Source organism: Undibacterium sp. Ji83W, from assembly GCF_049340385.1.
Classification (GTDB): domain Bacteria; phylum Pseudomonadota; class Gammaproteobacteria; order Burkholderiales; family Burkholderiaceae_D; genus Undibacterium.
The window spans coordinates 1-115,343 of record NZ_JBMPOZ010000014.1; the positions used below are offsets into that span (position 1 = coordinate 1).

General features: G+C 51.0%; 109 protein-coding genes (1 of these 109 running past the window's edge). 44 read left to right on the plus strand and 65 right to left on the minus strand.

What is annotated here, in order from left to right; translation table 11 throughout:
* Positions 1-694: 694 nt before the first annotated feature.
* The gene (locus ACO0LD_RS20820) at positions 695-2,062 is read right to left on the minus strand and encodes a FecR family protein (protein ID WP_423010094.1); all 1,368 of its coding nucleotides are present in this window, start codon (positions 2,060-2,062) and stop codon (positions 695-697) included.
* A gap of 415 nt (positions 2,063-2,477) precedes the next feature.
* Between ACO0LD_RS20820 and ACO0LD_RS20825 the strand changes: the two genes are divergently transcribed.
* From ACO0LD_RS20825 to ACO0LD_RS20845, 5 genes are all read left to right on the plus strand, one after another.
* A complete protein-coding gene (locus ACO0LD_RS20825) occupies positions 2,478-4,358 on the plus strand; it encodes a CHASE2 domain-containing protein (RefSeq protein ID WP_423010095.1) in 1,881 nt (626 codons plus the stop codon).
* Positions 4,355-5,596 (plus strand): tetratricopeptide repeat protein, encoded by a 1,242-nt coding sequence (locus ACO0LD_RS20830; RefSeq protein ID WP_423010096.1) that lies wholly within the window; start codon positions 4,355-4,357, stop codon positions 5,594-5,596. Before ACO0LD_RS20825 ends, ACO0LD_RS20830 begins: the two co-directional genes overlap by 4 nt.
* Before the next feature lie 115 nt (positions 5,597-5,711).
* Positions 5,712-6,521 (plus strand): Crp/Fnr family transcriptional regulator, encoded by an 810-nt coding sequence (locus tag ACO0LD_RS20835; RefSeq protein ID WP_423010097.1) that lies wholly within the window; start codon positions 5,712-5,714, stop codon positions 6,519-6,521.
* A gap of 39 nt (positions 6,522-6,560) precedes the next feature.
* Positions 6,561-8,084, plus strand: a complete 1,524-nt coding sequence (locus ACO0LD_RS20840; RefSeq protein WP_423010098.1) for an MBOAT family O-acyltransferase — start codon at positions 6,561-6,563, stop codon at positions 8,082-8,084.
* A 12-nt stretch (positions 8,085-8,096) separates the two neighbouring features.
* The gene (locus ACO0LD_RS20845; protein ID WP_423010099.1) at positions 8,097-9,074 is read left to right on the plus strand and encodes a hypothetical protein; all 978 of its coding nucleotides are present in this window, start codon (positions 8,097-8,099) and stop codon (positions 9,072-9,074) included.
* A 34-nt stretch (positions 9,075-9,108) separates the two neighbouring features.
* On the opposite strand, the gene ACO0LD_RS20850 is transcribed toward ACO0LD_RS20845, so the two are convergent.
* Positions 9,109-12,468 carry a glycosyltransferase family 4 protein gene (locus ACO0LD_RS20850; protein ID WP_423010100.1) on the minus strand — a complete coding sequence of 1,120 codons (3,360 nt, stop codon included), beginning with the start codon at positions 12,466-12,468 and terminating at the stop codon, positions 9,109-9,111.
* A 1-nt stretch (position 12,469) separates the two neighbouring features.
* Complete coding sequence (locus tag ACO0LD_RS20855) at positions 12,470-13,759, minus strand: class I SAM-dependent methyltransferase (protein ID WP_423010101.1); 1,290 nt, start codon at positions 13,757-13,759, stop codon at positions 12,470-12,472.
* 360 nt (positions 13,760-14,119) lie between these two features.
* Here ACO0LD_RS20855 and ACO0LD_RS20860 point away from each other — a divergent pair, with 360 nt between their 5' ends.
* Genes ACO0LD_RS20860 through ACO0LD_RS20870 form a run of 3 tightly spaced genes read left to right on the plus strand, consistent with a single transcriptional unit; the run spans position 14,120 to position 17,633 of the window.
* On the plus strand, positions 14,120-15,574 hold the full coding sequence (locus tag ACO0LD_RS20860) for a mannose-1-phosphate guanylyltransferase/mannose-6-phosphate isomerase (RefSeq protein WP_423010102.1): 1,455 nt from the start codon (positions 14,120-14,122) through the stop codon (positions 15,572-15,574).
* Between the two features lie 23 nt (positions 15,575-15,597).
* Entirely contained in the window at positions 15,598-16,392 is a 795-nt protein-coding gene (locus ACO0LD_RS20865) for an ABC transporter permease (protein ID WP_423010103.1), read from the plus strand.
* Positions 16,389-17,633, plus strand: coding sequence for an ABC transporter ATP-binding protein (locus tag ACO0LD_RS20870; RefSeq protein WP_423010104.1), 1,245 nt, complete (start codon positions 16,389-16,391; stop codon positions 17,631-17,633). Before ACO0LD_RS20865 ends, ACO0LD_RS20870 begins: the two co-directional genes overlap by 4 nt.
* Before the next feature lie 6 nt (positions 17,634-17,639).
* Here ACO0LD_RS20870 and ACO0LD_RS20875 read toward each other — a convergent pair whose 3' ends face one another.
* From ACO0LD_RS20875 to ACO0LD_RS20905, 7 genes are all read right to left on the minus strand, one after another.
* Entirely contained in the window at positions 17,640-18,764 is a 1,125-nt protein-coding gene (locus ACO0LD_RS20875) for a glycosyltransferase family 4 protein (RefSeq protein ID WP_423010105.1), read from the minus strand.
* A 12-nt stretch (positions 18,765-18,776) separates the two neighbouring features.
* Positions 18,777-19,970, minus strand: a complete 1,194-nt coding sequence (locus tag ACO0LD_RS20880; protein ID WP_423010106.1) for a glycosyltransferase family 4 protein — start codon at positions 19,968-19,970, stop codon at positions 18,777-18,779.
* Entirely contained in the window at positions 19,967-20,863 is an 897-nt protein-coding gene (locus ACO0LD_RS20885) for a GDP-mannose 4,6-dehydratase (protein WP_423010246.1), read from the minus strand. Before ACO0LD_RS20885 ends, ACO0LD_RS20880 begins: the two co-directional genes overlap by 4 nt.
* Positions 20,864-20,871: 8 nt before the next feature.
* Positions 20,872-21,909 carry a GDP-mannose 4,6-dehydratase gene (gene gmd / locus ACO0LD_RS20890; RefSeq protein WP_423010107.1) on the minus strand — a complete coding sequence of 346 codons (1,038 nt, stop codon included), beginning with the start codon at positions 21,907-21,909 and terminating at the stop codon, positions 20,872-20,874.
* 265 nt (positions 21,910-22,174) lie between these two features.
* Positions 22,175-22,852: an orotate phosphoribosyltransferase gene (gene pyrE, locus ACO0LD_RS20895; protein ID WP_423010108.1), complete on the minus strand. Its 678-nt coding sequence runs from the start codon at positions 22,850-22,852 to the stop codon at positions 22,175-22,177.
* Between the two features lie 73 nt (positions 22,853-22,925).
* A complete protein-coding gene (locus ACO0LD_RS20900) occupies positions 22,926-25,931 on the minus strand; it encodes a glycosyltransferase (protein WP_423010109.1) in 3,006 nt (1,001 codons plus the stop codon).
* Positions 25,932-25,948: 17 nt separating this feature from the next.
* Positions 25,949-26,224, minus strand: coding sequence for a hypothetical protein (locus tag ACO0LD_RS20905; protein ID WP_423010110.1), 276 nt, complete (start codon positions 26,222-26,224; stop codon positions 25,949-25,951).
* A 139-nt stretch (positions 26,225-26,363) separates the two neighbouring features.
* Between ACO0LD_RS20905 and ACO0LD_RS20910 the strand changes: the two genes are divergently transcribed.
* Positions 26,364-27,137, plus strand: a complete 774-nt coding sequence (locus tag ACO0LD_RS20910) for an exodeoxyribonuclease III (RefSeq protein WP_423010111.1) — start codon at positions 26,364-26,366, stop codon at positions 27,135-27,137.
* A 73-nt stretch (positions 27,138-27,210) separates the two neighbouring features.
* On the opposite strand, the gene ACO0LD_RS20915 is transcribed toward ACO0LD_RS20910, so the two are convergent.
* From ACO0LD_RS20915 to ACO0LD_RS20925, 3 genes are all read right to left on the minus strand, one after another.
* Positions 27,211-28,908, minus strand: coding sequence for a bifunctional metallophosphatase/5'-nucleotidase (locus tag ACO0LD_RS20915; protein ID WP_423010112.1), 1,698 nt, complete (start codon positions 28,906-28,908; stop codon positions 27,211-27,213).
* 119 nt (positions 28,909-29,027) lie between these two features.
* Positions 29,028-31,412: a TonB-dependent receptor gene (locus ACO0LD_RS20920; protein ID WP_423010113.1), complete on the minus strand. Its 2,385-nt coding sequence runs from the start codon at positions 31,410-31,412 to the stop codon at positions 29,028-29,030.
* Between the two features lie 529 nt (positions 31,413-31,941).
* Complete coding sequence (locus tag ACO0LD_RS20925) at positions 31,942-32,844, minus strand: M48 family metallopeptidase (RefSeq protein ID WP_423010114.1); 903 nt, start codon at positions 32,842-32,844, stop codon at positions 31,942-31,944.
* A gap of 315 nt (positions 32,845-33,159) precedes the next feature.
* Here ACO0LD_RS20925 and ACO0LD_RS20930 point away from each other — a divergent pair, with 315 nt between their 5' ends.
* A complete protein-coding gene (locus tag ACO0LD_RS20930; protein ID WP_423010115.1) occupies positions 33,160-34,341 on the plus strand; it encodes an acyltransferase family protein in 1,182 nt (393 codons plus the stop codon).
* 11 nt (positions 34,342-34,352) lie between these two features.
* Here ACO0LD_RS20930 and metW read toward each other — a convergent pair whose 3' ends face one another.
* The 10 genes from metW to ACO0LD_RS20980 form a co-directional block, all read right to left on the minus strand.
* Positions 34,353-34,955 (minus strand): methionine biosynthesis protein MetW, encoded by a 603-nt coding sequence (gene metW, locus ACO0LD_RS20935; RefSeq protein WP_423010116.1) that lies wholly within the window; start codon positions 34,953-34,955, stop codon positions 34,353-34,355.
* A complete protein-coding gene (gene metX, locus ACO0LD_RS20940) occupies positions 34,952-36,115 on the minus strand; it encodes a homoserine O-succinyltransferase MetX (protein WP_423010117.1) in 1,164 nt (387 codons plus the stop codon). The genes metW and metX overlap by 4 nt, the downstream gene beginning before the upstream one ends.
* A 255-nt stretch (positions 36,116-36,370) precedes the next feature.
* Positions 36,371-38,137, minus strand: coding sequence for a phosphoenolpyruvate--protein phosphotransferase (ptsP, locus tag ACO0LD_RS20945; RefSeq protein ID WP_423010118.1), 1,767 nt, complete (start codon positions 38,135-38,137; stop codon positions 36,371-36,373).
* Positions 38,138-38,420: 283 nt separating this feature from the next.
* Positions 38,421-38,690, minus strand: a complete 270-nt coding sequence (locus tag ACO0LD_RS20950) for an HPr family phosphocarrier protein (RefSeq protein WP_423010119.1) — start codon at positions 38,688-38,690, stop codon at positions 38,421-38,423.
* A 19-nt stretch (positions 38,691-38,709) separates the two neighbouring features.
* The gene (locus ACO0LD_RS20955; protein WP_422976802.1) at positions 38,710-39,117 is read right to left on the minus strand and encodes a PTS sugar transporter subunit IIA; all 408 of its coding nucleotides are present in this window, start codon (positions 39,115-39,117) and stop codon (positions 38,710-38,712) included.
* 55 nt (positions 39,118-39,172) lie between these two features.
* Positions 39,173-40,117, minus strand: a complete 945-nt coding sequence (gene gshB, locus ACO0LD_RS20960) for a glutathione synthase (RefSeq protein WP_423010120.1) — start codon at positions 40,115-40,117, stop codon at positions 39,173-39,175.
* Between the two features lie 40 nt (positions 40,118-40,157).
* Positions 40,158-41,456, minus strand: coding sequence for a glutamate--cysteine ligase (gshA, locus tag ACO0LD_RS20965; protein WP_423010121.1), 1,299 nt, complete (start codon positions 41,454-41,456; stop codon positions 40,158-40,160).
* A gap of 133 nt (positions 41,457-41,589) precedes the next feature.
* On the minus strand, positions 41,590-41,892 hold the full coding sequence (locus ACO0LD_RS20970; RefSeq protein ID WP_423010122.1) for an antibiotic biosynthesis monooxygenase family protein: 303 nt from the start codon (positions 41,890-41,892) through the stop codon (positions 41,590-41,592).
* A 50-nt stretch (positions 41,893-41,942) separates the two neighbouring features.
* Positions 41,943-43,004 (minus strand): AI-2E family transporter, encoded by a 1,062-nt coding sequence (locus ACO0LD_RS20975; RefSeq protein WP_423010123.1) that lies wholly within the window; start codon positions 43,002-43,004, stop codon positions 41,943-41,945.
* The gene (locus ACO0LD_RS20980; protein ID WP_423010124.1) at positions 43,001-43,390 is read right to left on the minus strand and encodes an MAPEG family protein; all 390 of its coding nucleotides are present in this window, start codon (positions 43,388-43,390) and stop codon (positions 43,001-43,003) included. Before ACO0LD_RS20980 ends, ACO0LD_RS20975 begins: the two co-directional genes overlap by 4 nt.
* A gap of 377 nt (positions 43,391-43,767) precedes the next feature.
* Here ACO0LD_RS20980 and ACO0LD_RS20985 point away from each other — a divergent pair, with 377 nt between their 5' ends.
* A complete protein-coding gene (locus ACO0LD_RS20985) occupies positions 43,768-44,331 on the plus strand; it encodes a glycine zipper 2TM domain-containing protein (RefSeq protein WP_423010125.1) in 564 nt (187 codons plus the stop codon).
* A gap of 295 nt (positions 44,332-44,626) precedes the next feature.
* A complete protein-coding gene (locus ACO0LD_RS20990) occupies positions 44,627-46,087 on the plus strand; it encodes a sensor domain-containing diguanylate cyclase (RefSeq protein WP_423010126.1) in 1,461 nt (486 codons plus the stop codon).
* On the opposite strand, the gene ACO0LD_RS20995 is transcribed toward ACO0LD_RS20990, so the two are convergent.
* Positions 46,072-46,908 (minus strand): Rossmann-like and DUF2520 domain-containing protein, encoded by an 837-nt coding sequence (locus tag ACO0LD_RS20995; RefSeq protein ID WP_423010127.1) that lies wholly within the window; start codon positions 46,906-46,908, stop codon positions 46,072-46,074. The two genes, ACO0LD_RS20990 and ACO0LD_RS20995, sit on opposite strands and share 16 nt — an antisense overlap.
* Before the next feature lie 3 nt (positions 46,909-46,911).
* Positions 46,912-47,613, minus strand: a complete 702-nt coding sequence (locus tag ACO0LD_RS21000) for a Crp/Fnr family transcriptional regulator (protein WP_423010128.1) — start codon at positions 47,611-47,613, stop codon at positions 46,912-46,914.
* A gap of 312 nt (positions 47,614-47,925) precedes the next feature.
* On the opposite strand from ACO0LD_RS21000, the gene ACO0LD_RS21005 reads away from it, so the two are divergent.
* The 11 genes from ACO0LD_RS21005 (at position 47,926) to ACO0LD_RS21055 (ending at position 60,842) form a co-directional block, all read left to right on the plus strand.
* Positions 47,926-49,878, plus strand: a complete 1,953-nt coding sequence (locus ACO0LD_RS21005) for an AMP-dependent synthetase/ligase (protein ID WP_423010129.1) — start codon at positions 47,926-47,928, stop codon at positions 49,876-49,878.
* Between the two features lie 11 nt (positions 49,879-49,889).
* Positions 49,890-50,678, plus strand: coding sequence for an ABC transporter ATP-binding protein (locus ACO0LD_RS21010; protein WP_186955877.1), 789 nt, complete (start codon positions 49,890-49,892; stop codon positions 50,676-50,678).
* 170 nt (positions 50,679-50,848) lie between these two features.
* A complete protein-coding gene (locus ACO0LD_RS21015) occupies positions 50,849-51,745 on the plus strand; it encodes a branched-chain amino acid ABC transporter permease (RefSeq protein WP_211324411.1) in 897 nt (298 codons plus the stop codon).
* Positions 51,746-51,786: 41 nt separating this feature from the next.
* Positions 51,787-52,845 (plus strand): branched-chain amino acid ABC transporter permease, encoded by a 1,059-nt coding sequence (locus ACO0LD_RS21020; RefSeq protein WP_423010130.1) that lies wholly within the window; start codon positions 51,787-51,789, stop codon positions 52,843-52,845.
* Positions 52,846-52,976: 131 nt separating this feature from the next.
* Positions 52,977-54,278, plus strand: coding sequence for an ABC transporter substrate-binding protein (locus tag ACO0LD_RS21025; RefSeq protein WP_423010131.1), 1,302 nt, complete (start codon positions 52,977-52,979; stop codon positions 54,276-54,278).
* A 254-nt stretch (positions 54,279-54,532) separates the two neighbouring features.
* Positions 54,533-55,357 carry an ABC transporter ATP-binding protein gene (locus tag ACO0LD_RS21030; RefSeq protein WP_423010247.1) on the plus strand — a complete coding sequence of 275 codons (825 nt, stop codon included), beginning with the start codon at positions 54,533-54,535 and terminating at the stop codon, positions 55,355-55,357.
* A 206-nt stretch (positions 55,358-55,563) separates the two neighbouring features.
* Positions 55,564-56,811 carry a phenylacetate--CoA ligase family protein gene (locus ACO0LD_RS21035; RefSeq protein WP_423010132.1) on the plus strand — a complete coding sequence of 416 codons (1,248 nt, stop codon included), beginning with the start codon at positions 55,564-55,566 and terminating at the stop codon, positions 56,809-56,811.
* Positions 56,812-57,021: 210 nt separating this feature from the next.
* On the plus strand, positions 57,022-57,480 hold the full coding sequence (locus ACO0LD_RS21040; RefSeq protein ID WP_423010133.1) for a (2Fe-2S)-binding protein: 459 nt from the start codon (positions 57,022-57,024) through the stop codon (positions 57,478-57,480).
* A gap of 11 nt (positions 57,481-57,491) precedes the next feature.
* Positions 57,492-59,738, plus strand: coding sequence for a molybdopterin cofactor-binding domain-containing protein (locus ACO0LD_RS21045; protein ID WP_423010134.1), 2,247 nt, complete (start codon positions 57,492-57,494; stop codon positions 59,736-59,738).
* 135 nt (positions 59,739-59,873) lie between these two features.
* The gene (locus ACO0LD_RS21050; RefSeq protein ID WP_423010135.1) at positions 59,874-60,332 is read left to right on the plus strand and encodes a cache domain-containing protein; all 459 of its coding nucleotides are present in this window, start codon (positions 59,874-59,876) and stop codon (positions 60,330-60,332) included.
* Between the two features lie 72 nt (positions 60,333-60,404).
* On the plus strand, positions 60,405-60,842 hold the full coding sequence (locus ACO0LD_RS21055; RefSeq protein WP_423010136.1) for a DUF3052 family protein: 438 nt from the start codon (positions 60,405-60,407) through the stop codon (positions 60,840-60,842).
* A gap of 111 nt (positions 60,843-60,953) precedes the next feature.
* On the opposite strand, the gene ACO0LD_RS21060 is transcribed toward ACO0LD_RS21055, so the two are convergent.
* From ACO0LD_RS21060 to ACO0LD_RS21070, 3 genes are all read right to left on the minus strand, one after another.
* The gene (locus tag ACO0LD_RS21060; protein WP_423010137.1) at positions 60,954-62,066 is read right to left on the minus strand and encodes a carbonic anhydrase; all 1,113 of its coding nucleotides are present in this window, start codon (positions 62,064-62,066) and stop codon (positions 60,954-60,956) included.
* A gap of 289 nt (positions 62,067-62,355) precedes the next feature.
* A complete protein-coding gene (locus ACO0LD_RS21065; protein ID WP_423010138.1) occupies positions 62,356-62,658 on the minus strand; it encodes a DUF1330 domain-containing protein in 303 nt (100 codons plus the stop codon).
* Between the two features lie 26 nt (positions 62,659-62,684).
* A complete protein-coding gene (locus tag ACO0LD_RS21070) occupies positions 62,685-63,683 on the minus strand; it encodes an NAD(P)H-dependent flavin oxidoreductase (RefSeq protein WP_423010139.1) in 999 nt (332 codons plus the stop codon).
* A gap of 94 nt (positions 63,684-63,777) precedes the next feature.
* On the opposite strand from ACO0LD_RS21070, the gene ACO0LD_RS21075 reads away from it, so the two are divergent.
* Complete coding sequence (locus ACO0LD_RS21075) at positions 63,778-64,632, plus strand: enoyl-CoA hydratase-related protein (RefSeq protein ID WP_423010140.1); 855 nt, start codon at positions 63,778-63,780, stop codon at positions 64,630-64,632.
* 662 nt (positions 64,633-65,294) lie between these two features.
* Here ACO0LD_RS21075 and ACO0LD_RS21080 read toward each other — a convergent pair.
* Positions 65,295-66,254: a GlxA family transcriptional regulator gene (locus tag ACO0LD_RS21080; RefSeq protein ID WP_423010141.1), complete on the minus strand. Its 960-nt coding sequence runs from the start codon at positions 66,252-66,254 to the stop codon at positions 65,295-65,297.
* Positions 66,255-66,442: 188 nt separating this feature from the next.
* Here ACO0LD_RS21080 and ACO0LD_RS21085 point away from each other — a divergent pair, with 188 nt between their 5' ends.
* From ACO0LD_RS21085 to ACO0LD_RS21095, 3 genes are read left to right on the plus strand one after another with little or no spacing between them, the layout of a single operon-like run.
* Positions 66,443-66,748, plus strand: coding sequence for a putative quinol monooxygenase (locus ACO0LD_RS21085; RefSeq protein WP_423010142.1), 306 nt, complete (start codon positions 66,443-66,445; stop codon positions 66,746-66,748).
* A gap of 27 nt (positions 66,749-66,775) precedes the next feature.
* A complete protein-coding gene (locus ACO0LD_RS21090; RefSeq protein ID WP_423010143.1) occupies positions 66,776-67,222 on the plus strand; it encodes a thioesterase family protein in 447 nt (148 codons plus the stop codon).
* A 10-nt stretch (positions 67,223-67,232) separates the two neighbouring features.
* Positions 67,233-67,619, plus strand: a complete 387-nt coding sequence (locus tag ACO0LD_RS21095) for a DUF488 domain-containing protein (protein ID WP_423010144.1) — start codon at positions 67,233-67,235, stop codon at positions 67,617-67,619.
* A 21-nt stretch (positions 67,620-67,640) separates the two neighbouring features.
* Here ACO0LD_RS21095 and ACO0LD_RS21100 read toward each other — a convergent pair whose 3' ends face one another.
* The 8 genes from ACO0LD_RS21100 to ACO0LD_RS21135 form a co-directional block, all read right to left on the minus strand.
* Entirely contained in the window at positions 67,641-68,168 is a 528-nt protein-coding gene (locus tag ACO0LD_RS21100; RefSeq protein WP_423010145.1) for a GNAT family N-acetyltransferase, read from the minus strand.
* A gap of 3 nt (positions 68,169-68,171) precedes the next feature.
* A complete protein-coding gene (locus ACO0LD_RS21105) occupies positions 68,172-68,549 on the minus strand; it encodes a VOC family protein (protein ID WP_423010146.1) in 378 nt (125 codons plus the stop codon).
* Between the two features lie 49 nt (positions 68,550-68,598).
* The gene (locus ACO0LD_RS21110; RefSeq protein WP_423010147.1) at positions 68,599-69,507 is read right to left on the minus strand and encodes an MBL fold metallo-hydrolase; all 909 of its coding nucleotides are present in this window, start codon (positions 69,505-69,507) and stop codon (positions 68,599-68,601) included.
* Complete coding sequence (locus tag ACO0LD_RS21115; RefSeq protein ID WP_423010148.1) at positions 69,504-70,142, minus strand: 2-hydroxychromene-2-carboxylate isomerase; 639 nt, start codon at positions 70,140-70,142, stop codon at positions 69,504-69,506. Before ACO0LD_RS21115 ends, ACO0LD_RS21110 begins: the two co-directional genes overlap by 4 nt.
* Before the next feature lie 24 nt (positions 70,143-70,166).
* The gene (locus tag ACO0LD_RS21120) at positions 70,167-70,382 is read right to left on the minus strand and encodes a DUF1289 domain-containing protein (protein WP_423010149.1); all 216 of its coding nucleotides are present in this window, start codon (positions 70,380-70,382) and stop codon (positions 70,167-70,169) included.
* Positions 70,379-70,870 carry a YbaK/EbsC family protein gene (locus ACO0LD_RS21125; protein WP_423010150.1) on the minus strand — a complete coding sequence of 164 codons (492 nt, stop codon included), beginning with the start codon at positions 70,868-70,870 and terminating at the stop codon, positions 70,379-70,381. Before ACO0LD_RS21125 ends, ACO0LD_RS21120 begins: the two co-directional genes overlap by 4 nt.
* Positions 70,871-70,952: 82 nt before the next feature.
* A complete protein-coding gene (locus ACO0LD_RS21130) occupies positions 70,953-71,279 on the minus strand; it encodes a hypothetical protein (RefSeq protein ID WP_423010151.1) in 327 nt (108 codons plus the stop codon).
* Positions 71,280-71,384: 105 nt separating this feature from the next.
* A complete protein-coding gene (locus tag ACO0LD_RS21135) occupies positions 71,385-72,653 on the minus strand; it encodes a TIGR03862 family flavoprotein (protein ID WP_423010152.1) in 1,269 nt (422 codons plus the stop codon).
* Between the two features lie 122 nt (positions 72,654-72,775).
* Between ACO0LD_RS21135 and ACO0LD_RS21140 the strand changes: the two genes are divergently transcribed.
* Complete coding sequence (locus tag ACO0LD_RS21140; protein ID WP_423010153.1) at positions 72,776-73,942, plus strand: diguanylate cyclase domain-containing protein; 1,167 nt, start codon at positions 72,776-72,778, stop codon at positions 73,940-73,942.
* Between the two features lie 173 nt (positions 73,943-74,115).
* Here ACO0LD_RS21140 and ACO0LD_RS21145 read toward each other — a convergent pair whose 3' ends face one another.
* From ACO0LD_RS21145 to ACO0LD_RS21170, 6 genes are all read right to left on the minus strand, one after another.
* Positions 74,116-75,138, minus strand: a complete 1,023-nt coding sequence (locus ACO0LD_RS21145; RefSeq protein ID WP_423010154.1) for a substrate-binding domain-containing protein — start codon at positions 75,136-75,138, stop codon at positions 74,116-74,118.
* Positions 75,139-75,629: 491 nt separating this feature from the next.
* Complete coding sequence (locus ACO0LD_RS21150; RefSeq protein ID WP_423010155.1) at positions 75,630-76,433, minus strand: head GIN domain-containing protein; 804 nt, start codon at positions 76,431-76,433, stop codon at positions 75,630-75,632.
* Between the two features lie 77 nt (positions 76,434-76,510).
* Positions 76,511-77,380 carry a DUF1700 domain-containing protein gene (locus tag ACO0LD_RS21155; protein WP_423010156.1) on the minus strand — a complete coding sequence of 290 codons (870 nt, stop codon included), beginning with the start codon at positions 77,378-77,380 and terminating at the stop codon, positions 76,511-76,513.
* Between the two features lie 193 nt (positions 77,381-77,573).
* A complete protein-coding gene (glpD, locus tag ACO0LD_RS21160) occupies positions 77,574-79,136 on the minus strand; it encodes a glycerol-3-phosphate dehydrogenase (RefSeq protein WP_423010157.1) in 1,563 nt (520 codons plus the stop codon).
* Positions 79,133-80,266 carry an SMP-30/gluconolactonase/LRE family protein gene (locus ACO0LD_RS21165; RefSeq protein WP_423010158.1) on the minus strand — a complete coding sequence of 378 codons (1,134 nt, stop codon included), beginning with the start codon at positions 80,264-80,266 and terminating at the stop codon, positions 79,133-79,135. The genes glpD and ACO0LD_RS21165 overlap by 4 nt, the downstream gene beginning before the upstream one ends.
* A gap of 144 nt (positions 80,267-80,410) precedes the next feature.
* A complete protein-coding gene (locus ACO0LD_RS21170) occupies positions 80,411-81,046 on the minus strand; it encodes a hypothetical protein (RefSeq protein WP_423010159.1) in 636 nt (211 codons plus the stop codon).
* A gap of 229 nt (positions 81,047-81,275) precedes the next feature.
* Here ACO0LD_RS21170 and ACO0LD_RS21175 point away from each other — a divergent pair, with 229 nt between their 5' ends.
* Complete coding sequence (locus tag ACO0LD_RS21175; protein ID WP_423010160.1) at positions 81,276-81,932, plus strand: thiol:disulfide interchange protein DsbA/DsbL; 657 nt, start codon at positions 81,276-81,278, stop codon at positions 81,930-81,932.
* 68 nt (positions 81,933-82,000) lie between these two features.
* On the opposite strand, the gene ACO0LD_RS21180 is transcribed toward ACO0LD_RS21175, so the two are convergent.
* The 7 genes from ACO0LD_RS21180 to ACO0LD_RS21210 all read right to left on the minus strand — a co-directional run bounded on the left by ACO0LD_RS21180 (position 82,001) and on the right by ACO0LD_RS21210 (position 88,720).
* Positions 82,001-82,396 carry a YccF domain-containing protein gene (locus ACO0LD_RS21180; protein WP_423010161.1) on the minus strand — a complete coding sequence of 132 codons (396 nt, stop codon included), beginning with the start codon at positions 82,394-82,396 and terminating at the stop codon, positions 82,001-82,003.
* A gap of 94 nt (positions 82,397-82,490) precedes the next feature.
* Complete coding sequence (locus tag ACO0LD_RS21185) at positions 82,491-83,714, minus strand: ABC transporter permease (protein WP_422951974.1); 1,224 nt, start codon at positions 83,712-83,714, stop codon at positions 82,491-82,493.
* Entirely contained in the window at positions 83,711-84,466 is a 756-nt protein-coding gene (locus ACO0LD_RS21190; RefSeq protein ID WP_423010162.1) for an ABC transporter ATP-binding protein, read from the minus strand. The genes ACO0LD_RS21185 and ACO0LD_RS21190 overlap by 4 nt, the downstream gene beginning before the upstream one ends.
* Entirely contained in the window at positions 84,466-85,707 is a 1,242-nt protein-coding gene (locus ACO0LD_RS21195; RefSeq protein ID WP_423010163.1) for an efflux RND transporter periplasmic adaptor subunit, read from the minus strand. The genes ACO0LD_RS21190 and ACO0LD_RS21195 overlap by 1 nt, the downstream gene beginning before the upstream one ends.
* A 69-nt stretch (positions 85,708-85,776) precedes the next feature.
* Positions 85,777-87,336 carry a putative ABC transporter permease subunit gene (locus ACO0LD_RS21200; protein WP_423010164.1) on the minus strand — a complete coding sequence of 520 codons (1,560 nt, stop codon included), beginning with the start codon at positions 87,334-87,336 and terminating at the stop codon, positions 85,777-85,779.
* Positions 87,333-88,067, minus strand: a complete 735-nt coding sequence (locus tag ACO0LD_RS21205; RefSeq protein ID WP_423010165.1) for an ABC transporter ATP-binding protein — start codon at positions 88,065-88,067, stop codon at positions 87,333-87,335. The genes ACO0LD_RS21200 and ACO0LD_RS21205 overlap by 4 nt, the downstream gene beginning before the upstream one ends.
* Before the next feature lie 140 nt (positions 88,068-88,207).
* On the minus strand, positions 88,208-88,720 hold the full coding sequence (locus ACO0LD_RS21210; RefSeq protein WP_423010166.1) for a DUF1269 domain-containing protein: 513 nt from the start codon (positions 88,718-88,720) through the stop codon (positions 88,208-88,210).
* A 373-nt stretch (positions 88,721-89,093) separates the two neighbouring features.
* On the opposite strand from ACO0LD_RS21210, the gene ACO0LD_RS21215 reads away from it, so the two are divergent.
* Entirely contained in the window at positions 89,094-89,846 is a 753-nt protein-coding gene (locus tag ACO0LD_RS21215) for a substrate-binding periplasmic protein (protein ID WP_423010167.1), read from the plus strand.
* A gap of 53 nt (positions 89,847-89,899) precedes the next feature.
* Here ACO0LD_RS21215 and ACO0LD_RS21220 read toward each other — a convergent pair whose 3' ends face one another.
* Both ACO0LD_RS21220 and ACO0LD_RS21225 read right to left on the minus strand, forming a co-directional pair.
* Positions 89,900-90,292, minus strand: a complete 393-nt coding sequence (locus ACO0LD_RS21220; protein WP_423010168.1) for a VOC family protein — start codon at positions 90,290-90,292, stop codon at positions 89,900-89,902.
* A gap of 73 nt (positions 90,293-90,365) precedes the next feature.
* Positions 90,366-92,513 (minus strand): S9 family peptidase, encoded by a 2,148-nt coding sequence (locus tag ACO0LD_RS21225; RefSeq protein WP_423010169.1) that lies wholly within the window; start codon positions 92,511-92,513, stop codon positions 90,366-90,368.
* A gap of 263 nt (positions 92,514-92,776) precedes the next feature.
* Here ACO0LD_RS21225 and gshA (ACO0LD_RS21230) point away from each other — a divergent pair, with 263 nt between their 5' ends.
* Positions 92,777-94,417 (plus strand): glutamate--cysteine ligase, encoded by a 1,641-nt coding sequence (gene gshA / locus ACO0LD_RS21230; protein WP_423010170.1) that lies wholly within the window; start codon positions 92,777-92,779, stop codon positions 94,415-94,417.
* A gap of 79 nt (positions 94,418-94,496) precedes the next feature.
* Here gshA (ACO0LD_RS21230) and ACO0LD_RS21235 read toward each other — a convergent pair whose 3' ends face one another.
* The 7 genes from ACO0LD_RS21235 to ACO0LD_RS21265 all read right to left on the minus strand — a co-directional run bounded on the left by ACO0LD_RS21235 (position 94,497) and on the right by ACO0LD_RS21265 (position 99,525).
* Positions 94,497-94,721, minus strand: a complete 225-nt coding sequence (locus ACO0LD_RS21235) for a hypothetical protein (RefSeq protein WP_423010171.1) — start codon at positions 94,719-94,721, stop codon at positions 94,497-94,499.
* A 165-nt stretch (positions 94,722-94,886) separates the two neighbouring features.
* The gene (locus tag ACO0LD_RS21240; protein WP_423010172.1) at positions 94,887-95,678 is read right to left on the minus strand and encodes a TIGR00266 family protein; all 792 of its coding nucleotides are present in this window, start codon (positions 95,676-95,678) and stop codon (positions 94,887-94,889) included.
* 167 nt (positions 95,679-95,845) lie between these two features.
* Positions 95,846-96,394: a cysteine hydrolase family protein gene (locus ACO0LD_RS21245; RefSeq protein WP_423010173.1), complete on the minus strand. Its 549-nt coding sequence runs from the start codon at positions 96,392-96,394 to the stop codon at positions 95,846-95,848.
* A 2-nt stretch (positions 96,395-96,396) separates the two neighbouring features.
* Positions 96,397-97,125: a metallophosphoesterase family protein gene (locus ACO0LD_RS21250; RefSeq protein WP_423010174.1), complete on the minus strand. Its 729-nt coding sequence runs from the start codon at positions 97,123-97,125 to the stop codon at positions 96,397-96,399.
* Between the two features lie 23 nt (positions 97,126-97,148).
* On the minus strand, positions 97,149-97,676 hold the full coding sequence (locus ACO0LD_RS21255) for a GNAT family N-acetyltransferase (protein WP_423010175.1): 528 nt from the start codon (positions 97,674-97,676) through the stop codon (positions 97,149-97,151).
* Positions 97,677-97,711: 35 nt separating this feature from the next.
* The gene (locus ACO0LD_RS21260) at positions 97,712-98,269 is read right to left on the minus strand and encodes a helix-turn-helix domain-containing protein (protein ID WP_423010176.1); all 558 of its coding nucleotides are present in this window, start codon (positions 98,267-98,269) and stop codon (positions 97,712-97,714) included.
* 80 nt (positions 98,270-98,349) lie between these two features.
* Positions 98,350-99,525, minus strand: a complete 1,176-nt coding sequence (locus ACO0LD_RS21265; protein ID WP_423010177.1) for an aminotransferase class V-fold PLP-dependent enzyme — start codon at positions 99,523-99,525, stop codon at positions 98,350-98,352.
* Positions 99,526-99,790: 265 nt separating this feature from the next.
* Here ACO0LD_RS21265 and ACO0LD_RS21270 point away from each other — a divergent pair, with 265 nt between their 5' ends.
* The 3 genes from ACO0LD_RS21270 (at position 99,791) to ACO0LD_RS21280 (ending at position 103,031) form a co-directional block, all read left to right on the plus strand.
* Positions 99,791-101,110, plus strand: coding sequence for an ankyrin repeat domain-containing protein (locus ACO0LD_RS21270; protein WP_423010178.1), 1,320 nt, complete (start codon positions 99,791-99,793; stop codon positions 101,108-101,110).
* A 125-nt stretch (positions 101,111-101,235) separates the two neighbouring features.
* A complete protein-coding gene (locus ACO0LD_RS21275; protein WP_423010179.1) occupies positions 101,236-102,246 on the plus strand; it encodes a M14 family zinc carboxypeptidase in 1,011 nt (336 codons plus the stop codon).
* Positions 102,243-103,031 carry an alpha/beta fold hydrolase gene (locus ACO0LD_RS21280; RefSeq protein ID WP_423010180.1) on the plus strand — a complete coding sequence of 263 codons (789 nt, stop codon included), beginning with the start codon at positions 102,243-102,245 and terminating at the stop codon, positions 103,029-103,031. The genes ACO0LD_RS21275 and ACO0LD_RS21280 overlap by 4 nt, the downstream gene beginning before the upstream one ends.
* Here the strand turns inward: ACO0LD_RS21280 and ACO0LD_RS21285 are convergent.
* The gene (locus tag ACO0LD_RS21285) at positions 102,994-103,908 is read right to left on the minus strand and encodes a LysR family transcriptional regulator (RefSeq protein ID WP_423010181.1); all 915 of its coding nucleotides are present in this window, start codon (positions 103,906-103,908) and stop codon (positions 102,994-102,996) included. The genes ACO0LD_RS21280 and ACO0LD_RS21285 overlap by 38 nt on opposite strands.
* A gap of 127 nt (positions 103,909-104,035) precedes the next feature.
* Between ACO0LD_RS21285 and gstA the strand changes: the two genes are divergently transcribed.
* From gstA to ACO0LD_RS21325, 8 genes are all read left to right on the plus strand, one after another.
* A complete protein-coding gene (gene gstA, locus ACO0LD_RS21290) occupies positions 104,036-104,641 on the plus strand; it encodes a glutathione transferase GstA (protein WP_423010182.1) in 606 nt (201 codons plus the stop codon).
* A gap of 24 nt (positions 104,642-104,665) precedes the next feature.
* The gene (locus ACO0LD_RS21295; RefSeq protein ID WP_423010183.1) at positions 104,666-104,872 is read left to right on the plus strand and encodes a tautomerase family protein; all 207 of its coding nucleotides are present in this window, start codon (positions 104,666-104,668) and stop codon (positions 104,870-104,872) included.
* Positions 104,873-104,929: 57 nt separating this feature from the next.
* Positions 104,930-105,307 carry a nuclear transport factor 2 family protein gene (locus tag ACO0LD_RS21300; protein WP_423010184.1) on the plus strand — a complete coding sequence of 126 codons (378 nt, stop codon included), beginning with the start codon at positions 104,930-104,932 and terminating at the stop codon, positions 105,305-105,307.
* Positions 105,304-105,516, plus strand: a complete 213-nt coding sequence (locus tag ACO0LD_RS21305; protein ID WP_423010185.1) for a hypothetical protein — start codon at positions 105,304-105,306, stop codon at positions 105,514-105,516. The genes ACO0LD_RS21300 and ACO0LD_RS21305 overlap by 4 nt, the downstream gene beginning before the upstream one ends.
* 137 nt (positions 105,517-105,653) lie before the next feature.
* Positions 105,654-106,013: a hypothetical protein gene (locus tag ACO0LD_RS21310; RefSeq protein WP_423010186.1), complete on the plus strand. Its 360-nt coding sequence runs from the start codon at positions 105,654-105,656 to the stop codon at positions 106,011-106,013.
* A gap of 60 nt (positions 106,014-106,073) precedes the next feature.
* Positions 106,074-107,042, plus strand: a complete 969-nt coding sequence (egtD, locus tag ACO0LD_RS21315) for an L-histidine N(alpha)-methyltransferase (RefSeq protein WP_423010187.1) — start codon at positions 106,074-106,076, stop codon at positions 107,040-107,042.
* A complete protein-coding gene (gene egtB, locus ACO0LD_RS21320; protein ID WP_423010188.1) occupies positions 107,026-108,267 on the plus strand; it encodes an ergothioneine biosynthesis protein EgtB in 1,242 nt (413 codons plus the stop codon). Before egtD ends, egtB begins: the two co-directional genes overlap by 17 nt.
* A gap of 3 nt (positions 108,268-108,270) precedes the next feature.
* Positions 108,271-108,561, plus strand: coding sequence for a DUF427 domain-containing protein (locus tag ACO0LD_RS21325; RefSeq protein WP_423010189.1), 291 nt, complete (start codon positions 108,271-108,273; stop codon positions 108,559-108,561).
* Positions 108,562-108,564: 3 nt separating this feature from the next.
* On the opposite strand, the gene ACO0LD_RS21330 is transcribed toward ACO0LD_RS21325, so the two are convergent.
* The 5 genes from ACO0LD_RS21330 to ACO0LD_RS21350 all read right to left on the minus strand — a co-directional run bounded on the left by ACO0LD_RS21330 (position 108,565) and on the right by ACO0LD_RS21350 (position 112,238).
* Positions 108,565-109,047, minus strand: coding sequence for a hypothetical protein (locus tag ACO0LD_RS21330; RefSeq protein WP_423010190.1), 483 nt, complete (start codon positions 109,045-109,047; stop codon positions 108,565-108,567).
* Positions 109,048-109,118: 71 nt separating this feature from the next.
* Positions 109,119-109,628, minus strand: a complete 510-nt coding sequence (locus ACO0LD_RS21335) for a DUF1269 domain-containing protein (protein ID WP_423010191.1) — start codon at positions 109,626-109,628, stop codon at positions 109,119-109,121.
* A gap of 139 nt (positions 109,629-109,767) precedes the next feature.
* Entirely contained in the window at positions 109,768-110,682 is a 915-nt protein-coding gene (locus tag ACO0LD_RS21340; RefSeq protein WP_423010192.1) for a hydroxymethylglutaryl-CoA lyase, read from the minus strand.
* 108 nt (positions 110,683-110,790) lie between these two features.
* A complete protein-coding gene (locus tag ACO0LD_RS21345) occupies positions 110,791-111,693 on the minus strand; it encodes a fatty acid desaturase family protein (RefSeq protein ID WP_423010193.1) in 903 nt (300 codons plus the stop codon).
* A 14-nt stretch (positions 111,694-111,707) separates the two neighbouring features.
* Positions 111,708-112,238 carry a hypothetical protein gene (locus ACO0LD_RS21350; RefSeq protein WP_423010194.1) on the minus strand — a complete coding sequence of 177 codons (531 nt, stop codon included), beginning with the start codon at positions 112,236-112,238 and terminating at the stop codon, positions 111,708-111,710.
* 232 nt (positions 112,239-112,470) lie between these two features.
* On the opposite strand from ACO0LD_RS21350, the gene ACO0LD_RS21355 reads away from it, so the two are divergent.
* Positions 112,471-114,348, plus strand: coding sequence for an ATP-binding protein (locus tag ACO0LD_RS21355; protein WP_423010195.1), 1,878 nt, complete (start codon positions 112,471-112,473; stop codon positions 114,346-114,348).
* 10 nt (positions 114,349-114,358) lie between these two features.
* On the plus strand, positions 114,359-115,343 hold the 5' portion of the coding sequence (locus ACO0LD_RS21360; RefSeq protein WP_423010196.1) for a sigma-54-dependent transcriptional regulator. 353 nt of this gene lie beyond the right edge of the window; the window shows 985 of its 1,338 coding nt (coding positions 1-985); the start codon lies at positions 114,359-114,361; its stop codon lies beyond the right edge, outside the window.

The window sequence follows — 115,343 nt, forward strand, 5'->3', positions numbered from 1 at the left end:
TTGTTTTACCAGCGAATACGGTGGCGTATTCTGCTTGTTTGGAGAAGCTGTCGGCGATTTGACCCAGTGTCAGGCCTTGGGCCATCCAGTACGTCAGACCATTTGGGTCTGCAGGACGGTTGAAGTATGCGATGTAAAGCTTTTGGATATCAGCAGCTGTATTAGCCATTTAAGAACTCCTAATTTAATTAATTTAAAAAGTGCGAAGCTTGCTTTTTAGGCACTTACTCGCGTTACGGCAAGCAGATAATCGCAGAAGCACCCAATCGAAGATGTGACTGAAATCACATTTTCAAAAAAAAGCAAAACTTAACAACATTTGGCTTGTATTTCGAAATTTTTCATTTGCTCTGCAGAAACAGCTTTCAAATGAAAAGCCTAGATATGACTTTGCCAACCTACAATTATAAGGCCTGACCCGAAGTAAACCAAAATGAATATTTCGTTACATCAAATAACAAAATCATTTACAAGCTTAAGTATTAACCGACATAGCAAAGCAAGCAGGTCAAGACAATGACCCAATCGGAGCTTTTAAGTTCAAGCTATATATTATATGTACAACATCATTCGCGAATTTTATCGGGCTTTCTTTATACAAATACAAAAGGGCTTCCGTAGAAGCCCTTTTGTATTTCAAAGACAGAATTAAGCAATATTTAATATTACTTATTAATTACTTGCAGATTACCTATTACTGCTTACCCCAGTTTGTCACTCCATACACCATGCGAGTACCATCTTCGTTCAATTTTGACTGGAATATATAAGCTGCCGTACCGCCTTTTTCATTGGTCACAACCCCTTGTATAGCCATATTCGCGGCAGGTACATATTGATTTGTGCCATATAGGATACCCGTACTGGTAACTGTTCCTTCACCTTTCAAGGCGAATTTTTCGCTGCCAGAGATCACATCAAATCCCGTGGTAAATGTTGCCTTGGCAAAATCCAGCTGCAATTTGGCATTTTCCAGCTTGGCGGCTGACTCCAGACTCTTGATATTATCTACGACAACAGCCTGACTATCTTTCAAGGCAAAGCCCATAGAGCCTGTAGTTGGTACTTGCCACTCTGTATTTTTAGCCTGGAAAATAGCAAAGTAAGCATTGGTACCACGTGCTGAAGCCCCGTTCTGGTCTTGCTTGGTAATATCAAAGTCAGCTTTTTGACCGAAAAGTTCAAACCAGCGTCCCCAGATAATGGTATTCGTCAATACCGCATTATTGCCATTACCTGCGCCAGTATTATTTGGCGTTTTATTGGCATTGGAAGCCAGGACCTGCTTGACACCACCAACCTTGTTGGGGTCAAGATTAGGATCAGTTGCGGCAGGAGCTACCAAAGTAGTACTACTATTATTAGCTGCAGTCTTGCTACCCGGCTCATCTGCCCTTGGAGGAGCAATGGCATCTGGCGTCAAACCTGGGGCTGATTGCAATAATTGCGGCTTGTTCTGGCCTTTATTGATCTGCAATAAAACACCTTGCTGACGGGCGAATAACTCGGCAGCGGCAACACCTTCACATGGGCCTGCGCCTTGCGGTGAGCAAGAACCACTGAAGCCACTGACAACGATGCCGCCATCCACCACGACCACACGTGTTGTATCTTTGTCGGTAAAAACCGTGAAGTCCGTACCACGCACACCGATAGCAGCAACTGGTGTATTAAAGCGGAAATTCTGCCTTGCCTGTTTCACAGCATTACCCGACACACTACGTGCCACACCAGAGATCAACTCCAGTTTGACGCGGGTATTGGCAGGATTCTGTTTATCGACATGATAATTGACGATGCGCGCTTCGCTATTCGGACGCACAATCAACAAACCATCATCTATGGTTTTAAAATAAATATAACCGTCAGCTCCGGTTTTGATACTGGCACCTTCCGCAACAGCACTATCAGCAATTGCCGGTTTGCCATTAATTTCAACATTTCCCCATACCTGAGAAACCTTCACCGCGTCCTCTGCGAATGCCATCGCAGGAATCGCCAGCATGAATGCCAGCGTCCAACGGACCAGCGGACCTAGCATATTCTCTGTTTTACTCTTCATATTCATTCCTCGCTTGCCTGAGAAACCGGCAAAGACTTTCACACCGGGCACACATTGCTCCGGCTTATACCGATTTACACCTGCTCATATTTTCATCATTATCCACTGATATGCAAAAAATATTGTGACGGCGATCACAATTTACAATTTCAGGCTACTATAACAGTTTTTTGCTAAGGCATTGAAATCAGAAGGATTATCATGGACATGCAAAGTGATAGCGGATAAGCAATTATTCTCGTCCAGACCATGCTTTAATTTATTGCCACCACGCAAAAAGATGTTCAAGTTTCAACACATTTTATTTAATCCGGCTTATGATGCTGCCAAAATCATTTTGATTGATATGAACTTCCCGATCGCCTCATTGCCCAGTGAATAATTCAACGGACCTTCTTACACAATCATGAGGCCTGTGTCTGAGTTTTTTTTGCGTATTTCTGCCACTACTTATTTGTGGCTGATGATAGCCATCATGGCTGTTGGCTTGTGCGCGCTGAATGAATGCCTGCCAGAAAGTCATCGCCCATTACCAGGCGATGAGTGGCTCAGGGACCAGTTCGTGCAACTACGCGCAAAACACCAGGCAGAAGACCGTCTGGCATTGATCGATATTGATGACCATAGCATTTCCGTATTAGGTGCTGCACCGTGGCCGAGGGAACGTATTGCCGATCTGATAGAAAAACTTATTACTGAGTTTGATGTACGTGGCGTCGCCCTGGATATATATTTTGAAGAACATAAAGATACAGTAGGAGACCAAAGACTGGCAGCACTCGCTGCACATGGCCCGGTGGTATTGGCTCAGGCATTTGATTTTGACAAAAACAAGCAGACCCCGGCGCGCAACGGCCAACTGACGGGCGGCACACCAGTTACGGCATTCAGCCAGGCAGAGCGTGCCAGCATGGCGCAAGCCACAGGGTATATTGCGAATCATTCTGGCCTCAGCAATGCGCGCTACATCAGCAATATCGGGTTTGTACCTGACCCGGACGGAACTTTACGACGAATTCCGGTTCAGACTCGCTTCGAGGGAAAAGTTTATTCTGAATTATCACGTGTCTTGCTGGAGTGCTGCTCAAAGATGCGCAAAGATCAGTTGTTTGCACACAAGAGCCGCTTTTCAGATGTAGATGAAAATGGATTTTCACGTGTTGAGTATAGCCGCACACTGTCTTCGTATGAAGTCGTACCTGCCCTGAGCGTATTGCAAGATACGACACCGCTGGAAGCTTTGCGCGGCAAATATATCATCATAGGCTCGTCTTCTCTGGCTTTGGCAGACAGGGTACCAACTCCCTTATGGTATTCGACCAGCGGTTTTCTGGTGCATGCTCAGGCGCTGAGTACGATGCTGGACGAGCATGAAGGCAGAACCTATGTAAAGTGGCCAGGGCGCTTGATGGCCATCCTATTTACAGTGCTGACTGCAGGAATGGCGATGTTCATGTTCCCGCGCTTTTCTGCCTTGTCAAATACCCTGATGCTGGGTCTGGCTTCAGTGGCGTGGGTAGCACTGGCTTATCTGGTGGTAGACCACGATATGTGGTTTTCTCCGGTCGGCCCCTTGGCAGCGAACTTTTTTTTATTGGCAGTTGCCGTTCCTTTTGGCTGGCAAACTGCGCAGCGCAAATCAAGAAGGTTATTAGGAACCCTGCAACAATATGTAGCCAAAGCAGTTGTACAGGAATTATTACGCAGTGATTTGAAAGACCCGCTGGCACCAAGACAATTGCATGTCACCACTTTGATTGCGGACATGGAAGGCTACACCAGTCAGGTAGAAAACTTGCCCATGGAAGAAGCAGCCAGCCTGACGCGTGAATTTCTCGAATGCCTGACCGGCCCCGTGCTGGCCAAAGGTGGCACCCTGGATAAATACACCGGCGATGGCCTGGTGGCATTTTGGGGAGCGCCGCTGCCAGTGGAAAATCATGCGGATCTGGCCGTGGATGCAGCAATAGAAATTGTCAGGAACGTCAGAAACTTGAGTGCCCAATACGAACAACAAGGGAGAAAAAAGATTAGAGTCAGAATCGGAATAGAAAGTGGTATTGCGATTGCAGGAGATTTTGGCAGTTCCTTCCGCAGCATCTACACCGCAGTTGGCGACAGTGTAAATACAGCTTCACGCCTGGAGGATGCGGCACGTCACTACCCGCATGACATCATCATAGGCAAAGGTACCGTCGATGGTTCAACCAGACATCAGTTCCAGCCTCTGGGCGAACGTCTGCTGAAAGGTAAGGAAAAACCGACTACCATCTACACGGTAGAGGTCACTGCATGAGGAAGATTCACAAGATAGCCCATCAACTACCATTGCTAATGCTGTTGCTGGTCTTTGGCAGTGCTGTCGCAAAAGCGGACAATGAAGCTCAAAGTGAAGACCTGTATCTGGAAGCCTTGAAAGCCATCAGCGAAAAACGCAATGATGATGCCAAAGCCATGCTCAGCACCCTGATAGAGAAAAAACCCCTGCACGCAGGCGCATGGCTGGATCTGGCGATGCTACAGTGTAAACTGGGCAATAAGGAAGAAGCCGATAAAGTTCTGCTAAAAATGCGGCAAAATCTGCCTTTATCAGAAGATCAGCTATATAAACTGGAATTATGGCAACCCAAAAACTGTATTCCTGCGGCACCCGAGAGGCGCATCGCCGTATCTGTAGAAGCTGGGTATGACACCAATGTGAATCAGGGTGCCAGCAATCCCTTTTTCACTTTTGGTAGCGGCACTGAACAAATAACCTTGCAGCTTTTACCTGAATATCAGCCCAAAGCAGACAGGTTTGCCAGTTTATCTGGCAATGTATCGCAAGAAATCAGCAATAACGGCACTCTGGGTTTCGCCCAGATGCGTCTCCGCAGCTATGACAGCCTGAGCGCATATAACACGCTGGCGCTTGCCGTCGGTGTAGAAAAGCCATGGAAATGGCGAGACTACAGCATCAGGGGCACTGGTCTGGTCAGCGCGCTAAGCCTGGGTGGCAAGCTGTATCAAAAACAGGAAATTGTACAATTGCGTCTGTCACCACCAGTTGGACAAGGCAGCCCCTGGCGTTTCAGTACTATTGCCGGATTAACCAATGTGCAGTATCCGACTTTGGGAAACTTCGACGCGCATACTTGGGAATTACGTGGCTTGCTGTCTTATGAAACTGAAAAATACCAGTTGCAAGCTGGTTTGGCAGCGATGGCAGACCGGGCTCATTCAGATCGTCAGGGTGGGCACAGGACTGGTTACTATGGAAATTTGAATTTGAGACGGCAATTATTCCAGCAAAGCGAGCTGGAATTAGGCTGGAGCAAACAAATATGGCAAAGTGCTGAAATTTACTCGCCCAATCTGATAGATGTAGCAAGGCGACAAGATCTTCAGATCATCAAAGCCGGACTAAATTGGTATTTCACAGACAAGCAGTCGCTACAACTGGAATTCCGGGCGATAAATAACAAGGAAAATATCTCCATCCTTCAATACAATAGCAAGTCGGTACAATTGAGCTGGCAATGGCAGAATTTTTAAATTTGAATTTTCATGTCAGCATCACCATTTGTCATCTATGAATCAGGAAATATTGAAAACGAATGAGGAGCCATCACCATTGCAAGTCATGGGTTCTTCACAATTGGATTGACCAATGACGGTATCAAATAACGAAGTCGCTGTTATTCACAACAAGGCACCGGGTGCGGAGTCGCAAGCGCCCTTGCCTGGGCAATTGCAATTAAATATACCCATTCAGACCAAAGTACAGGTCAAAGTCAACCAGATCACGGTCAACTTGCGCAATATCCCCCTGCTAATGGGGCTGAGCGATGAAGACATGAACAAGGTCAAGGGTGACATGCGCGTGCGTCACTTCAACAAACGGGATGTGGTATTGCAAAAAGGTGGTATCGGTGACAGCCTGTTATTTTTGCTCTCAGGACAATTGCAAGTCGTCGATGTCACTGAAGATGGCCGCGCTATTGGTCTGCGCATGCTCAAGGAAGGTGATTTCTTTGGTGAAATCGCCATCATCAATGGCACCCCGCGTTCAGCCTCGGTAGTTGCTCTCAGCAACGTGCTTGTCGGCTTTTTACCCAGCGCCACGGCATTGCATTTGTTTTCACACTCGCCAGCCATGGCGAACATGATGTTGCGCCATCTGGCCGAAAAAATACAACGCGATTCTGAATTCCGCGCCTTGCTCAGTATAGGCAATACCTCACGCCGTATTTACGCCTTCATTGCCTTGTTCAAAAAAATCATGCCCGGCAATCTGGAAGTCATAGAAAACCTGCCTACCCATCAGGACATTGCCATGATGATCAACACCAGCCGCGAAACCGTTACCCGCGCGCTCTTGCATCTGGCCCAGCAAGGTATAGTCGAAAAAGACTTGCATCGTCTGATCATACGCAAACCCGACGAGCTGCAAAAACTGGCGCTGGGCGCTACCGTGTGACAACAGCCGCACACCTGAAACAGTGCCAAGCTGCCCGCCATGCTATTTAATTCCTTTGGATTTCTGTTCCTTTTCCTGCCCATCACTCTGGCAGTATGGTGGCTATGCAAGCATCAATGGGGCATAAGACCGGCTTTAGGCTGGCTGGTGCTGGCTTCACTGGTATTTTATGCAGTCTGGGATGTACGTTACCTGGCAGTACTCCTGAGCTCGATCAGCATCAATTTCTGGCTGGGTGGTCGTATCTTGAAGGCCAGGCAGCAAGCACTGGATCTGCATGCAGCAAGATGGATGAAGGCTGGCATAGGCTTTAACCTGCTGGTACTGGGTGGTTTCAAATACACCTATTTCTTGCTCGCCAATCTGTTTGCGGCATTTCATGCGGCACCGCCGATAGACCCCATCGTCCTGCCACTGGCGATCTCGTTTGTCACCTTCCAGAAAATCGCCTATCTGGTTGATTGCAGGCGTGGCGATGTACGCAGGCATAATGCGCTCGACTATCTGTTTTTTGTTTCTTTTTTCCCGCAACTGATTGCCGGCCCCATCGTGCATCACAAGCCCCTGATCGCGCAAACCAGGGCAGATGACAATCCCCTGTTCAGACAAAAAGAAGCACTCATTACCGGTGCCTGTTTTCTGGCGTTGGGCTTGTTCAAAAAAACCATACTTGCAGACAGCATGGCACACTATGCCAGCCCGGTATTTGAGCTGGCCAGGCAGACGACACCGGGCGGCGAAGCAGCATGGCAAGCCATGCTGGCGTATACCCTGCAATTGTATTTTGATTTTTCTGCGTATTCAGACATGGCGATAGGTCTGGCGCTGATGTTTGGCTTCAAGCTGCCTGTCAATTTTTTCTCTCCATATAAAGCCACTTCCATCATCGATTTCTGGCGGCGCTGGCATATGACACTGTCCAGTTTTTTGCGCGATTATCTGTACATACCCCTGGGCGGTAATCGCCACGGCCAATTCATGCGCTACCGCAATCTGTGGCTGACAATGTTACTGGCAGGTGTATGGCATGGTGCGGGCTGGAACTTCTTTTTGTGGGGTGCCTTGCATGGCAGCATGCTGCTCATCAATCACTTCTGGCATCATGTACTGGAAGGCAGTTCAGCCTTGCGCAAACTCTGGGGCAAGTTACCTAAGTTCGTTTCCATCTTCATGACCTTCGTCCTGGTCGCCTTCGCCTGGGTACTGTTTCGTGCACCCGATATGGCAAGCGCAGCCCACATGTATGCGGCGCTGTTGCAACCGGCTTCAGGCACACATCTGCCCGTCCTGCCCTGGCAAAATCTCGCCCAAGTCGTTGAAGGTTTGCTTGGCACTTCACCGGATGTCGGCTGGCTATGGATAGGCATAGGCATGGCTGTCGTCTGGCTTTTGCCAAACACCACGGAATTACTGAATTACGATCCCAGTCCAAATATCGCCATCACGCCACTCAGCGAAAAAAGGCAAATCGCTTTGGGCATCATTGCAGGCATCTGTTTGTGGTTTGCACTGAAATGGATGGCCGTCCGGCCAGCCACAGAATTTTTGTATTTTAATTTTTAGGCGGACAAGGATATGAAAAAATTCTTGCTCGCTTTGACTGGCAGTTTCCTGGCTCTTAGCCTCTTATGGGTAGTCGGTATCAAATATCAGTTGGGCTCGCCGACTGCCAGTTCACGCTGGGTCTATGATGCTTATCAACATAAAATCCACGCAGCACAAGAAATCAAAACGCCACGTGTATTGATCGTGGCAGGTTCAAACGCCATGTTTGGCATAGATTCAGGCATGCTGGAAAATTACTGGCACAAGCCCGTCATCAATCTTGCAGTGAATGCCGGGCTCGGTCTGCCTTATATACTGGATGTATCGCGTCGCGTCGCACGCCCCGGCGACACCATACTCATGCCCATGGAATATGCGCTCTATCTCGACGAGGGCAAAGCCAATTCACAGATTATCGACTATGTCATGGCCAGGGACCTCGATTACTGGCGCAGCCTGTCACGCATTACTCAACTGCAGTATGCGGCAGGTTTAGGAGCAGATCGCTGGCTACATGGTCTGCGGCATTTGCCAGACGGCCCGGTCACCAGCGGCACTTATGGCGCCCATCATCTCGATGCAAGAGGCGATCAGACTCACACCGGCGCGGCAGAACGCAGCGCTGGTGATATCGCCGCAGTCAAAGCCACCAAGGCCTGGGATTATGCGCATAGAGCAACCACAGAAACTGGCGGCTGGAAGCTCATGGAAAATTATGCGCAATCGGCCAAGGCAAATAACATCTGCCTGATCGGCATGCCCACAGTCCTGCTGCATCATGCCAAATACGATACAGATGCAGAAGACCTGGCCTTTTACGCAGGACTGCCAGAACGCATGAATAAGCTAGGCATAGAATATCTTGGGAAGCCGAAAGACTTCATGTATCCGGAGAGCTGGTTCTTTGATACTGACCATCATCTGCAAGACTGGGCCAGGCAAAAGCATACTGCAAAGCTGATCGCTTTACTGCAAACACCTTCTCAGGCAGCTTGTGGCCGACCATAAAAAACGGCGGAATATATCCGCCGTTTTTGTGCGTTCAGATGCGACCTATATCAATATCCAATGCATTCGCAATCCCATCAATCGTATTCAACAAGCGTTGTGACAAGGCTGGCCATTGTCTGGTGGCAGTCCAGGCTTTCGCCTGTATTGCTTTCTCTTTCAGCCTTTGCCCATCATGCAAAATTGCGGTGATGCCTTCAGCAATATCTGCAGGTTCCGTGCCAGGCAAGACATGCACCGCATCTTTGACATCATCAAAAATCGACAGCGGCGTCACTGCAACCGGGCGGCCAGAAGCCAGACCCATACGTACTGCTGCACTCGAAGATTCCTGCGTTTGCTGATACGGATAAACAATCAGGTCTGCCTGTTGCAGCCATGACTGGCTGATTTCATCTGTCAGATAATCAGACAGGAAAGTCACATGCGCATCCAGTCCGGCTTCAAAAATCAAATGACGGCACTGATGGTATTCATGGTCAGACAAGCCGGATGGATAGAGTGAATTCACCAGCAACAAGTGATAATTTCCACCCTGCCCGCGCAATTTTATGAATGCCCTGATCAATGCCTGCACGCCCTTATGCGGCAACAGGAATCCATAAGCGGCAATCACAGTCTTGCCTGCCAGACGCGAAGTATCCACCCTGGCTGCAGCATGCTCCAGCGTCGGCATCAGGCCCTGTGGGAAAAACACCAGATTATCCGCAACGCCCAGGTTCTTGAGGCGGTTCATGTCATCCAGACCATGCACGAAGATACGGTCAGCCAGCTTCAATTCAGCAGCAATCGTAGACAGGCTGATCAGTCCATCTTCTCTTTGCACATCCGCGGTCGAATGGAAAAATACATGGATGGCCTTGCCGTCTTCCTTGACACGCCTGATCAGGCGCGCCATGGCTGCCAGTGAAAAGAAACCGAAATTGTATTGAACAACAATCACATCCAGTTTCTGCTCCTGGATCATCAGCCAGGTATGCTCCAGATCCTCGTCCATGTTGGCATCCCAGCTGCGAATGACATTCTCAGCATCGCGTGCCGTTCTTTCGGGGATATGGCTGCTCAGATAAACTACCCTGTCCTGCGGCATGCCAGCAGTCAGGAAAGATGAATAAGAAGCGATACCACAACGCGCATTCCAGCTACTGATCCAGCCTATGCGTGGCTCCTTGCGTAACAGCGGCTGCTGTTCAAGTGCAGCAATTGCCTGGCGAGTTCTGCTGGCGACATCTGACCACGCGTAGTGCGTCGATATAAACGCATGCGCCGCAGCAGTTTTGCTGGCAATGACATCTGCCGGGCTGGCATGTACTTCCCGCATCAGCGTTGCCAAATGATTGACATCGGGGTCAGCCCAGGCTGAATGCGTGGAACTAAAATGCGAAGTTGATTTGGCGAATTGATAATCACAGAGCCAGACCCTGCTGTCGTCGCAGAAATCCATCTGCCCGCTCCATGCGGTAGCAATCACGGGCAGTTTCAGCCACATGGCTTCTGCAATCGGCAAGCCATAACCTTCACCACGACTAGGCGCAACCAGCACATCGCATGCCTCATACAGGCCACGCATTTGCGCCTGGCTGTAATCATCCATGATGATCAGCACATGCGGGAAATCCGGGTCAGCGGCCTGCAGCGCCGCCAATTGTTCAGCCACATCATTATGTGGATTGGGGAAAGTCTTAATGACCAGGCTGACATCATCACTTGCCCTGAAAGACTGTCCATAGGCAAGCAGCAAAGCGTCCGGCCCCTTGCGCGGGAAACAGGATGAGACATGCAGGAAGCGATAAGTCTTGAGACTATCCAGTACAGCATGCGGTACCGGCAACGCAGCAACACGCATGACATGATCAACACCATTGCCAACAGCAGCAATCGGCACACGTACGCCATTGTCACGCAAGACTGTGCCGACAAAGCGCGACACCACCAAAATCAAATCCAGCTTGCGGTTGAATTCATTGACAAACTCTTGCGGGAAACCAGTCTCTTCCCAGCCATAAGAATTCACTACCCTGACGCGCGCCTGCATATCATCCAGCGTTGGCGGATAGCAATTGCGCAGGGCCAGGTCAGGCATGTTGACTGCCTGTTGCGATACCGTTTGCAATTCAGCGATATCGGGATTGGTGGCCAGGAAATCTACCGAGGCCACGAAATCACCATAACCTTCACGGCTGCGCAAACCCAGTTGCACAGTCCCGTCCTTTTGGGACGCCAAGGCACGCGCCAGTTCACGGTTGACAATAGCCAGGCTATAGCTAGAGTCGAAAGGCCCCTCTATTTGCCACAGAGGTTTTTGCTGTTCATTGTTAGCTATTTCCTCTTGAGGAATTTTTGCGCCCAACTTTTGCAGGAATCGCTGCAAATCTGTCTCAATTTTCTGACGCGAGAATCGCTGGATATTTTGTCGCTGGCCCGCAATAATGCGGCGGCGCAAAGCAGGTTCCGTCAAGAGCATGTGCACATGCGCGGCGCAAGTTGCCGGGGTCACGTCAGCATCCAGCAAGATACCTTTCCCACCCATGGTGGAAGTGACGCCTTCAGTAGCACGCGCAATCACTGGCACATCATGCAACATGGCTTCAATAAGCGGCATGCCAAAGCCTTCATGCTCGCTGAGGCTGACATAGGCGTCTGCATTGCGGTACAGGGCCAGTAAATCTTCATCAGAAATTTTGCCTGTCATCAGCACCTGCGCATCCAGCTTCAATTCAGCGATGCGGGCACGTACTTCCTGCTCATACGGCATGCTGGTGACACCACCCGCCAATATCAGGCGCACTGGCTGGCGAGAGAAATGGCGCAATTCATCCAGCATGTCCAGCAATTGCAACTGATGCTTATGCTCACACAGACGTCCGACAAACAGAATATTGTACGAGTCACGCAAACTGTTCATCAGCGCCGTGTTATAGCTGTGATGCTGCCAGCGTGTCACATCGACAAGTAGGGGAATCGTCGTTACATCTGTATGGCCAGCGGCACGCAACTCTGCACTGTTCAAATCAGAGTCGCCGATGGCGGCCTGAAAATCCTGCGCCCACAAAGCCAGTTGCTGCCTGCCCAGGATGCTTAATTCAGGCAGGCCATTGTCAGGTAAAAACTGCGGCGGCGTGATGTTGTGATACACCAGCACCTTGCGCGCCTTGATGTCTTTGAGCCAGGCGCAATTGTCATAGCCCAGGCTGTGATGCACCAGCAGGATGTCATCCTCAGCAAGCTGCAATTCACTGTAGTGCTGCACTTCATCACGCACTTCATCCTGCACCAGATCGCAATAAATGGCAGAAGTAAAACCCATCTCGCGCAATAGCTTGCGGGTAAAGAACATGCCATTGCTGACGCCGTCACCTCTTCCGCAGGAAGGGCTGAATTGATGTATCTGCATCTTATTTACGACCTATGACTGCGTAATCCTGGGCACCGAATAATTCCTTATTGAGCAGTGCTTCAACCTCAGTGCCACCGTGCAGCAAGTGATCGTCAGGGTAAGGATGCAAACGCAGAATTTCTGCATGGCTAAAGCCACGCTGACGCGCCATGAATTCAGCCACCTGCGGCACAATAGGATGCAAATGGGTAGGGTCAAAATAGAAATTGCAGGCACCCACCTTGAGGTTTTCCGGATTCGGCGTTTCAAAAATAATGACCCCGCCTGGGCACAATGCATGGCGTGCTGCATCAAACAAGGCAATCAATTGCTCGAACGGTAAATGCTCTATGATCTGGAACCCCGTCACCGCACCTATGCTGCCTGCAGGCTGTTCGCGCAAATAGGCAATGGCGTCGGCATGGCGACACAAAAAGCCCTGATCCAGACAAGCGTTGACCATGGAGATATTCATGTCCACGCCCATGGCAGGTATGCCCTGCTCATCGAGCAACTCCAGCCATTCACCACGGCCACAACCGACGTCAATGACGAACTTGCGTTCGTCTTTTGCCTGTTCACTGATATGCGCCAGATAGGGCAGATACACTTTCAAGCGCTCCTTGATATCGGCGCGTGAACCACGGAACAAGGCTTCAAATTCCAGATAAAACTGATCCTGGTCAAAATCACTGGCAACTTTGGCTACAGACTGGCTGGTGCTGGCAGGAACAAGCTGATTTGCTGGCTCCGCAGTGGTCGCAACAGCTTGCTCGAGCTGCTTGGTACCATTTTGCAAACCCGCACGCATCATCAGATTCATGGAGCGCAACTGGCGGCCTATATGCAGGCGGTCCAGCTCCATGAGCCTGTTGCCAATATCAAGTGCATCGTATTTTTCAAGGCGTATGGCGAGTTTTTGCTCTTCCATGCGCAGAATTGTTTGCTCCTGGCTGCGCAACTGCAATTGCAGGCCATCAATTTGCTTTTGCAAATTTGTCAGTGCAACTTCAGTCTGGAAGCGGGTGCGCGGCAAACGCAGCAATGCCTGGCACCAGGCCAATGCATAACCCAGGCCTGGTATCGAACGCAATTTCTGGCGCAAGCCTTGCGGTGGTGCTGACACTTCAGCATTTTGTTGTGCAATATCTTGCTGATTCAACATGATTTCCCTTGCATCATCCTGCCCTGCCCCCATCTCCTTAGAAGGAATGTTGACGGGTGTTGAATGCTTCCTGCTTTTCAATATCAAACTGGTCTTGTCAGCCAGTTGCTGTGCTTCGCATTCAGATTTGTTCTGTGTTGCCATATTCGCCATATAATCCGGATGTTTTATTCATAATTGGCGGCAAATGATTCGTGTTTAGACCGCTAAAAGGCTAGAAAAAGGGGTAGAAGTATAAATGATGATGTAAACTGCGACGAAATTATCAGCGTCTGCAAATTTTCAGATTATTTCAGCTTCAGACTTTTTGCCTGGCTCTGGCTTACCCTTCAGGTCTTGCAAGTTTAGCCTATTCAGCAATTGCTCACATCTGACCCAGCCTAGCCCGAGGAAAATTGCCGTTAATTGCACGCTGATTGCACGCTTATAGCAATATATTAAATATTTTATAATGATTTGCCTCAGGACATAAACCCAAAGGCATAAAGAATAAGAAAGTTATCCATGTTATTACAGCCTGTCATTCTCTCCGGGGGATCTGGAACCCGGCTATGGCCGCTATCGCGTGAAAAGCATCCCAAGCAATTGCTCGCCCTGATAGGCGAAGAGACCATGTTGCAGGCAACTGCGACACGCGTCAGGGACTTTTCCGGTGTCCTGGGCGTGGCCGAAAGAATGATCGTGGTTTGCAATGAAGAATATCGCTTCATCACGGCAGAACAATTACGCGTTGCCGGCTTTAACAACTGCAGCCTGCTACTGGAACCCACCGGCCGCAATACTGCCCCGGCCTTGACGCTGGCAGCCCTGGCAGCAGTGGCATCAGACAATGATGCAGTCCTGCTGGTGATGCCGGCTGACCATGTGATCAATGATAAACAGGGCTTTCACCAGGCCATACAAGACGGCCTGCAACAGGCCATTGACGGCGCCATGGTGACCTTTGGTATCGTGCCTGACCGCCCTGAAACCGGTTATGGCTACATCCAGACCGGCGATGTACTGCCAGGTCAGGCTGTGCGTGAGTTGCAAGCCTTTGTAGAAAAGCCTGTACTGGAAGTCGCCCAGCAATATCTGGATGGTGGCCGCCATTTATGGAATAGCGGCATTTTCATGATGCGTGCCAGCACCTGGCTGAAAGCCATACAGCACTTCCATCCCGCTATGCATGAAGCCTGCAAACTGGCGATGGACAAGGCCAGCATCGATAGCGACTTTGTTCGCGTTGATAAAGAAGCCTTCCTGTCTTGTCCTTCTGACTCCATCGACTATGCAGTCATGGAAAAACTGGCCAAAGACCAGGATTTGCATATCCCCGGCTATGTCGTGCCCTTCAATGCAGGCTGGTCTGACGTTGGTGCCTGGGACGCAGTCTGGCAAGTGTCGGACAAAGATGAAAACGGTAACACTGTCCATGGCGATGTCTTGCTGGAAGATTCACGCAATTGCCTGGTGATCTCCGACAGCCGCCTGGTTGCCTGCCTGGGTCTGGAAGATGTCATCGTGGTCGAAACGCCAGATGCGGTGCTGGTCACCAATAAAGCCAATACCCAAAACATCAAGCGTGTCGTGACCCGCCTGAAAGATGAAAACTATACCCAGACTGATAACCATCGCAAGGTATACCGTCCATGGGGACATTATGATTCCGTCGACAGTGGCGAACACTTCCAGGTGAAACGCATCGTCGTCAAACCGGGTGGCCGCCTGTCCATGCAAATGCATCATCACCGAGCTGAACACTGGATCGTGGTCAGCGGCACAGCGCTGGTCACGCGCGGTGAAGAAGTCATGACCCTGGTCGCCAATCAATCTACCTACATCCCGCTGGGCGTCAAGCACAGGCTGGAAAATCCCGGTGAAACCGACCTTGAACTGATAGAAGTGCAATCTGGTACTTACCTGGGTGAAGATGATATCGTCAGGTTCGATGATATCTATGGACGTGTCGCAGGCTGATCCCTGCTAAGGAAAACCAAGCTTTGAAAGCTGTACTCATCTCATTGTGGCACTACCGCCACTTTATCCTGTCGTCCATCAAGGCCGAGTTTGCCGGGCGCTTTGCGCGCAGCAAACTGGGTGCCCTGTGGATGATCTTGAATCCACTGGCGCAAGCTACCATCTTTGCCATCGTCTTGTCTGAAGTGCTGGTTACCAAGATACCGAATATCGAAAACAAATCGGCCTATGCGATTTACCTGATGGCGGGCATGTCAGCCTGGGGTCTGTTTGCAGAAATCATGACGCGCTGTACCACGGTGTTCATTGATTATTCAAACACCCTGAAAAAAATCGCCTTCCCCAGACTGTGCCTGCCCTTGATCGTCGGCGGCAGCGCCCTCATCAATCATTTGTTATTGCTGGCAGCGATAGCAGTAGTGTTTTTATTCTTTGGTCATATGCCGACAGCGGCATGGCTGGTACTGCCGCTGGGTATGCTGTTGATTATCCTGTTTGCCTTTGGCCTGGGCATCATACTTGGGTTGCTGAATGTATTTTCACGCGACGTTGGCCAGGTCATGGGCATCGTCCTGCAACTATGGTTCTGGTTCACGCCTGTGGTTTACCTGATGGACAATATGCCCAGGCGCTTTATCGCGGTATTGAATCTCAACCCGATGACACCACTGGTCAAGATCTACCAGAATGCGCTGTTATATGGCGCAGTGCCAAACATGGCAGATTTGCTGGTTCCCGTGCTGATTTCATCGGGCATGTTTATATTTTCATTCTGGATTTTCCGCCGTGCCAGCGCAGATCTGGTGGATGCATTATGAGTCAAATTGTATTGAGTGTCTCTGGCGTTGGAAAATGCTATTCGAAATTCAGCGGCCTGCTGTCACGCCTGATGTACTGGGCTGGCCTGCCGGTAAAACCGGCCTATGAATATTGGGCCAACCGCGATATCAGTTTCAATGTGCCTGCGGGTCAGGCAGTGGCCATCATAGGCCAGAACGGTGCTGGTAAAAGTACGCTGTTGAAAATGATTACTGGCACGGTGCGGCCGACGACGGGCAGCATCGCTGTCAGTGGCCGCATCAGCGCGATGCTGGAACTGGGGCTGGGTTTCAATCCTGAATTTTCTGGCAGGCAAAATGCCTATATGGCAGGCGGCCTGATGGGCCTGAGTGGTGAGCAATTGGACCAGCTCATGCCGGGCATAGAAAGCTTTGCTGAAATTGGCGCCTTTTTTGACCAGCCATTACGCGTGTATTCCAGCGGCATGCAGGCACGCCTGGCTTTTGCTGTTGCCACTGCCGTGCGCCCGGATGTACTCATCGTCGATGAAATCCTGTCGGTCGGTGACAGCTATTTCCAGCACCGCAGTTTTGACCGCATACGTCAGTTCAAGGAACAGGGTACTTCGATCATTCTGGTCACCCATGGCATGGGTGATGTACGCAGCCTGTGTGACCATGTGATCCTGATCGACAAGGGTTGCGTGCTCAAGCAAGGTGCGGCAGATGAAGTGGTCGATTACTACAATGCCATGATCGCCCGCAAGGAAAACGAGAATTTTTCCGTAGAACAAAACCGTAATGAACAAGGCTGGCTGCAAACACGTTCAGGCACAGGCATGGCGACAGTCAGCAAGCTCAGCCTGCGTGACCAGGACAGCGATCAGGTACTGGCCGCGGCGCACGTAGGGCAAAAGGTCAAGCTGGTGGCGGAAGTGCAATTGCGCGCTGACATTCCGGAACTGGTGCTGGGCCTGATGTTGCGCGACAAGCAGGGTAGCGTCATCTGGGGTAGCAATACCTGGTATTCGCGCCAGGTGCAAAATGATTTGCGTCAGGGCGATATGCTGGAATTTGTGCTGCCGTTTGAATGTCCCTTGGGACCAGGTTCTTATTCTGTCACCACCGCATTGACCAAGGCAAAAACCCATCTCGATGAAAACTATGAGTGGTCAGACAATCTGCTGGTGTTTGATGTCATCAATGTGGATCACACTGAGTTCATTGGCAGTAACTGGTTGCGTGGGGAATTTGAGATCAGGAAATTGACGGCAGACTAAGTAAGCTTATTTGTGCTTATGCTCGTCTATGACTTGCTGGTAGAGGCGGGCATAATTGCTCGCCATTTTATCGGCAGTGAATAAATCCAGATAGCGCTGGCGCGCATTGACACCCATTTGCGCGGCCTCTTGTGGATTTGCCAGCAGATACTCCATGGCCTGCCTGAAAGCTGCCGGGTCACTCGGTGGCACGACCATGCCGGTCTGGCCAGCGACATTGATGTAAGTCGTGCCAGTGCCAATTTCGCTGGAGATCATGGGCTTGCCATACATCGCACCTTCCAGCAATGAAATGCCAAAAGCCTCCGAACGCAGGTGTGAAGGAAATGCCAGTGCATAGCACAGGGTCAGCAAGGCGACCTTGTCCGGTTCAGGCAAGGCACCGAGGAAATGCACGTTCTTCAGTTGCAGGCTTTCTGCCTGGCGCTTGAGTTCGATTTCTTCCGGGCCATCGCCAACGATAACGATGGGGATATCCGTCCCCGCTGCGGCTTCCAGCAAGATATGCAGGCCCTTGTAGTAACGCAGCATGCCGACAAACAGGAAAAAGTTTTCACCTACCCTGGCCCGCCATTTCGCCAGCAGCTCTGCTGAGGGAACTGGGTAAATACTGTTATCCAGACCATAGGTGATCACCTCGGTCTTGTCTTTATACAGTTCCAGCGTCGGACTGGTGGCCAGGTAATTGGGCGAAGTTGCGACGATGCGGTTTACGTCACGCAGGAACTGATGTTTTAGCGGTGAATACAGCTTCAGCAAATATTTTTGCCTGACGATATCCGAGTGATAAGTGACAACGCTGGGTTTTTTGATACGTCCCAGGAAATGGGCAATATCCATGAAAGGCCAGGGGAAGTGATAGTGAACCACATCCGCCTGTTTCGCCAGTTCTACAAAGCGCGATAAAGCCGACCAGGAGAAGCCGGTAGAAGCGATTTCAAAATTCAAGTGGGCACGATGTACCTTGTGTCCTTCAAATTCTATCAAGGGGCGACCTGCATCACGTGTCAAAGTCAGCACTTCGTTTTCCACACCCAGACGTGTCGTACCCACCGCCATCTGGCGTATGACTTGCTCAACGCCACCAAAGGTGTCGGGGTAATAGGTGCGGTAGAAGTGCAGGACTTTCACTGGGCGCTATCCTTAACCGGCTCTGAGCGTTTTAACTACCTGATAGGCTGCGACTGTGTTACGCACACAGGCATTCCAGGTCAGCTCGGCAGCACGTTGCAAGCCACGTGCTTTGGCTGTGCTACGCCATTCTTCATCTTCCAGCGCCTGGCGCAAACCGTCACGTATGGAATTCACATCCGCCGGGTCTACCAGCATGGCTGCACCAGCGGCTACTTCTGGCATGGAAGAGCAATTCGAGGTCAATACCGGCACACCACTGGCCATGGCTTCAGCAATCGGCAGACCAAAACCTTCATACCAGGATGGATAAGTAAACAGGCGGCAACCAGCATACAGGATAGGCAGCAATTTCTGGTCGACGAAACCCAGGTATTTGATCCAGCCTTCACGCTGGCCTTTTTCTATCTCGTCATGAATGGTTTCACTTTGCCAGCCCTCGCCACCCACCAGCACTAGTGGCCAGCGCTGACGCAGGTTATCTGGCAAGGCGCGGTAAGCTGCCAGCAAATGCAGCAGGTTCTTACGCGGTTCTATGGTCGAGACAAAAAAACTATAGCCATCCGGCTGCAAACCAAATTCATGCAAGATGGGTGCTGTTTCTTCTGCAGTGTATGGATGAAATACTTCATCGACACCCAGCAAAACGGCACGCACCTGATCAGGACCCAGGCTGAATTCCTGCATCACTTCGTCACGCGTTGCCAGGGAGTCTGTCAATACCAGATTGGCCCGCTGGATTGCCTCTGGGATAGCGATGCGCATGCGGTCTATCCTGGCCTTGGGGTGCCATTGCGGATAACGGTAAATCGATAAATCATGCACCGTCACCACGCTGGGTAGACGGGTCCTGGGTACAAAGTAATTGGGACCGTGAAAAATTCCATCCGACACACTGTTCAACTGGCGGCCAGCAAGCATGGGCAGTAATTTGCCATACAGGCGTGCCACCATGGGCAACTGCCCCAGTTGACGGCGCAGGCGGCTTTTATAACTAGCCTTGACTGGTGCCGTAGGTACAGTTCCTGGTATATCTGCGCTTGCAGGCTGGTCTATGCGCGGTAAGTCACGCCAGAAGCCATCTGACAAATAACGTATCGATTCTATCTCTGCCTGCATGGGCAAGCGGGTAGCAAGCTCCCATGCGTATCTGCCTATGCCCGCCAGTGGTGGATGTATGGCTTCTATAGACAGGACGACATTCATGCTGCGTCCTTGTGCTGCAACATCCAGGCCAGCGTGTCGCGCAAGGCGATGACCGGCAACTCACCTATGCATGCGTGCAAACGTTGGCCATCACCCATGAGTTTATGCACTTCATTGGCACGCACAAAGGCCGGATTCACATGCACCTTGATTTCATAACCGGCAAGCTCACTGGCCATTTGCAATACCGAGCGCAGAGTGTAGGCAGTGCCGGAACAAATATTGAAAGTCTGGCCTGCAGGTGCTTGCTCCAGCAAACGGGCATAGGCGGTGGCAACTGTACGTACATCAGAAAAATCTCTGGCGACATCCAGATTGCCAAGTTCTATATCGCTGGCTTTGCGGCGGTAATGATTGATGATCTTGGGCAGCAGGAAATTTTCTGTCTGACCTACACCAGTGTAATTGAAGGGGCGGGTCACAATGATGGGCAGCTTGTCCATCCAAAGGCGTGCTACATGCTCCATCGCCAGTTTGCTGACACCGTAATCATTGGCGGGTTGAGCTGGTTCGGTTTCGGCGATGACTTCTGTGCGGGTATTGCCATAGATATTGGCGCTGCTGGCGATCAGCACGGCGCGCGGCTTTTTATCCAGGCCAGCCAGTGCTTCCAGCAGATTACGGGTACCGACTACATTGACGCGATAAATTTCTGCAGCGTCACCATGAGCAACAAAGGAAATAGCGGCAAGATGGGCAACCACATCTGGCTGGATTTCTGCCACCAGTTCAGCCAGGCGCTGCTTGTCACCCAGGTCGACAGCAAAATTGTCTTGCCCGGGTGCTTCTGCTCCGTGGGTAGTACCAAAAACCCGGTAGCCAGCCTCTTTCAGTTCTTGCGCCAGATAACGACCTGTGAATCCCTTGATGCCTGTTATCAGGGCGCGTGGCATCGCAGACATCAGAACGACGCGCCGTTCTGGTTACGGCGTAAATCTGCTTCTACCATCATCTGGCACAATTCTTCCAGTGTGGTTTTCGGTTCCCAGCCCAGCACTTTTTTGGCTTTGGCAGGGTCACCGATGAGCAATTCAACTTCCGACGGACGGTAGAATTTTGGATTGACACGTACCAGCAATTTGCCGCTTTTTGCGCAAGTAGCTGTTTCGTGTTCGCCTTCACCTGACCATTGCAACTGTATGTCCGCAGCCTTGAAAGCCATGGTGACAAAATCACGCACGGTTTCAGTACGGTTGGTCGCCAATACAAAAGTATCTGGCTTGTCGGCTTGCAGCATACGCCACATGCCTTCAACATATTCCTTGGCAAAGCCCCAGTCGCGCTTGGCATCCATATTGCCGAGTTCCAGCACATCGAGTTTGCCTAGCTTGATCTTGGCGACAGAATCAGTAATCTTGCGCGTCACGAATTCGCGGCCACGCAGCGGGGATTCATGATTGAACAAGATGCCGCTACAGCCAAAAATGCCATAGGACTCACGGTAATTGATGGTCATCCAGTGCGCATACAACTTGGCTACGCCGTACGGACTGCGCGGATAAAATGGAGTCGATTCAATTTGTGGCACGGCTTGTACCTTGCCAAACATTTCAGAAGTAGAAGCCTGATAGAAACGGATTTCAGTATTGACGATGCGAATTGCTTCAAGCAGATTCAAGGCACCGATACCGGTAATTTCTGTCGTAGTCAGTGGCTGTTCAAACGACACGCCAACAAAACTTTGCGCTGCCAGGTTATAGACTTCAGTAACACCAGTAGTTTGCAACAGACGTATGCTGGCCGATAAATCGGTGAGATCATATTCAACCAGATGCAAGGCAGGGTGGGCATCTATACCCAGCTCTTCTATGCGCCAAAAATTGACTGAACTGGTACGGCGATAAGTGCCATAGACGGTATAGCCTTTTTCCAACAGCAACTGAGCCAGATAGGCTCCGTCCTGACCAGTAATACCAGTGATTAACGCTTTTTTACTCATTCAAGAAAACCTCTTCGCCATGGCGAACATTCAAAATTCTTTTTGCTAACCAGATAATGGACCGCTAATTTGAATCCATCTGTGACAGTGATCACAATTTATCCACAGTTGCACAGTATACAATGAGTGTTCGCCGCACTGCGGAAAATTAATGCAAGCGCATGTAAGTGATACTACTCAAAGATCGTTTTAAAACTGGATCAAGTTGGATTAAACTGGATTAATGTTAATTAACTGGAAATCATTTTCTTATTATTAATATAAATTAATTAACTGTGTTATATGCGCCATAGCGCTTGCGGTAAGCTGCGACTGCTTCTTTATATTGAGACAACTGCGCATCACCACCAGCAACCGACAGATAATCAAATAAATCATTCAGGTTGGCGATAGAAACGACTGGCATGTCATACGCCTGACCGACTTCTTGCGCGGCGGAATGAGCCGACAGGGCATCATCTTTGCCTGAACGCTCCATACGATCCAGGGCGATCAGCACTGCGCTGGGGGTAGCACCGGCGTTACGGATCAGATCCACCGATTCACGCACTGATGTGCCGGCAGAAATGACGTCATCAATGATCACGACCTTGCCTGCCAGTTTGGCACCAACAATACTGCCGCCTTCACCATGGTCCTTGGCTTCTTTGCGGTTATACGCAAACGGCACGTTCCTGCCCATGCGCGCCAATGCCACTGCAGTTGCCGATGCCAGGGTAATGCCTTTATAGGCAGGACCAAACAGCATGTCAAATTCCAGGCCAGAATCGAGCAAGGTGCGAGCATAGAAGTCAGCGATGCGGCCCAGATTGGCACCGTCATTGAACAAGCCAGCATTAAAAAAATAAGGTGAGGTGCGACCAGCTTTGGTGACGAATTCGCCAAAGCGTATCACGCCAGCCTCGACTGAAAACTGTATAAAATCTTGTCTCAAAGTACTCAAAATAACCTCAATTCCTTTAATTTGTGCCGTTTTCTTTACCAGACCACAGCATAACATGCGTACTTATCTGGATTTAGACTGTTTCAGGCGGTAAAACCAGTAAAAATTCTGCCATCAGTGCCTCAGACGCTGACAAATCCACCATATTTGCATGGATTTGGGTGGAAATGGCGTGACAAGTGATGCCAAGTTGTTGTAATTGCATGGTCTGCATTTGCAAATCTTTACATCCGGATAAATCCAGATACAAATCTCCGGCACGGACCGCGACAAAATCGTCTGTTGGCGGCAAGCCGGGCAAGTCCAGTTGCTTGAATGTCCATGCTCGGGCGTAGCGGAAGTCGGGACCAGCGTACCAGACAGTTTCAATGCGCAAGTCCTGGCGCTTAAGTAGCAAGCTTTCCAATGCTGTTTTCAAGCCTGCAGGCATGGTCTCTTGTAACTGGCACCAGGCACTGACATCCAGCATGACCATGCGTTTGCCGGGGCGAGGCGTGCAATTGGCCAGATGACGCGCCAGTTCGCGTAAATCATTGCTTGCTACTTCTGCATGCAAGTGTGGATGTTGCGGCGACACGGGCGAGATATCAGCGATAGCCGCCAGGCTGCGGTGCATGCGTGCGGCTGGTTCTGTCAGTGCAAATTCCTCTATCGCTTCAGCATACATACGTGCAGCCAGTGCGGGCGCATGATGTTCTTGCACAAACTGCCTTGCCCTTTTCCCCAAAGTCTTGCGGAGTAAGGTGTCCTCAAGTAGCTGGCTGATGGTCTGCAATAATTCAGCCTGCGTAAAATTGTCTGGCATTGCCTGCACGGCATCTTCTGGCAGTTCTGCCATGGCACCGTTGCGGTTCAAAATCACAGGCAAGCCATAAGCCATGCATTCAAGGACAGCAGCTGAAGTTTCGCCACGCGAGAGTGTACGCAACTGCACCGCGCCATCAGCAGCCTGCATGTATAAGGCAAATTCTTCTGCGGTAGTAAAACCAGTGATGCGCACGCGCTCGCAATTGGCAATACGCTCTTGCAATTGCGCACCATATTCACCCGGATCATTCTTGCCAACAAAAATCAGATGACAACGTTCGTTCTTGCCAAGTGTAGATTCCAGCCAGGCATCCAGCAAGACATGATTGAGCTTGGTCGGCCCCAGCATGCCAAAGCTGCACAAGACAAAATCCTGCTCGTCCAGCCCTAGCTTGTTCCGTGCCAGGTGTCTGTCAGATGCAGCAGGAATACGTCTCAACAATGGCACTTGCTGCCACTGACAGGCGGGCCAGCCTTTGATCCAGTTGCGCGCCAGTTCTTGCGCATAGGCAGAATGCACGATCACGCCCTCGGCGCGCTCAAGTATGCCACTGCTACAAGGGTATTTTGCCATCACGGTGGTGTAATCGGCAGCATCACGCCTTTCCAGCAGAGCCGCATAACCATGGGAAACATACATATGTTGCGCCCACAAGCCAGGCATGAATGAACTCATCTCCAGATTGGCGAGTGAGTCACTCAAAAAATAATCATGCAAGACCACGATGCCAGGATAACTGGCAAACAATGGATACATATAAGCATGCGCGGGGGAGTTACCAAAGTGATAGACCACACGGTCAAAACTGGTGGCATGGGTAGTAAACCATAGGCTGTCTTGTATGGCAAAATTGGCTGTCAGCCACGGTGAGTTGACTTCACTTTGTTGTGTAATCAGCGTGATGTCGTAATAATCGGCCAATTCAGGCACTAGATCTGCACTGTAACTGGCAATGCCGGACGCCACCGTTGGCAAAGGCGAGATATAAGCCAGTCTGGGTTTGATCACTGGCAGGCACACATGGACTTTGGCAGCGGCCACTTGCTGTAAGTGAGCATGGCTGACTTCAATCGCATGCAGCGCTTTTTTGGCTGAGGCATCCCAGGAAAATTTCTGGCATTGCTGCAAGCCGTGTTCGCGCAAACGAGCGGCAAATTCAGGCTGCTCAAGTACCTGCAGCATTTTGGCTGTGATGGCTGTTATATCTCTGGGGTCAAACAAGGCATCGGGATATTCCAGCACTTCAGGCAAGCTGCTGGTGTTGGCGGCAATCACCGGCGCGCCACAAGACATGGCCTCCAGCGCAGGCAGGCCAAAACCCTCATGCCAGGATGGGAAGACGAATAATTGGCAATCCTGATACAGCAGCGGCAAGTCTTCATCCGGCACAAAACCGGTCAGTATGATTTCATCCTCTGCCAGTTCCAGTTGCGTGACCAGTGCAGCTATACGTTCACGGTCTGCTTTTTGTACGCTGCAAACGATAGCCAGTTGATGTTGCTGGCGGATTGCAGGCGGCAATCCAGCGTAAGCCTGGATCAGGCCATCGATATTCTTCCGTATATCGATGCCGCCGGTGTACATCACCATGTCGCGGGTGAGGCCATAGCGCTCACGCAATGCCTGCATGGCCTCATCGCTGCAGCTACGCACCTGGAAATGCTCATCCACGGCAGAAGAAATGCTGACCACGCGCTCTGGCGACAACTGCAGCAAATCCATGCCCTCCTGCCTCGACGAATCAGAGATGGCCAGCAACAGATCAGCGCGCTTCAAACTGGCCAGCTTGCGGTAATACCAGGCTCTTTGTGCCGGGTCGTTCAGATACTGTTTGTCATACATCAGGGGAATCAGGTCATACAGCGTTACCGCTGTTGGCAAGTGTTCACCCGATATCGCAACACTGGATACTGCATCATCACCCGAACCTTCAAACAGGCTGGTGACATGGACAAAATCGGGGCGCAGCGCAGCCAGTGCCTGCTCCCTCAGTATTTCTGCCGCACGGCTACGCCAATAGTTTTGTGGCACCAGTTCTGCCACCGGGCCGGGAGCGCCCCAGGTAACAATACGTTCTTGCCGCACCATACCGGCAAAGGCATCACGCAAAGGCTGTATGGTGTCAGGAAACAAGTTGCTCAGTAACAGCCAGATTTCATGCTGGCCTGCATTGCGTACCATGGCTTTGGCGAGCGCCAGTGAATAGCGGCCTATACCGCGGTGGCGGCTACCAGTGGATTGACAGGCTTGTAAATCGATAATAATGCGCATGGTGGGGGTCTGTTTTACTATTGTCGGCTGTGGCTGCGGTGCATGCGGCTCTGGAGCTCATTCAAAATTCGCTGACCCTCGTCGTTGAGCCTGTCTGGCATGACTTCACCCGCCGCTGTCTTTTCGACTTTGGCTGGCATGAGTTTTTTGAGCATGAGCTTGATATCACCCAGCAACTTGGGCAAGCCACCGCTCTTCAACAATTCCACCGAATAGCGCATAGGCGCGGTCAGTTTCCAGGAAGAACTGGCATAGACCGCCTTGAGTTCAGCACGCAATTGTTCTTCATTCATGATGGCGCAAAGGGGTAGCTACCCGGAGGGAAAAGTAGGCAAGTATAAACCATCTGCTGGCTTTTCCCTCCCAAGTACACGTCTTGCTGCGCTATCTGGTATGCTTTCTATCTCATTTTTTAAGTCACTACCTACCAGCATGACTAAAATCATCTCTGCCAATCTGAATGGCATACGTTCCGCCGCCAAAAAAGGCTTTTTTGAGTGGATGCAAAAGGAAAACCCTGACGTGATCTGCGTGCAGGAGCTGAAAGCCCAGGAAGCGGACATGACGCCGGATTTCCTGAATCCGCACAAATACCATGGCCATTTTCACTATGCCGAGAAAAAAGGCTATTCCGGTGTCGGCGTATACAGCAAGAAAGAGCCAGATGCGGTCTATATAGGCTTTGGCAGTCCAGAATTCGATGCAGAAGGCCGTTATGTGCGCTGTGATTTTGGCAAGTTATCGGTGATCTCGCTGTATTGTCCTTCCGGCTCATCCTCACCTGAACGGCAGGAAGCCAAATTCCGTTTCATGGAATTGTTTTACCCACATCTGCAACAACTGATTGCAGAAGGCAGGGAAATCATCATCTGTGGTGACTGGAATATCGCCCACAAAGAGATCGATTTGAAAAACTGGAAGAGCAATCAAAAAAATTCCGGCTTCTTGCCTGAAGAACGCGCCTGGATGACGCGTTTGTTTGATGAACAGGGCTGGCTGGACGTGTATCGCCATCTGCATCCTGAAACGACAGGGGAGGCCTATACCTGGTGGAGCAATCGTGGTCAGGCCTGGGCAAACAACGTGGGATGGCGTATCGACTACCATGTCGCTACCAGCGGCATAGGTAAAAAAGCGCATACAGCATCGATTTACAAGGAAGCCCGTTTCTCTGATCATGCGCCGCTGATCATAGAGTACAAATAAGCTCTTGGCCTTTCAATGAAAAATGCCCGTCAATTGGATAGACGGGCATTTTTTCTTCTGGAGCATTTGCAGATTAACCTGGCAAACGCTTTACCCGGTCACGTTTGACTTCATTCAATTTACTGCCCTGTTCGCGCACATAAGACTCGAACGCTTCCAGGTCACGGCCTATCAACTCTTTGTCTTTTGCTTGTTTTAGCACAGCAAAACCATCACCACCATCGGCCATGAAGCTGTTGACTACCACACTGTATTGCTGGTTCAGGTCAAGCGACTTGCCCTTGATCATGACATCCTTTACCCGCGCATCTATCCCGGCACGTGGGTCATAGCTGTAGCTCAGCGTGTGAGATACAAACAATTTTTTAGGATCATTGACTTCACGGCCCAGCCATTGCTGCTGCAGCAGCGTCAGGATTTGGGCGCCTGTCAGTTTCATACGGACCAGGTTATTGCCAAATGGCTGCACCGCATACAAATCACCATATGACACAGCTACCGGGCCTGTTGCCTTGCCGGAAGGCAGGTCACTGCGTATGCCACCGGCATTCATGAAGGCGACATCAGCACCACCCGCATGTTGCCCATGATGGAGCTGTGAGTCAGCGATGATATTGCCCAGGCTGCTGTCAAACACACCGGCTTCACTATTACGCGACAAAGGCGCACTCAAGTTGACGATAGGACGCTGGCGCAAACTCGCCGTTTGTGACGCCACCTGGTCGACCAGTTGTTTCGCTGCAGGGTCTGCCTGCAGCGCTTGCTGGTCAATCAGATGATTGACGGCGACCGCATTGATCACCTGATTGGTCTTGCGGTCTATCGTCAGGGTTGATTCTGTCAGGAAGGAGCCATAGCTGCGCCCCTGCACGACTAGCCTGCCATCGATCTTGCAGGTATAGCCCTGGTGCGAATGACCAGAAACGATCAGACTGATGGCCTTGTCGAGTTTTTTGCTGATATCGATAATCGGGCCTTGCAAACCTTCACAACGGTAACTGGGGTCATTCTCCGATCCCTTATAGGTCGCGCCTTCATGTATCAGCACCACGATTGCAGCAACACCCTGCTTTTGTAGTTCTGGCACATAACGGTTAATCGCCGTTGCTTCATCTTCAAAACTCAGATGCTTCACCGCATCGCCAGCCACCAGGTTGGGTACGTCGGCTGTCACCGCACCGATGAAACCTACCTTGAAGTCGCCAACCTGGCGTATCACATACGGTGCCAGCCAGGGCTTGTCGCTGCCCAGTTCATGGATATTGGCACCCAGGTAGGAAAAGCGGGCACCCTTGAAGTCTGCATAGGCACAACCGGTGGCCGGACATTCGCCTTTGATCTTGCGCATCAGGTCAGCGGTGCCATTATCAAATTCATGATTGCCAACTGATGTCACTGACAGATTCAGACGGTTCAAGGCTTCGATGACGGGTTCATCTTTCATCAGTGCCGAACCCATGGGTGAGGCACCAATCAGGTCACCGGCGCCAACAAAAATACTGCTGCCTACAGCCTGGCGACGTTCTTTGAGCTTGGTGGTCAGGTAGGCGTAGCCACCTGCCGGTACCGAAATTTTTTCACCGGGTCGTGCAGGGTCAATTTTTGTGGCGACGTAGGGCACGGGCTGGTCAGCCTGCAAATTGCCATGGAAATCATTGATACTGAAAATCGTGATATCCGTTGTTGCTGCCTTGTTCGCTGTGTCCACTTTGTCAGTGCTGGCACAGGCGGCCAGCAATGCGGCAGCAATGGATACGCTGATTAATTTCATCTTTTGCATAGGAAGTATTCTTAATTTAAAAAGAATAAGGCCTGCAACAAGTGTTCTTGTTGCAGGCCTGAATCAAGTCTGCGTGGTGAGTTCTGGATTCACCACGTCATGTCTACAGATTAGAAATCTGCGGACAAAGTGACTGATGTGAAACGTGGTGCGCCCAGGTAGTAGAACACGCCTTTTGCAGCAGCGCCAGGATAGGCGGTTGCATTAGTGATGTTGAAACTGGATGGGTTACGATACTTTTCGTTCGTGATATTGCTGACGCTCAGGCGAATTGTTGGTTTTTTGAACCAGCTGGTGTTCGCGAATTGATAACCAGCATCAAAGCCCAACAATGTGTAACTAGGAACGAATTCATCATTCGTCATAGTTGCAAACTGACCGCCTGTGTATTTCATTTTCAGACGTGTATACCAAACGGCTGTTTCATACTGGGCGCTCAGACCGGCTTTCCATTCTGGCGTCAACGTCATTTGCTTGCCAGCTGTTGGAATATAAACGCCTTTTGCTACCAGCAGATCGTCTTTGATTTCGCTCTTCGCGTAACCAACGGAACCGTAGAAAGACCAGCCGTTGACAGGCGTATTACCCAGTTCAACTTCAAAGCCTTTGGTTTTTACTTTACCGACATTCACGACTGAGCTTTGGTTAGCGACTGGATCATAAGCAGTTGCCTGACGATCAGAAAAGTCTACTGTGTAAACAGTTGCCTGAGCAGTCAACTTGTCGCTTTGCAGGCGATAGCCCAAATCGAAGTTGTATGAAGTTTCTGGCGGCACTTCTACAAAACCAACGCTACCATCTGCATTGATTTTTGCGTTATTTGTCGTTGCATAGACAAAGTTTGGCGGTACCTTCATGTTACGTGCCAGGCTAGCGAAGATCTGATTGCTGTTATCGATCTGGTAGCGTGCGCCCAACTGCGGCAAAGCTTTGGTGTAAGTGCGTTCAATATTGTAAGTTACGCCTGAGTTAGTGCCTTCATTCGCATAGTTAGTGAAGTCACGTTTCATGGTAGGCACACGTACACCAATATTGATGCTCAGCTTATCATTCAACAGGCTGATAGTGTCTTGCAAAGAGAACTGGTAAGCAGTACTGATGGTTTTCCAGTCACGACTTTGGAAAGGTGTGCCATCAGGACGGGTGATACGGCCTTCTTTCAACCAGATGTCAGCTGCGTTACCGTTAGCATCAACTGCAACCATAGGGCCGAACTGTTCATGCGTTGCACGCTCATACCAGACACCAGCCAGGATTTGGTGGTTGTCGATAGTGTGAACAACAGAAGCTGTTACACCAGGACGATTAGTACGTGTCACGCTACTGTTGGCAACAATCACTTTATCCAGTGTATCGCCATCACCGTTCAGATCGACACCAGCTGTCAGCTTGCCTGTAGCAGGGTTCAGGAATGCAGATTCAGTTTGCAGACGTTGTTGTACGCCGCCCGTGCCGTAGCCATACCAGAAGTAAGGAATGACTTTGACATCGGTGTTTTCATTGATACGGAATTTGCCAGTGACTGAGAAAATCGCGTTTTCAAACGGATTTTTTGTCAGTTGGTAGTACGTGTCAGCATTGGCTACAGAAGGATCATTGTCAGCCTTGCCTTTGGTCGGGGTGACATGACCAATGAACTTGGTCGAATAGTCATAGTAGTAACCATTTTTTGCCAGATCAGCCAGGTTGAATGTACTGATGTTCTGGTTGATTGCACGGTTGTACAACAGAATTGCATTGATGGAATTGAACTTGTCGAAATCGACGCGATAACCAACATCTACGTGGTTACGGTCAGCACCGCCTTCGCCTTTCCATTTGTCAGCTTGCGCATGGGAAGCAGAGATAAAGAAACGGGAACGGCCATCAGCCCACAGGCCAGTGTCGTAACGCATGAAAGTTTTGGACAGTTTCAAACCACCCAGTGTTTGCATGACGCGGAAACGTTTTTCTTTGGTTGGATCGCAAGTAGTGATACCGAAGTTACCACCAGTTGCACCAATTTGTGGGGAGTCAACGTCCGTTGAACCTTGAGTCACAAATTGTGTACAGGTATTTTCCTGATCCACGAATTCTTGTGGGAACACAGAGAAGCTACCAGAATCATTGACTGGTACGCCATTGATCGTGGCACCGATCTGGTCGCTGTTAAAACCGCGCAGTGTCAGACCGCCACCAAACAAACCGGTTGCGTCATAGTTGAAACTATTAACCGCAGGCATCAATTCCAGCGCTTCATAGGCATTGCCTGTAGGACGCTGTTTGGCCAATTCTTCAGCAGTGATCGTGCTACGTGCTTTTGGCGCATTTTCTTGCACCATCAAGCCCATACCGACTTTTTTGCCAGTAATGGTGACGCGATTTGCATCAGGCTGCTCATTGGATTCTGTCTGCTGCGCATAAGCAGTGGACATGCTCAGGCATACCAGTTGGCATGCGACTGCAACCATCGACAAACGCGATGGAAATGCGGACGATTTGTTTGATTGTTTCATTGAAGCTCCCGAATCATTTTACAAATGGAAATAAAAATTAGTGCAAAACCCCGTTTATCATCTCAAGCCACCGCAACTGCCTGATGACATGCCCTTCACCGCTCGTTCTATTGCCAAATTTTTTGGCTTTTTTTTGTAACTGGTTGTAATTCCACAACAAACACCTGCGATGACATGTCACATTAGAAATATTGTCGGCCTACTGAGCCGCGCAAACGATTGCTTTTTTTGAAAATTGAAAATTTTCAATGACGCAAACGATTGCTATTTCTAAGCAAAAAACAGACGGACTTTTTTACGGTGCGTCTATCTCCTAGTGACATCTTTAAACTTGAGCAATTTGCCGGGGCAAATGTCTGTCGATCAGATATTTTGATATGTGAAAATAGTCTATCACATAAAATTTTGAACTTGCAGAGTGTCCCATCCAATTATTAAAGGATGATGACAAAGTGGTTTTGGCGGCAAGATTTTGTCACAATTGTGCGACAAATTGCCATTGAGATACTATTTTTTGTTTGAAAAGTGCTTACTTTCCCGAATATACGACGGGTGCAATGCCTTTAACATTGGTTTGGTAAGGGGGCAAGGCGCTGATACTGACCCCTTTGGCATGCGCATATAAAGGCATGACTTCAGGGAAGTGGTTGCGGATTTCTGCGATACGGGTGGTACCAGCGGGGTGGGTTGACAGCCATTGTGGCGGCGCGCCCTTGCTGACCATGCCCATTTTTTGCCAGAGTGCGACACCAGCACGCGGATCATAGCCAGCCCTGGCGGCAATATCGAGGCCTACTATGTCAGCCTCAGTTTCATCTCCGCGGGAAAACGCCAGCATACTGAACTTGGCGACACCACCAGCTACACCGCCGGCCAGATTCGGGTCATAACCCTTGGCACCTGCCCACAATTCCACCAGCTTGACACCAAGATTGGCAGCAGTAGCCTTGCCCGCCCTTTCAGCGCCATGCTCACGCAGGGCATGGGCAATCTCATGACCCATGACGATGGCAACTTCATCATCAGTAAGTTTCAAGGTATCGAGGATACCGGAGTAAAAAGCGATTTTCCCGCCCGGCATGCAATAAGCATTTACCTGTTTGGAGCCAATCAGGTTGACTTCCCACTTCCATTGCTTGGACCGTTCATTCCATTTCAGGGCATGCGGTATCAATTTGTCTGCAATCGCTCGCAAACGTATCACCTGAGGATGGTTAGCAGGTCCCAAAGCATGTTTTTGTTCAGCTACCTGCATGGTCTGCGCATACTGCGCCGCCGCCTGACTCTCCAGCGCACCGGTTGGAGCCAGTTTTCGCATGACGGACATTTCCCCCACCTTGACGCCATCCTGCTGCGCAGTATTTTGCGCATTACCGACAACGGTAACAGCAAACAAGCTGGAAAATACTAGGGCAAAGTGGTTCAGTTTCATGGCGAATATATAGCAAGAAGATACGCAGGATGATAAGCCGAAATGGGAGCCATACGTGCTTTTTTAAAGATCAATATCTTTAAAAATTAATACCCGGCCTATGAGCAAACCTTTTCGCAGCGCAGCGCCGCTTCTGCACTCACAGACTTTGCCCTCACATTACTTTTTCGACTCGAAACATAAGTATTTTGTCTAGTAAATAAATCAATGTTTCCGGAACAAAATACTTTCATATCTGTCTACATATTCACTTTCTGCTCTAAGAGACATTTGCTTGGTCTCGGGAAAAATATTAACGATATGGAATTAAGTACTATGATTACCCCACCCTTCACACCTAAAACCGAGCGCTATCAATACATCGATTTTCTGCGCGGCTTTGCTGCTTTATTAGTTATTTACCAACATACAGTTGATTTTGCCACGATGGCGCAAGCAAATGTCAACCTGAATGCGGTGGAAGTAGCCATTGCCTATTTTTTCTCCAAGCAAGTTGGCATAGGCGAGATAGGTGTTTGTATTTTTCTCATGGTCAGCGGCTTCGTCGTGCCTTTCAGCTTGGCGAATTATCGGGTAGAACCTGTCAAAACTTTTGTGATACACCGTTTTTTTCGCCTGTATCCCGCCTACTGGCTATCGGCTGTCCTGGGTCTTGTGTTTGTCTGGTGGCGTTTTGGCGTCAGCCAGGGTGGTAACAACATAGACTGGCTCATGTTTATCGCCAACCTGACCATGTTCCAGGCTTTTGTTGGTATCGACAACATCATTGGTTCTTATTGGACCCTGGCGCTGGAACTCTTGTTTTATTTTTTCTGTATTTACCTGTTTTCGCGCAGAAAAATGACTTCTTTAAAAAGTATTTTGCTCTTGATGCTGGTGGTCTTGCTGCTACCTAAATTGTTCCATCGTGTGACGGATGTCTCAGCCTATTTTGCAAACGTTCTGTTTTATCTGCGTTACATAGGCTATATGTTCTTTGGACTCTTATATCGCGACTGGTTGCTGAACAAGAACAGCGCAACAGGGAATAAAGCTTTATTCAAAGCCTTGTTTGTCCTCATCCTGACTTTCTCAATCTTTACAGGCAGGGACATACTGCATTTCTGGACACTGGATACTGCACAGATACGATCCCCGGCTGCACAATTGATTGCCATTGTCATTTTTATTCTGATGACGACAGTGTTTCGGCTACAAGGAAAGTTGGGTAGCTTCCTAGGAAAAATCAGTTATTCCATGTATCTGTTCCATCCTGTGATTTTTTATCCTTTATATACTTATGTCTGGCGGACATTGCCGCCTGAGTGGCAAGCCCACCCGCACCTGTTCTTTGTGTTGTCGGCCTTGTTGACCATAGGATTTTCTTACTGCAGTTATCGCTGGCTGGAAGAACCGTCTATTGGCCTGGGTAAAAAAATCACCCGGCAACGCCGGGAAGGCTTAATGCCCCAAGGCATAGACATGCAAACCTTTCGTAACTCGCAACTAAGCAGATGAAGAACGGCAGCTTATTTTTTTCGCAAACGGAAAACTGCCAGGCTGCCGCGCAAATTCGGCAGCCAGGTCACGGGCTGCCCTTCATGCAAGGCTACACATTCCAGAACTTCCAAACCGACTTCAGTGGCCAGATCTGAAAAATCCAGTATCGTCGCGCAACGCACATTCGGTGTGTCATACCATTCATACGGCAGTGATTTTGACACTGGCATCTTGCCACGCAATAAGGCAGTGCGGTGTGGCCAGTAACCAAAGTTGGGGAACGAGACGATGGCCTCGTGCCCTACTCTTGCAATGTCGCGCAACAGCGGTTCTACATGCTTCATCATTTGCAGTGAAGACAAACACATGACGGTATCAAAGGCATTGTCTTCAAACATGCCCAGACCGTTTTCCATATCCTGCTGTATGACATTCACGCCACGGCTGGCGCATGCCAGTACCTTGTCGTCAGCGATTTCTATGCCGTAGCCGCTGCATTGCTTGTCGCTTTGCAGGTAATCGAGCATGACGCCATCACCACAACCAACGTCCAGCACTTGTGCCTGCGGCTTGATCCAGTGAGCGATGAAAGCCAGGTCCGGCCGCAAGACGTTTAATTCAGAAAAATTCATGCTGCTGCTCCCAACAATTCGGCTTGCAATTCTGCATCTATACGCTGGTAATAAGCAGCCACCAAATTCAGGTAACGCGAGTCATCCAGCAAGAAAGCATCATGACCATGTGGCGCATCGATTTCTGCATAACTGACTGTTCTTTTATTGCTGACCAGGGCCTTGACGATTTCGCGGCTACGTTCAGGTGAAAAGCGCCAGTCAGTCGTGAAAGAGGCGAGCAGGAATTTGGCCTTGGTGTGCGCCAGCGCCTTGGCCAGATCACCACCGGTATGGCGGGCAGGGTCAAAATAATCGAGCGCCTTGGTGATCAGCAAATAAGTATTGGCGTCGAAATAATCCGAGAATTTATCGCCCTGATAGCGCAGGTAAGATTCGATTTCAAAATCCACACCAAAGCCAAACTGATAGTCGCCCCCCTTCAAGTCGCGGCCAAATTTTTCTGCCATGTCGTCATCCGACAAATAGGTGATATGTCCTATCATGCGTGCCACCCTCAAGCCGCGACGCGGTACTACACCATGGGCATAAAAATCACCACCGTGAAAGTCGGGATCAGTCAAAATCGCCTGTCGCGCCACATCATTGAAGGCGATATTCTGTGCTGACAATTTGGGAGTGGATGCCACCACCACGCAATGACGCAAACGGTCTGGATACAGAATACTCCAGGCCAAAGCCTGCATGCCGCCGAGTGAACCACCCATGACGGCAGCAAATTTCTCTATACCTAAACGATCAGCCAGCCTGGCCTGCGCATTGACCCAGTCTTCCACTGTCACAACAGGGAAATCTGCACCATATGGTTTGCCAGTCGCGGGGTTGGTATGCATGGGGCCGGTAGAACCAAAACAGGAACCCAGGTTATTAACGCCGATAACAAAAAAACGATTGGTATCGACTGGCTTGCCAGGTCCCACCATATTGTCCCACCAGCCTACATTCTTGGGCTGCTCAGCATATACGCCAGCCACATGGTGGGATGCATTCAGGGCATGGCAAATCAGGACTGCATTGGATTTGGCTGCATTCAGGCTGCCATAGGTTTCCACCATCAGGGTGTAACCGGCAATTGAGGTACCGTTTTGTAAAGCCAAAGGCTCATCGAACTGAAACGCTTGTGGCGTGACGATTCCAACTGATCCAGGTGAGGATGACATACACTCTTCCATCGGGATTTAACCCGTTATCAAAAAACTCAGGAAGGCTAAAAGGTGGGCTGAATGTGAGGAGGGGAAAGCTGCATTCAAGCTCGCTTTAGCCGTATTTATCATTCGGGATATTTTCCGAAACGCGCCCGCAAGCTGATTTTCAAATCGGCGCAATAGGAGAAGGATAAACCAAGTCTGGCACCAAGGTCAAACCCTGGTGCCGGGACTGTCACAATTTTAATGCAAGCTTGTTAATACAAGTTGTCAATGCAAAGTGGGCGACTGCGCCCCCATGGCAGCCAGGGTTTCCCTGATCGTTGCCGAATCATAGCTGCGCAAGATTTTTTTTACATGTCCCTGCAAGGAATCTAGCCGGGTGTTCAAAATCTCTTGCTTAATTTCTGGCAACAGCGCTGCCGGCATGGACAATTCGCGGAAGCCCATGCCAGCCAGCAAGCGTGTCAGGCGGATATCGCCCGCCATACCGCCGCAGATCGACACTGGTATGCCAGCCCTGTCGCCCGCTGTAATAATCATTTGCAAGAGCTGCAAAATAGCCGGATGCAAATCATCATACAAGTGAGCAACCTCATGATCTGCCCTGTCGATTGCCAATGTGTACTGAATCAGGTCATTGGTACCGACAGACAGGAAATCCAGTTTCTTGACAAACATGGGCAGCGACAAGGCCGCCGCCGGGATTTCTATCATGGCGCCGACGGCAATCTCTGCATCGAACTCTTTGCCTTCCTTGCGCAATTCAGTCTTGGCCTGCTCTATCATGGCCAGGCTTTGGTCAATTTCAAAACCGTGGGCCATCATCGGTATCAGGATCTTGACCTTGCCAAAAGCCGAGGCGCGCAAGATAGCCCGCAATTGCGTCAGGAATAATTGTGGCTCAGCCAGGCAATAGCGTATGGCCCGCAAACCCAGTGCCGGATTGAGGATATTGTGTTCTGTCGTATCCAGCGGTTTATCAGCACCGACATCCAGTGTCCGTATCGTCACTGGCCTGCCCTTCATGGCTTGCACTGCAGTACGATAGGCTTCGAATTGTTCTTCTTCGGTTGGCAGTTTGTGTTGCTGGCCACTGCTTTCCATGAACAGGAATTCTGAACGGAACAGGCCTACCCCACTGGCCCCTGCCTCCAGGGCATGGGCGGCATCTTGTGGCAATTCTATGTTTGCCAGCAAAGTGATTTCCACGCCGTCCTGGGTAATCGCAGGTGTCTTTTTGAGTTTGTGGAGTTTTTTCCTGGCTTTGGCCAGTATGGCCTGACGGTCGCGATATTGTTCGAGTACCAGGGTACTGGGCGCGACAATGACGACACCGGCATCGCTGTCAATGATGAGCCAGTCATCCTGTTCTATCAGACGCGAGGCATTGCCCATGCCGACCACCGCTGGTATGCCCAGACTGCGCGAGACGATGGCGGTGTGGGAATTATGTCCACCTTCATCAGTGACAAAACCAGTGAAAGCGACATCGCGGAATTGCATCATGTCAGCCGGTGAAATATCCCTGGCCACGACGATCATATTGGCATTGCGTTCATCAATACCATCTGAACGTATGGCACCGCCTGCGGTGCCAGTCAGTACCTTGAGTACGCGCTCTGCTACTTGCTGGATATCGGCCTTGCGTTCACGCAGATAATCATCCTCGATTTCATCGAACTGGGCTGATAATTCATCGATCTGGCTGACCAGTGCCCATTCGGCATTGTAGTGACGGGTACGGATGATATCGAGTGGCGCTTCCGAGATCATGGGGTCAGACAAGATCAGTACATGGACGTCGATGAAGGCACCGAGTTCAGTTGGCGCATCTGCGGGCAAATCCGACCAGATGGCCTGTAATTCCTTGTGTACCTGGACGATAGCCAATTGCAATCTCTGCACTTCGGCTTCGACCTGCTCTTGCCCTACCAGATAATGTTGTACATCCAGTGCCGCCGGACGCAATAAATGTGCTCGCCCGATTGCTATACCGCGTGAAACGGGGATGCCTTGCAGTGTAAAAGATGCCATGCTGTGTCCCCCAAAATACTTTATCTTCGGGCAGCTGAGATGATGCTGCCCTGTCTTATTTCTAGTGTAATGATGTAACGCTAAGCATAAGACTTCATGCACCATCTATTGCATGATATTTTGCTGATTCAATCAAAGAAGGACAAGGTAAACGAATAGAGTTAAAACGACAATGAGAAATATGTTGCGATATGTTGCCATTTGTTTCGCTGGCAAATTGTTCTTACCACGTACTTACAAAATCAGCATCGCAAATGATTACTATTGCCCAATCAATTTTCGTTTATTCACCTTCACCAAACTTGTCATTGATCAGCGCATGAATGGCTTCAAAACAGGCTTGCTCATCCGCGCCATCCGTCTCCAGTAAAACTTTACTACCCTTGCCAGCTGCCAGCATCATCACGCCCATAATGGACTTGCCATTGACGCGGCGGCTATTGCGGGTCAGCCATACTTCGGCCTTGAATTTGCTGGCGGTTTGCGTAAATTTTGCCGATGCGCGTGCATGCAAACCCAGTTTGTTGACGATTTCAATTTCCTGTTGAATCATGCTTCACTTTCTTTCTCAATTAGTTGGGTGATAAACGTACACGATTGTCTAATCTGATAGCGCCATTCTGGCCACCAGCCAGCGCCATTTCCACCACGACATCGAGCACATCACTACGATAAGTTATCGCCCGCAATAACATGGGCAGGCTGATACCGGCAATAATCGCCACCCGGTCCGGGTCACCCAATTGCCGGCAGCAATTGGAAGGCGTACCACCCATGACATCGGTGATCACCAGCACACCAGAACCATCGTCCAGACGCAGCACAGCTTCACGTGCGAGGCGATTGACTTCATCAATATTCTGGTCGGCGATGACGTCTATCGCTTCAAACCGCTCGGGCATGCCACGAAAAACGTGAGCCGCAGCCTGCATAAAAGCAGTGCCCAGAGGTGCATGCGTCATTAAAAGTATGCCAACCATTGTTCTTTAACTCTCTTGTGACGGCCGACACTCGCCCGCCATCCTTCATTTATATTTAAGCTGCAACTGCCGTTTCAAGGGCATCAATGAACATGCCAGCAACATTGAAGCCTTTTTGCTGGGTAATTTCCTGGAAACAGGTAGGGCTGGTCACATTAACCTCAGTCAAATTAGCACCAATTACATCTAATCCTACCAGCAACAGGCCTCTTTGATAAAGTTCGGGTGCCAAAGTCTGCGCAATCTCAAGATCGCTGGCAGATAACTCTTGCGCCACACCCAGGCCACCTGCCGCCAGATTTCCTCTGACCTCACCATTTTGTGGGATGCGGGCCAGCGCAAACGGCACGACCTTGCCACCGATCAGCAATATTCTTTTGTCACCATGGACGATTTCCGGAATATAGCGCTGCACCATGATGGTACGGCTGCCATTCACTGTTAAAGTCTCAATCACAGATCCTAGGTTCATGCCATCGTCACGGATACGGAAAATACCGGTGCCACCCATGCCATCGAGTGGCTTGAGGATGATGTCCTGATGTTCTTTATGGAAAGCACGGATACGTTGTTCGTCACGCGTCACCAGCGTAGGCGCAGTGAACTGGCTGAACTGGGCAATGGTGAGCTTTTCATTGTGATTGCGAATGGCTGCCGGTTTATTGAAAACCCGCGCACCCTGCTGCTCTGCAAGTTCCAGCAAATAAGTCGCGTAGATATATTCCATATCAAATGGCGGGTCTTTGCGCTGCAGGACGGCGTCAAAAGCACTCAGGGCCGTTGATTCAGGTTCAGACAACCTGAACCAATCCTGGCTATCGCCGGTCAGGGTGATGCGGCTGATATTGGCAATCACCTTGCCGCTTTCCAGCGCCATATCATCCGGGCCAAAGGCGTAGATTGCGTAACCGCGCTTGTCTGCCTCCACCATCATGGCGTAAGTGGAATCTTTATAAGTCTTGAATTGTGACAGCGGGTCGGTCAGGAAAGCGATTTTCATGAATGTGCTCAATATTCTTGGCTAGATAATAATTTAGTAATCAATAAACCTCAGGATTTGGATCTGTTTTTTCCAGTTCCAGTGATGCCGCCAGCAAAGCCAGGCGCGCCACTACACCATACATGTAAAAACGATTTGGTGCTGCCGTGCCCGGTTTTGCCTTCATGTCGGGCACTGCATGTTGCTGGGCAAAGGCCAGCGGCACAAAGTGCATGCCAGGCGCATTGAGGTTTTCATCAACGCCACGGTCTTCATGCACGCGATAGAAACCACCAACCACATAGCGGTCTATCATATACACCACTGGTTCAGCCACGGATTCATTGATTTGCTCAAAGGAATACACGCCTTCCTGCACAATAACGTCCCTGACTTCCATGCCATCCTTGACGACCGACATCTTGTTGCGCTGCTTGCGGTTGAGGTCACGCACTTCGCTGGAATCATGCACGGTCATGATGCCCATGCCATAAGTACCGGCATCGGCCTTGACGATGACAAAGGGTTTTTCCTTGATGCCGTATTCCTTGTATTTCTTGCGTATCTTGGCGAGTATGGTATCCACTGCGGCCACCAGCGTATCTTCGCCAGTGCGGTCATGGAAATTGATATCTTTGCACTTGGTAAAAAACGGGTTCAGCATCCATGGGTCTATATCCACCATCTTGGCGAATTTCTTGACCACTTCATCATAAGCATGGAAGTGATTGCTCTTGCGACGCAAGGCCCAGCCTGCATGCAACGGTGGCAGCAAGGTTTGCTCGTTGATGTCTTCCAGAATTGCCGGTATGCCTGCCGATAAATCATTGTTCAGCAAGATCGTGCATGGGTCGAAATTCTTCAGGCCCAGGCGGCGGCCATTGGCGGAACGCTCCAGTGGTTCCAATATCAACTGGCTACCATCTGGCAAATCGATGGGAGTTGGCTCGGTAATATCTGCTGACAGCGAACCCAGGCGTACATTCAAACCAGTCTGGCGGAAAATCTGCATCATGCGGGCAATGTTTTGCAAATAAAACACATTACGGGTATGACTCTCAGGTATCAACAAAAGGTTTTTAGCATCAGGACAATATTTTTCTATTGCTGCCATTGCCGCTTGCACGGCCAGCGGCAACATTTCTGATGCCAGATTATTAAAACCACCAGGGAATAAATTGGTATCAACAGGTGCCAGCTTGAAACCGGCATTGCGCAGGTCAACAGAGCAATAAAATGGCGGGGTGTGTTCCTGCCATTCAAGACGGAACCAGCGTTCTATTGCGGGTGTCGCTTCAAGTATCTTTTTTTCAAGATCGAGCAAGGGGCCGTTGAGAGCGGTGACGAGATGCGGAACCATAATGACCTTTTGGAGAGCAAGCTGTTGCCAAAATTGAACGCCGACCTCAGCGCCACAGGCAAATCATGACTTGATAAGCTTGGGATGAAATGCCGGTAATCAAGTCGGAATTATCCCAAGCGGCACAAAAAAATCACTCAGACTTGGCTAAAAGATCAAAATGTTCAACCACAGGGGCACTGGCAAAATATGGCCCGACAATGGCACGCCAATCTGCAAATGCCGCAGATTCACGAAAGTCTACAGTATGGTTCTCCAAAGTTGCCCAATAAATCATGAGCAAATAGCGTTCTGGCGACTCTATGCCCTTTTGCACCTTGAAACCAAGAAAGCCCTTGGCATGGCGTATCACTTCCTCAAGGCCACGCTGTATGGCAACATCAAACTCGGCTTGCTTGCCGGCTTGTATGCGTATATCTGCTAACTCCAGAATCATATTTACCTCTTGATAATAAAAAGATTATTCTTTGCCGCTTTTCTTGTGGATCAAACCAATCCCCGGTCACTCAACTCTTTCTTGATATAAGCATAAAACACCGGAGCCGCAACAACGCCGGGAACACCGAAGAGAGTTTCCATGACCAGGATGGCCGTCAGCAATTCCCACGCCCGGGCATTCACCTGAGCACCGATGATGCGTGCGTTCAGGAAGTATTCTGCCTTATGAATAACGATCATGAATACCAATGAAGCTATGGCCACATTCAATGACTGTGACAAACCCACAATCACGATGACGGTATTGGAAATGATATTGCCCGCCACCGGTATCAAACCCGCCAGGAAGGTAATGGCAATCATGGTCTTGGTCAGTGGCAAATGTACGCCAGCCATAGGCAGGATGGCAGCCAGGTAAATTGCCGTAAATACAGTATTGATCAGGGAAATCTGTACCTGGGCAAACACGATTTTATGAAAAATCTGGCTGAGATTACTGATCCTTTGCTGCATGGCGGCGGCAAAGGGTTTGTGATTAATATCGCCAGTGACATCCCGCAGGGCAACCATGCTACCTATGATCATGCCAAGCAACAGGTGCACGATCAGATGACCAGCTTCTGGCACGATCTGCTTGGCCTCACCGGCATGCTCGCGCAACCAGTGTGTCAACATCTCTCTTAAAGAATCAACATCTTCCGGCAAGTTAGTGCTTACCCACTCAGGCAATTGATGACGTGAAGCTTCAATGATATCCGCCAGCCTTTGCAGCAGGTTTTGCAAGTTCCCGGCATCGCTGCGCAAGAAAGCATGGATGCCCCAGCCTATCAGGATCAGGCCGACAATCAGGATGAAGGATAAAACCACCACGGCGATCATGCGCGGCTGTTTGTGCCTGAAACGCAGGGCGATCGCTGGTGCCAGCACATGAATGATGGAAAATACCAGCAAGCCGGAAAACAGGGCAACCAGCAAACCTGCCTTTAATACCAGCAACAGGGCGACAGCCACCAGGATATACGAGGCATATACAGATGGCGTTAGCGGCTGGTTAGGTTGACCAGGCACATTGGCAGGACGGGCCGAACGGGAAAGAATTTTATCTTTCATTTCAGCACCCCGCTCAAACCCACAACTGCACCCAGCATCAAGGCCACGGCCGCCAGGCCAGAAATCAGGAAACCCATGGAACGCTTACCGGCATCTTGCAAATAAGCCAGCGCATAGATGATGCGCCCGATCAGCCATACCAGGCCCAGCAAAGCGGCTGGTACATCACCACTCCAGGCTGCGCATAACCACAGTGCCGGGAAGAAAAAGACCATTTGCTCCACCGTATTTGACTGCACCCGCATGGCGCGCAAAAACTCAGGTGGACCATCCATGGCTGGCGCCTTAACCCCAAGCTTCATGCGAAGACGCCCAACGACCATTACATTCCAGATATACATGCAGAGTACGGCAAGCGTTAACCAGGATGTCCATTGCAAGTGCATAATTTCTCCAGTAGAGGGTACATGAGCGGCATGCCAGCGGCATAGATGAGGCCAATGATGTAAAGTACAAGAATACAGTACCAAAAGTACATTGAAACAGACACTTACATTTTCATGTCTTCTATTTTCAAGGCTTAAGCGTTATATACAGACTATCACAGGATACATACAGAAATACGCAAAACCCAGCGGCCCTTTCTTGCCTTATTTGCATACTTATTTACTTATACAGGCGAGCTTAGAACCTGTTTATGACCTGTAGCGAGCGAGCGTCAGCGGGGTCAGCGTAAGATAAAACGCAGCGCAGTAAGATCGGAAACAGGTTCAGAGGCCAAGGTGATGTTTATCACATGATCATATCGAAAGAGGTAAAAAAAATGAAATTTTCATTCTCCACAATTTCCAAAGCAGCGCCTGTGCTGGCCTTGCTGGCCGCTACTGCTGCCGTTTCTTCTGCCCAAGCTGCTGACTTTGATGATTTTGCCCGCGTCGTCAGCGTCACCCCGCAAGTTGAGCAAGTCAATGTGCCGCGCCAGGAATGCCGTACCGAATATGAAACCAGCCAGCGCAATTATCCACGCCAGCAACAGGCAGAACGCAGTAATGGCGGTGCCATCATAGGTGGCCTGGCTGGTGGTTTGCTGGGTAGCCAGGTGGGTGGCGGCAATGGCCGTATCGCTGCCGCAGCGGTAGGTGCTGTGACTGGTGCCATTGTTGGTGACCGTGTTGAAAATAATGGCAATAACGGCAACAACTACAATAACCAGCCTGTCTATGAAAGCCGCCCTGTACGTCAGTGCCGCAATATTGATAGCTGGGAAACCCGTACCAATGGTTATGCCGTGACGTATGAGTACCATAACCGTACTTATACTTCCGTTATGCCCTATGATCCGGGCTCACGCCTGCGTATCCATGTGTCTCTGACGCCACGCCCTTGATCTGAAATACCTCATCTGCACTCAAAAATGCCGCTGCAAAGCGGCATTTTTTATGCTGACAGTTAAAAAATCCCTGCGCTGCACCCGAAATCCTGCCACTCTATATAAAACATAAATGCAATGCAGGTATTTTGCATGCATACATGAATCTGCCAACAAAAATCCACGGGCAAAATTGGCAAAACCAGCTCATTACCATGAGTTTGCCGTCAAATTGACCGGAATTTGCATGGGTTTATAGTATTATCTTGCGGCAAACCTCACGCTCATGCTCCGTCTCTCATTCATGCAAAAAATGTTAAAAAAATACGGTCTGCTGGTCTGGCTATCCCTGATCCTGATTGCAGGTTTTGTCTCCACGACCGTGGCATCTTTTGTTGTTTCCCGTGATGCCATACAACAAGGCATCTCTGAGCAAACCCTGCCTATCACCGGTGACAATGTTTATTCTGAAATCCAGAAAGACATATTGCGCCCGGTTTTTGTGTCTTCGCAAATGGCGCATGACACGTTTTTGCGTGACTGGATCATCAATGGCGAAGAAGACAAAGACCAGATCGTCAAGTACCTGAAAGAAATCAAACAAAAAAACCATGCGATTTCCAGTTTCCTGGTGTCAGATCAAAGCCACAATTATTATCATGCCGACGGCGTCCTGAAGACCATCAGCGATACCGAGCCACGTGATCAATGGTTCTTCCGGGTACGTGGTTTGAAAAGCGAATATGAAACCAATGTCGATGCCGACATGGCCAATCGCGACACCATGACCATCTTCATTAATTACCGTATCCTGGATTATTCAGGAAAACTCATCGGCGTCACTGGCATAGGCATGACGCTCGATACCATGAAAACCCTGATAGACAGTTATCAGACCCGCTTCCGCAGGAATATCTTTTTCGTCGACCAGAAAGGCAATATTGCCCTGGCTGGCAATAATATGAAAAAGATACGCAGCAACCTCAGCAATATGCCTGGACTGAGCAGCCTGGCACCGCAAATCCTGGCTAACCGCAAGAGTGAATCCCAGCATCTTGAATACAAGAGCGAAAGCGAAACCATACTCGTCAATGCACGCTTCATCCCTGAGCTGGGCTGGCATTTGCTGGTGGAACAGGAAATGGGGAACGAGATCAAGCCCCTGCAAAATATCTTCCTCATCAACATCGCCATCAGCGCTGGCATCACTCTGGTCATCATGGTGATACTCTTACTGACAGTCAGGCGTTATCAAAAGCGTCTGGAAAAATCAGCCTCCACCGATACCCTGACCAATTTGCTGAACCGCCAGGCTTTTGATTTCGTCTTCCAGCAAGCCCTGCTCGACAGCGAACGCTCGCGCCAGCCTATGTGCGTGGTCTTGCTGGATATTGATTTCTTCAAGAAAGTGAATGACAAGCAGGGCCATCTGGTAGGTGACCATGTGCTCAAGGAAATATCCCAGATATCCAAGCGCTCGCTGCGTGAAAGCGACATCATTTGCCGCTGGGGTGGTGAAGAATTTTTGATCTTGCTGAAAAACTGTACGCTGGAAAAAGCCACGTCAATTGCCGAAAACCTGCGCAATACCATCGCCAACAATGATTTCTCGCGCACCACTGACCTGACACGCACCCGCCTGTCGATTACTGTCAGCATGGGTGTCGCTGAATGCAAGGACAAGGAAAGCGAAGCCAGCGTGTTTGAACGTGCCGATCTAGCTATGTATCAAGCAAAAGAAAATGGCCGTAACAGCGTTTACTTCTCTGAGTGAGAATTCCGCGCAGCCGCCAGGTCTATGGTGGGCTGCGTAAATGCCTGGTACAAGTCCCCCGCCTGTTGATCCCAGTCGTTAAGTCTGGTTTGCTGTAAAGCGACTGTCTGCATGTCGCCACGGGCGATAGGGCCGGTCAGCGCAGCCTGCGTGCCCAGGTTGAAGACATTTTCCAGCGTCTGTCTTGCCAGTGGAGCAGCCATTTTTTGTGCCACATCTGCCGGTATACCCGCAGCCTGATAGGTGCGCAAGGCCACCTCCATCAGGGTCACCAGATAATTGCTGGCAAACACAGAACCTGCGTGATACAGCAATTTATTGTCTGCCTGAATAATCACTGTCTCTGCACCCATGGCCTGCAAGGCAGGCACCAACACAGCCAGCGCAGCCTCATCACCTTCCAAACTACAGATAGTGCCAGCAAATTGTTCTGCGAGCAGATCCACATTGGCAAAACTGCGCACAGGATGAACACTGGCAATAGCTGCGCCTGCCAGTCTGGCGGCCTGCAACTCTGTCGATGCCTTGGCACCGCTGCAATGAAAAATAAGGCTGCCTGCCTTCAGCAAACCGGCATCAACCAGTTGCTGACAGACACTGGCGATCTGGTCATCACTGACGCTCAGCATGGTCACGTCAGCTGGCTGCAATTGTGAGATACCATCCACAGCCTGCCCTGCCCCCAGCCAGGCCACAGCATCGCTGGCACTGGCCAGACTGCGGTTCAAGACCTGCTGTATGGCAAACACTTGCTGGCGCTGGAAATTTTTGGCCAGCACCTTGCCGACTTTACCGGCACCGATGATATTCAGGGTCTTCATGCTTCATTCTTCCGGGAAGCGGCGCAGGCCTTCAAGATCAAGTATGGTAATGCCACCATAATCCACACTCAGTAAATTTTTCTTTTCCAGCAGTTGCAAAGCCTGGTTGGCCCGCTGGCGCGAGACGCTGGAGATATAACCGATTTCTTCCTGCGATATCTGGATTTGCATGCTGCTGCCAGCTTTCAAACCGGGATTCAAATACGGGTGGAACATGGCAGCAAGACAACGGGCAACGCGGGTATCAGGATCGAGCATGCGGTCATATTCAACCAGGGAAATAAAAAATCCCAGACGCTCGTTCAACTGATGCAAGAGAAAGCGGTTAAACGGAATGCTGTTATCCAGCAAATACGTGAAAGTAGTACGCGGCATATGAGCCACACGGGTATCACGCAGTGCCACCACATCATAACGACGCAGTTCAGTCTTCAGTAGCGAACCTTCACCAAACCAACCACCCGCCAACATGCAGCTGAAAGTTACCGTCTTGCCGTCCGGTGAAATACTGCTCATCTTCAGAAAGCCATCGATGACACCCATCCAGTGCTCTACCGGATCGCCCTTACGGCAGACATAACCACCGGCAGGGATGAAACGTTCGACGACTTCTTCTTCTACTTTTTGCATATGTTCTGGCGACAGCATGCTAGCCCACAAGGACTTGGCAAACCGCTCTTTCGGGTCGCTGATTTTTTTTGTCATATTTGTGCAACGCACCACAGATAATTGATTCAAATTTTCAGATTGTCGGTCGAATGACAACCACCGGCGCATGAAGGGTCTACTATCCCATCAACAAAAAGAATTACGGAGACATTGTAAGCGAGTTGCTCACTACAGCGAAGACTGTAAGCCGCTACACTGGCAATTCATTTGCATCTCGCCAAACAAGGCCTACCGTAAATTTGTCCTCTCATCTGCATGTAAGCTAAGCGTAAGCATGCTGCAACGGGGATCAGAACACTCACAATAAATAAGCCCCAAAACAATAGACAAAAGGCTAGTGGTGGAGACATGAATCAAAAAGAAGCAGCGAATTCGACTTTTCCCCGGTTGCTATTGCAGCACGGGAAAACACGGCCACAACATCCGGCCTTCCGTGAAAAAGACCTGGGAATCTGGCAGACCTGGAACTGGCAGCAAGTCAATGCAGAAGTGCGCGCCCTGGCCTGCGGTCTGGCAGCACAAGGTTTCAAACGTGGCATGAACCTGGCCATCATAGGTGATAACCGCCCACGCCTGTACTGGGCCATGGCTGCCGCGCAATGCCTGGGTGGCATACCCGTGCCCTTATATCAGGATGCACCTGCTGCCGATATGGCCTATGTGCTGGAAAATGCCGAAATCGTCTTCGCTATCGTCGAAGACCAGGAACAAGTTGATAAGCTGCTTGAAATCAAGCAACAGTATGCAGGCATACAACATATCGCCTTTGATGATGATCGTGGCATGCGCCATTATCACCAGCCTGAACTGACATCCTATGCCGCGCTGCAAGAACTGGGGCGTACCTATGATCAGGCGCATCCGGAATTTTTCATGACCGAAGTAGAACTTGGCCAGCCAGATGACACTGCTGTCATGTTGTATACCTCAGGCACCACAGGTAAACCGAAGGGCGTTTGCCAGTCTCATCGCTCTTTCATGACAGCTGCCGTGGGTGGCATGGAATTTGACCAGCTTACGGCACAAGAAGATATCCTGTCTTACCTGCCTATGGCATGGGTAGGTGATCACCTGTTTTCCTTCGCCCAGGCCATGGCCGTGGGCTTTACCGTGAATTGCCCTGAATCCAGCGAAACCGTCTTGACGGATTTGCGCGAAGTCGGCCCCACTTATTATTTCGCCCCTCCACGCGTGTTTGAAAACATGCTGACCACGGTCATGATACGCATGGAAGACGCGGGCAGCATCAAGCGCAAACTGTTTGCCCATTTCATGGACCTGGCACGCCGTGTCGGTTCTGACATACTCGATGGCAAAGCCGTCAATGGCATGGACAGATTGCAATATGCACTCGGCAATCTGCTGATTTATGGCCCGCTGAAGAATGTACTGGGTTTGTCACGCGTGCGCGTTGCCTACACTGCCGGTGCCGCTATCGGCCCTGACCTGTTCCGTTTCTATCGTTCCATCGGAGTGAATCTCAAGCAATTGTATGGTTCCACTGAAACCTGTGCCTATGTCTGCCTGCAGCCGGATGGCAAAATCAAGTTTGATAGTGTAGGTGCCGCTGCACCCGGCGTTGAAGTCAAGCTCGCACCAAATGGAGAAGTGCTGGTCAGGTCAGATGCCATGCTGACTGGTTACTACAAACGCCCCGATGCAACAGCAGAAGTCATGGATGAGCAGGGTTATTTCCATACCGGTGATGCTGGCATCTTTGACCAGGATGGACACCTGAAAATCATCGATCGCGCAGCCGATGTTGGCAAGATGAACCAGGGTGATATCTTCGCGCCCAACTACATAGAAAACAAACTCAAGTTCTTCCCCTTCATCAAGGAAGCCGTGGCCTTTGGCCATGAACGTGACACCGTCTGTGCCTTCATCAATATCGACATGGAAGCCGTCGGCAACTGGTCCGAAAGACGCGGCATTGCCTATTCTGGCTACACCGACCTGGCAGCCAAGGCCGAGACTTATCAATTGATATTGTCATGCATAGAAAAAGTCAATGCTGATCTCGCCAGTGAAGACTTGATGGCAGGTACGCAGATACACCGCTTCCTGGTACTTCATAAAGAACTTGATCCCGATGATGATGAACTGACCCGCACCCGCAAAGTCAGACGCAAATTCATTGCGGAAAAATATGCGGTATTGATAGATGCCCTGTATTCCAGCAAGCGTTCGCAATTCATAGAAACCCTGGTCAAGTTTGAAGATGGCCGCCAGGGCAAGGTCAGTGCCGATTTGCATATCAGCGATGTCAAAACATTTTCTGCCCAAAAGCTGGCTGCGTAAGGAATATATAAATGGCAGATAACAGAAAAATCGGTGAAGTCATCCTGGACTTGCAAAACATCTCGCTCGCTTTTGGGGGTGTCAAAGCCCTGACCAATATTTCCTTCAACGTCAGGGAACATGAAATACGCGCCATCATAGGTCCGAATGGCGCAGGCAAAAGCTCGATGCTGAATGTCATCAATGGTGTATATCGCCCGCAGCAAGGTGACATCACTTACCGTGGCCAGCATCGCAAGGACATGAATACCTATGCGGCAGCAAAGAGCGGCATCGCCCGTACCTTCCAGAACATCGCTCTGTTCAAAGGCATGAGCGTACTCGACAACATCATGACGGGCCGTAACCTGAAAATGAAAAGCAATTTCCTCATGCAAGCCTTGTACTGGGGTCCTGCACAAAAAGAAGAAATTGCCCATCGCGAAAAAGTCGAAGAGATTATCGATTTTCTGGAAATCCAGCACATACGCAAGATACCGGTAGGCCGTCTTTCCTACGGCCTGCAAAAACGCGTGGAACTGGGTCGTGCGCTGGCAGCAGAACCTGAGATTTTATTGCTGGATGAACCCATGGCTGGCATGAACGTCGAAGAAAAACAGGACATGAGCCGCTTCATCCTCGATGTCAATGACCAGCTGGGTACCACCATTGTTTTGATTGAACATGATATGGGCGTGGTCATGGATATCTCAGACCGCGTGGTCGTGCTCGATTACGGCAAGAAAATCGGTGACGGCACACCTGCTGAGGTACTGGCGAATCAGGAAGTAATTAATGCTTACCTTGGTGTGGCGCATTAATGAAAAACCTTAAGACCATTAACCACAGAGACACGGAGACACAGAGGAAAAACTTGAGAAAATCTTTTGTTCTTCTTCTGCCTTTCTCTGTGTCTCTGTGCCTCTGTGTTGAGAGGTCTTCTGTTCAAGATTCATGTTTGCTTAACGTAAGCTGAGAGCTAGAAATGAATATTAGTTTTTTCTTTGAAGTGTTTATCGGTGGCTTGCTGTCGGGTGTGATGTATGCGCTGGTGGCGCTGGGGTTTGTATTGATTTACAAAGCCTCTGGCGTTTTCAATTTTGCGCAAGGGGCGATGGTGTTTTTTGCCGCTCTTACCTGCGTGGGCCTGACCGAGAAATTTGAGATGTCGCTATGGCTGGCGATACCGCTGACCATGCTGGTGATGGTGGCGCTGGGCTTGGCAATCGAGCGGGTGGTGTTGCGCCCTCTGGTCAATCAGCCTGAGATTACCCTGTTCATGGCGACCATAGGCCTGACTTTTTTTATCGAAGGCCTGGCGCAATTATTGTGGGGTTCGCAACCACACAAACTGACACTGCCTATCGACGATGTGCCCATAGAATATTTCATGGAAAAATTCAATATCCTGGTATCGCAATTTGATGTGATTGCTGCCTTGATTTGCGCTCTGCTGGTGACTGGTCTGGCACTGCTGTTTTCAAAAACAAAAATTGGCCGTGCCCTGCGTGCGGTGGCAGATGATCATCAGGCGGCGCTGGCCGTTGGCATTCCACTGCAACAGATCTGGGGCATAGTCTGGGCCGTCGCTGGCTTCGTCGCCCTGGTTGCTGGCTTGCTGTGGGGTGCACGCAATGGTGTGCAGTTTGCGCTGACCTTCGTGGCCTTGAAAGCCTTGCCGGTATTGATTTTGGGCGGCTTCACATCCGTTCCCGGCGCGATTGTCGGTGGCCTGATTATCGGTGCATCTGAAAAACTGGCCGAAGTGTATATAGGCCCCCTGGTTGGTGGTGGCATAGAAGGCTGGTTCCCGTATGTGCTGGCACTGCTGTTCTTGCTGGTCAGGCCTGAAGGTTTGTTTGGTGAAAAAATCATACGCAGGATTTGATATCCCGCAATTCAATATAATTAGCAGCGTAGAGGAACAACATGTTCTACCGTGAAGCAGGTCAGTTTAAAACAAGCTATCAGGCAGATAACCAGATATTCCCGATACGGCAAGACCGTATCGGTATTGCCATCGTCCTCATCGCGGCATTTGTTGCCGTACCCGGGCTGGCAACCGATTATGCATTTTCAGCCATCTTTATCCCCTTCCTGATTTTTTCTCTGGCAGCACTGGGCTTGAACATCCTGACTGGCTATGCGGGTCAATTATCACTGGGTTCAGCAGCCTTCATGGCGGTGGGTGCATTTGCATCTTATAACTTTGTCTTGCGCATACCCGGCATCCCGGTCTTGCTGGCTTTTGTGCTGGGTGGTTTATCAGCAGCCATGGTGGGTATTGCCTTTGGTTTGCCATCGCTGCGCATACGCGGTTTTTACCTGGCGGCAGCCACGCTGGCAACCCAGTTTTTCGTAGTCTGGTGTCTGACCAAGATACAGTGGTTTACCAACTACAGTTCTTCCGGCGTCATCACGGCGCAGGAAATGATCATCATGGGTATCAGCATCAATACTCCGATTAAAAAATACCTGCTGACGCTGACGGTAGTCAGCGTCATGGCCTTGCTGGCCAAGAATATGGTGAGATCGAACGTAGGCCGTTCATGGATGGCTGTGCGTGACATGGACGTGGCGGCAGAGGTCATCGGTTTCCGCCTCATGCGCACCAAGTTGCTGGCCTTTGCGGTCTCTTCGTTTTATTGCGGTATCGCCGGTGCCCTGTATGCCTATGCCTATCTGGGTACGGTAGAACCAGAGGCCTATAACCTCGACCTGTCTTTCCGCATCCTGTTCATGATCATTATTGGTGGTGTAGGTTCCATACTCGGTTCTTTCCTGGGTTCGGCCTTTATCATCCTGCTGCCCATCGTACTGAATCTGATTGCACACGGATTGTCTTTGCCTACCAACGTGGCATCGAACCTGGAACTGATGGTATTTGGCGCGCTGATCATTTTCTTCCTGATCGTTGAGCCACATGGTCTGGCGAGGTTGTGGCAAATCACCAAGGAAAAATTACGGCTCTGGCCTTTCCCGCATTAAGTGACAGTAACAAGATTAGTACCAACAGTAAAAGAGAGTTCATAATAAAGATGCTTCAGCTTTGCAAAAAATTTGTACAAAGAACTAGAAAAGCATCAGGCAATATCCATCCAAAACCACAAGGAGACAATATGAAACTGCTTAAATCCCTGCTGATGGCATCGGCAATCCTGGGTGCTGTCAATGCGGCCCAGGCGAGTGATCAATTCATTCCCATCCTGTCGTATCGCGTAGGCCCGTATGCGGCTGGCGGTTCAGGCTTTTACGGCGGTGCCATTGATTATTTCAATCTGGTCAATGCCAAGGGTGGTTTGAATGGCGTCAAGATTTCATGGGAAGAATGCGAGACTGAATACAATGCTTCGCGCGGTGTTGAATGCTATGAGCGACTGAAAAAAACCCAGGGTGGTGCCTCACTGGTAGAGCCTTTGTCTACCGGCATTGCCTACGGCATCCTGGACCGTGTTGCTGAAGACAAGATTCCATTAACGACACTGGGTTATGGCCGTTCTGATGCGGCCAATGGCAAGGTCTTTCCGTATGTATTCCCACTGATCACCAGTTACTGGAACCAGGCTGCGGCCATGACAAAATACCTGGGTGATAAATCCGGAGGTCTGGACAAACTCAAGGGCAAGAAAATAGTCCACCTTTACCATGATTCTGCCTTTGGTAAAGAACCTATCCCGGTACTGGAAGCACAAGCCAAGCAATATGGCTTCGAGCTCATTAAAATCCCGGTTGCCCATCCTGGTAATGAACAACAATCGCAATGGCTGCAAATTCGCCAGGCCAATCCTGATTACGTGATCCTGTGGGGTTGGGGCGTCATGAATGCGGTGGCCATCAAGACCGCGCAACGCAATGGCTATTCACGCGAAAAAATGCTGGGCGTCTGGTGGGCAGGTTCAGAAGAAGATGCTATTCCCGCTGGTGATGCGGCAAAAGGCTATACCGCGATGACTTTCAATACACCGGGCAATTACCCTGTGCTGGATGAAATCCGCAGCAAGGTGTATGCAGCTGGCAAGGGTAACCTGGGTGATAAAACCCGCGTCGGTACTGTGTATCACATGCGTGGTGTGACAGCCGCTATTTTGTGGACAGAAGCCATCCTGAAAGCGCAGGAAAAATTCGGCAAGGGCAAGCTCATGACGTCCGAGCAAATCCGCTGGGGCTTTGAAAACCTGAACGTCGATGAAGCCCGCCAAAAAGCTTTGGGCGCGATGGGCATGTTCCCGCCTGTAAGAACTTCTTGCGAAGATCATGAAGGCTCAGGTGCCGTCAAGGTACAGCAATGGACAGGCGATAAATGGAAAGCCATCACGCCTAACTGGGTCACTGGTGACAAGGCCTTGACACGCGCGATGCTGGAAGAGTCATCCAACAAATATGCAGCGGAGAAAAAAATCACGCCTGCCTGTTTGAAATAAGCCAAAGGTAAGTAAGAACCTGTTTACGATCTGTAGCGAGCGAGCGTCAGCGGGGTGAAGAGCAGCGCAAAAAGCGGAATGTACTTCTAGTACATGAGCATTTTGAGCAGCGCATGAGCCCCGATCACGCTCGCGCAGTAAGATCGTGAGCAGGTTCTAAGCGACGGAGGCATGGCCTCCGTCACATTGGCAATACCAATTCATTGCAAATCAAGATCATGAGCATACACAGCATTACGGCAGAAGTGGCAAAAATGGAACAAGCAGCAACTACCGATATCGCCTATCTCAGTGTCAACAATATCGAAGTCATCTACGATCATGTGATCCTGGTGTTGAAAGGTATTTCCCTGCAAGTACCGCAAGGGAAAATCGTCGCCTTGCTGGGTGCCAATGGAGCGGGTAAATCAACCACGCTGAAGGCGATCTCGACGCTGCTGCGTAACGAGCGCGGCGATATCACCAAGGGCGATATTACTTTCCGTGGGCAACGTGTTGATCACCTGACACCGAATGAACTGGTCAAGCGTGGCCTGTCACAAGTCATGGAAGGCCGTCATTGTTTTGCCCACTTGACGGTGGAAGAAAACCTGTTGACGGGTGCGTATACACGCAGTCTGTCGCGCAGTGAACTCAAGGCCGAGCTGGAAAAGGTCTACCACTACTTTCCGCGCTTGCGTGAGCGTCGTAATTCACAGGCTGGCTATACCTCGGGTGGTGAACAGCAGATGTGCGCAATTGGTCGCGCGCTGATGGCCAAGCCATCGATGATCTTGCTGGATGAACCATCGATGGGTATCGCACCACAACTGGTGGAAGAGATTTTTGAAATCGTCAAAAGCTTGAATGTAAAAGAAAAAGTGTCTTTCCTGCTGGCCGAACAAAATACCAATGTCGCCCTGCGCTATGCCGACTTTGGCTACATCCTGGAAAACGGCAGGGTCGTTATGGAAGGCGAGGCAAAAGACCTCAGCAGCAATGAAGACGTCAAGGAATTTTACCTCGGTGTCTCAGGCGCAGGCCGCAAGAGCTTCAAGGATATGAAATTTTATCGCAGGCGCAAACGCTGGCTGGCATGAGAACCTGCTTACGATCTTAAGTGCGAGCGCGGTTGTTGCTTATGTGGAGCTCATGCGCTGCTCAAAATGCTCATGTACTTAGAGTACATTCCGCTTTTTGTGCTGCGTTCTTGTTACTCTGACCCCGCTGACGCCCGCTCGCTACAGATCATAAACAGGTAAGAACAAAGCAAAACAAGACAAATCAACCACTATAGAGCATGCTCATGAGTGACTATCTGGACGCCCTGGAAACCCGCAATCCACAAAGCCGCGAACAAGCGCTGGTGAACAAGCTACCGCAATTGATTGCCCACGCCCAGACTGCAGAAGGCTGGGGCAGGATATTGCAGGGTGTGGCTGCGCATGACATCAAGAGCCGCAGCACGCTGGCGCAATTGCCTGTCACCCGTAAATCTGACCTCAAGGATTTGCAAAAAGCCTTGCCGCCGTTTGGTGGCCTGAATACTACCCCGGTGCGGCAGATGGGACATATCTTCATGTCACCCGGCCCCATCTTTGATCCTGAAGGGCGCGGCCAGGACTGGTGGCGCTTTGCCCGCCCCATGCATGCAGTTGGCCTGCGTGCCGGCCATCTCTTGCAAAACTGTTTTTCCTACCATTTCACACCTGCCGCCTTCATGGTGGAAAGCGCCGCTGCCCGGCTGGGTTGCGCCGTTATTCCGGCTGGCATAGGCCAGACTGAAATGCAGGTACAGGCCATGGCTGAATTGCGACCTGACGCCTACATAGGTACACCAAGTTTTCTGAAAATCATCCTGGAAAAAGCGTTAGACATGGGTGCCGATATTTCCAGCGTACAGCGTGCCATCGTCGGTGCCGAAGCCCTGCCACCGTCCTTGCGCAAATGGTTGCAGGAGCATGGTGTGGCTCATGTATTGCAAATCTATGCGTCTGCCGACATAGGCAATATCGCTTATGAAAGCATGACAGATGGACAGGTCAATCCCGGCATGATACTGGACGAGGACTTGATACTGGAAATCGTGCGCCCCGGCACGGGTGACCTTGTGACGGAAGGAGAAGTCGGTGAGGTCGTCATTACCTCCTTCAACCCTGATTACCCACTGATACGTTTTGGCACTGGCGACATGTCAGCGATACTGCCAGGCATTTCACCCTGTGGCCGCACCAACCAGCGCATCAAGGGCTGGATGGGGCGGGCGGACCAAACGACCAAGGTCAAGGGCATGTTTGTCCATCCTTCGCAAGTTGCAGAGGTCGTCAAGCGCCATCCTGAAATCATCAAGGCCAGGTTAGTGGTGACTGGTGAAATGGCAAATGATGTCATGAGCCTGCATTGTGAAACTGCTGCAGGCAACCCTAGCTTGCAGGCAGCTATCGTCGATAGCTTGCGCGATGTGACCAAATTGCGTGGTGACGTGCAATTTGTTGGTGCGGGTAGCCTGGCTAATGATGGGAAAGTTATCGACGATGCCCGCAAGTACGAGTAGTCCAACAACACCTCACTAAATTTGTAGCAACAAAAACCACGGAAAAGCCCGCTTTTCCGTGGTTTTTGTCTCTCTTGCACCAATATTCCAAAAATATTCTATAGTAGTTAGGTAAACCAAATATAGATGAGTCTGCTTGTCTGCAGGCACGTCCTCACTGTTGTCCCTAATTTCACCCTGCAACCACCTCACCGGATGGAGAACCGTTCCATGACTGCACTGAATATCAATAGCAAAGATCACCAGGTTGATGCCGACCCTTCCACCCCCGTACTATGGGCCCTGCGTGATTCCCTGGGCCTGACTGGCACCAAGTTTGGCTGCGGTGCAGCATTGTGTGGCGCCTGCACCGTGCACCTGAATGGCCAGGCGATACGCTCTTGCATCACGCCTATCTCTTCTGTCGCTGGGCAAAAAATCACCACCATAGAAGCCATGAGCCAGGACAAGGTCGGCAAAGCCGTACAAGCCGCCTGGATCAAGCATGACGTGGCCCAATGCGGTTACTGTCAAAGCGGCCAGATCATGAGCGCCACGGCATTGTTGAAAACCAACAAGAAACCCAGCGATGCCGATATCGACGGTGCCATGGCAGGCAATATCTGCCGATGTGGTACCTATGTGCGCATCCGCGCTGCCATCCATGATGCTGCATCCACTTTGGCCTGAGGAGAATAACCATGCATTTTGAAGCCCGCCTCGATGAGATGCCACGCCATTTGCAAAACCTCTTGCAATCCACCACACCCGAAACACCATCTACTGGCCTGAGTCGCCGCAGTTTTTTGAAGATGGCAACAGCCAGTGGCTTTGCCCTGGGTTGCTATCCCATGCTGGCAACAGCACAGGATGCAGCCACCAAAGCACCGGCAGGCCTGAAGCCTACCGAACAACCAGGTGCATTCGTACAGATCGCCAAGGATGGCACGGTCACCGTCACCTTCAACCGCCTGGAATTTGGTCAGGGCGTGCAAACCAGCCTGCCCCTGATACTGGCCGAAGAACTCGACGCCGACTGGTCCAAGGTTCAAAGCGCGAATGGTAATAACCACCCTGCCTATGTCGACCCCGCATTTGGCATGCATTTGACTGGTGGCTCAAACTCCATCGCTCATTCCTACACCCAATACCGCGAACTGGGTGCCCGCACCCGTGCCATGCTGGTACAGGCAGCAGCAGAACAATGGAAAGTCGACCCTGCCAGCCTGCGTACCGAAAATGGCAATGTCATCGGCCCCGGTGGCAAGAAGCTGGGCTATGGCGAGCTGGCAGATGCCGCCATGAAATTGCCTGTACCAGAAAAAGTCACGCTGAAAGACCCGAAAAACTTCCGCCTGATAGGCAAACCCACAGGTCGCCTCGATGCCAAAGCGAAATCCACAGGCACACAGGATTTTGGTATTGATACCCACCTGCCCGGCATGCTGACTGCGGTAGTAGCACGACCACCGGTATTTGGTGCCAGGGTCAAGACTATTGATGACACTGCCGCCAAAGCCATCAAGGGTGTCAAGGCAGTGTTGCGCGTGCCGACAGACCGTGGTGGCGAGGGTGTGGCAATTATCGCGACTGGCTATTGGCCAGCCAAACAGGGCCGCGATGCCCTCAAGCTGGAATGGGATACCGATGGTGTGGAAAAAGTTGATTCCGCCAAAATGCTGGCCAGCTATAAAGAATTAGCCAAGAAGCAAGGTGCCCTGAAATTTAATGATGACGTCTCGAAAATAGCGACGGCGCCGCATAAGCTGAATGCCGAATTTGTCTTCCCCTATCTTGCCCACACACCTATGGAACCGCTGAACTGCACGGTCGCCATCAAGGGTGACAAGGCAGAATTGTGGATGGGCACGCAAATGCCTGGACTCGATGGTTTTGCAGCTTCCAAGACCCTGGGGTTGAAGCCTGAAAATATTGCAGTGCATACCCAGTATGCAGGCGGTGGCTTTGGCCGTCGTGCGATAGCCACCAGTGACTATGTAGTGGAAGCCTGCAATGTTGCCAAGGCAGCGCAAACTGCGGGGCTGGATGCACCGATACGCACGCTGTGGAGCCGTGAGGACGATGTCAAGGGTGGTTATTATCGCCCAATGCATTTGCACAAGGCCGAAATCGGTTTTGATGCCCAGGGCAATATCCTCGGTTGGGACCATGTCATCGTTGGTCAGTCCATCGTCGGTGGCACACCTTTCGAATCCATGATGGTCAAGGATGGCGTGGATATCACAGCAGTCGAAGGCATGAAAGAACCGTATGAAATGCCGATGCGCCTGTCTGTCCATCATCCCAAGATCAATGTGCCAGTCTTGTGGTGGCGCAGCGTGGGCTCTACCCATACTGCTTTTGTCATGGAAACCCTGCTCGATGAAATTGCCCAGACTACCAAGCAAGACCCGGTAGCTTACCGCCTGAAACTCATGGGTGACAAACATCCACGGCATAAAGCGGCATTGCAACTGGCGGTGGAAAAATCTGGTTATGGCAAGAAGAAATTGCCCGCTGGCCGTGCCTATGGTGTGGCTGTGCATGAATCATTTTCGTCGGTCGTCGCTTATGTGGTTGAAGCTTCCATGAAGAATGGCCAGCCCAAGCTGCACAAGGTCACTGCGGGTGTGCATTGCAATCTGGCCGTCAACCCAAAAAGCATAGAAGCACAGGTGCAGGGTGCGGCACTGATGGGTCTCTCCATGTGCTTGCCAGGTGCTGCCATTACGCTCAAGGATGGTGTGGTCGAGCAAAGCAACTTCAGTGATTTTGTTGTGCCACGCATTACCGATATGCCACAGATTGCCGTACATATCGTCCCTAGTGCAGACGCACCTACCGGCATGGGTGAGCCTGGCTTGCCAGCACTGGCACCGGCTTTTGCGAATGCCATCGCCAGGGTCAGTGGCAAGCGCTGGCGTGAGCTGCCTTATAAACCGGTATAAGCAAAGCTAACTATTGTTACTTGCATGCAAGAAACATGGAAATGAAGCGCAGATAGTTGTATGTTGAGAGATATCAGATTCCTGGAGTTTGATGAACTGCTGGAATTTGGTATCCCACAATAAAGGAGACTTATCATGCGTAGTTTCATTAAATTCCTGACACTGGCTTTATTCAGCATTTTTGTCAGCCAAAGTGTATTCGCTGCAGACCATGGTACCGCCCAAGAAGCGGAGGCCATGGTGAAAAAAGCCATTGCCCATATCAAATCCAAGGGCGCAGATGCAGCCTACCCTGAATTTAATAATCCCAAAGGCAGCTTCAGTGACCGTGACTTGTATATTTTTGTACTTGACATGAGTGGCAAAACCCTTGCCCATGGTGCCAATCCCAAGCTGCTGGGGAAAAATATCAGTACGCTGAGAGATGTCGATAACAAAGCCTTTATTGAAGAGCTGCTGGCAACTGCAAAGAGCAAAGGCAAAGGCTGGATAGACTACAAATGGCCTAACCCAACTACCAAGGCAATAGAACTGAAATCCACCTATTTTGAGAAATCTGATGATGTCGTCGTTGGCTGTGGCATTTATAAGTAAATGCTGTTCAAGCTCATCTGATTGATGTTAAGCAGTGTCTGAAAGGATGCTGCTTTTTAATTTTTGTTTACGATGAACCCGACATCCGCAGGCTATTCAGGTACACCACTGGCAAAGAAACTGGGCATACAAGCTGACAGCCATGTTTGCGCCAGACATGCGCCTGAAAACTATCTGGATTTGCTGGCCGACTTACCAACTGGCGTGGTATTTGACAAGAAGACTACGCCTGCGACAGATATCGTCCATTTGTTCACTGACAAAAAAGCTGTCCTCGTCCAAGAATTGCTGACCTGTAAAGCAAGCTTGAGAAGTGATGCCGCAATCTGGGTATCCTGGCCCAAGAAAGCATCGAAAGTAGCTACCGATATCACTGAAGATACGATAAGAGAAGTCGCCCTGCCCATGGGTTACGTCGATATCAAGGTCTGTGCTGTCAGCGATATATGGTCAGGTTTGAAACTGGTGGTACGAAAAGAACTGAGGCCGGACTGGCCGGCCTCGGGTTAGGACTTCCGAAAAATCGCCCCAGCTGCGTTGCAGCTCCTAGCCGTACTAAAGTACTGTCTTCGTCGCTGGCGCCTTGCTGGGGCAATTTTGCGTAAGTCCTACTATTACAACTTAATTTGATTCCTTGATCAGACGACCAGAGTTTTTTTGTATGGGTCGCGCATTCATGGGATACAGGCGGCTGAATATCGTCAACTGATCTGGTGAAATTTCTACCGGCTCTTTCATGACCAGCCACAACACACCTTCGCTGCAAGGTGGCGTCGTCAGCGAACCCATGTAGGTATAGTAATCACGCTTGACGGGCAGGATGTCGTTCATGTCCATGGTCGTCAAGGCCTGCACCGGATCATTTTTTTCCAGCGGCAGGTTATTCCAGACATGCTGCACCAGGCTATGCGACTTGCCGCGTTCTATCAAAACGGCCACCACGGCCAGTTTGCCATCAGCATCCTTGTGCACCAGGTGGGCGACCATTTCAAAGCTCTTGCCATTCACACGTTCTTCAGATGGCTTATGGAAATGGAATTGCACCAGCTCATAATTGTGGCCCAGCACATTGATATAGTTACCCGCACCAATATTGACTTGTATGGTGTGGCCATTGTCGACGACAGTGAAACGGCTGGGCTTATAGTCAAAGGCAATAGGGTCCAGGTCCACCTTGATACCATCGCGGATATCGATAGGCGACTGTCTTTCGCCGACATCACATTTGGCATTGGCAGTATTAAGCTTGCCCCAGTTCAAAGGACCGCCCTCGCCCTGGTAACTCCAGTGTATATCGGCATGGCTGGCGGCCAAGCCACCCGCCGCTGCCGCACTATTGGTGCCATGGTCACTCTTTACTTTAACCGTTTCGGGTCTGCGTATTGGCGGCGCATAAGATGGCCGCATGACGGGTTTGGGCCCGCTACGCGCTGCTGCATCATCCTTGTCCTTGCGGATAACACTGAGGCGCTCGGCTATGCGTGCAGCCAGTTCATCAGCAGCCAGTGCTTCTTTGGCACGAATAGCGGCCTCTTTGGCGGACTCCTTGCTTTCCTTGGAAGCGGGCTTGCGCTCTTCTTTGGCTGGTGCAGACGCCGAGGCTGATGCCGAAGCAGAGCTGGACGCCTCTTCTTTTGCCGATGCCGCTTTGATAGGTTTGGATGGTGGCGGATCATTCGCCTGAGCGGACAAGGCCAACAACATGGGGAGCAGCAAGGCGAGAGAGCGGCGCATAGTGGAGTGAATTTAGGATATCGGTTTGCAGAGAGATACCTTAGTTACGGCAAGTCTCTTTGCAAACTTGAATCCTGAGAGCAATGTGTGGTTTTTTCGCCCTCAGAACCTGTTTACGATCTGTAGCGAGCGAGCGTCAGCGGGGTCGGGGGTAACAAAAAACGCCGCGCAAAAAGCGGAATGTACTTTAGTACGTGAGCATTTTGAGCAGCGCATGAGCCCCGCGCAGACTCCGATTGCGCTCGCGCTTAAGATCGGAAACAGGTTCTCAGGCTGCCGCTATCTCCGCTTACACCCCTTCAACAATGAACAAACGGCCTATGGAATTGGCATGGCGGATTTCCATGGCCTTGGCATATTCAACCGAGTCATACCATAGCTGCGCCTGTTGCAGGCTGGGGAATTCAACAAGCACCGAACGCCAGCCTTCATTATGGGCATCATCCCTGCCCTCTTTTTGCACCCGTGTACCACCGCGCACCAGGAATTGCCCGCCATACTGCTCTACGCTGGCCGTCGCCAGTGGCCGGTAATCGGCATATGCATCCGCATTGGTGACCTGGATTTCTGCAACGACATAAGCTTTACTCATGATATTCCTGACAATTATTTAGTTAATTACAATGACAATAAGCGAGCTTTAGCCGCAGCGTATTCCAATTTCAAACGTGCTACCACTTCCGCCACGGTCAGTACATCGTTCATCATACCTACACCCTGACCTGCACCCCAGATATCACGCCAGGCCTTGGCCTTGCTGCCGCCGCCAGAACCAAAATTCATCGCGCTCTTGTCAGCCACCGGCAAGTTGTCAGGGTCAAGGCCAGCAGCGACGATGGACTTTTTGAGGTAATTGCCGTGTACGCCAGTGAACAGATTGGTGTAGACAATATCCGCCGCCGCTGAATCGAGAATGGCCTGGCGATAATCATCATCCACATTCGATTCAACAGTCGCCAGCCAGCGTGAGCCTATGTAAGCAAAATCGGCACCCATGGCCTGTGCTGCCAGCACTGCATCACCAGTCGCAATAGAGCCTGACAGGGCGATTGGTCCATCAAAGAAGCGCCGTACTTCACCGACCAGGGCAAACGGCGACAAGCCACCAGCATGACCGCCAGCACCGGCTGCCACCAGGATCAGGCCATCGACTCCGGCCTCTAGCGCTTTTTGAGCGTGGCGTATCGAAATCACATCATGCATGACGATGCCGCCGTAGCTGTGTATCGCATCCAGCATTTCTGGCGGTGGCGCACGCAGGGAAGAAATGATGATGGGTATCTGATGCTTGACGCACACCTCGACATCATGCGCCAGCCTGTCATTGGATTGATGGACGATCTGGTTAACCGCGATCGGGCCTATCAAGGCATCTGGATGGGCTTCCTGATGCGCTGCCAGCTCGGCCTGCAATTCTGTCAGCCAGACATCCAGCAACTCGGCAGGCCTGGCATTCAGGGCAGGGAAAGACCCGACTATGCCTGCCTTGCATTGCGCCGCCACCAGTTTGGGGCCGCTGGCAATGAACAGGGGTGAACCTATGACCGGCAGGCTAAGGTGCTGCAAAGCTGATGGCAGGCGTGAAACTGAACTTGATGCGGGCGAATCGAGAGCCATAGTCGGTATCCTCTAACGGTGAGCATAGAATGCTTGATGGACGTACATATCCAGTATGATTTTACCGTGCTAATAAAATTCCTGTGGAGACACCATGACTTATCAATGTTTTGACTTCAGTATCAGTAATAAAATCGCCCACCTGCGCCTGAACCGTCCGGCCACGTTGAACACCATGCAACCCGTGTTTTTCCGCGAGCTGACAGATATTTTGCAAAACCTGCAAAACCAGGCGAATGCCCGTGTACTCATCATCTCTTCTACCGGCAAGCATTTCACCGCTGGCATGGCGCTGGATGTATTTGCCGGTGGTGGTATCACACTCGACGACGCCAGCGCCGTTGGCCGCGCCAATATTGCCCTGGCGTTGAAGGACATGCAGCATGCCTTCAACCTCATCGAATCCCTGCGCATGCCCGTCATCACCGCCATCCACGGTGGCTGCATAGGCGGCGGTGTCGACATGATCTGCGCCAGTGACATACGCCTGGCCAGCAGCGATGCTTTTTTCTGCATACAGGAAATCAACATAGGCATGACCGCCGACCTGGGTACTTTGCAACGCCTGCCCAAGCTCATCCCCGAAGGCATAGTCCACGAAATGGCCTACACCGGCCGCCGCCTGCCAGCACAACGTGCGCTGGCAGTTGGCTTGCTCAATGAGGTATTTGATACCCAGGAAAACATGCTGGCAGCCGCCCTGCAAATGGCCACAGAAATCGCCGAAAAACCCCCGATCGCCATCTGGGGCAGCAAACAAGCCATCCACTACGCCCGCGACCACAGCACCCACGACGCCCTGCAACAAATGGGCTGGCTACAATCCGGCATCTGGCAAAGCAGTAACCTCATGGAGGCTTTCATGGCGAAGCAGCAGGGTAGGGCTACGGAGTATGCGGATCTGGCACCGGTTAGTTCGTTTTCTGAGGCGGCTTATCATTTGAAGTAGGTGGTGGTAGTTTGAATACCCTCAAGCAAGGTCATAAATTTCAGTAGTAATTTGAAATGATTGGAACAAAACTCAATAAATATTTACGTTAATTCCAGGCCCAATGTTGGGCTGATGAAGCGTAGCCTAGCGAGGCCCGGCCCAACCTACGCAAACGGTTATGTTGCTTTTGACGTTGGGGTTGCTTTTGACTTTTGCAGTTCCCATGTGTAGGCGCCGTTTGTGCTGTACAGAAAATGGAAAAAGAAGGACCGCTGTTTGAGGTGTAGCTGGGGTTTCGAGATGCATGCATCTCGCCAGCGTAACGGCAATCGCTTGCAAGCGATTGTGCGCCCTGCAAGGGAAGCGAGTTTCGGGCATTTCCCATTTTTTGTACTGCACAAATGGGAACCCCGCAGGGGCGGCTATGCCTGGGTCGCCTTTCTTTGAATACGTTCTTTGGCGACGCAAAGAAAGTATTTCGGCTGCCGGGCCGAGACCCGGCTTGCATCCACGAAGGGCAATCGTTTTAGTCAAAGTACGGCATTCAACACGCGATATGGCATGCTACGAACGCCGCTAGATTCCTGCCAAAAACACGCAGGAATGACGTAAATTAGATTGTGCGTACTTCAAAGTATCGTTAGCTCGGTTACCTGTCGCCGACGCGATTAAAAACCGTATTATCCTACCCTGATCTCCCGTATTCCCTTCCCCAACCTCCGCCTCAACAAAGTCCGCAACGTCACCCCATCCGCATACCCCACCAAGCCCGCAATCTGCTCCACACTATGATTGGAAGTCTTCAACAAATGCACCGCTTTCTCTATGCGCAAATCCTGCACATACGATACCGGTGTCTTGCCCAGGACTTCGTGAATACGCCGTGCCAGCGTACGCTTGCTGGTCGCCATTGCATCGGCTGCATCATTCAGATTAAAGCCCTGGTCCAGATGACTGCGCGCCCAGCGGTCGAAGCGTTCCACCATGGGATCAGCATGCGCCAGGTGGTCAGAAATGATGTAAGCCGTCTGTGAAGGACGGCTATCAACCACCAGGTAGCTGGCCACCAGATTCGCCAGCTCTGGGTTGCTCTGCCGTATCAGCCACAGCATCATGTCCATATGGCTGAAGGCTGCACCTGCAGTCAGGAACTGGCCGGACTGGACGATCATGTGGCTGGTGTTCAGGCGCACTGATGGATAACGCTGGCGAAACAGGGGATTGAGCCACCAGGTGGTAGTCGCGTCCCGCTCGTTGAGCACACCGCTTTCTGCCAGTACGAAAGTGCCTATGCAGGCAGCGGCAATACGCACGCCATCACCCGCCCAGTCACGCAAGGCGATACTCGCGTCTTTCACGTCAGAGCGTACCAGCGCCTGAGTCAAAGTATCCGGCATCTTGTAACCCAGTGCAGGGACGATGACCATATCAGGCGCAGGCACTTCATCAGCACGCAATACCGGCACACTCATGCCTTGCGCGGTCTGTACACGCCGCCGCATGCCTACCAATGAAATTTTAAAGGGCGGTGCCGGGTTGGCCTGCATGCCCGACAATTCATTCGCTGTCGTCAGGGCATCGAGGACGATGGACAGGCCGGTATCAAAAACGCCATCAAGGGCGAGGATGTTGATGTTCATGGCAGATTCATGGAAAATTCACGGAAGGGTTATGGCAAACTCATGGCACGCTCATGGCAAATTCATTGGCAATATTCATACCAAAGATGTCAATCGCGCCAGTATCACGCAAGTCCTTTGATCTGTAAAGTCTCTCTTCATCGCAATCCTGCGATGCAAGTATAGATTCAAGCACATGGAGATAAATCATGATCAAGCACGCCCTGTACGCCCGTTTTGAAGCCAAATCCGGCAAAGCCGCCGATGTCGCCGCCTTCTTGGAAATGGGCCTGGCCCTGGCTAATCAGGAAAGCACGACACCTATCTGGTTTGCCCTGCAATTATCTGACAACGTATTTGGTGTTTTCGATGCGTTTGAGAATGAAGCAGGCCGGCAGGCACATTTGCAAGGACCTATCGCCCAGGCATTGATGGCGAAGTCTGAGGAATTGTTTACCGGTCCACCCAGCATAGAAAAAATCGAGGTTTTAGGCCTGAAAAATCTGGCAAGATAAGCATAAACTCAAGCAAGGAGAAACCGCATGTACGAAAAAACCTTGATAGCAGGCTGGGGCGATATGGATTTCAATTCCCATATGCGCAACACCGCTTATCTCGATAAATCTGCCGATGTACGCATGATGTATTTTGCTGACTGCGGTTTCCCCATGGCCGAATTCATGCGTTTGCGCATAGGCCCGGTCGTCATGAAAGATGAAATTGAATACTTCCGTGAATTCCATTTGCTTGACGAAGTCACGGTCACCCTAAGTTTGGCTGGTTTGTCGGACGACGGCAGACGACTGAAGATACGCAATGAATTTTTCAACAAGGGCAAACTGGCAGCACGTGTCACTTCGCTGGTAGGTTGGCTGGACCTGAATGCGCGCAAGCTGATGACGCCACCCGATAAACTATTGGAAGCGATGCGGCAAACTACTCGTGCGGAAGACTTTGTGATTTTGCCGGACAGTTCACAGGCTAACTGAAGAGGACAACATGAGTATACGCATAGTCCAGTTGGGAACAGGACGCGCAACAGATGAAGGCTTGCGCATAGGCACGGTAAGGCGACCACCGCGAGGGGTACCCAAAGCAGAATTTGCCAGCCGCAATTATTACGATGTCTGGTTACCGAATTTGTCACCGAGTGCAGATTTGATGGCGAAAGGCAAGGCGGTCAGCACGCCTGCCGAATGGACCAGCTTTACCCGCAGCTTCAAGGCAGAGATGAATGAAACAGATGCCAGCAAGGTATTGGACTTGCTGGCGGCGATGTCAAAGACGACGAATTTTTCTGTGGGTTGTTATTGCGAAGATGAGAGCCGCTGCCATCGCTCCATACTCAGGCAGTTATTGACTGAGCGTGGTGCGGATATCAAATAGAGTATCCGTCCATCACTTAGATTACTGGCCAAGCTGCTTGCGCAACAGACGATTCTCATGCGCCTCACCATCCATGAGAAAGCTCGTGCTGCCGATGTCTGCATATCCCTTCCTGGCATAAAACTGCAATGCCCTGGCATTATGTACCCAGGGGGTCAGCCACATCACATCGGCGCCATGCCGAGTTGCGCTGGTTTCAGCTACATGTAAAAGCTGGCTGCCCAGGCCCATGCGGGTAAAAGGCTCTTGCACATAGAGTCTGTCGAGTTCGGCAGGATGCTGGGCAATGACTAATTCCTGCCTGGTTCCTATTGTGATTTGAGAAAATCCAAGCAAGTGCCCATCACGCTCGGCAACATGAAGGAACGTCTCATTGTGTTCCAGCAAACCAGCGATGACAGACACCGAAAAAGCATGCAGCACTTCCCTGGCTATGGCGGGGCGTATACCTGTCGTAGCATAAGTATCAAGAAAAACCTGGGTCGCCAGCACACTCAGGCAAAGTGCATCAGCTTGCGTAGCGGGCCGTATCTGCACACTTATACTCATATTTTATTCTGTGACCTTGGTCACTGCTTCTATGTGGTGACCATCAGGATCAACTAAAAATGCAGCGTAGTAATAAGTTCCATAGTCAGGGCGCAAACCCGGCGCGCCATTGTCGTTGCCGCCTATGGCTAGCGCTGCCCGATGAAACTGGTCAACTGCTGTGCGCGTCACTGCGGTAAAGGCCAGATGAAAACCTGGGCCAGGTGGGTTGGCATCCGGTCTTAATTTCAGGCACAGGATATCTTGATCGTCATGCAAACCATAGCCTATGGCAGTGTCGTCTTCAAACACGCGGCGAAAGCCTAAAGCACCAAGGACAGCATCATAAAATGCGCCCGCCAATGTCAGATCGCGTACGCCCAGGGAGATGTGATGCAGCATTTTTTTATTCCTGAGATAAATTAAGGTCGTCGATATGGAAGCTGTTTTGCTAGCGGGTACTGGTCAGCACATCAGCGTTCAGTGTAGCGGCACCGGCAGCAACCAGTTCTGCAGCAATTTGCGGTATCAGGACATCGGCACTCAACTCCAGCACACGTGCTGACGAAATAAAACAGCGGGTCTTGCCAAGCTGGCTCAGGGCCTGGTCCAGGCTGAGCTGGCGCAATTCCAGCAAAATGAAGGCCAGCATGACCTTGACGGCATTGCGGGCATTGCGTCGCGGGTCAGCTTGCAGATAAGCGAGGCGGGACTCGGCACGCGCCAAGGCTGCGTCTACATCGCTAAACGCCGGGCCATGGCCGGGAATGACGATGCGTGGCTGGAGTTGGCGTATGACTTGCAGGATGACGGCTTGCTCGGCAAAACCGGATTCGCCTTCAAGCTCAGGGAAAATAATGCCAAAGCCATTTTCCCACAAGGCATCGGCAGAGATCAGTATGCCTTCCTGTGTACAATGCAAGATCATGGAATGTGGATCATGGCCGGGTGCAGACAATACCTGCCAGTGCATGCCGCCCAGTTGCAACTCATCGCCATGTTGTATCGCCGCATCAAAACTGAAGCGCTCGCAACGTTGACCAGTGGCGGCATAAGTCAAGGCCTCTTCATCCCAGACTGCGACTGCAGCTGTGTCAGCCACCGGGATCAGGGTGCGGCAGCCATACAAGCGCTGCAGGCTGGCATTACCACCACAATGATCAGAGTGCAGATGGGTATTCACCAGCAAATCGAGTTTGCGGCCACCCAGAGCTTGCTGCATCAATGCTACAGTCTGCGGTGCATGGCTCAGGTAGCCGCTATCAACCAGAGCCGTCTGTTGTTCATCGATGAACAGGATGTTGTTCGAGGACAACCAGCCCCGTTCAAAGACTTGCATGCTGGCGGGTAGTTGCATCATGTCTTACCTACGACTTTGCGCTGCTGGCCATAGGGCATGGTTTGTGCAGCAGCTAATTCTGCCGATACGAAGAAGGCATCGCCTTGCAGGTAAGCTTGCAACATGTCAGTGCCATCCAGTCCCCAGAAGCAGCGACCATCGACTACCGCCGTTGGCACGCCAAACACGCGGGCGGCAATGGCCAGTTCACCATTGCGTTTTAGCGCATCTTTGACAGCGGCGTCATCCAGCATGGCTGGTGTCACTTGCAACTCGTCAAGCAAGGCTTGCCAGTGTTCTGTCTGCGCAGGTATATGACCATCGCGCCAGACAAAGCGAAATAGTCTGTGCACGGCAGCTTCAGTGCTGCCAAGAGCCAGACACAGGCGCAATAAAGGCAGGGGGTTGAAAGGATGCTCGGGCAGCATGCGCAAAGGAATGCCATGTTTGTGTGCCAGCCAGGCGCAATGCTCGAAGGTCCATAGCCGCTTGGGTGCAATTTCTGCCGGGCCTTTGTTGTCCCAGTGATTAAGCAGACCAGCGAATAAAACCGGACGGTAATTGATTTGCGCTACACCTTGCAAACGCCCCAGCATTTCACTCTGCAAATAAGCAAAGGGAGAAATAAAATCGAAATACCAGTCCAGTTGTTTCATTAATTATCCTTCTTCCTCAAATACTCAAGGCAGCATTCTTTGCTGTACCAAATCCCAGATTTCCAGCTTCTTGTGGTTGTCTGCCTTGCTCCAGCAAATGATTTCATCGATGTTGCGATAGCAGCCCGTGCACAGGCCAGTCTTGTCATCCATGCGGCAAATATTGACGCAGGGTGAGGGTACGGTTGCTCCAGGTTTCATGACAAACTGGGCGGGGTCAAATTCATACAGGATATTCATGCGCGCAAAGCCACGTCAGCAACAGGTGCACCTGTCATGGTTTTCAATTGCGCCGGCGTCAGTTTGAAAACGGCGTGAGGATGACCGGCAGCAGCCCACACATGGGCGTATTGCAGCAAATCTTCATCTATCAGCATGACGGTTTTTTGCAGATGACCGATAGGGCAAACCCCGCCTATGGCATAGCCAATTTTTTCTTTGACGAAGCGGGCGTCCGCCTTGCCCAAAGGGCCGACGATGGCAGCGACCTTGCTTTCATCAACGCGGTTGATACCGCTGGCAACAACCATGACAGCAGCATCATCAAGCAAGCGACGGAAGACGATGGATTTGGCGATTTCTGCCACCTGGCAACCCAGACCGGCAGCGGCCTCGGCAGAAGTTTTGCCGGATTCCGGCAACATGACGACAGTTTGATCATGCCCCAGGCTGTGCAGCAATAGTGCAACGCGCTGGGCGGTTTCGGGTAAGGCAGTATCTTTGGACATGATGCGCAGACAAATAAGACAAAGCCTGTTTATATCATAAGCAAAGTCTGTATGCTCATTACACCTATTTACCCGGCAAGTTCTAACCGTGCCATTCAGCCAGTAGGGCGGCATGCTGCGCCGGTACTTCAAAATATTTCATGGCAGCGCGATACTCATTGCCACTCAAGATGGAATAAATACAGGTTGCCTTGCAGACTACCTGGGTACGCTGAGAGGCGTCGCCTGGTTTAGGGACTTCCATCATCATCTGATAAGTCTGCTTTTCTTTGAGGACAGCGCTGCACTGCATTTGTATGCTGCCCGAAGTAAAGTTGATTATCTTGGCGGGCACGATCTGGCCAGGGAGCACCTGTATAGCACCGCGCCACGTAACGTTGGCGCGCGCAGCGTTGCGGGAATCACTCATACGGACAAATACCTGAAATGCAAATTCATAGACAGAATAAAATGATGCAGCGCGGAAATTATTATTGTACCGACTTCTGCGCTTCTCAGCAGAAACTATTTCAACTCATGTTGAACTCATTTTCAACTCTCTGGAATTCTGCGCCAGCCAGTTGGCGACGCCGCTCGCCGCAACCCTGGCGGTAGCGAAACAGGCTGTCAACAAATAGCCGCCTGTCGGTGCTTCCCAGTCCAGCATTTCACCGGCAAAAAACAGGCCGGGATGCTGCACAGCCATCAGGTTTTCATCCAGGCCTTCAAAGCGCAGTCCACCGGCACTGCTGATGGCTTCATCTATGGGTCTGGTCGCCTGCAATACCACAGGCAAAGCCTTGATGGCATGCGCTAGTACGCTTGCTTGCGCAAAGTCTGTTTTATCCAGGCATTCATGCAGCAAACTGGTCTTGAGCGCATCCAGACCCAGGCGAGTTTTCAGGTGGCTGGACAAAGAGCGTGAACCACGTGGGTGTTCCAGTTCAGCCAGTACTTTTTCCATGGGCGTATCTGGCAGCAGATCCAGTTCCAGCACCGCCTTGCCCTGGCTTTGCAATTGCTGACGCAGTGCAGCAGACAATGCATAAATCAGGCTGCCTTCAACACCCGTTGAGGTGATAACAAACTGTCCCTTGCGCATGGGTTGAGTACCACCCTGCACCCTCGCAGCAACTGTCAATATGGGCTGACCGGCAAACTTGTCTTTGAAAAATGTGCTCCAGTCCAGATCAAAGCCACAATTGGCTGGCTGCAAGTCTGCAACATCCAGGCCACGTTGTCTGAGCAAGTTCACCCATGCACCATCAGAGCCCAACTTGGCCCAGCTACCACCGCCAAGGGCGAATACCTGCGCCCGTGCGGGCAGGCAGACTTCGCCATCTGGCGTGGCAAAGCGTAATTGACCTTGCTCATCCCAGCCCAGCCAGCGATGCCGCATATGGAAACGCACACCTTGCTGGCGCAGGCGATGGAGCCAGGCACGCAATAAAGGAGCAGCCTTCATATCAACCGGGAACACGCGGCCAGAGCTGCCGACATAGGTGTCGATACCCAGGTCGTTGACCCATGCACGCAGGGCAGTGGCGTCAAACTGTCCTATCATGGGTGCCAGTTGTGCCTCGCGTTCAGCATACCGTGTCATGAAAGAGACAGAATTTTCAGAATGTGTGAGGTTCATCCCCCCCTTGCCTGCCATTAAAAACTTGCGTCCTACCGAAGGCATGGCATCATACACATCAACAGTGATACCTCGCAGGGCCAGGGTTTCTGCCACCATCAAGCCGGCTGGGCCACCGCCAATAATGGCTACACTGTCAGTCTGCTGATGATGTGTTTTAGTCACGTATGTTTGCATAAGTTTGCGTCATAATATGGTTTTGCATGTACTGCTTCGCTGCCGCTTGCATGCAAACAAAGCTATTGGTTTCTGCCTGAATTCACCAGAAGTTACAACCAGGTCCCCCTATGGTCAATCTGGATCGTGCTACGCTAGACTTAGTGGTTGCTTGTATCAGCGTGATTTCCATGCTGGTCATGCTGGCGGTTTGGCATATCAACCGTGACATACCCGGCACCGGCGTCTGGGCTGCCGCTGCGTCCATGATCGCACCGGCCTTTTTACTGATACGCCTGATCAATATCATCGACATCCCTATGTCTTTGATCGTCGCCTTTAACAATTCTCTGACCCTGACCACCACACTGCTGATGCTGGAAGGCACCCTGCGTTTTCGCGGTTATCCCTCCCAGATGCGCTGGCGCTGGGGTCTGGTGCTGATCCCGGCCTTTGTCTTGCTGGCTTTCATCAACCGGGACGACATGATACGCCGATATCTGTTCCATGATGTTATCGCAGCCAGCCTGATGCTGAGTACGGCTTTTATCCTGATCTGGAAAACCCGCGACCTGGACTTGCTGGCGGCCTGCATAGGGGCAATTTCCCTCATCATCATGGCGGTAGGTTTTATTATGCGCTGGCATCTGGCTTTTATTTCGAATAACAATGCTGAACTGGCCAGGCACCCGCTGCTGAACTTTATCTATCTGATCGTGGTGCTGTGCTTGCTGGGCTGGACTTATGGCGTCAGTGTCAGTTGCAATCTGCGCGCCCAGAAAAGCATACTGGAAATGGCCAGGGAAGACGCCCTTACCGGCTTGCCAAACCGCCGTCATGTCGATGAAACGCTGGACAAAGCCATCGCCCAGAGTAGCCGCAACCAGCAGGGTTTTGGCTTTATCCTGATTGATCTGAATCATTTCAAGTCAGTCAATGACCGCTTTGGCCATCAGGCCGGGGATTTATTGCTCAAGGAAGTTGCGAAGCGCTTAAAGAGTTTTTGCCGCCACGCCGATTTCGTGGGCCGCATAGGCGGTGATGAATTCGTCGCCCTGACCTTCGGCGTCAACCAGGAATCCCAGCTCGACAGCACCCTGCTGCGCCTGAAGAAAATGCTGGAAGGCCCCTGCATCATACAAGGCCACAGCGTAGAAATCGAAGCCGCCCTGGGCAGCGCCCTCTTCCCCACCGACGGCCGCAGCGCCGACAAACTAATGCAAACCGCCGACCAACGCATGTACATCGACAAATCAGTCCCAGAAAATATCCTGGCTGCAGTAACCCAAAGAGCATAAAAAAACAAAAGCCGGCATCGAGCCGGCTTTTTAATCTTCAAAAACGACTACACCAGAAATGCTGAGTAAGCGTAGCGAGCGACGCTAGTTTGAGTTAAGAAGCGCAATCGTACTTTAGTACGATGAGCATCGCAGACTCAAAATCGCGCCGCGCAGTAGCTTAATCAGCATTTCTATTTTGACCAGAACTTTTGGTAGTGAGTCCGGAAATCGTTCGCCGGCTCAAACATATTCTTTTGCCCACCGTCATACGCAATATTCTGCGCCGTCACCAAATGCAAGGCACTCACATAGTTGCTATGCTCGGCAGAAGAAAAGGCGCGATTCAGTTCATCCACGATTTGCCATGCATGCATGGACAAAGGCTCAGGCACAGTCGCAGTTTGCAGGCTATTGGCACGTATGCGTTTATAGGCAGTAGGCGAACCATCACCTGCAGACACGGCAACCAGCTTGTTACTCGCGATCAGGGTTGCGGTAGTTGGCACTTCCAGCAAATCAAAATAGAAATCATTGACACCGATGACATGCGTCCACTTGGCACCATGACGCTTGACCAGGCTTTCGACTACGGCCTTCATCTTGATATGCGCTTCTGCCAGGGGTACGTCTTCCAGGCTCAGTAATTTGCAACCTTCACACTGACGTATGGTCTCAACGATGGCAGTGGATTTGGCCAGCAGATAAGGATTGCTGGAATCGGTAAATACCACGATACCAGCTTTGTTATTGGAATCGACCACGGTATACAAGGCGGCCAGTTGCCCGACCTCTTTGGGGTTGGTGCCGATGTTGGTAAACAAGCCGTCAGTCGGGCCACTCTTGACCGACGCATGCCAGCCAACCACGGGTACCTTGGCCTTGGCTGCCGCCGCCATGCCCTTGCTCTGACTTGTGACATCCACACCTGCCAGTATGATGCCATCGGCTTTCATATCCAGTGCCTGGCTGATAATCAATGCCCCCTGATTACAACGGCCACGGCAGTTGATGGGCAAGACTTCCCAGCCGGCGCTGGTACTGGCTTCGCGCACACTGTTGAAGACACCACTGACGCCTGCATCACTCATGTCTGCAGCAATAAAGATGATTTTCTTTTTCTTATGTAGTGCAGGTCCATCAACCGGGCCTTCCCAGCGATTCTTGAGAGACGCAGCTCTGGCCACTTTGGCGTTGGCGCGGCTGAGAAACTGCATGGGATTTTCTTGTGCGGCAGCAGCACTGATAAAGCTGAACACAACAAATAACGCGGTCAAGCACTTACTTTTGGTAGCAGTCATGATTCTTGGCAGGTCAGGTTGGTAAAGAAAACCTGTATACGCACATACGGCACATACAAACTTTAATTTTTTCGATTGAAACAAATACTTACAACTGCGCAATGATTATTGCAGAAAAATGCGTCAAGTAAATAGAGTTTCCGTACCAAGGGGCCAGCGTCGAATATTAAGCACAAAAATGATTGATATAAAGAATAAAATTTTCCACAAGTAAAAATTTCCTGTGGAAAATTTCATTCTTTTTAACAACACCTACTATGACGAACCAATTAACAACAGTTCAAACTGCACCAATTTGGGTTCATCGGGGTTCAAATCACGTGCTTATCGGATGATTTCGGGCGATTTCATGTGAATTTTGTGTGAATATCGCTTGAATGCCGCTTGAATATCATATTTTGGCCCGCTTACTCCCAATGTACATCTGCCGAACCCTGGCGTTCTACATTCCTTTTTGCCGGATTACCTATGACATGGACATCGCCACTACCTGTGACCTTGAGTTTGATTTCCTGGCTGGCAAATACCTTGCTGCTGGACGAACCGGTGGAATTCAGATTGACCACCGCGCTTTTCAATGCAGATGCTTTCAAATCGCCTGAGCCCGATATTTTGACATTGAAATTTTTAACCTGGCCTTTGACGATGCTGTCACCAGAGCCGTTGGAAGTGAGTTCCAGCAAATCACTATTACCCAAACCCAGGTTCAGGTCACCACTGCCATTCAGGCTGGCAAATACCTGCTGATACTCGCCGTCCAGGTTGATATTGCCAGATCCGTGCAAGCTTACTTCGAGTTTATTGCCTTTAAAGCCTTTGATGACGGCATCACCACTGCCGGAAGTCTGCAGTTTTTCCAGGTTAGGTAAACTCAGTTCTATCCTGCTTTGCTCGGTTTTCCCTACCGAGATATAAATCCCGCGTGTGCCTACGTACAGGGTATTACCTTCCAGCCTGGTAGTCACCCTTGACACCAGCTTGGCATCCCCCTTGACCAGCAACTCTGGCGTGGCGGCCTGTTTCAGCGCCAGATCGATAGGGCCGCTGAGGATGACATTGACGATGGATGCCGTGACGGGGCGAACTTCACTGGCAGCCGAGCCAGCGCTGACGACATTGCTGGCATGGGCCCTGATGAAGACCACGCTGGATGCTGTCAAAACCACGGCCAGACCCAACATGCCTATGCCTGTGCGTATGATGTTTTTCATTTTTTTCTCCTGAAGCTAAATGAAACCAAAAAAACTAAGTGAAACTAAAAAGCTGCAAACTACTTTGTGCTGACTTATCAGGCTGCATGACCAAGTTGCAGCTGCGACAAGTTCCAGCGTAAATAATGTTTAAAGCCGATGAAGGTATATTTGGTCATGAACATACTTAACATCATCAAGGCGATGGAACCCAGCAGCAAACCCAGTCCTGTGAATAATTTGGTGCCAGAAAAGTGATTACCAACCTCTATATGCAGTTTTTCTGTCTGGGTTTCTGTCCTTACTGTACGTGTGGCGGCAGGAGTGGACGCTGCAGAGGCTGCAGAGGCCGCCACAGCTGAAGTAGCAGATGACGCCGCAGATGATACAGAAGATGAGGCAGAAGATGACGCAAGCACGGTAGCTGCCTCGCCATTGCCATCCTGCTTTTCACCATCGATCAGGATACCTGTTTCAGTCACGTCAACCCTGACATTATGCTTATGCATACGATGATTATCATTGTGATTATGTACATGGTGTCTGCCAGCGGGTATATCAACGCTGAACTGTTCGACCCCGGAGATGCTGGCAGCAGTAATACCTATGCCTGCCACATACATCACCATTGCGACTATATAAGCAGAACTCAAGAGGCTGAAGTAGACCACGGCAGGGATCAGCATGAACAGATTGAAGATCATCAGGCCTATCAGGGCCACCAGCAAACCGGCGACATTACCCAGGCTGAAATTTGTTTTTAATGCTTCATAACGTGTGCTGGCTTTCTTTTGCGCCGCCAGCAGTTCTGGTTTGGGCAAGCCCGCAGCAATTTCTTCTTCCGATTTGCCCGCGACCATGGCATCAACAAACTTGCGCTCATATTCCCACATAGTGTCTTCAATAACACTGGCGGGCAAGCCATCCAGAGCCTGGCGCAGCGCGTTCATATATGCAGTCTTGTTCATTGCCGTCTCCCGTTCTTGAATTTGGTATGTTCAGAATAAGCAAAGCAAAGCGGCGAAGCCACCGACATGCGACAGTGCGCAAATTTCTGGGGATAAACTGCTAAACCTGAGGATAGTCCGCAGCCGTCTACTGCAGCAAAAGAAGTGAATAATAGTAGTTTGCTATGACATCTGTATGTCCGACACTTGCCAGCTAGCAGACAGGCTGTGAGACTTGCCTTGCATTATTCTCCAGCCACTCCTGCAAATGGCTGGTATCTTCGCCCAGCAAATGCAGACCCAGGCGGCTGCGGCGCCAGAGTATATCGTCTACCGTGCGCGCCCATTCGTGGCTGACCAGATAGGAGGCTTCTGCCGTATACAAGCCCGGCACCAGCATTTCACCCATATCAGCTAGCGAGTATTTATCTTTCAACAAGACATGGATGCGGCTGCCATAGGCATGGGCATAGCGTTCTGCCAGATGGGGTGGCAACCAGGCATATTGCTGCTGGCATTGTTGTATGAACATGGGGAATTCGCTGACAGCGCGATTTTCCGGGGATTCACTATAAATATCACCACCGGGCAGGCAGGCGTGCTCAGTCCAGGCGGAATTGGCGTTATTCAGCAAAGGTGCCAGCATGGACAGCGCTTCTTCTGCCAGTTTGCGGTAAGTGGTGATCTTGCCACCAAACACGTTCAACACAGGTGCACCGGCAGTATCGAGCTCCAGGCTGTAGTCGCGGGTCAGGGCAGCAGCCTTTTCCTTGCCCGCTACTACCGTTGCTTCCACCAGCGGGCGTACGCCGGAATATGACCACAGCACATCAGCAGGGCTGATGGACTGGGTGAAATAATGGCTGGCCAGTCCACACAGATAGGCGACCTCATCCTCACTGATTGCGACCTCGTCCAGCGAGCCCTGGTAATCCAGGTCGGTCGTACCTATCAGGGTAAAGTCTTGCTCATAGGGTATGGCAAACACGATACGGCCATCAGGATGCTGGAAAATATAGGCATATGGATGATGGAACAGGCGCCGCACAACAATATGGCTGCCCTTGATCAACCGCAAGTGTTTGGCAGCACCCTGATGTAATACCTGCTGCAGGGTGTTGATGGCCCAGGGCCCGCTGGCATTCACCAGACTGCGGCTTTGTACCATCATCATGCTGCCATCCGCCTTTTGCAATTGCACCAGCCAATGTTCATCTTGCCGTCTGGCCGAGACACAGCGCGTGCGCGTCATGATGGTGGCACCTTTTTCCGCCGCCTGCATGGCATTCAGCACAACCAGGCGAGCATCATTGACCCAGCCATCGGAGTAGGCAAAGCCACGGCGAAAATCAGCCAGCAAGGGTTGCCCGGCAATATGTTGTTGCAAATCGATGGATTCAGCACCTGGCAGCAATTCACGTTTCGCCAGATGATCGTAAAGAAACAGACCTGCCCTGATCATCCAGGCCGGGCGCTGTCCTTTATCATGCGGCATGACAAAGCGTAGCGGGCTGATGATATGCGGGGCAGAACGCATGAGTACTTCGCGCTCTTGCAAAGCCTTGCGCACCAGGCCAAATTCATAATATTCAAGATAACGCAAACCGCCATGGATGAGCTTGGTCGACGCGGATGAGGTATGCGAGGCCAGGTCATCTTTTTCACACAAGAGTACGCTCAGACCACGGCCAGCAGCATCGCGGGCTATGCCTGCTCCATTGATGCCACCACCGATGACGAGGACATCGACTTCCGGCATGGCAGCTTGACTCTTCATTTTTTAACCAGATGATTCGGTAGCCAGCCTATGCCATGGGCGTGCAGGCTCTGTATATATAAGCGATCTTCAGTTTCGGTGACGCCCGTGGTTTCTGGATATAGCCCAGTCGGGTCTTGCAAGTCAGCGACGATTTTGCCCGCTTCATTGAAAGCCAGCACATGACCATAGGCCGGTGGCACTGGCCACAACACGCGCGGCAGGCGCAGGGTAATGCTGCGCAGCCAGGGTTTTTCAGCCATGTTATCAATCGCAGCACCTCGCGGTTTGACCAAGCCCAGCCAGATACGGCCATCCCGGCCACGCATGAGATTGTCTGGATAACCCGGCAAATCACGCAGCAAGATACTGGCCAGTTTTTTATCTGGCTTGTTTTTCAGATGCAATTCCTGGGCGCTGATGGAAATTTTCCAGATACGGTATTCGCCGGTTTCAGCCACGATGAGCTGCTGCTCATCCGTACTGAGTGCCAGGCCATTGGCAAAACACAGGCCATCTGCGATCAGGCGGGTCTGCTTGCTGGCGGGATCATATTCCAGTACCCGTCCGGTAGAGGAATGCTCCAGGATATCGAGTACGCTGGCATGGAAGGTACCTCCAGATTCCTTGGCACCAAAGCGCTGCGACGCATCAGTGAAATAAATCTTGCCAGTCTTGGCGACCACCACAGCGTCTGCATACAAGATAGGGCTATCGCCTATTTTGTCGGCAAGGACAGTGATTTGCTTGTCAGGTGCAATCGAGAGTATGCCGCGGAAGGCATCTGCCACAATCATATTCCCCGCTGCATCAAACATGAAACCCAATACCCGCCCACCGGTATTCACCCAGACTTCACGCTGGCTGCCGTCTGCCTGCATGCGCAAAATCGCGCCGGATGTGACGGCGGCATACAGCTTGCCATCCGGGCCTATGGCGATATGTTCAGGGCCGGTTTCTTCGCCGATTTCTATGGTTTTCAGCGCCGCCAGCTTTTCATTGCGCGCATGCGGTGGCGAATAACCTGCGAAAGGCGTCGCCTGCCAGGCAACCGGATTGATAGGCACAGGTGCCAGCAAGAGATAGGCGGCCAGGATCGCCACCAGGGCCAGTACCAGCAATAGCAGGCGTATGATCCATTTCTTCAACACTCATCTCCTTGCAGTTCAAGACAGCGCAACAGGACTTCCCAATGGGAAATCCAGGCAAGCCTGTATTTTGCACTGCCTGAATACTATTTTGATATTTATTTTAGAGGGATGTTGCAAGGAGGCAGACAAAGCAAATCGACAATCTTAACCGTGACAGCGCACGGCATCATAAGTACGCAGCCAGGTCATCTGCAAAATCCGGGCATCATTGCTAGCCCGGTGGCGAGAAATATGCAAATCTTCCTGTACCTGATCCTTGGTCGCATGCCACAGCCCTTCTTGCTGCGGGCTAATGATTTCGCGCAAATCTGCCAGGCGAAAACTCGGTACCCTGTCAGCGGCATCATATAAGAGTGCCATCCACACGTAATCCTGGGTCCAGCCATCGGTGTAGACCGTCATGCCTGCCAGTTGGGTATTGAGTTGCTCAGTCACCAGACTGGCTGACTTGCCTCTTTCCACCAGTATCTCGCGCGGGATGCGGTGTATGCGGGCGGCATGAATGTCCCAGTGCTGCCAGTCAGATTCTGGCTTGATCAGAGTGCACCAGCCTTCGCCATGACGACGCGAGTAGCCTACCTCGATAGGGTAGCTACCTTTGCCAAAGCCTGAGGCTTCAAAGTCAATCACGATAGGCACGGTCATCATTGCATGTGCTCCGCTGGGGAATATTGCTGCGATCGGCACCAATGGCAAAGACTGATTCAGAATATGGACTGCACCACTGGTACGTTTCATTTTTCTATGAATATCGACCACATGCAAGGTTTTGCATGGCATTTCTGCTTATTTAAGGGCGCATTTAAAGATATTTTATGAATATGTCGCAATTTATAGCTGATATAAATGAACAATCCGCTCAGGCGTTTGTCCAAAAAAATAGATTTCGCTGACTTTGTGATCTTGCCAGCCGTACTGATATCGTGCTGATGGTGTTGATACCGCGCTGCCAGATTGCAAAAATACTGGTAAGCTCAGCGACTTGTTTTGTCCATGTTAAAAGGAACCCATGCGCTTCTTACGCTTACTGCTTATCACTCTGGGCTTTGTCTCTGCGACAGCGCTCGCTTCGCCTGCCGCCCTGAAAGAAGGTGCCGATTTCATCACCCTGAAAAACCCGCAAGCCACGCAGGCCACAGGCAAGAAAATTGAAATCATAGAATTCTTCATGTATCACTGCCCGGCCTGTAATGCGCTTGAGCCCACCATCAATGAATGGGTGAAAAAGCAGGGTGACAATATCGTCTTTCGCCGCATTCATTTGCCGCTGACTGGTGAAAAAGATCCGGAAGCGCATCTGTTCCTGACTCTGGAAGCGATGAACCTGGAAGCAGGCCTGCATGCCAAAGTACTGGCAACCTGGCATGTAGAAAGAAGCCGCCTGAGCAGTGATGATGACAATACTGCATGGGCAGTCAAGAATGGCATCGATAAAGCCAAATTCCTGAGTTTTTATAATTCATTCTCTGTCATGGGGAAACTGAAAAGCCTGGGCAAGCTGGTTGCCAGCTATCAGGTAGACAGTACGCCGACCTTTGTCGTGGATGGCCGCTTCCTGACCAATCCTTCCATGATAGGTGGGGCAAATCCGAATATTCCACGCGAACAGCTGGGCCTGGCGACCATGCAAGTGCTGGAAGGCTTGCTGGCGAAGAGCAAGAAATAAGTTAGCTACACCAAAACAAAAAGCTCAGGGTTTTTAATCCTGAGCTTTTTTTGTTTTACCCATTGGCTCTACTTATCGACTACTGTCTTGCCTATCGGTGCAACAGCTATCGCTGCCAGCTTCAAATGCTGGATACCAAAAGGTATGCCTATGATGGTGACAAAGCAAAACAGGGCAGACATCAGATGCGCCAATGCCAGCCAGAGACCGGCAAAGATGAACCAGATGATATTGCCTATCATGCCCAGCGCCCCGGTACCTATATCTTCTTGCCCGCTGACATCTGCACGGTTCACGACTTCTTTACCAAAAGGCATGAAACTGAGCTGCCCTATGACAAAACATGCCCTGCCCCATGGTATGCCGATGATGCTGATAAAAGCGACCAAACCCGCAAACCACCATGCCAGCCCGGTGATGAAGCCCCCAAAAATCAACCACAGAATATTGCCCAGTAAACTCATCGCTACTTCTCCTTATTTTTCTAATTTGTTGACGCCAAACATTTTATTGGCAAAAAATCCAGATGGCGAGATAAATCGGAGATATGTCCGGCCTTCACTCATAGCGCAAACAATCGACAGGCAATAAGCGCGAAGCGCGGCGTGCCGGGTAAAAACCAAAGAAGATACCGACAAAGCTGGCGAAACCACAGGCTACCACCATGGCCTGCAAGCCGATGACGACTTCCAGTTTGCCGGTAGAGGTAATCGCAGCAGCACCGGCCATCGCCAGCAAGATACCTATGATGCCGCCGACCAGGCAGATGACTACTGCCTCGGTCAGGAACTGTAGCAACACATCACGCGGCTTGGCACCTATCGCCATGCGTATGCCTATCTCGCGGGTACGCTCAGTGACTGACACCAGCATGATATTCATGATGCCTATGCCGCCGACAATCAATGAAATAGCACCGATGGCACCCAGCATGGCGGCCAGCCCGGCACTGATCTTGGCCCCGGTCTCAGCAATCGAAGCCAGGTTATCGATACGAAAATCATCTTCCTGCCCGGCCTTGATATGGTGGCGGTCACGCAGCATGTCCTTGATATCTTCCTCTGCATCTTTCAACTGCTTGTCGCTCTTGCCCTGCACCACGACATAATGCACATTGCGCGGGAAAGGGCTGCGCATCAGGGTGGCACGGGCTGAGGTAATCGGGATCAACACCATCTCACCCAGATCACCACCATCAAACATGCGGCCCTCCCCCTGCAAAACGCCAACCACCTGGAAAGGCACATTGTCTATGCGCACGAACTGGCCTATGGGATTGTCCTTGTAAAAAAACTGGTCGGCCAGTTTCTTGCCGATGATGACCATGCGTGCAGCGCCACGGATGTCGGAATCGCTGAACTCATTGCCCTGATCGACTTTCCAGTTGCGCACCTTGAACATTTCTGGCGTGACACCGAGCACCGCATTGTTTGAATTGTCGTTGCCGACGGTCAGCTGGAAAAACCCTTGCAAGGCAGGTGCAGCGCCATTCAAACTGCTTAAATCATTCAGTGCCAATGCGTCTTCTACCGACAGCGAAGGGGCAGTACCGGTACGTGCGCGCACACCCTGGGTACGGTTGGCACCGGGCGAAATAATCATCAGATTACTGCCCAATACTTCCAGCTCCTTGGCGATGAATTTTTTCGCGCTTTCACCGACGGCCAGCATCATGACGACCGAGGTAATGCCGATGATAATGCCCAGCATGGTCAGCGCCGTGCGCAGCCGGTTGGCATTCATGGAACGAAATGCTTCTATAAAAACCTGGAGGAAATTCATTTGCTACCTCCCTGTGTTTCTGAATATTCAGCATGTGAGGCTGCCAGCTGGCGCAAGCCTTCTGCCGCCGGGCCATCATATAAAACATGGCCATCCTTGAGCCGCACCAGCCGTTTGCTGTAAGCCGCGATATCCGGTTCATGTGTCACCAGCAAAATGGTAATGCCACGGTCGGCATTCAATTGCTGCAAGGAGCGCATGATGTCTTCGCTGGTCTGGGTATCGAGGTTGCCAGTGGGTTCATCCGCCAGTATCAGTGGTGGATCAGCCACCAGGGCACGGGCGATGGCAACACGCTGTTGCTGCCCGCCTGACAATTGATTTGGCAGGCGTTTGGCATATTCTTTCAGGCCCACTCTTTCCAGTTCAACCAATGCCTTCTTGTGCGCCTTGTCACGCCCGACACCTGCATAGATCAAAGGCAGGGCGACGTTTTCAGCCACACTCATGCGCTTGATGAGATTAAAACTCTGGAATACAAAACCTATGGTGCGGTTGCGTATGGTGGCAAGTTCGGCACGCGACAGGCTCAGGGTATCAACACCATTAAGCAGATAAGAACCGCTGGTGGCCTGGTCCAGGCAACCGAGTATATTCATGAGCGTGGATTTACCGGAACCGGACTGCCCCATGACGGCCAGAAAATCGCCGCGCGGCACCTGCACATCTATGCCGTGCAAAACCTTGGTCTCTACACCGCCAGAGAAATAACTCTTGCTGACCTGGCGTATGGCTATCAGAGTATCGCTCATCAGCGTGCTCCAGATTTGTCCAGTGCGCGGGTAATGACTTTGTCACCGGGTTTCAAATCACCGGAAATGACTTCGGTATATTTGAAGTTGGACAAACCGATTTTGACATCCACTGTCTTGGCCTGGTTTTTATCATCGAGTTTGTAGAGTTTGAAAGTGCGGGTCAGGTCTTTTTTGGTACGGAAAGCTACGTCATCATCAACATCCGGTGCAGGCAGATTGGCAGATGCTGAAGCTGCGCTTGAAGCAGATCCACTGGCATTTTTTTCCTTGTCCTTGAGTGCCTTGGCTTCTTTGGCCTGCTCTTCTTCGCTAGGCTTGTAACGCAGGGCTGCGGTTGGAATGCGCACCACATTTTCGCGACTGCCAACGACCAGGCGCACTTGTGCTGTCATGCCGGGCTTCAGCAATTCGTCCTTGTTGTCCACATCCAGCACCACGTTATAGGTCACCACATTCTGCTGCACATTGGCGGCGAGGCGGAACTGCCGCAGCCTGGCTTCAAATTCACGGTCAGGATAAGCGTCGACAACAAAGCGGGCGGGAAGCCCATCTTTCAAGGAACCGACATCGGCTTCCGAGACGCTGGTATCGATCTGCATCTTGGTCAGGTCACGCGCAATCTGGAACAGGTTCGGCGTCTGGAAAGAAGCTGCCACTGTCTGCCCCATATCGATGGTGCGCTTGATGATGACACCATCTATGGGTGAACGAATGACGCTGTTATTCAGGTCGGCCTTGACACGGTCCAGCTGCGCCCGCGCCAGTTTAATATTGGCATCTGCCACTTCCACTTCGCGTTTGGCCTGGTCCATGGCCGTGCCGGAGATATAGTTTTGCGTGACCAGTTTCTGGTTACGTTCCAGCGTGGCCTGGGCCAGACGCCTCGACGCTTCGGCAGATGCCAGGCTGGCTTCGCTTTGCTTGATCTGGGCATTGAAGATGGTAGGGTCAAGCTTGAGCAAAACCTGGCCCTGCTTGACGCGATCATTAAAATCCGCCTTCAATTCCACCACGGTGCCGGATACTTGCGAGCCGACATTGATCAGTGCCACGGGATTAAGCGTGCCGCTGGCGGTAACGGTCTGAGTGATATTGCCTTTATCCACCACGGCGGTTTTGTATTTGGGTTCTTCTTCCTTGGCCTTGTTGTTCTCTCTCTGATAGTACATGGCAACTGCACCAGCGACGAGTAAAAGAGCAATGGCTACAAAAACGCGTTTCTTCGTGAACACAGGCATGATAAGAGATATCCCAGGTTGTTATTTAGGCAGCAATAGATTAAAAGTAGAGCGAATATAGACCAGCGCTTAAAGATTTCGTTCAATACGGAAAAACCAGGCTATACCCAGAGCCAGCGCAGCCGTCGACAAGGGCACCGCAAGCCAGACGCCATATAACATACCAACCACGATGCAGGCTGCCCATGAAAAACTGGTCGCAGCCTCCAGCAAGTTGGACATCAATTGTGTCTGCCCGCGTTTATTGAACTGAGCACGGTTGGCAGGCTTGGATTGCCACAAATGCACCAAAGCCGAACTCAGCATTGCAGCCAGGGTACAGGCGATGACGGCCAGGCCCAGCAAAAATTGTTGTATCAGCAGCCAAAGCAGCGCTGGCAAAATCAGCATCAATATCGGCAAGACCGCTGCCAGCAGTTTGCTGGTGAGGATGAGATTGGGCTTGACTGGTGCCGCTTGCAACAAGTCCGGCGCATCTTCAGCAGCGATGATGATCCAGATCAGTGAACCAGCCAGCGAAGCCGCCAGGAAAACCAGCCCCGATGCCACACCGGGCAGCAATGCCTTGGATTTGAAAATCAAAAAGAACAAAGGGGCGATGTATAAAAGCTGCAACAGGACCTGGGAAATCAGATTCGGGTCGCGTGCAATCAAACGCCATTCTTTGACGATGATGGTGGCACGCAAGCTACGGCCAAAGCGGGTGGCATGTTGTGCAGCTTTCTGCCCACCAGCTGGTATTGCCTTGCGTTGCTGCCCCACTGCCTGCTGCACACCAGTAACAAAAAAACGATGGGTGGATTGCGCCGTCAGCCAATAAATCAAGCCACTGAAGAGCAGGAAGCCCGTAATCGCCGTGGGTGAACCAAACAGCGCCCGGGCTGGTGTCCATACCAGGCTGTCAGCATCCAGTGCGCCGCCGGGCTGGAACCAGGGCATGATATGTTGCAACACACCATCGCGCATTTCCTTGCCCAGGTTGCCAAATAGCTGGCTGATAATGAACATGCCTGCACCGGTAAGTGCGCCCAGGATTTGTGCAACTGTTTTAGTTTTACGCACTCCCAGGCTTTTTACCAAAGCCAGGGTCAGCAGCATGGCCAACGCTGTCGCCAACACCGTCATGGCAAGCAAGGCAGGATAAATGCCCAGCCAGCGCCATTGCCCCAGTATCAACCCTACATTCGCTACTGGCGTCAACCAGGCAAAGAACCAGATACCGACAGAAAAAATAATACCGGTCAGCCTGACCTTGAAGATGGTTTTTGATGACAAGGGAGATGACAACAGCAAATCCAGATCACCGCGCTCAAACAAGGCGTGCACACTGCGTGTCAAACCCAGCGACAGCATGAAGCTGAACACTACCAGCATGACGATGCCAGCCCCCATCAGCAAGGGTGCTGGCACGGCCTCTTGCAAGGGCGGCATCTTGCGCATCAGCAGCCAGGCACCGACATGGACAGACAGATACATGAAACCTATCAGCCACATGCCGAATACTGACATACCACGAGCAGCCTTGCGGCCAGGCTTGCTCTCGCCCATATCGTAAAATGCCAGACGACATTCATGCGCCAGCAACCAGATGGCGCTGCCCGGTTTCAATTTCAGCCAGGCGGCCATCATGCAGGCTCCGTCAATTGCAGGAAGATTTCTTCCAGCGTCCCCGCAGTCTGGCTGGTCTGGCTGCGCAATTCTTCCAGCGTGCCTTCGGCGATGAGTTTGCCGTTTTGTATGATGCCTATGCGTTCAGCCAGACGTTCTGCCACATCCAGGATATGGGTAGTCAGGATGACGGTGCCACCCTGTTTGACATGGTTCAGCAAGACATCCTTGACCTGCCTGGCAGCGGCTGCATCCAGACCCGTGAGAGGTTCGTCAAGAATGATCAGTTCAGGCTGGTGTATCAGCGCCCCCGCCAGTGCCAGCTTTTGCTTCATGCCACGCGAAAAACCTTCGGTCAGTTCATCTGCATGCTTGAGCAAATCCAGCCATTCCAGCAATTCACGCGCTTTTGCTTCGGCGACTTCTGCTGCCACACCCCACAGACCGGCAACAAATTCCAGGTACTCAAAAGGCTTGAGTTTGTTATACAACATGGGGTCATCAGGCAGATAGGCCAGCTTGCTCTTGGCCAGCGCAGGGTCGGCAGCCAGTTCCTGCCCCAGTATGTGTATGCTGCCACTGTCTGGTGAGATCAGGCCTGCCACCATGCGCAAGGTGGTGGTTTTGCCCGCACCATTTGGCCCCAGCAAGGCATATAACTCACCACGGCGCACGGTAAGATTCAGGTTCTCTACGGCGGGCCTACCAAAGTTTTTGCAAAGCGCGTGCAACTCCAGAGCAGTAGCTGTCATTTTCGGCAATGTTGTTTAAAAACTAGCCATTGTATGCCGAATTTGCACTATGCAATCAGGTCGTTTTAAAGCGAGGGAATTTCAAGTGAATGCCGCACCATACCCGAGAAGGGTAAGGTGCATGCAATGATCAAAAAGGACTAACTGAATACCGGCACATGCGGATCAACACCGCCAAAGCGTATCTCTGGATGACGGTTACTGACGAGCTGCTGGATTTCTGTTATCCGTTTAAAAGGCACATCCACCATCAGCAAGACTTTGCCGTCTTCTATATCTTCCATAAAGGGCTTCAGGCTGGAACTGGGTATGGACTTGGCCGCCTTGGCCGATGCCCAGGAACCAAACAGGGAGCCGCCAATGGCAGATACCAATACCACCAGTATGCGCATTTCCATCCCTTCTGGCGGGAAAATCAGCCATAGACCACCTGCCAGCAAACCCGCGATACCACCGATCAGCATGCCCACTTCGGCACCATGGATGAGGTCAGTTTTTTGGAAGGAATTGGCTTCCGGCATATCGGCGGGGAGCATGCCTTCTTTGGCACAAAAATGCATGTGTCGCTCATCAATACGTGCAAGTAAAAGTTCATCCAGCATAGCCCTGGCACTGCCCAGGTCAGGCAACATGAAATACAGTCTGCGTCTCATGACTATCTCCATAGAGGTAAGAAAGCACTGAGGCAGTTGCGATGATATCGCGGTGACCACCATGGTCAGGGGACAAGACAGCAAGCATCAGCAACCCAAGTGGGAATACCGACAGGATGCGCAACTGCCTTAATCTTTGTTATAGACAATTCCCGACAAAATACAAATGGCAAATTACTCTTGAATTATCCAGAATTCATAAGCATAAATCGCAGGATTTGATAAAAATTCACTTGACCTGTCCATGCATAGCCTGAATACTGGAATTTCTCTGGGAACATGATTTTTACCCAGCCTTACAGGCTTGCTAAAACGACCAATAAAATGACCAGTGATTGGCTACATTGGGCTACATTTGCAGTATGGGACTGAGATGAAAAAATTCATTTGCCTGCTCGCTTTGCTGTTCAGTCTGCCCAGTCAGGCACAGCAGGCTGCTGATGGGCAAATCAAATGGGTCACGGCAGAATTGCCACCTTATCTCTGGCTGCAACATAATCTACCGCAAGGCTATGCCTATGAATTGATTGTGACCATGTCTGCACAACTGGGACGCAAACCCGACCTGAGTATTTATCCCTGGGCCAGGGCAGTGAAGATGACCAGGGAAGGTCAGAATTATGGCGTCTTCCCTCTGGACAGGACAGCGGACCGGGAAACCGGTTTTAAATGGCTGATACATTTAGGTTCAGCGCCTAACCGTTTTTTTGGCAAGAGATCTACGGTGGCTGGCAGTGTCAATATAGAAAATGCCTCGCTGGAACAGTTACGCGGTTTGCGCGTAGGCATAGTGCGCGGCTCTTCGCTGGAAAAAGATTTGCACGCGCAAAATTTTCGTAATATCCAGTATGAAAAAGATTATCAGAGCCTGCTCAAGCTATTGCAACTGGGTGGCCTGGATGCTGTTTATTCAGGCTACTCCATCATGACATCAGCGATAGAAGAATATGGCTTTCGCCTTGAAGATTTCACCACCGGCCTCAACATGGGCAGCGCCGAACTATACATGGCCAGTTCAATGAATGTCAGTGAAGATGAAGAACGCGCATGGCGCAAAGCTTATGAAGTTTTGCAAAAAGATGGCACGGTACAGAAGCTGCGCAAGAAATATTTTTCCTGGGAATAAAGACCTCGCTGTTTTTGCAAAGCGAGGTCTTCGGGAATGAACAACGGTGATTGTTATTCTCCCATGGGTGTACACAATTCCACCAAACTGCCATCCGGACAACGCAGGTAAGATACCACCTGTCCCCAGGGTTTTTCAGCTGGTGCAGTCAGCTCTTGCGCTCCAGCAGCAATAGCCTGGGCATGTGCCGCTGCTACGTCTGCCGTGGTAAATGCGACTTCCATTCCCAGCGGCTTTTCTGAGCTGTGCGCCGCCACATGGCCGCAGGAATAATTCATGTCGCCCATGGCGTGCGCAGCAAAAGCCAGTGTCGTGGCACCGGTATCAAGTTCGCCATACATGCCCGATTCATGCAGGAAACGGGTAGCGAAACCGAAGGCTTTTTCAAAGAAGGCCAATGATGCGGTGACATCGGGGACGTAGATAATGGTGTAGGCAAAGTTCATTATTCATTCTTTCATTTTGTAGCAGGTTAAAGCTGCCCTCGTCATGAGACAAGGGCATTGCGCATCAAATCAGTTATTCTTTAATACCCCATTGCGAAAACATCCAGGCCATATTGAATGCCCCTTCACGCAAGGCATCATAACGCCCAGATGCACCGCCATGCCCGGCAGCCATATTGATTTTCAACAGCAGCGGGGTTTTATCGGTTTTGAAATCGCGCAATTTGGCCACGTATTTGGCTGGTTCCCAATACATGACCTGGCTGTCATTCAAACTCGTCGTCACCAGCATGGCTGGATAGGCCTTGTGGGCGATATTGTCATAGGGTGAATAGCTACGCATATAGTCATAAGCTGGCTTTTCATTTGGATTACCCCATTCCAGATATTCACCTGTCGTCAAAGGCAGGCTGGCATCCATCATGGTGTTCATGACATCAACAAAAGGCACGGCAGCATGCACGGCACGGAACAAGTCAGGGCGCATATTCACGACCGCCCCCATCAACAAACCACCGGCACTGCCGCCCTGGATAATCAGCTTGTCGGCACTAGTCCATTTTTGTTTGATGAGGTAATCGGCACTGTCGATGAAATCATAGAAAGTATTTTTCTTGTTCATCAACATGCCATCTTCATGCCAGTGCTCGCCCATGTCGCGGCCACCGCGTATATGTGCCTGCACATAGATCACACCACGGTCCAGCATACTCAGGCGACTGGAGGTAAAGGTCGCTTCGGTTGAATAACCATAGCTGCCATACGAATACAACAGCAAAGGCGCCGAGCCATCGAATTTCACGCCTTTTTTATACACTGCCCAGAGTGGCACTTTGACGCCGTCCCTGGCGGTCATCCACAGGCGGCGGCTTTCATATTTGCTGGCATCATAACCACCAACTATTTCCTGCTGCTTGAGTACATAACGCTGGCCAGTCGCCATGTCCACATCCAGAGTGGTCACTGGTGTCACCGGTGACTGGTAAGACATGCGGAAGCGGGTAGCAGAAAATTCTGGCGTGCCAGCACCAGTGGCAAGATAGACTTGGTCATCAAACTTGACCGTCTTCCATTGCTTGTTGTTGAAGTCATAGATACGGACACGATTCAGGGCCTGGGTCTTTTCAGTGATGACCATGTAATCCTTGAACAGGTCAGCGCCAAAGACCAATACTGCAGGATCATGTTTGACCACTTCCTGCCAGTGCTTGCTGTCTGGTGTTGCCAGCGGTGCCCGCACGACACGGAAGTTTTTTGCATCCTTGTTGGTGACGATATACAAATCACCATTGCGGTGTTCCAGAAGATAGCGGTGGCCTTTTTCACGACCCAGTACGCTATGAAATTTGTCTTGCGGCTTGTCCGCCGCCAGCAGCATGACTTCACTGGTATCGGTGGCGTGGATATTGACGACAATGAACTTCCTGTCGCGGGTGGTATTGACTTGCAGGTCAAACTGCTCGACGGCTTCATGCAGGACTTCTACCGGCGGCTTGCCGATTTCCATGCGGAACAAGCGGTCAGAGCGTTTGGTGGTGACATCTTCCTGCACAAAGAAGAGCGTCTTGTTGTCAGAAGCCCAGGCCATGGAAGTCACGCGCGGCTGGCTGTCGCTGAGTATGTCGCCAGTGCGCAGATTTTTGATTTGTAGTTGATACTGACGATAACCTGTCGTATCGGTGGTATAAGCCAGCAATTGCTCGTCAGGGCTGACGGAACTGCCGCCAACGGCAAAGAATTTTTGCCCCTTGGCCATTTCATTCTGATCCAGCAAAATTTCTTCTGCGGCCTTGTCGTCGTATGCCATGTCAGCGCCAGCGTGGCGGCGGCAAAACAACTGATATTGCTTGCCCGCCTCGGTACGCGAATAATAATAGTAATTACCGCGACGTACGGGCACGGACAGGTCCACCTCTTTCATCCTGCCCTTGATTTCTGCATACAGTTTTTCCGACAGGGGCTTGATGTCTGCAGTCAGTGCTTCGGTATAGGCATTTTCTGCATTCAGGTAAGCAATGACCTCAGGATTTTCTTTTTTCTGCAGCCAGCGATAATCGTCAGTGACAACTTCGCCATGCCGGGTTTCCTGCCATTTGACTTTTGCTGCCACGGGTGGCACGGGAGAAGAGCCCGGGGTGGGCTCAGCAGCCAGCACCAGACCGGAAGTTGCCAGACCAAGTACACTGGCTGACATGAGTACAGACATCTTTTTGATAGACACTTCAACTCCTGTATGAAATTAATTAAGGCATTCTAAAGCGATGCCAACAAAACAAGGAAACTTTTCTTTCATTGCTGCAATGCGGGATTGATTGGTCTTCATGGACCTTGAAACCGGCTGGTCATGAGACTGTTATAAACTAAAAAAGTTTTCATATATGTAATTTGAGCGCTGTCGTATGCCATTTTCATTTTTCGGATATGCTTGCTCGATATTTTTTGCAAATGTGATTGCAAAGACAACTAAATTTGAAGGAAGACACCGTGAGCACTCTGTTAAACCGACGCCTGGCGCTACTAGATAGCGATGCAAACCGCCCTTTGCTGGCCCGTGGCTTGCGTGGCATAGAGCGAGAAACCCTGCGTGTGCATGCCGATGGAAAACTGGCTTTGACGCCACACTCGCCAGCCCTGGGTTCGGCGCTGACCAATCCGCAAATCACGACTGATTATTCCGAATCCCTGCTGGAATTCATCACCCCTGCCGAACCAGACATTGCCACCGCGCTGGAAGAACTCGACAATATCCATCGCTTTGCATACACGGCCATGGGTAATGAAATGCTGTGGCATCAGTCCATGCCCTGCAGCCTGCCGGAAGAAAAAGATATCCCTATCGCCTGGTATGGCAATTCGCATATAGGCATGATCAAGCATGTGTATAGGCGTGGACTGGCCCTGCGTTACGGCAAAAGCATGCAATGCATCGCTGGCATCCATTACAACTATTCGCTGTCTGAAGATTTGTGGAAAGTTTTGCAGCAGGCAGAAAATACCAGCGGCAGTGCCATGCACGTGCAGTCTGAAAATTATATTTCCCTGATACGCAATTTCCATCGCTATAGCTGGTTGCTGATGTACCTGTTCGGTGCCTCGCCTGCCCTGTCCACTCCTTTTTTGCGTGGCCGCCCGCATCAACTGGAAACTTTATCCGACGATACCCTGTACCTGCCCTACGCGACCAGTCTGCGCATGAGTGATCTGGGTTACCAGAACAATGCCCAGTCTGGCCTGGTACCGCCGTATAACACCCTGCTGGAATACATGCGCAGCCTGTCGCTGGCTGTGCGCCAGCCATATCCTGCGTATGAAAAAATAGGCACGCGGCAAAACGGGGAATGGGTGCAAATCAATACCAATGTGCTGCAAATTGAAAACGAGTTTTATGCCACGATACGGCCAAAACGCGTCATCAAAACTGGTGAGCGTCCTGTCGAAGCCCTGTGTGCACGTGGCGTGCAATACATAGAAGTGCGCTGCATGGATGTCAATCCTTTCGACCCGCTCGGCATCAGCCTGGAGACTTCACGCTTCCTTGACGCCTTCCTGCTGTATTGTGCGCTGGAAGAAAGTCCTTTGACGAATCAGACTGAAGGCGATGAAAATGTCGAGAATTTTGCCCTTACCGTCAAGCAAGGCCGCCGTCCTGGCCTGATGCTGTCGCGCCATGGCGAGCCTATTTCACTGCAGGACTGGGGCAAGGAATTACTGGAACGTATCGCGCCGGTAGCAGCCCTGCTGGATGCACAACGTGGAGATGGCAGCCACGCGCAGGCCATGCAGGTGCAAACTGAAAAACTGCAACACCCTGAACTGACACCATCAGCCAAAGTACTGGATGCCATACGCGCAGCAAATAATTCTTTCACCCAGTTCGCCCTGCAACAAAGTACGCTGCTGGCTGAAGAATTCCGCGCCCGCCCACCAGCACCAGACCAATTGGACCTGTATACCAAAATGGCAGAAAAATCCCTGGCGGAACAGGCTGAAATGGAAAGTTCGCAAAGTGGCAGTTTTGATGAGTTTATTTCTCATTACGGTTCGCGCACTTCCAGCGAAATATGCTGCGAATCCTTTAACGAAGCGTCCTTGATGCAAAATATCGAAGCACAAGCTGCACATTAACTCCAGCTTCATTTCTACTCATTTTTACTCTGTTATCAGGGACTGTTGCGCACCTTACCGGCTGTCACCAGTCCCTGCGTCATTGCTTTTCCGTACCCTTGGTGCGCAAGTCTTCACGCTGCTTTTCATATTGCTCGTAAGTGGTCTTGTTTTGTTGCAGGCAAGTCTTGCGTTCATTCCAGTCCTGGAGTTTTTCACATTGACGCTGGTTAGAGTCTTGCCCTATGTCATACACAACGGCGCAGCCTGTCATCGCTATTTGGCTGGAAAGAATGAAGGACAGGACGGGTAATTTTTTAAACATGGCAACTTGGGTAAATTTATTGAATCAAAGTAGTAATCCGCTATAAGCTGCAAGATAGACAGGAGTAAGCCGAATTTAGTTCCTGCAAAGATTATTTATCCAGTCGGAAAAATAAAAACCCGCTTATGCAGAGCACAAGCGGGATGGTCTCATAAAGAAAACGGTTTATTCTTTTTCAAACAAATTGCCAAGACCACCAAGTACCGAGCCCTGCTCACCGCCATTGCTGCCGCCTATTTTTGAAGCACCAACAATACGGTTGGCCAGGCGTGCCAATGGCAAGGATTGCAGCCAGACTTTGCCCGGTCCGCGCAAATGGGCAAAGAACATGCCCTCACCACCGAACAAGGCGGTTTTGACACCACCAACGAACTTGATGTCGAAATCCACTTCCTGGGTAAAGGCCACCACGCAACCGCTATCGACGCGCAGGGTTTGTCCGGGATGCAGGGTCTTTTCTATGATCGCACCACCGGCATGGACAAATGCCAGGCCATCACCTTCGAGTTTTTGCAGGATAAAACCTTCACCACCGAAAAAACCGGCACCCAGGCGTTTTTGAAAGGCGATGCCAAGTGACACGCCTTTGGCTGCACAAAGAAAAGCATCTTTCTGGCACAGTAAGGTGCCGCCCAACTGATCCAGATGCATGGGGATGATCTTGCCAGGATATGCCGCACCGAAGGCAACTTTTCTCTTGCCGACGCCACCGTTCATGAAGACCGTGGTGAACAGGGATTCACCCGTCACCAGACGTTTGCCAGCACCCAGCAACTTGCCGAAGATGCCGGTCTGGCCAGCAGAACCATCGCCAAAGATGGTTTCCATCTGTATGTCGTCTTCCATGTAAAACATGGTACCGGCTTCACCTATGGCGGCTTCACCTGGGTCGAGTTCGACTTCGACGAATTGCATATCGTCGCCAAAAATTTCATAATCTATGACATCCATCGCCATGGTAGTTCCCATACAGTAAAAATAATCCGCAAACCCATGCGGCAGTGCTGGGCATTTTATGGAATTTTTGGATTTTAGGGTAGATAGTGACAGCGGTAATCTTTTAAGAAAATTACCGCCGCTTGTTGTGCACCTTGTTCCCATTGTGCCTGTCACTGGCGATATCTTTAGTCTAGCAAGGTCGCCGTATCAACGACCGTGGCATATTCACCCTGCAAATTGCTGAGTGCATGTACATGGACTTCTTCTGCAGTCTGTGGCTTGCCGTGCAAATCCAGCCTGTCAAAGCTGAAGCAGGCATCAGCAACTACCGTGGTGTTAAAACCGAGGTTACCGGCACTGCGGGCTGTCGCCTCGACTGACATATTGGTACTGACACCGACGATCACCAGGTCTTTGATAGCACGTACATGCAGCCAGCGTTCCAGACCTGTATTCACGAAGGCATCGGTCACATTTTTTTCGACCACATGCTCACTGGCCAATGGCAGCAAATTCTCTTGAAATTCATTGCCTGGCTGACCTGGCCAGAATACTGAAGTGGGTGATCGCGACATATGCCGGACATGCACGATTGGCTTTCCTGCCGCACGCCATGCTGCCAGCAACTGGCGTATGTTCTCTTCTGCACCCGAATTATTCCTGCGTCCGGATTTGAGATCAGCCATGCCGCGTTGCATGTCGATGATGATCAAAGCTGTGTCTTGTTTTTTCATATTTATTCGCTCATGTATCCACTACGTAAAGCCCTGACCCAGTCTTCACGTCCACGCAAGGCCGCAAGTTCTGCCATTTGCTGATACGCATAAGGGACATTGATCAGGCTGGCAGCCCAGCCGTGCTGCATCTTTTCTATGATGGCATAACGCGCATCCGGCGAACCTGATTCTATCTTGTGCGGGTAAGGGTAATCATATTCATAGGCCGGGTGGCCAACGCTGCCAGGATTGACGATGAGCTGCCCCTCAGCGGTGCGCACACTGCGGGCGACATGGCTATGTCCGCAGGCTATCACTGCGGCAGTTTGCTGCCCCAGCCTTTCTTTGATTTCCTGCGCCGTGGCATTCCTGTCTGCCACTTGCAGCAAGGTGGTGGTATCACTGCCAGGGGTGCCATGGCAGAGCAAGACTTCTTCATTCAGGCGCAGCACAGGTTTGAGGCTGGCGATCCACGCCTTTTGTTCTGCGGTGATTTGCTGGTGTGCATAAGTATCGCCAGAACCTGAGCGCTCATTCAATTCCAGAATCTGGCGTTCATGATTACCAGCCAGATGTATCCAGCCAGCTTGCGACATCAAAAAATCTGCAGTCTCTTTTGGCAACAAGGGGCCAGACAGGCTGTCGCCCAGATTGACTACCTGATCTACACCACGCAAGCGCAGATCAGCAGTGACCGCTTCCAGTGCAGCCAGATTACCGTGTATATCTGAAATCACTGCGACGCGCATATTTGTTTACTCCGTTCTATCTGCTATATCTGCTTGTGAAAGAAAGTCGTGCCACAAAATTCACCGTCAGGCATCAAGGCGTAGTTGGGTACCACACCTACCTTCTGCCAGCCAGCACGTTCATACAGACGTTCAGCATCACCACCAGTGACGGTATCCAGCACCAGCACAGTCTTGCCCTCAGCTATGGCAGCTTTTTCTACTGCCGCCATCAAGGCTTGTGCGATACCACGGCGGCGGCCCTTCCTGTGCACCAGCATCTTGGCCACATCGGCGCGGTGCGGTTGGTTGTCTGGCATGGCCGTAATCAATTGTACCGTGCCTATGATTTCGCCGTTGTCATCCCTGGCGACCAGCAAGATGCGCTCCTCGCGCGCGACTCCATCAGCAACTCCCTGCCAGAATTGCAAAGCACGTTCGCGCGGCAAAGGCCACATGAAGCTGACGGATGCGCCACCGGCTACACAGTCCGTCAAGACATCGGCCAATGCAGCTACATTTGCCTGCGCTTCTGCGGCGTCAAGAATCTGGATGTGGACTTGCTCTGACATGATCTACTCCGTGAATTGAAAACTGAAAGAGGCCGCTACTTGCACAGCGCCACCAGATAACGTGCCGCGACTTTTCCAGGATTATGGAAAGTAATCGGCTTATCCAGCGCCATGGATAGGCAATCGCCAGTCTGCAAATCCCAGGCTTGCTCGCCCACATGCAAGCGCATCTCGCCTGCCAGTATCCAGACTTGCTGCTGTATATCCACATCACGGTGGAAACTGTCATAGCGCACAGTTTGCCCCGCCGGGAATTCAACTTCCACCAGTTGCAGAGGCGAAGGCAGGCCGGGGGACAGATTGCGGCGCATATAGCCAGAAGCGGGATCAGTCCAGCATACCTGTTCGGCCAGACGCGAGACTGGTGAAGCCACCGCTGCAGGCGTGCTGTCTTCAAACAGGGAAGCCAATGTCACACCCAGGCCCACGGCCAGCTTGTCAAGCGCGGCTGCAGTGGGGCTACTCTCGCCTCTCTCTATGAGCGAAATATTCGAACGGCTAACGCCGCTGCGCTTGGCCAGCGCGTCGAGCGAGAGTTTTTGCTGATCACGCAAGTCACGCACCCTGCGGGCAATAATCGTATTGATATCCATAAATTCCATTATATAGGATATTTAAATCCTGTAAACTGGAAATTATTTCTATCACCCCTTGCGACTACATCCCGCCGCGATCAGGCTTGCGTCAGTTGTTTGATCGCTGCCACCAGCTTGTCGAGGTCGTCCAGACTGGTGTACAGATGCGGTGTCACCCTGACGATGTCATGCCCGTCAAGGTCGCGCGTGACGGTGAATATCTTGTGCTCGCGCATGAGGTAATCGACGATCGCATGACCAGAATTGCCAGCGATGCCAAAACCGGCAATCGCACAGGAACGTTGAGGGTCCGTCGGTGTCATGATGCGCACATCTGGCAATCCACGCACCTGATTGACCCAGTATTGCGTCAGGTAGCGCAGGCGCGCTTCCTTGTTGGCCGAACCTATCGATGCATGAAACTGCAGCGCATCCAGCACCGTCAGGATATTTGCTGGCGGCACCGTGCCGACTTGCGTGAATTTGAAAATTTCATTGTCAGCAAACTTGGCATTGCCAAACAGCGGCGCAATATCGGCGACCCGGTTCTTGCGTATATACAGCATGCCCACGCCCAGTGGCACGCCCAGCCATTTGTGCAAATTCACGGCGACAAAATCTGCGCCCAGCTCTGTCATGCGATAGTTCAGATGAGCAAAGGAATGCGCCGCATCAACCATGACATCCACCCCATGCCGCCTGGCCATGGCCGTGATCTTGGCGACCGGCATGATCTGCCCTGTCCTGTGCACGATATGGGTGACCAGTATCAGCCTGGTCCTGGGTGTGATTGCCTGCTCATATTGGGCCACAATCTCCTCATCACTGACAGGGTCGAACGGCAACTGCAAATGCCGCAATTGTATCTGCTTGCGCTGTTCCAACATCAGCAGGGTATCGATGACGAGATCGTAATCATGGGTAGCGAGGATGACTTCATCACCAGCCTGCAGGGGATAACCTTGCAGCAAAATATTCATGCCCTCAATCAGATTGCGGGTCAGCACCAGCTCTCCCTCATCCACCCCGCAAAAATCCTTGAGCGCCTGCATGACTTGCACAAACATGGGCGCATAACGCACGCGCAGAAAATACGAAGTCTCGGCATTCACCTGCGCCTGATAGCGCTGGAAAGCTTCAAACACAGGCCGCGCCTGTACGCCAAAATAGCCGTTTTCGAGATTGATGAAATCTGGTGAGACCGTGTACTGGTCACGGATATCTGACCAGTAAGCCTCATCATCTGCTGCAATGTGTTGCAAATTATTAGACAAAACAAACTCCTGTTTTAATTACGGACATTAAGCGTGTGATAATCTGGTTATGAATGACAGACCGTCATTCCCATATGGGCATTTATAAAGAGATATGCTCCGGGATGAAAAAGTTCCCTTTAACAAATTAAATGGACACATCAATATTGTTAGTCATCAACTTTTGCATCATTGCGTCTTTATGCGAAGATCAGGGCAAATAACACCACCACTGTTACTGGCCATACGTAACAACAGTGCCAACTTACACGAAGAAGTGCAGCAAATGATAGCGCAAGACGATGGTCTTGATCACATCGCTGGCGGTGAGGGGCCTGCGTTAAAACTGGCTTCCTACAATGGCCGCTTTGATGTGGTCAAATTGCTGCTGAATGCAGGTGCTGCAGAATGTCAGCTTCAGTGGACAGACGTCATGCAGGAAGTCGCATTTGGAACGACTGCGAGTCTTAAGCAAAAAATCGAAGAAACCGGTGACCTCGAAGCAGCAGACTTCTTATCGCGCACAACATTTTTAATTGCAGCTCTTCTTGGTGATATTGAAAAAGCGCGTCTATTGCTCAAACTTGGCGCAAATAGAGAAGCCGTGGGTTTTGGCGGCAGAAATGCGACGCAATATGCGGTCCAGACAAATCAAATACCTATGTTGACATGGTTGCTTGATGAGGGGTTCAGTATTGAAGCCACTGACAATCACCTTAATACACCCTTAATCTTGGCGGCAGAACTTGGGTTGACTGACTGCGTAAAATTTCTGCTTGAACGAGGTGCTGATGTCTCGAAGGGCAATCATATTCCTTATCGAGCAATTCGAGTGGCAAAGAATTTGGATATTGTTGATCTGCTCGTCGCTTGTGGCGACGACATCAACGACATCAGCCCCAAAATGCATGCGAATTTACTGAGAATAAAACACAATGCTTCACCTGTCGTATCAAAAGATGATTATCTCAATGGAAGATATAGAGAATTCGGTACAGCTAACGCCATAAAAACCAATAAACCCTTTTGGTTGGCGATGATACGCTCGGGCGCATCTGCATGGTGCGCGAATGAAATGTTTCACGATGATGGCAGTCACGATGGCAACATCATCTGGTGTTATGACCGCCATGGCCGGACAACTACCGTCTTACCGGATGGTCGCATCATAGAAATTGGTGGTGAGCACGAAGATTTTTATGACCCAGATTTTTGCATCTACAACGATGTCAGCGTATTTAAAAAGAATGGCGACATCACTATCTATAGCTATGCTCCAGAAATCTTCCCGCCTACTGATTTCCATACAGCGACACTCGTTGGTGAAGACATATACATCATCGGCAGATTAGGTTATCCGAAAACACGGATTGCCGGGTTTACGCCTGTCTATAAACTGGATACGGAATCACTGAAAATCAGTCAGTTTGACACTACGGGCGACGGCCCTGGCTTTATCAGCGAGCACAGGGCAAGACTCAAAGATGACAAGATTTTTGTGTCCGGTGGCAAGCAGATCGTGACGATAGACGGTAAAGCAGACTATATCGACAATACCGAAAATTATCAGCTATGTCTGAAAACTGCAGTGTGGTCAGTTGCATAAACCTATTTTAAAAAATCTGTCATCTGTTGGTCATAATTGATCAATTCGCGGCAAAAGCCGCTTGTTTCTTGCATTCTACGTATAGCTCCTCTAGCATGGCGTGGTTAACTTTTAAGCACCCGCTCATGTCTGCCTTGCCTGAACTGAATGAACTGGAACGTATTATTGCCCTTGGCCGCGGACAGCTGGAGGTGGATGTATTGTGCGAGGTCGCGCTCAAGCACAGGCAATTCCCGGTGTATAAGCTGGCGCTCGGCAACCCTGATCCCAGCCTGCCTGCCATCGGTTTTTTTGGCGGCATACATGGGTTGGAGCGCATAGGCACGCAAGTCTTGCTGACGTTCTTGCGTGGCCTGCTGACACGGCTGTCCTGGGACAAGAGCCTGCAGCATATGTTGCAGGACGTGCGCCTGGTATTCATGCCCTTGATCAATCCGGGCGGCATGTGGCAGGCGACGCGCTGCAATCCCAATGGCGTCGATCTGATGCGCAATGCGCCTATCGATGCTGACGACAAAGTTCCTTTCCTGCTCGGTGGTCATCGCTATAGTCCACACCTGCCCTGGTATCGCGGCCCGGCTGGTGTAGAGATGGAGGCAGAAAATCTGGCACTATGTCGGACCGTGCAGCAGGAGTTATTATCGCGCCCGTTCAGCATGGCGATAGATTGCCATTCCGGCTTTGGCTTGCGCGACCGTGTCTGGTTCCCGCATGCGCATAGTGTGCACCCTATCGATCATCTGGCTGACATACTGGCGCTGGAAGAACTGTTCCAGCAAACCCATCCCAACCATTCTTACCTGTTTGAACCGCAAAGCCTGCAATATCGCACCCACGGCGATGTCTGGGATTATCTGTATTTGCAGGCACAGCAGGACAGCAGCAAGACCTTTTTGCCACTGACGCTGGAAATGGGTTCATGGTTATGGGTCAAGAAAAACCCGCGCCAGTTATTTTCACGGCATGGCATGTTCAATCCGGTGGCAGAGCACCGCCTGCACCGCGTCTTGCGCAGGCATAATTCCTGGCTGGATTTCCTGATGCGGGCAACTTGCGGCCATGCACAGTGGCTGGCGCAAGGCCCTACCCGCCTGCGTCTACAGGAACGTGCCGTGGCACGCTGGTACAGGCCATGACGACCTGGATATTATTGCGCGGCCTCATGCGTGAGAGCAGGCATTGGGGAGATTTTCCCGTGCGCTTCCAGCAAGCAGTGGGAGCTGAGCGCGTTCTTTGCCTGGATTTTCCTGGCAATGGGCAATTGCATGCTGAGCATAGCCTGACCACAGTAGCAGCAATGGCCGATTACTGTCATCAGCAATTGCAGGTACAAGGAATAGCAGGACCAGTGCATGTGCTGGCAGTTTCACTGGGGGCGATGGTGGCGCTGGCCTGGGCCGACAAATACCCGGATGATTTACAACGCGTGGTGTTGATCAATACCAGCGTGGCACCACATAATCCTTTTTACCATAGGCTGAAACCGGCAAATTATCCTGCACTGATCGCCACCATGCTATTCGGTTCGAACATGCAACGCGAGCACCTGATACTGCGTATCACCAGCAATTTGCAAACCGATCAACAGGCAAAAGAAATCATCACGCGCTGGACAAGGTATGCGCAGGAAAAGCCCATCAGTGTTGGAAATATTTTGCGGCAATTGCTGGCCGCCATGCGCTTTCGTGCGCCGCACTACTCGGGCAAAGTTCCGCTACTCTTGCTGGCGGGTGAGCATGACAAACTGGTCAATGCAGATTGCTCGCGCAAACTGGCAGGGCGATGGCATTGCCCTCTGCACCTGCATCCCAAGGCGGGCCATGACTTGCCGCTGGATGATACGGACTGGGTGATACAGCAGGTATCAAGCTGGCAGACGAATACTATTTTTGCGCCAGCTCTGCAATCAGAAAATCAATAAACACCCTGACCCGCAAAGGCAGGTGGCGGTCACGCGGATACAGCAAAGAAAATGGCCGTGTACGTCCCCTGAATTCCTGCAGCACCTCTACCATGCGGCCAGCGCGCAAATCATCTTCGACCATGAAACGTGAAGATTGCAGCAAGCCTGCACCATGTCTTGCCAGGGTAATGATGCCCAGCAAATCTTCTGAACAGGTGAGACCACCTTTTGTCGGCCAGTCTATATCGACGCCATCGCGCCTGAATATCCAGACTATATTCTGCCCGGCACTGGGCAAGACAAATTGCAGGCATTCATGCTGGTCCAGGTCTTCAAGTTTTGTCGGTACGCCAAAGCGCTGCAGGTATTCCGGTGCGGCACAGACCACGATCTCGGTATCTTCCAGCCGACGTGCAATCATGCCTGAATCCGGCGGGTTGCGGCCACGTATCACCAGGTCAAAACCATCGGCCGTGAAATCGACATTACGGTTACTGAGTTGCAAATCCAGTTTGACCAGCGGGTACATCTGGCGAAATTTTGCCAGCAATGGTAATACCCGGTAATGCCCATAAGGCGTGGGCATGCTGATACGCACCAGACCTGCAGGCTCAATTTGCTGGCCGGATACTTCACGCTCCGCTTCCACCAACTGGTTCAGCGCCTGGCGGCATTGCACAAAATACGCACGTCCTGCCTCCGTCAGGCGCAATTGCCGCGTGGTGCGGACAAACAGGCGCACGCCTATGCGCTCTTCCAGCCTGGCGATGGAACGGCTGACAGCCGCTGGCGTCAGCCCTGCCGCATTGGCCGCATCCTTGAAGCTTTCCAGCTCCGCTGCCATGCAAAACAATTCTATGCTGCCCAGTAAAACATCCGCAAATTGTCGATTCACATTACACCATGTAATTTATAAAGTAACTTTCGCCTAGTTTATCAACTATTTCGTTTGGCATAGTATGCCGCCATGCCCTGCCACCTTGACAGTGCAGCCAGTCAACTCTTATTGAAAGCCCAAACCCATGAAACTCTATTTCTCCCCAGGTGCCTGCTCCTTATCTCCACATATCATCCTGCGTGAAGCCGGTCTCGATTTCACCCTGCAAAAAGTCGATACCTCTATTCATAAAACTGCCGATGGCGTGGACTTTTACAGTATCAATCCCAAAGGCCAGGTGCCAACCATGGAAATGGATGACGGCCAGATATTGACCGAAGGTTCCATCATTGCCCAGTACATAGCTGAACGCGCAGAAAAACGCGACTTGCTGCCAGCATCTGGCATGGCACGCTACCGTGTACTTGAATGGCAAAACTACATCACCTCAGAACTGCATAAGTCCTTCGCCCCACTGTTTGATCCTGCCATGAATGCCGAAGGCAAAGCCCTGATCGCTGGTTTGCTGCGCAAGAAATTCGCCTGGGTCAACAGCCGCCTGGAAGGCCGCACTTACCTGACTGGCGATACCTTTACCGTGGCCGACGCCTATCTGTTCACCGTCAGCGGCTGGAGCAAATATGTGAACCTCGATATCAGCGACTTTGCCCACCTGCAAAACTTCATCGCCAGCGTCAAGGCCAGGCCGCATGTACAGGCCGCACTAAAAGCAGAAGGCCTGCCTTCCTGATATCATCAACAAAAAGAGCAAGCCATGCCCTATGTACACATACAGGTCACCCGCGAAAATGTCAGTGCTGCACAAAAAGCTGAACTGATCGCCGGTGCCACTGATTTGCTGGTGCGCGTACTCAATAAAGATCCTGCCACGACTTTTGTCGTCATAGAAGAAGTGGATACAGATAATTGGGGAGTTGGCGGTATACCGGTCACGCAATTGCGTCAAATGCAGCAAGCGTAGCAACACTGAATAATGCAGCAGCTTAACGCTGCTGCATACATCTCAAAAAAGGCAAAAATGGAAACCGCATACCCCGACATCATCGCCATGCTGAACCAGTATTTCGACGGCATACACCACAGTGACACCAGCATACTCGCCAAAGTATTCCACCCCGAAGCCCATTACTACTGCGCCACCGAAGGCCATTTACTGCACCTGGACATGCAGCAATACTTCCCCGTAGTCGACAAACGCCCCTCCCCCGCCAGCAAAAACGAAAAGCGCCGCGACCGCATCGTCTCACTGGAAATGGCTGGCCCGGTAACCGCTTTCGCCCGCGTGGAATGCGCGATTGCCAACAAGTTTTTTACTGATTTTTTAACTTTGGCGAAACTGGATGGCAGGTGGCAGATTGTTAGTAAGGTGTTTCATTTTGATTTGATGGATGTTTGAAAGATTTATTAAAAAAATTACCTCTCGATGAGTCGTATTCGAGCAATATGAAACAAGGTCGAGTGGACGTTGGTTTTGAATTTGAAGTTGTTTTTGAATTTGATTTTTTGCAGTTCCCATGTGTCGATGCCTTTGCTGTAAGGCAGAAAATGGAAAAAGAAGGATCGATGTTTGAGCGCAGCGAGTTTTCGAGCCTTCCCATTTTTTGACTTGCAGCAAAGGGAACCCCCTTTAGGGGGCAGCGATGCCTGGGTCGCCTTTTTGGCACACCTTTTTGGCGAAGCAAAAAGGTGTGTAGCCGCCGGGCTACCCCCGGTCGGCAATCGTAAATGACGAATACTGACATATGAAAATCAAAACATTCAAACACTACGAATCTGAAATTATTCCAGTCAATAGCTTGGCTACAAACGCCGCTGGATTCCAGCTAAAAGCACGCTGGAATGACGTTAATAATGGTTTAGATAATCGAAAACTCACAGCTCGACTAACTTCTAGAAAAATCGAGCTGGTGCGCCAGCCTAGTGAACTGCTGCCAAACAAAATCACGTTACTGAGATTACCGCAATTTGTAGGAAAACCACCCGAGCAAATGCCGCTCCAAGATTTTTTAAACAATAAGTTGTACACTGTGCCACACCAGAGTCCACAACCAGACTCAAGGCAAGCTCCGCATAAAGGCGGGCTGAAAGCAAGGCCGTATTGAGTATCAAGAACAGACCAGAACCACACTGGCCTGCCGATTGAATTTCTTAGCCCCAAAACCATGCCCGAATCCAATAGCCTGGCTAACACGGCCACCAGCGTGCGCACTACAGCGCCACACATCATCCGAGAGCTGGAAAACGGACTGCTCGCCGATGCCGCCCATACCTCACCCAAGTATTTCTATGACGCCGTGGGTTCGGTATTGTTTGAAGCGATCTGCGTACTGCCAGAATATTATCCCACCCGCACTGAAGCAGAAATTTTCACGCATCACATGGCTGACATGGCGCGTGTCATCGGCATAGGTGGCAGCCTGATCGACCTGGGCGCAGGCAATTGCGCCAAGGCAGCGCGACTTTTTCCAGTTTTGCATCCTGACCAGTATGTACCCATCGATATTTCTGTGCATCATTTACGGGATGCCGTTGGCAGACTGCAACAACGCTTTCCCCATATAGAAATGACGGCACTGGGTCTGGATCTGGCGCAAGACTGGAAGCTGCCCGCCGAAGTAAGGCGTGACAAGCGCCTGTTCTTTTATCCCGGTTCATCAATAGGTAATTTTGAGCCGGAAGAAGCACTGGCATTCCTCTGTCATTTACGTGCAGCCTGTGACCGCGACGGCGGCATCCTGATCGGAGTTGACCTGATCAAGGACAAGACCTTGCTGGATGCAGCCTATGATGACAGTCTCGGTGTGACTGCAGCCTTTAACCTGAATCTGTTACGCCACATCAATCATTTATTGCATACTGATTTTGATGTCAGCCAGTGGCAACATGAGGCTTTTTTCAATACAGAAAAATCCCGTATAGAAATGCACTTGCGCGCCAGGGAAGATATCCAGGTCACCTGGCCAGATGGGCACAGAAATTTCATCAAGGGTGAACACATACACACGGAAAACAGCTATAAATACAGCATACAGGGCTTTAATGCCTTGCTGGCCGATGCTGGCTTTTCCCATAGCTGTCACTGGACAGACAAAAATGAATGGTTCGCCGTCATCCATGCCACAGCTGCTTAATCCTCTACGGGGTCAAACCATGCAAGAAGCAGGCATAGTTGAACGCTGGCAAGAAATCCGGCTACGTTCAGTCGCTATCGCCGCGCCGCTGTCTGCTGAAGATTGCATGGCCCAGTCCATGCCCGATGCCAGCCCCATCAAATGGCACCTGGCGCATACGACATGGTTTTTTGAGACCTTCATACTCGAACAGTTTGAAACCGGCTTCCAGGCATTTCACACTGACTTCAGGGTACTCTTCAATTCCTATTACAACGGTGTTGGTGACAAGCACCCCCGCCCGCAACGCGGCTTGCTGACCCGTCCATCGCTGGAGACTGTCCTGGCCTACAGACGCAATGTGGATGAACGCATGCTGCGCTGCCAGGATAAACTCAGCGATGCCCGCTTTGCAGCCTTGCTGGAACTGGGCATGCAGCATGAACAGCAGCATCAGGAATTGATGCTGACTGACATCAAGCACCTGCTGTCATGCAACCCTTTGTTTCCGGCCATGTATCCAGCAAACGACATGCCTAAACCCCTGCCCATCTCAAACACCCTGAGCTGGCAAGACTACGATGCCTGCCTGTGTGAAATTGGCCATGAAGGCAAGAAGTTTTCCTTTGATAATGAAGGGCCACGGCACCGCCAGTTCCTTGAGCCTTTCCAGCTCGCTACCCGCCTTATCAGTAATGCCGAATACCTGGAATTCATAGAAGATGGTGGCTACCAGAATCCCGCCCTGTGGCTGGCCGAAGGCTGGGACTGGATCCAGCAGCAAAACTTGCGTCACCCACTGTACTGGCGCTACGACTTCCAGCAAGACTGGCAGGAATTTAGCCTGCATGGTTTGCTGCCGCTGAACCCGCAACAGACACTGGGCCATATCTCTTACTTTGAAGCAAGCGCCTTTGCGACTTGGGCGGGGGCACGCCTGCCTACTGAAGCAGAATGGGAATACGCAGCACAGCAACATGAACTCGAAGGCCAACTGAGCCAGTTATTTGATCATGGCTGGCAATGGACCAGCAGTAGCTACAGCCCCTACCCCGGCTTTGTCCCGGCTGCAGGCGCAGTCGGTGAATACAATGGCAAATTCATGGTCAACCAGTACGTCTTGCGCGGCTCTTCTGCCTTTACCCCGGCAGGCCATAGCCGTATCACTTACCGGAATTTTTTTCCGGCAACCGCACGCTGGCAACTGACTGGTTTGCGCCTCGCCCGTTCACTTATTGAGGAGTAGTTTATGCCCACCGCGAAATGGAAAGATACTGTGATTGCCCAGGCCAGCAATGCAGAGATTGTGAAGCTCGAAGGCAATATCTATTTTCCAACGAATAGCGTCAATCCTGAGCACTTGCGCGACAGTGACAAGCATACGGTATGCCCATGGAAAGGCACAGCCAGCTATTACGATGTCGTCGTCAACGGTGAAGTCAATGCCGGTGCTGCCTGGTATTACCCGGAACCCAAGGATGCCGCAAAAGAAATTAACGGCTTCATTGCCTTCTGGCGCGGGGTAGAAGTCTTGCCCTGAAAATCAAGTAGCTGATCGCAAAGAGTGTTCCAATTGCCTGGAAAAATACGTCATCTGAGTGAGATCAATAGCTGATATTACACAGGCTATAAGTAATGGTATCAAGACATCAAAACCTGTTTTTGAAAAAAATACGGCAAGAGAAATGATCCACAAATAAAAAGGCAAAACAAAAACATTCAAACGTACTACAAAACTCTTCTCGGGCACAGAAAAAGTGGCTGACAGACCTGTAAAACCAATAAATCTGCTCAAATGAATACTCAATTCTTTTTCATGCGTTTTTTTTAGTTTATTTACGCTAGGAATTTTTTGGGCGCGCTCCATCATTTGCTCGGCTGAAATGTCAGCAGGCAACACTAATCGACGCTTAAATAAAAGCAAGCCACCCCGCAGAAATTTCGGCGTCCAAAAAAATAAAATAATAGTCAAACCAAGCAAAACAAATGTGCTCAAGGACACTATTGCCTCAGGCTCCAAATTCATATATTTCTCTCCGATATTCTATCTAGCAATAAAAAAAGCAAGAATACCAGATCAATTTACTTTGTATAGCTTCAGGGAAAAGCCGGTATATGCGGTTCCACCCCGCCATAACGGAAACCGGGATGTTTGCTGGCCATCATCTCTTCTGTCTGTTTTACTTTGCTCAGCGGTACATCAACGATGAGCAACACTTGCCCATCTTCAATTTCGTTTTCAAAAGCTTTCAGACGGGAATTAGGTATGGCAGCAGCAGCCATGCCGGATACCCAGGAACCAAATATGGCACCACCAACAGCAGCTACCAGCAAGGCGATGGTGCGCATTTCCAGACCTTCGGGTGGGAAAATCAACAACAGGCTACCTGCCAATAAACCAGTGGCAGCACCAACCACCATACCCAGTTCCATGCCATGAACGAGATCGGTTTTCTGTAGAAAATTGGCTTCCGGCATATCATTTGGCAAACTGTCTTTTGCCAGGAAATGGATATATCTTTCCTCTATGCGTGCCAGCAATAACTCATCGAGCATGGCTCTGGCAGCGGGAATAGTGGGAAGCATGAAATAAAGACGACGGCGCATAATGGCCTCCTGTAAAGAATCTCAGGAGGCAGCGTTAAAATTGTCGATACAAGGCAAGAGCAGGATGCTGAGCCTCCTGCTTAGTTATAGCAAAGATGGGCGAAAGGTCAAAGCCTTTCATCTACTCCTCTCACAAAACTCAAGCCAGACGTTTGGCCGCCAGCGCATTGCCAGCACGGCTGACAGCCTTGCGCCCCAGATGTGCAGAAATGAATTGCCCTGCATCCACCACGGCATTCAAGTCTATGCCGGTTTGTATACCCAGACCCTGCATGAGGAAGAGTACATCTTCAGTCGATACATTGCCGGTTGCACCTTTGGCATACGGGCAACCACCCAGACCAGCAACGGATGAATGGAAGATGGAAATGCCGACTTCGAGGCTGGCATAGATATTCGCCAATGCCTGGCCATAAGTGTCGTGGAAGTGACCGGACAAGGCATGGATGGGGAAGTCCTGCGCCACCCGCTGCATGACAGTCTGAACCTGCCTCGCAGTACCCACGCCTATGGTGTCGGCGATATCGATCTCATCGCAACCGAGCTCACGCAAACGCTGCACTACATCAGAGACACTATCAACAGCGACTTCACCCTGGTAAGGACAACCGAAAGCGCAAGAGATACTGCCGCGCAAGCGTATCTTATTTTCTTTTGCCGCTTCGGCCACTTCGCGGAAACGCTCTATTGATTCTGCAATCGAGCAATTGATGTTTTTTTGTGCAAAGGCTTCCGAGGCTGAACTGAAAATCACCACTTCATCGGCACCTGCTGCCAGTGCCGCTTCAAAACCCTTCATATTCGGTGTCAACACCGAATAGATGACACCAGGCTTGCGCGTAATACCTGCCATGACTTCTGCCGAGGTCGCCATTTGCGGCACCCATTTGGGTGACACAAAAGAGGCTGCTTCGATATTCACGAAGCCAGCCGCTGTCAGGCGGTTCACCAGCTCTATCTTGACGTCGGCGGGTATGCTTTCTTTTTCATTTTGCAAGCCATCACGCGGGCCTACTTCAACGATTTTGACTTGCTTGGGCAATGATGCATTCATCTTGTTTTTCCTTGGGGCACCAGTAAAGGCAGGCGATTACATCATTTTACCCCCAAGCTGGCTAAAGCCTGAACCTCCCCCGTATTTCTACTTGTGCCAAAGAGCAACTCAAGCCACATGCAATACCGCAACACCCAACTTATCGAAATATGGGTCCAGCCTGTTCGCCAGTTGCGGCAAGTTATAGCTGGGCACTTGTGGATACAAATGATGTTCAAGATGATAAGAAAGATTGAACAGCAAGGCCGGTATGATCTTGCCACGCAAGCTCCTGGCTTGTCCCAGTATGCTGCTGTCAGGTTTAAAGTGGGGCAACCAGGCCGTGGTGATCGGATACAGGCAAGAGCCTGTGTACATGAATACGCAATAAGTCAGCGGCGCAGCAGTCCAGGGCAAAACAAGCATGGCAATCACAATACCCAGGATGGCAACGCACAGTTCGGCCAGCATCCAGCGCTTTTGTACTGGATTTTTGGCAAGCCGGTAGGCATGCATCCAATGACGGGCTATATAAGTAGGCCCGGCTTTCAACGCGCCCAGCAAGCTCAGGTGTGCAGGGCTGCCTTCAAAATCATCATGCTCCAGGCAATGGCTATGGTGATGCAAATGCGCCTGGCGGAAGGCGTGGCCGCTTTCCAGCAGCAAGATACTCATGCCAAACAAGATCCATTCTGTACTACGTGGCTTGAAACCGGCAACACCATGCAATACATCATGGGTAAAAGTCACCGACACCAGGAAGTGCAAGACAAAAACCAGTGGCAGCAAGAGATAATACTGCATGGAGAAAACTGTGGCATAGACAGCCAGCGTCAGCAGTGGCAACACTGGCCAGATCAGGCGCTGTAATTTACTGGCATTCAACAAATCCAGACCCAGGCTGCTCAGATTAGGCAAACCTGCCTGGCGGCGGTTGAGCGTGCTTATGGCAGTATGTTTGCGGGATATGACTGCATTATTACAGCGGGCAACAGGAAATACTGCATCAGTCAGGGTAGCACTATGGCTCATGTTCATACTCCTGATCAGGCGCGCAGCAAGTTGGCGATGAAAAAGAACAAGTAGATGCACACGACCAGGCCTGCATCCAGGTACTTGATACCCCAGCGCTGAAAAGCAAAAGCGATGGCTCTGTACAAATGCTGTATGAAAGAAACCGGTATTCTTAGCGATGGGTAAAACAAGAGCAGTGCCAGCCATCTGACGCCAGGAATGAACAGCAATGGCAACACAGAGATAGCCTGGGCCATGCGGTAGCCAGTCAACAGGAATTCATTGCGCGGGCTTAAGAAATGCCAACGGAAACCCAGCACATGCATGGAAAACGTAAATTTTTGCCGCTTGACTTTAGGCAAGCCAAACAAGATCAGTGACAAAATCCCATGTGCGAGCAAGAGTCCAAAGTCCACCAGCAAGGCGTAAGCAAGGTTCGCCCGTATAAAAAATTGCAGCACAGGCGTGATGACCATGGCCCAGGCCAGGATGCGATTGAACCGGACCCAGTTGGCTCTGGTCAGCAAAGTGAAATGGGGGAAGCTTGATGTAGTTGAGTTCATGATTTTTCCTGCTGCGCTTGATTGGTTCCGGCTTTTTTTGGGTGGCAGGTATGAAAACTGCCTATCCTCTTATTCGCAAGCCGCGTGCCAGTCAGTAGTTTTTATAAGCCCTTGTTTCTTAAGGAAATTCACTTTATGCCTCAGCAAAACTGTAAGCTTGCTATATAGTTGACTGAAATTTACTATCAAGATTGTTGACAGCTTATTGACCACTTATTGACAGTTACCTGCCATGAATGCCTACGGACTTTATTTTTTCTCGCTCGCCTTGCAAGGCATCATCAGCCCCTTGCTGGCTATCTGGCTGTGGGTAAAGGCAGGGCAACAGCCGGGCATGAAGGCACTGGCGCTGTTTTGCGTGGGCATAGGCCTGTGGGCAACAGGGCAACTGGCCATCAATCTGGGTGATGCCAGGACTAGTGAACTGGGCAAGATGCTGGTCAATACCGGCCCGGTGAATGCGGTGTTCTTCCTGCATTTTGTATTGCGGTTTCTGGGTCGTTTGCGACCAGCGCGCATCATCGCCTGGTATGCGATTGCCTTGCTGGTGGTGCTGGGTATTACCATCTTTGATATGGGCAGCCTCTTGCCCTGGCTGGAATTCCAGCGCTATTACGTGTTTCCAGCCTGGGGCTGGATACCTGGCATCTTTGTCAGTGGGCTGAGTACCTGGGCCTACCTGCTCTTGCTGATGGCATGGCCTGCCGCAGCACCAAAGAAGCGCGGGCAAATCCTGGCGGTTTGCCTGGCCGGGGTCTGGGGGTCTGCTTCTACGCTGATGTTCTTGAACGCCTCGTTTGGCATACACATCTTCCCGTACAGCGTGATCCTGCTGCCGTTCTATGCGGTCTTGCTGGTACTGGGTATCTTGCGTTATGACATGATGGCAGTGAACCTGTGGGCCAACCGTTTTCTGGCCTGGCTGGCCCTGAGTGTGCTGACCGTGGCCATTGCGGGTCTGGTGCTGAGCCTGGTGGCGCAAACCGGCTTTAGCCCGCTGGCGGCCTTGCCGCTGTGGCAGTTATGGCTACTGGGGACAGGCATGCTGCTCATCATGCTGATACTGGAAAGACCCATGCGCGGCTTCATGGAAAAACTGATCTTCCCCGGCGCGCATCTGGAGGCAGCAGTCTTGAGCAACTGGCGCTTGCAACTGGAAGCGGCGGCGAGCTGGCAAGAACTTGAGGCGGTCGCCTCTGCACTGCTGGAAACCCACTTGCGCCAACCCATGCCTGTCTTGCTATTCCGAGATGGCGAACCCGGCAGCACTGCTGAGCACCCCTGCGTCATCTGTTACCGGCAGCAAGCACAGGCTACCCATGCAGAATGGCATTACGAATTGCGTCACTGGGAAGGAGCGACCCCCAGTGTGCAAAGAGTGGGGGCAGTATTTGGTGCCCTGCTGGCAGCAGCAGCCGGACGCCTTGATCAGTTGCTGCGTTATGCCGACCAGGAAAAGCAACGTCTGCAACAGGCACATCTGACGGAACTAGGTGGGCTGGCTGCCACCGTCGCCCATGAATTGCGCAACCCCCTGAACATCATCAGCATGGCTGCCATCTCTTGCCCGGCAGAAGTGCGCAATGACATACGTGAGCAGATAGAAAGAGCAGATCACCTGATACAGGATTTGCTCAGTTATTCCGGTGAAGTAAGGCTGAATTGCCAGCCTGTGGATATCGCAGAACTGATTGATAACATGGTGGCGCAGCTACGCCCCACTGCCATGGCAAATGGCGTACAGATCACCAGCGAAATTGAGACACATTTACAGGGCCTTATAGACCGCATGCGCACTGAGCAAATCCTCAATAATCTGCTCAACAATGCACTTGCGATGTTGCGCGGCAGAGCAGATGCCCGCATCCACATAGAAGCGGCGACAGACAAGCAAATGCTGAGGCTGCGCATCTGCGATAACGGTCCCGGCATACCAGCGGAGCAAAAAGCCGACTTGTTCCAGGCTTTCAAGAGCCGCCGCCCCGGTGGTACAGGCCTGGGTCTTGCTATTGTGCGCAGGCTGGTTGAAGCCCATGGCGGCAGCGTTACTCTGATCAATTATCCAGGCTGGAATTGCTGTTTTGAATTTTATCTCCCCAAATCACCATGACACCATGAGCATGCAAACTATTTTACTGGTCGATGATGAACCAGCCTTTCAACGCCTGTGTGGCAACTGGTTGGCCAGCCTGGGTTATATCGTCAAGGTTGCGGCCACGGCGGAGCAGGTGCATGCCTTGCTGGCTGAGAACAGCTTTGACCTGGTCTTGCTGGACCTGGCCTTGCCACCTACTTTCACGCCTGATGAAGGCCTGGCACTGCTACCCGCGTTTGCGCCTGTACCCGTGGTCGTCATGACTGGCCATGCAGACCGTGAACTGGCGCTGCGTGCTATCAGTCTTGGAGCCTGGGACTTCTTACCCAAGCCACTTGATCCAGACATCTTGCGCGTGGTGGTTGACCGCGCCCTCAACAAAAGCCGCCTGGAACGAGAACTGGCAGTATGGCGCGCCCGCGCCCTGCCGGACGACAATAGCATGGGCCTGATAGGCATCAGTGCCGAGCTGGCGGAATTGCGCTCTTTGATACGCCGCATTGCGCCTACCGATGTTCCAGTCATGATTACCGGCCCCAGCGGTACCGGTAAAGAACTGGTGGCACGCGCCCTGCATGCTCAGGGCAAGCGGGCAGGCAAAGCATTTATTGCCGTGCATTGTGGCGCCATCCCCGCAGAATTATTCGAGAGTGAATTATTTGGTCATTGCAAAGGCAGCTTCACGGGGGCAAACCGTGACCGCAAAGGCCTGATCGCCGCTGCCGATGGCGGCACACTATTCCTCGATGAGGTAGGTGAAATGCCATTGCCCATGCAGGTCAAATTGCTGCGCTTCTTGCAGTCTGGCAGTTTCTTCCCTATAGGTGCACGCGCAGAATTACGTGTCGATGTGCGCATAGTCGCAGCCACGAATCGTGATCTGGCAGTCATGGTCGAAGAAAAAAGTTTCAGGGATGATTTGTATTACCGCCTCAAGGGTATACAAATGCGCACCCTGGCACTGGCAGACAGGGCAGAAGACATTGCCCTGATAGCACAAGCTATTGCAG

Excerpts from the sequence above, each read along its gene's own strand:
- ACO0LD_RS21100 (WP_423010145.1), bottom strand. The coding sequence starts at position 68,168 with ATGAGTATAAGTGTGCAGATACGGCCCGCTACGCAAGCTGATGCACTT.
- ACO0LD_RS20900 (WP_423010109.1), bottom strand. The coding sequence starts at position 25,931 with ATGCGCATTATTATCGATTTACAAGCCTGTCAATCCACTGGTAGCCGC.
- metX (WP_423010117.1), bottom strand. The coding sequence starts at position 36,115 with ATGTCATCCTCACCTGGATCAGTTGGAATCGTCACGCCACAAGCGTTT.
- ACO0LD_RS21280 (WP_423010180.1), top strand. The coding sequence starts at position 102,243 with ATGACGACCTGGATATTATTGCGCGGCCTCATGCGTGAGAGCAGGCAT.
- ACO0LD_RS20820 (WP_423010094.1), bottom strand. The coding sequence starts at position 2,062 with ATGAAGAGTAAAACAGAGAATATGCTAGGTCCGCTGGTCCGTTGGACG.
- ACO0LD_RS21045 (WP_423010134.1), top strand. The coding sequence starts at position 57,492 with ATGCATTTTGAAGCCCGCCTCGATGAGATGCCACGCCATTTGCAAAAC.
- ACO0LD_RS21180 (WP_423010161.1), bottom strand. The coding sequence starts at position 82,396 with ATGAGTTTACTGGGCAATATTCTGTGGTTGATTTTTGGGGGCTTCATC.
- ACO0LD_RS20975 (WP_423010123.1), bottom strand. The coding sequence starts at position 43,004 with ATGAAAGATAAAATTCTTTCCCGTTCGGCCCGTCCTGCCAATGTGCCT.
- glpD (WP_423010157.1), bottom strand. The coding sequence starts at position 79,136 with ATGAAGAGTCAAGCTGCCATGCCGGAAGTCGATGTCCTCGTCATCGGT.
- ACO0LD_RS21215 (WP_423010167.1), top strand. The coding sequence starts at position 89,094 with ATGAAAAAATTCATTTGCCTGCTCGCTTTGCTGTTCAGTCTGCCCAGT.
- ACO0LD_RS20850 (WP_423010100.1), bottom strand. The coding sequence starts at position 12,468 with ATGCAGATACATCAATTCAGCCCTTCCTGCGGAAGAGGTGACGGCGTC.
- ACO0LD_RS21060 (WP_423010137.1), bottom strand. The coding sequence starts at position 62,066 with ATGCGCCGCTCTCTCGCCTTGCTGCTCCCCATGTTGTTGGCCTTGTCC.
- ACO0LD_RS21115 (WP_423010148.1), bottom strand. The coding sequence starts at position 70,142 with ATGAAACAACTGGACTGGTATTTCGATTTTATTTCTCCCTTTGCTTAT.
- ACO0LD_RS21085 (WP_423010142.1), top strand. The coding sequence starts at position 66,443 with ATGATCAAGCACGCCCTGTACGCCCGTTTTGAAGCCAAATCCGGCAAA.
- ACO0LD_RS21175 (WP_423010160.1), top strand. The coding sequence starts at position 81,276 with ATGCGCTTCTTACGCTTACTGCTTATCACTCTGGGCTTTGTCTCTGCG.
- ACO0LD_RS20830 (WP_423010096.1), top strand. The coding sequence starts at position 4,355 with ATGAGGAAGATTCACAAGATAGCCCATCAACTACCATTGCTAATGCTG.
- ACO0LD_RS21130 (WP_423010151.1), bottom strand. The coding sequence starts at position 71,279 with ATGAGTGATTCCCGCAACGCTGCGCGCGCCAACGTTACGTGGCGCGGT.
- ACO0LD_RS21330 (WP_423010190.1), bottom strand. The coding sequence starts at position 109,047 with ATGAATTTGGAGCCTGAGGCAATAGTGTCCTTGAGCACATTTGTTTTG.
- ACO0LD_RS21095 (WP_423010144.1), top strand. The coding sequence starts at position 67,233 with ATGAGTATACGCATAGTCCAGTTGGGAACAGGACGCGCAACAGATGAA.
- ACO0LD_RS21195 (WP_423010163.1), bottom strand. The coding sequence starts at position 85,707 with ATGCCTGTGTTCACGAAGAAACGCGTTTTTGTAGCCATTGCTCTTTTA.
- ACO0LD_RS21260 (WP_423010176.1), bottom strand. The coding sequence starts at position 98,269 with ATGGATATCAATACGATTATTGCCCGCAGGGTGCGTGACTTGCGTGAT.
- ACO0LD_RS21090 (WP_423010143.1), top strand. The coding sequence starts at position 66,776 with ATGTACGAAAAAACCTTGATAGCAGGCTGGGGCGATATGGATTTCAAT.
- ACO0LD_RS20835 (WP_423010097.1), top strand. The coding sequence starts at position 5,712 with ATGACGGTATCAAATAACGAAGTCGCTGTTATTCACAACAAGGCACCG.
- ACO0LD_RS20880 (WP_423010106.1), bottom strand. The coding sequence starts at position 19,970 with ATGAATGTCGTCCTGTCTATAGAAGCCATACATCCACCACTGGCGGGC.
- ACO0LD_RS21200 (WP_423010164.1), bottom strand. The coding sequence starts at position 87,336 with ATGATGGCCGCCTGGCTGAAATTGAAACCGGGCAGCGCCATCTGGTTG.
- gstA (WP_423010182.1), top strand. The coding sequence starts at position 104,036 with ATGAAACTCTATTTCTCCCCAGGTGCCTGCTCCTTATCTCCACATATC.
- ACO0LD_RS21325 (WP_423010189.1), top strand. The coding sequence starts at position 108,271 with ATGCCCACCGCGAAATGGAAAGATACTGTGATTGCCCAGGCCAGCAAT.
- ACO0LD_RS21080 (WP_423010141.1), bottom strand. The coding sequence starts at position 66,254 with ATGAACATCAACATCCTCGCCCTTGATGGCGTTTTTGATACCGGCCTG.
- ACO0LD_RS20870 (WP_423010104.1), top strand. The coding sequence starts at position 16,389 with ATGAGTCAAATTGTATTGAGTGTCTCTGGCGTTGGAAAATGCTATTCG.
- ACO0LD_RS21345 (WP_423010193.1), bottom strand. The coding sequence starts at position 111,693 with ATGAGCCATAGTGCTACCCTGACTGATGCAGTATTTCCTGTTGCCCGC.
- ACO0LD_RS21040 (WP_423010133.1), top strand. The coding sequence starts at position 57,022 with ATGACTGCACTGAATATCAATAGCAAAGATCACCAGGTTGATGCCGAC.
- ACO0LD_RS21105 (WP_423010146.1), bottom strand. The coding sequence starts at position 68,549 with ATGCTGCATCACATCTCCCTGGGCGTACGCGATCTGACATTGGCGGGC.
- ACO0LD_RS21310 (WP_423010186.1), top strand. The coding sequence starts at position 105,654 with ATGAAAATCAAAACATTCAAACACTACGAATCTGAAATTATTCCAGTC.
- ACO0LD_RS21050 (WP_423010135.1), top strand. The coding sequence starts at position 59,874 with ATGCGTAGTTTCATTAAATTCCTGACACTGGCTTTATTCAGCATTTTT.
- ACO0LD_RS21000 (WP_423010128.1), bottom strand. The coding sequence starts at position 47,613 with ATGACAAAAAAAATCAGCGACCCGAAAGAGCGGTTTGCCAAGTCCTTG.
- ACO0LD_RS21340 (WP_423010192.1), bottom strand. The coding sequence starts at position 110,682 with ATGAATGCATCATTGCCCAAGCAAGTCAAAATCGTTGAAGTAGGCCCG.
- gshA (WP_423010121.1), bottom strand. The coding sequence starts at position 41,456 with ATGGTTCCGCATCTCGTCACCGCTCTCAACGGCCCCTTGCTCGATCTT.
- ACO0LD_RS21275 (WP_423010179.1), top strand. The coding sequence starts at position 101,236 with ATGTCTGCCTTGCCTGAACTGAATGAACTGGAACGTATTATTGCCCTT.
- ACO0LD_RS21350 (WP_423010194.1), bottom strand. The coding sequence starts at position 112,238 with ATGAACTCAACTACATCAAGCTTCCCCCATTTCACTTTGCTGACCAGA.
- ACO0LD_RS21255 (WP_423010175.1), bottom strand. The coding sequence starts at position 97,676 with ATGTCAGAGCAAGTCCACATCCAGATTCTTGACGCCGCAGAAGCGCAG.
- ACO0LD_RS21335 (WP_423010191.1), bottom strand. The coding sequence starts at position 109,628 with ATGCGCCGTCGTCTTTATTTCATGCTTCCCACTATTCCCGCTGCCAGA.
- ACO0LD_RS20860 (WP_423010102.1), top strand. The coding sequence starts at position 14,120 with ATGTTATTACAGCCTGTCATTCTCTCCGGGGGATCTGGAACCCGGCTA.
- ACO0LD_RS21025 (WP_423010131.1), top strand. The coding sequence starts at position 52,977 with ATGAAACTGCTTAAATCCCTGCTGATGGCATCGGCAATCCTGGGTGCT.
- ACO0LD_RS21010 (WP_186955877.1), top strand. The coding sequence starts at position 49,890 with ATGGCAGATAACAGAAAAATCGGTGAAGTCATCCTGGACTTGCAAAAC.
- ACO0LD_RS21295 (WP_423010183.1), top strand. The coding sequence starts at position 104,666 with ATGCCCTATGTACACATACAGGTCACCCGCGAAAATGTCAGTGCTGCA.
- ACO0LD_RS21240 (WP_423010172.1), bottom strand. The coding sequence starts at position 95,678 with ATGGCGATGGATGTCATAGATTATGAAATTTTTGGCGACGATATGCAA.
- ACO0LD_RS21355 (WP_423010195.1), top strand. The coding sequence starts at position 112,471 with ATGAATGCCTACGGACTTTATTTTTTCTCGCTCGCCTTGCAAGGCATC.
- ACO0LD_RS21145 (WP_423010154.1), bottom strand. The coding sequence starts at position 75,138 with ATGCAGTTTCTCAGCCGCGCCAACGCCAAAGTGGCCAGAGCTGCGTCT.
- egtD (WP_423010187.1), top strand. The coding sequence starts at position 106,074 with ATGCCCGAATCCAATAGCCTGGCTAACACGGCCACCAGCGTGCGCACT.
- ACO0LD_RS20910 (WP_423010111.1), top strand. The coding sequence starts at position 26,364 with ATGACTAAAATCATCTCTGCCAATCTGAATGGCATACGTTCCGCCGCC.
- metW (WP_423010116.1), bottom strand. The coding sequence starts at position 34,955 with ATGAATTTTTCTGAATTAAACGTCTTGCGGCCGGACCTGGCTTTCATC.
- ACO0LD_RS20990 (WP_423010126.1), top strand. The coding sequence starts at position 44,627 with ATGTTAAAAAAATACGGTCTGCTGGTCTGGCTATCCCTGATCCTGATT.
- ACO0LD_RS21125 (WP_423010150.1), bottom strand. The coding sequence starts at position 70,870 with ATGTCCAAAGATACTGCCTTACCCGAAACCGCCCAGCGCGTTGCACTA.
- ACO0LD_RS21210 (WP_423010166.1), bottom strand. The coding sequence starts at position 88,720 with ATGAGACGCAGACTGTATTTCATGTTGCCTGACCTGGGCAGTGCCAGG.
- ACO0LD_RS21065 (WP_423010138.1), bottom strand. The coding sequence starts at position 62,658 with ATGAGTAAAGCTTATGTCGTTGCAGAAATCCAGGTCACCAATGCGGAT.
- ACO0LD_RS20995 (WP_423010127.1), bottom strand. The coding sequence starts at position 46,908 with ATGAAGACCCTGAATATCATCGGTGCCGGTAAAGTCGGCAAGGTGCTG.
- ACO0LD_RS21270 (WP_423010178.1), top strand. The coding sequence starts at position 99,791 with ATGATAGCGCAAGACGATGGTCTTGATCACATCGCTGGCGGTGAGGGG.
- ACO0LD_RS20980 (WP_423010124.1), bottom strand. The coding sequence starts at position 43,390 with ATGCACTTGCAATGGACATCCTGGTTAACGCTTGCCGTACTCTGCATG.
- egtB (WP_423010188.1), top strand. The coding sequence starts at position 107,026 with ATGCCACAGCTGCTTAATCCTCTACGGGGTCAAACCATGCAAGAAGCA.
- ACO0LD_RS20840 (WP_423010098.1), top strand. The coding sequence starts at position 6,561 with ATGCTATTTAATTCCTTTGGATTTCTGTTCCTTTTCCTGCCCATCACT.
- ACO0LD_RS20955 (WP_422976802.1), bottom strand. The coding sequence starts at position 39,117 with ATGGTTGGCATACTTTTAATGACGCATGCACCTCTGGGCACTGCTTTT.
- ACO0LD_RS21205 (WP_423010165.1), bottom strand. The coding sequence starts at position 88,067 with ATGACAGCTACTGCTCTGGAGTTGCACGCGCTTTGCAAAAACTTTGGT.
- gshB (WP_423010120.1), bottom strand. The coding sequence starts at position 40,117 with ATGAAAATCGCTTTCCTGACCGACCCGCTGTCACAATTCAAGACTTAT.
- ACO0LD_RS20920 (WP_423010113.1), bottom strand. The coding sequence starts at position 31,412 with ATGAAACAATCAAACAAATCGTCCGCATTTCCATCGCGTTTGTCGATG.
- ACO0LD_RS21185 (WP_422951974.1), bottom strand. The coding sequence starts at position 83,714 with ATGAATTTCCTCCAGGTTTTTATAGAAGCATTTCGTTCCATGAATGCC.
- ACO0LD_RS20855 (WP_423010101.1), bottom strand. The coding sequence starts at position 13,759 with ATGGCAACACAGAACAAATCTGAATGCGAAGCACAGCAACTGGCTGAC.
- ACO0LD_RS20845 (WP_423010099.1), top strand. The coding sequence starts at position 8,097 with ATGAAAAAATTCTTGCTCGCTTTGACTGGCAGTTTCCTGGCTCTTAGC.
- ACO0LD_RS21110 (WP_423010147.1), bottom strand. The coding sequence starts at position 69,507 with ATGATGCAACTACCCGCCAGCATGCAAGTCTTTGAACGGGGCTGGTTG.
- ACO0LD_RS21140 (WP_423010153.1), top strand. The coding sequence starts at position 72,776 with ATGGTCAATCTGGATCGTGCTACGCTAGACTTAGTGGTTGCTTGTATC.
- ACO0LD_RS20950 (WP_423010119.1), bottom strand. The coding sequence starts at position 38,690 with ATGATTCAACAGGAAATTGAAATCGTCAACAAACTGGGTTTGCATGCA.
- ACO0LD_RS21005 (WP_423010129.1), top strand. The coding sequence starts at position 47,926 with ATGAATCAAAAAGAAGCAGCGAATTCGACTTTTCCCCGGTTGCTATTG.
- ACO0LD_RS21055 (WP_423010136.1), top strand. The coding sequence starts at position 60,405 with ATGAACCCGACATCCGCAGGCTATTCAGGTACACCACTGGCAAAGAAA.
- ACO0LD_RS21155 (WP_423010156.1), bottom strand. The coding sequence starts at position 77,380 with ATGAACAAGACTGCATATATGAACGCGCTGCGCCAGGCTCTGGATGGC.
- ptsP (WP_423010118.1), bottom strand. The coding sequence starts at position 38,137 with ATGGCATCTTTTACACTGCAAGGCATCCCCGTTTCACGCGGTATAGCA.
- ACO0LD_RS20985 (WP_423010125.1), top strand. The coding sequence starts at position 43,768 with ATGAAATTTTCATTCTCCACAATTTCCAAAGCAGCGCCTGTGCTGGCC.
- ACO0LD_RS21235 (WP_423010171.1), bottom strand. The coding sequence starts at position 94,721 with ATGTTTAAAAAATTACCCGTCCTGTCCTTCATTCTTTCCAGCCAAATA.
- ACO0LD_RS21300 (WP_423010184.1), top strand. The coding sequence starts at position 104,930 with ATGGAAACCGCATACCCCGACATCATCGCCATGCTGAACCAGTATTTC.
- gmd (WP_423010107.1), bottom strand. The coding sequence starts at position 21,909 with ATGAGTAAAAAAGCGTTAATCACTGGTATTACTGGTCAGGACGGAGCC.
- ACO0LD_RS21245 (WP_423010173.1), bottom strand. The coding sequence starts at position 96,394 with ATGAAAAAACAAGACACAGCTTTGATCATCATCGACATGCAACGCGGC.
- ACO0LD_RS21190 (WP_423010162.1), bottom strand. The coding sequence starts at position 84,466 with ATGAGCGATACTCTGATAGCCATACGCCAGGTCAGCAAGAGTTATTTC.
- ACO0LD_RS20970 (WP_423010122.1), bottom strand. The coding sequence starts at position 41,892 with ATGATTCTGGAGTTAGCAGATATACGCATACAAGCCGGCAAGCAAGCC.
- ACO0LD_RS20905 (WP_423010110.1), bottom strand. The coding sequence starts at position 26,224 with ATGAATGAAGAACAATTGCGTGCTGAACTCAAGGCGGTCTATGCCAGT.
- ACO0LD_RS20885 (WP_423010246.1), bottom strand. The coding sequence starts at position 20,863 with ATGCCACGCGCCCTGATAACAGGCATCAAGGGATTCACAGGTCGTTAT.
- ACO0LD_RS21250 (WP_423010174.1), bottom strand. The coding sequence starts at position 97,125 with ATGCGCGTCGCAGTGATTTCAGATATACACGGTAATCTGGCTGCACTG.
- ACO0LD_RS21035 (WP_423010132.1), top strand. The coding sequence starts at position 55,564 with ATGAGTGACTATCTGGACGCCCTGGAAACCCGCAATCCACAAAGCCGC.
- ACO0LD_RS21075 (WP_423010140.1), top strand. The coding sequence starts at position 63,778 with ATGACTTATCAATGTTTTGACTTCAGTATCAGTAATAAAATCGCCCAC.
- ACO0LD_RS21020 (WP_423010130.1), top strand. The coding sequence starts at position 51,787 with ATGTTCTACCGTGAAGCAGGTCAGTTTAAAACAAGCTATCAGGCAGAT.
- ACO0LD_RS21120 (WP_423010149.1), bottom strand. The coding sequence starts at position 70,382 with ATGAATATCCTGTATGAATTTGACCCCGCCCAGTTTGTCATGAAACCT.
- ACO0LD_RS20925 (WP_423010114.1), bottom strand. The coding sequence starts at position 32,844 with ATGAAACTGAACCACTTTGCCCTAGTATTTTCCAGCTTGTTTGCTGTT.
- ACO0LD_RS21070 (WP_423010139.1), bottom strand. The coding sequence starts at position 63,683 with ATGGCTCTCGATTCGCCCGCATCAAGTTCAGTTTCACGCCTGCCATCA.
- ACO0LD_RS20930 (WP_423010115.1), top strand. The coding sequence starts at position 33,160 with ATGATTACCCCACCCTTCACACCTAAAACCGAGCGCTATCAATACATC.
- ACO0LD_RS21170 (WP_423010159.1), bottom strand. The coding sequence starts at position 81,046 with ATGCCATGCAAAACCTTGCATGTGGTCGATATTCATAGAAAAATGAAA.
- ACO0LD_RS21030 (WP_423010247.1), top strand. The coding sequence starts at position 54,533 with ATGGAACAAGCAGCAACTACCGATATCGCCTATCTCAGTGTCAACAAT.
- ACO0LD_RS21220 (WP_423010168.1), bottom strand. The coding sequence starts at position 90,292 with ATGAACTTTGCCTACACCATTATCTACGTCCCCGATGTCACCGCATCA.
- ACO0LD_RS20915 (WP_423010112.1), bottom strand. The coding sequence starts at position 28,908 with ATGAAATTAATCAGCGTATCCATTGCTGCCGCATTGCTGGCCGCCTGT.
- ACO0LD_RS21150 (WP_423010155.1), bottom strand. The coding sequence starts at position 76,433 with ATGAAAAACATCATACGCACAGGCATAGGCATGTTGGGTCTGGCCGTG.